This is a genomic window from Actinoplanes sp. NBC_00393 (assembly GCF_036053395.1).
GTDB lineage: Bacteria > Actinomycetota > Actinomycetes > Mycobacteriales > Micromonosporaceae > Actinoplanes.
The window spans coordinates 11,289,286-11,404,628 of record NZ_CP107942.1 but is presented as its reverse complement, the minus strand read 5'-3'; the positions used below and the strand labels follow the sequence as shown (position 1 = coordinate 11,404,628).

The window sequence follows — 115,343 nt, the reverse complement described above, 5'->3', positions numbered from 1 at the left end:
GAGACCGCGATGCCACCCATCGTCATGAACGGCACGTTCGCGGCCGCCATGCCGAGGATCGACACCACGACGGTCGCCCCGGCGAACAGCACCGGCCGCCCGGCGGTGGCCACCGCCCGCCCGGCCGCCTCGTGCGGGTCGACGCCGCCGGCCAGGTACTCGCGGTGCCGGGCGAGCACGAACAACGCGTAGTCGATACCGACCCCGAGCCCGACCATGCTGCCCAGCACCGGCCCGAAGGTCGGAATCTCGGTCACCGACGCGAGCACCGTCATGAGGCTGACGCCGACGGTCAGCCCGAACAGCGCCATCCCGATCGGCAGCGCCGCGGCGATCAGCGAACCGAACGCCAGGAACAGGATCGTCGCGGCGGCGAGCAGGCCGACCAGTTCGCCGATCCCGGCGCCGGCGTCGGAGAAGGCGAAGAACAGGTCTCCGCCCATCTCGATGCGCAGCGGCAACTCGCCGCGCATCCGGTCGCCGAGCTCGACCAGAGCGTCCAGGTCGGCGCCCGAGAGCTCGCTCTGCTCGGGGTACTGCACCCGGATCACCGCGATCCGCCCGTCCGCGGAGATCAGACCCCCGGACTCGGCGTCGCCGGCCGACAACACGTGCGGCAGGGCGCGTACCTCGGATTGCAGGCGCAGCAGAGCGGCACGCGCGGCACCGTCGGCGGAGAACGTCGCACCGGCCTCGGCCGGGGTGACGACCACCTGGGCGGTCATGCCCTGCTGGCCGGTTCCCGCGCGTTCGAGCAGCTCCGCGGCGTAGCCGGAGTCGAGTCCCGGCGCGGTCATCGAGTCGGCGGTCTTACCGCCGGAGGCGGCCGCGGCCGCAACGGCGATCGCCGCGGTCAGCAGCCACAGCGCGATCACCCGCCAGGGCCGGCGCGCTGCGCCGGCACCCAGCCGGAAGAGGGTTCGGGAAAGCATCTAAATTCTCCAAGTCGTTTCTATGGGTCGGCCTTCTGTTTTCCGCCGCGGGCAGGCACAGCGTCGATGACGAGGGTCGTCGCGATGCGATCCCGCGGGATCGGCCCGTGAGCCGCCGATCCGTCGGTCCCCGAGCCGAGCAGCGCACCGTTCTTTCGGCCGATGCGCGATCCCGGCCGATCCCTAGGCTGAGAACGTGCTGCGAGACGACCTGCGAGCCTTCTGGACCGAACCGCGGCCACCCGGCGCCCCGGCCCGGGTGTGGCGCGACTGGGTCCTTCTCGCTGCGGGCCTGTCCGGCGTGGTGCTGGAGGCCGTACTGCATACCGATCTCGCATGGCGGCCGGTCGCGGTAGCGGAAGCCGTCTTGCTGTGCGTGCTGACCCTGTGGCGGCGGACCCACCCACTGGCGGTGGCCGCCTCCGGCTTCGGCTCGATCATCGCGCTCCAGGTGCTCTCGACCGTTTTCGCCGCTCCGGAACCGGTCGGGCTCTACGCCAGCCTGGTCGTGCTCACGCTGGTGTACGCGCTGCCCCGCTGGGGGTCGGGCCGCGAGATCGTTCTGGGTGCTGCGCTGATCCTGACGACCTTCGCGCTGTCGGTAACCACCGACGACGTCCCGGTCGGCGACCAGATCGGCGGCTTCGTGTTCCTGTCCATGCCCGCGGTGATCGGGGCGTCCGTACGGTTCTGGGACACCGCCCGCGAACGGCAGCTGGAACGGGCCCGCTCCTTCGAACGGGAGCGGATCGCCAGGGAGTTGCACGACACGGTCGCCCACCACGTCTCCGCCATGGTGATCCGCGCCCAGGCCGGCCGGGTCGTCGCCGCCTCGGACCCGGCCGCCGCCGTCGAAGCCCTCGAAGGGGTCGAGGAGGAAGGCGCCCGCACCCTGGAGGAGATGCGTGCCATGGTCGCCGCGCTGCGCGACAGCCGGACGACCGGTGCCGACCTCGCTCCGCAGGCCGGCGTCGGCGACCTGCACCGGCTGCTGCGCTCGCACGCCGGTCACCTGCGCGTCGATCTGGATCTCGACGGCGAGCTGGCCGCACTGTCACCGGCCGTGGACGCCGCGGTCTACCGCATCGTGCAGGAGTCGGTGACCAACGCGATGCGCCACGCGGTCGGCGCCACCGAGGTCGTGGTCCGGGTCGTCGGAGACCCCCAGCGGGTACGCGTCACCGTCGCCGATGACGGTACCCGCACCGGCCGGGGCCGCGCCGGATACGGGCTGACCGGGCTGCGCGAGCGTGCCGGCCTGCTCGGCGGGGAGTTGCGGGCCGGTCCGGGCGCCGACCGGGGCTGGCAGGTGGAGGCCGAGCTGCCCAGGGGAAGGACGGACGACCGTGCCCATTCGCGTACTCGTCGCTGACGACCAGGCCGTCATCCGCACCGGCCTGCGGGTCATGCTCGACGCCCAACCCGACGTCGAGGTGGTCGGCGAGGCGTCCGACGGGCGCGAGGCCGTACGCCTGGCCCGTGACCTGCGCCCCGACGTCTGCCTGTTCGACATCCGCATGCCCGAGCTCGACGGCCTCGCAGCCACCCGGCAGTTGGCCGGTCCCGGCGTACCCGACCCGATGGTCGTCGTCGTGATCACCACGTTCGACCTGGACGAGTACGTCTACGGCGCGCTGCGCGCCGGCGCCCGCGGCTTCCTGCTCAAGGACGCCGGGCCGGACCTGCTGGTCCAGGCCGTGCGCTCGGCCGCCGCCGGTGACGCGCTGATCGCCCCGAGCGTCACCGTGCGCCTGCTGCAGACCTTCGCGGACGTGCCGACCGGCCGGCCCGCCGTCCAACCGATCAGCCCGATCACCGCCCGCGAGGACGAGGTGCTGCTCGCGGTGGCCCGCGGCCTGACCAACACCGAGATCGCCGACACCCTCTACATCAGCCTCAGCACCGTGAAGACGCACCTGGCGAGCCTGATGGCCAAGCTCGGCGCCCGCAACCGGGTCGAGATCGCGATGTGGGCCTACGAGACGCGCCGGATCATTCCGGCCACCTGACCCGGGCGCGCAAGCCGGCGGTCGTCCGGGCCCCGCCGGGCGGTGCGCGGCTCACAGCTGGGGCCGGTGAGCCCGGCCGGCCCGAGCCGGGCCAGACTGCTCATGCCCGGCTCGGGAGCGCCAGCGAGGGTGTCACCCGCGCAGGCCACCGGCGCCTTCGACGAAGCGCGCCAGGCGGCCCCGGATGATCCGCGGCTCCGGGAACAATCACCCATCCGCCCGGCCTCGTCACCCCACGGCTGCCCTTACGACGCCGGCCAGGGCGGAAGGAACCACCACTGGTCAGGCCGATTGTATGAACAGTCCCACTGGATGGCCTGCACGGGAGTCGTGGCGCCATTGGGAACGGCCAGGCACTTATCGCTATTGAGGTTCACCAGTCGATAATAGATCTTCTGATAGCTATTGGTCCCGACCTCTTCGAGCCTCCAGATCTGATCTGCCACGCCAAGATAGTCCCACTGGATTATCTTGCCCCCGTTCGCCTTGCTTCCTCCGCTGACACCCATCGCCTTCCATGAGGAGGTGCCGGCATTAACAATGTACGAGGACGTGCTGCTGGACGTCGGCTTGATGAATTTCCACGCCTGGTCCTGCTTGCCCTCCCTCTTCCACTGGATGATCGGCGCGCCATTATTGGGGCTCGAACCGCTGACGCCGAGGTTGAGATCGCTGAGGAAACTTCTGATATACACCCACTGGGTAGGCGGCACTGCCGGGCCGGCCAACGCATGGGATTCAGCCGCGCTCACCTGCTGCGCCGACGTGGCGTCGGCCCGCGATGCGGACCCGAAGCTCAGGATGGTAACCAGCGACGCGGCGAAGACGATGCCCCATCGCCGCCGAGCGATGTTCTTGATCTGGAATGCAGTGCCCAGCAAGACGCTCCCCTGTCAGTAGGTAATGGACAGTCGTCGATCAAGGTAATCGTATACGATCTCGAAGGCAATAGAAGGGACGCGGAGGACGGCCAGGTTGCCCTTCTGCGTGACCTGGGTGCCGAGATCGCCGCGTACGGCGCCGACCTCGACCAGTTGCTCGAGGAGTACCACGCAGCCGTCGCCACCGAGACTGCCCGGCGCGACCGGCATGTGCGAGCCCGGAGAACCATCGTTGAGCTGCCCCAACTGTTCATTGCCGCCTGAGTTCGAGGCGGCACCGAATATCCAGGGCGCCGGTCCGACGACCGTAGGCCGGCGTAAATGCCCACGTGGCTACACGGACCGACCGCTGGACCGAAAGGGCGAGACACGACGGGGTGAGCGCGTCAAGGTCCTGCACTCGGCCGACGAACCGAACCAGCAGCGCAAGCAACGTGCAGCCCGATGCCCGCCTCATTGAGCATCACGGATAGAACCAACGGCGAAGCTCCGCCACAAGGGTCGTTGACCTGCCGAAAGCTGGCAGAACCGTCGCGCAGCTCGCGAACGATCCCACCGTGAATCCGGTCTCCCCAGCCGCCGCCGGTGAGGACGTCGTTACCACTGCAACCGAACAGAGTGTCCTGTCAACGGACGGTGCGATGAGGGCTTCGGCGGGCCTGCCGGTGACCCGCAAGAAATCTCAGCCGTCTTCGGAGTGTTCCTGCGGCGGCGTGTAGTCCAAGAGCGTTGGAGTCTGGGTCAGGTGCAGCAGCACATTCAGGGCCGGCCCGGCCGTGGTGATCCGTACCGGGCACCGATCCTGAGCGCAGGCGCGGCCAAGGGCGTGCAGGGCACGCAAGCCGGAGAGGTCACAGAAATCCAGGGCGGACAGGTCAAGGTCCAGGCGTTGACCGTCGCAGCCGTCGAGGATCTCCGACAGCTGGTAGTGAAACGTGGCGGTGGTGCCGATGTCGAGCTCGCCGGTGACCGCGACGAGGACAGCACCGTCGTACAGCCGGACCTCGGTGACGGCGATCCGGCCGTCAGCCTCGCCACCATGGTTCATCACGCTCCGAGCCGGTAGCTCAGCAGCAGGCGGGTGCCGGTGGCATCGGTGGCGATGTCCAGACTGGTGCAGGCCTGCCGGATGACCTGCAAACCGCCCCCACCGGAATGGTCCCCATCGGTGGTGGCGTGCTCCCCGGCCGGCCCAGTGGCGGCGAGGCCTGGGCCGTGGTCGCTGATCTCGCACCACAGCCGGCCGTCCCGGCGCCACAGCAGCAGCTGGCCGTTCCCGCCGCCGTGCTGCACGACGTTGGTCACCGCCTCGTGCACGGCGAGCACGAGCCGGTGCACGTCGTTGCCGTGCAACCCTTGGCCGGCGGCGATGACGCGGACCTGTCCGCGTACCGGGCCCAGCATCGCCGGCCCGAACCAGCAGGCCAGCAGCACACCGTCCACAGCGTGCGGCACGGGTTTGGGCATGACGGCGAAGTCCACGCCGGCCGCAGTCCCGGTACGAGTACCGTGCCAGCCGTGGGGGAACCCGCCGCTCAGATCCAGGCCATGACGCTCGAGGGTGAGCAGTTCGGCGGTCGCGGCGGTGAGGGTCGCCGCCGCCAGCTGATCGGCGCTGTTCAACGGGCCGGGCGCGCGGCGGTACAGGTCGACGGCCCCGTCGTGGCGGACCCCACCGGCATGCAGGGGCAGTGCGAACACCGCCCGCACTCCGGCGGCCAGCGCGGCCGGCGTGAACCGGGGCCACCGCTGCCGCCACGACCCAACGGTCAGGTCGGCGGCCAGCACCGGCCGCCGCGTCGCGGTGGCGTCGCGGCACGGCCCCTCGTCCAGAGTGAGCTGCGCGGACTCCAGTTGCGAGCTGGCCGTGTCGCTGGAGAACCGGATGCGCGGCTCGGACCCGACCGAGCCGGCCGACAAGCCCATCCCGGCGATGCCCGGCACCAGCGCCGCGCCCGCGCGGCACAACCCGGTCACGTTTGGACCATAGGTACTGACCAAGTCCCACACCCGGTCCCGGTGCCCGTTGTGACTGCCGGTCGCTGCTTCCCGCGCGAAATAGTGTTCACCGGTCATGACTGGACGACCTCATGTCCGCTTCGGCGCCGCCGTGACGAGTTCGGACCCGGAATCACGAACGCCGGCATCCCACCGAGACAGAGGAGTCCTCCGCCTCACGGCGGATTACCTCCACGCTACCTCCGAGAGCAGCACCCAGTTGGAATCGAATATGCCATCTGTCGGCATAACACGACCGGGTAGAATGTCTGCATTACCCTATCCCGGCCGCTGCGAGGCAACTTAGCAGCGGCACTTCGCCGCCCAACTCGCACACGACCTGCGCAGCCCGCTGACCGGCGTCCTGGCCTACGCCGCTGAACTGCACCTGCACCCCACCGTCAACGCCGACGCCGACGCCTCCTGGTGCACCGACCGGATATCCGCCGCCGCACTGCGGATGGGCACACTGATCGACGACGTTCTCGCGCAGGCCACCACCGGCGTCCTCGGCATTGCCACGGAAGTCGACCTCACCGAAATCACCAATAATCGAAATCAGCGACACCCCCGGCGGTGGAGCCACCGTCTGCATCACCATCCCCACACCCGAGCCGTAACCCGAACGACGGAGACCGGTGGTATATCGCGACAATCGGCGCTCGGCCGAGCCGGTCGTCTATGAGCGTCGTCCCGCCGCAACCGGGGCGACGGCGCGGAGTTCGGCGGTCAGCCTCGCGGCCAATTCCAGCGCGGATTCCGACGGCGACGATGGTGTGGGTTCGAAGAACGTCACCTTCAGCCGCGGGCGCCGAGGGAAACCGGCGATGTCCACCGTCCCGGAGACCGCCGCACAGACGATGCGGGCCTGCGGCACCGCTTCGGCGAGACGTCCGACACCGCTGCGGGCCCGCAACTGCCGGCCCTGTGAGCGGCTACCTTCAGGAAAGATCCCGAGGCAGCCGCTGGCGGAAAGACACCGCACCGCGGCATCCAGCGCGTCCGTGTCGGCCTGGCCGCGCCGGACGGGGATCTGCCCCATTCCGTCGAGCACGCGGCGCAACAACGGATTCTTCCAGAGTGATGATTTGGCGAGGGCCTGAATCTGCCGGTGCCGGCGCGCGGCGAACGCGATGACCACGGGATCCCAGGCGCTGTCATGGTTGGCCGCGACGATTGTCGCGCCGCTCCTGGGAAGGTGGTGCAAGCCGACCACCTCGAGGCGGCCCCACCAGCGGACAATCGGTCCTGCCGCCGCCATGACGGCTCGATAGACCGGCGGAATCCGACCGGTGCTGTCGGTCGCGGGGGCAGAACGGTTGCGTTCCATGACTCACTCTCACTGTCCAGGCATGCGGACATTCCCCTGCGGACGGCGCTCGCCGGCCCCTGTCTAGCAGGTCGAGTGGCCTTCAGCAACGCGACACCGGCCCGGTCCGGTCCGGTGCCACAGATGTTGAAAGGCCGGCCGCCGCGTTCTCCGGAAGCGGCCAGGAGGCCGAGGTTCGGCTCATGTGTTCTCGCGCCGGCGCACCGGCCGGTCGGGCAGGAGTCCTTCCTCCCGGTCGAGTTCGCGTTCCAGTACCCGAAGCCCCTCGTCGGGCAACCAGCCGGCATCGCGCCATCGCAGGAGCTCGTCGCGCTGGGCATCGATCGCTACTCGGCGGACATGCAGAGCCGCCTCGTACCCCGGCGACACCGGCAGGTTCTTCGAGTCGCTTTCGCGCAGCAGAGTGAGCCGGCCCTGGTAACGGGTCAGCCGGGCACCGAGTTGAGCCCGCATCGTCTCGATCATATGGATGTGGATGTCATCGTGTTCCTGTGCCTGCAGGTCGTCGAGCGCGGCGAGAGCGGCCTCCACGGAGGCGGAGCGCGCCTCGTTGCGAAGACGAGCCTGATCTTTCTCGTCAGCGTGGAGCCCGAGCGCCCGGACGATCGGCGCGAAGGTGAGTCCCTGGCCCACCAGGGTGACGAGCACGACGACGAACGTGCAGAACAACAGCAGGTCCCGGGCCGGAAACGGCGCGCCGCTGTCGGTGACCAGCGGAATGGTGGAGATCGCCGCCAGACTGATCACCCCGCGAGTTCCCGACCAGCTCAAAGCGACGACCTCACGGCCCGTCAGTCGCTGCTCACGCCGTCGCTCTGCGGGAGACGGCGTCGCCTCGTCGGCATTGTCACCGGCGTCCCGGTCCAGCCGGTCACCGCCCAGCCAGGTGTGCAGCGAGCGCGGCAGTGACTGGGTCAGCAGCAGCCACACCGGCCGCAGCACCAGAACAACACCGACGCTGATCGTGACGGCGATGACGATGGTGGCGGTGTCGTACTGCGCCAGCCCCTGTACGACGGCGGGCAGTTGCTGGCCGATCAGCAGGAACACGCAGCCTTCGAGCAGGAAGTCGACCAGCCGCCATACCGCGCTCGTCTGTAGCCGGCCCGCACCCGAGGCCGACCGGGGCGTGTGGTGCCCGACGACGAGCCCGGCGATGACCACCGCCAGCACGCCGGAGACGTGAACGTGTTCGCCGATCAGGTAGGCAACGAACGGGGTGGCCAGCGAGACCGCATTGGCCATCATCGGATCGCTGCTCAGCGGCCGGGACAGAAGGCGGACGGCGAAGGCGACCAGCACGCCGACGGCCACCCCGCCTGCCGCCGCGATCAGGAACCGGCCCAGTGCCGACGGCGCCGAGAAGTCGTCACCCGTGGCGGCGGCCACGGCGACACTCAGGATGGTGAGGGCGGTCGCGTCGTTGAGCAGCCCTTCACCCTGGATCAGTGTGACGATTTTCGGGGGCAGCCCTACCCGTCGCCCGACGGCGAGCGCGGCCACCGGGTCAGGCGGCGCCACCGCCGCACCGATCGCGATACCGGCGGCCAGGGTCGCGCCCGAGACGAACCACGAGAAGCAGAAACCGATCGCCAGGGCCGTCAGCAGGACCAGGACCACCGACAGGCTCACCACCGTACGCAAATTGCGCCGGATCCCGCCCAGAGAAGCGTCCAGAGCCGCGCTGTACAGCAGCGGTGGCAGCACCAGCGTCAGCACGATGTCGGGGTCCAGCGAAATGTTGGGTCCCGGCAGCAGCGCGTACCCGACACCGATGATCGGCAGCAGCGCCGCGGCAGGCAGGCCGGTTCGATTGGCGATCCATCGCACCACCACGACCACTGCGACAGCGGCAAGGACGAACACCAGGGACGACTCGACGTTCACAGCTCCATCCTTACGGATCACCCGCCGGGGCCCCGGGAGAACGCGGCCGGAGCAGCGGCGGGCTAACCGACGGAATTGGCGTACGCGTCTTCGTGCCTGGCAGCGCGAATACTGAGGGCGACTGGTGGCTTTGCCATCGGCGCCTCGACCGTCGCATGTTGCCTCGCACTGGCACTCGTCAAGCAGCACGTTGAGGCCGCCCGGCGTGAATGGTGGCGGCCGCCGTGCCCCGCGTTCATCATTCTTGGCAGTGCGACGGTGGTGGCAGTGCCGCTGTGGGTTGGCTTCTACGGCTCCTGGCAGCTGACAACTTTAGGGCAGGCAGCGTTGGCCTGGTCGCTGCCGTGGGGATGTGGCCTGGCGCTGGCTGCCTGGCTGGACCGGCGCCTACGGCGAGCGGCACTGACCGCGGTAAGCGCAAGCGCGCCCGCCACCGCATGTCCCCGCCGGGCCCGGCGCCCGGAGCACCGCACGGTCTGGAACCGGACCGCGGCAGCAAGACCGGAGAGACTGCTGGCGGCGTGTGTGCCACATCCTCGCGACCGGTTATCGATGCCTAGGGCTGGGTATTCGCGACGGCGTGAGTACTGACCGTGCCCGCCGAGCAGGATTAGCCTCGGCCCTTCGTTAAGGGCTGTCCACGGAGTGGGCGGAGAAAGAAGAAGTGCCTTCTGATCAGGGAAAATAGGACTTGCTGAGGGTCCGATGTTCCTGTCACGGAAGGCACTTGCTGGGTGAAGGCTACCGCAACACGTCCGAAGATCACGGTGACTGGTGGCGGGCGGGGCGTGGTCGCTCACGCTGGTGCCCGGCTGCTGGCCGATCTCGCCGACGCGACCGGGTTGACCAGCGCGTTCAGTCTTGGGTTGACGGGTCTGCGGCAGCGCGGTGGCGGGCACGACCCGGGCCGGATCGCGGTCGATCTCGCGGTGATGCTCGCCGACGGCGGCGAAGCGATCGCCGATCTCGCCGTCCTGCGTGACCAGGCCGGCCTGTTCGGGCCGGTCGCCTCCGACCCGACCGCCTGGCGGCTGCTGTCGAAGGTGGACGAGGCGATGCTGGCCCAGCTGCGAGCCGCGCGAGCCCAGGCTCGGGAAGTGGCCTGGGCTCAGCACGCCGAGGTCCGCGGCGACCTGCCACAGGTCACCGTGGCCGGCCGCAAGATGCAGGGCCTGGTCCTGGACATCGACGCGACGATCGTCATCTGCCACTCGGAGAAGGAGGCAGCGACCCGGACCTGGAAGAAGACCTTCGGCTATCACCCGTTGTTCTGCTTCCTGGACAACACCGGCGAAGCCCTGTCCGGGCTCCTGCGCGAGGGCCGGGCCGGGTCGAACACCACCGCCGACCACATCACCGTCCTGGACCAGGCACTCACCCAGATCCCCGACGCCCACCGGCACGGCACCCCGGTCCTGCTGCGCAGCGACTCGGCCGGCTCCAGCCACGGCTTCCTCGCCCACATCCGATCGCTGCGCGAGCAGCACCTGGACATCCGATTCAGCGTCGGCACCGCGATCACCGAACCCGTCCGGCAAGCGATCACCGCGGCCTCCGGCTGGATCCCCGCCATCGACACCGACGGCGACCTGCGTGAACACGCCGAGGTCTGTGAGATCACCGGCCTGTTCGACGCTACCGGCTGGCCGCAGGGCACCCGGTTCCTGGTCCGCCGCGAACGCCCGCACCCCGGCGCCCAGCTGTCGCTGTTCGACACCATCGAAGGCTGGCGGCATCAGGTCGTCGCCACCGACACCCCACCCGGCAACGGCGGCATCCAGTTCCTGGAGGCCCGGCACCGGGCCCACGCCCGCGTCGAAGACCGCATCCGCACCGGCAAGGACACCGGCTTCGGCCGGTTCCCGTCCCGGCACTTCGCGATCAACCAGGCCTGGCTACAACTCGCCCTGACCGGCATCGACCTACTCGCCTGGACCCAAACCCTGCTCCTCGACGGCGACCTCGCCACCGCCGAGCCCAAGAGACTGCGCTACCGGCTGCTGCACGTCGCCGCCCGGCTCACCCGCACCGCCCGCCGGACCCGCCTCGCCATCGCCGCCGACTGGCCCTGGACCGAGGCCCTGACCAGCGCTTTCAGCCGCCTCGCGGCACTCCCACGACCCGCAGGCTGACCCAGCAACCCACGTCCCACCAGCTTCACGGAGGAACCCGGCCCTGCGCCGGGCCATCAGCATGCCAGCAACCCGGCAAACCGCATCCGAAGTCACATCAATCGATCAGCAGCTATGGACGATGAGCCAAGTGAAAGACCGAGGTTAGCTGACCGCTCACAGACCGGCCTGAACCGGCTGGAGGACCGGGTCGAGCAGGGCTTGGAGCACATCAGTGCCATGGTCAAGCCCCGGCTTCGGGGTTGGCTGCACGCCGGCACCTTTCCTATCGCCGTCGGTGTCGGCGCGTTCTTGACCGCGCTGTCCCCGGATGACAGATCGCGGGTGGCTTTAGCGCTGTTCACGCTGTCGGCGGCGCTGCTGTTCGGCATCAGCGCGCTCTATCATCGCGGTCACTGGGGCGAACGCGCTCACAAGGTGCTGCAGCGGTTCGACCACGCCAACATTTTCATGATCATCGCCGGCACGTACACGCCGTTCTGCGTGCTCGTGCTGCCGCCGGGCCAGGCCCGCATCTTGCTGTGGATCGTGTGGTGCGGCGCGCTGGCCGGTGTCGCCTTCCGGGTCCTGTGGGTCGGCGCCCCTCGCTGGCTGTACGTGCCGGTGTACATCGCCCTGGGGTGGGTCGCGGTGCTCTACCTACCGGGATTCTGGCGTTCCGGGGGCGCCCTGGTCGTCACGTTCCTGTTTCTGGGCGGTGTGCTCTACACCGTGGGTGCTGTGGTCTATGGCCTCAAACGACCTGACCCGAGCCCGCGCTGGTTCGGCTTCCACGAGGTCTTCCATGCCCTGACGGTCGCAGCGTTCGCCGCCCATTGCATGGGCATCTCCATCGCCTTGAGCACCACCGCCTGAGACCCCGCCCACTGGCCAATTGGCGGCGTCGCTGCCGTGTCCGGACAGCGCAGCGGCGCGGGCGGTCAGCAAACGGGTCGTGTACGCGACCGTGCCCAGCGGTTCAGGCTTCAGGAAGCTCGCGAGCGCGGCGATCAGCGAGGTCACGTGCGGCGTTCGCACGGTCTTCGGCCGCAGCGGCGCGGTGCTGTGCGGCAGCACGTCGGTGTGTGGCGGCATCGTCGATGTCAGCGTCGCCGAGCCTCCGGTGAAGGTCAGCGGCGTCGTCGTGAGTATTTGCCGAGCGTTGCTCAGCTTCGGCGGCTCGCTCGGCTGACAGCGCCGCCGCACGGCGAGCGTATTCGGCATTTACCCGCGCCGCCTCGGCCTGCTCCCGAGTGGACCCGGGTTCCCGGCGGATCTGCTCGCCGAGGGCTTCCGAGCGCTTGGCCAGTTCGTCCGCGCGCTTGGCCGCCTCGAGCCCGCGCTCCCGCGCTCGCGTGCCACGTTCCTGCCGAGCATCCTCATCGGCCGCCATGGCGCCAGTCTATGCGCCGAGCGGGGGAACCTGCTCGGCCAGGCCCGCTCGAGCAGGGCCTCCGCCCGGCGCAGGCGGTACGCCGACGCATACTCTCTCTGTCCGGCTGAATCCTGGCCGTCGTCGCAGCAGGCGGTAGCCAACGTCTACGCCGCCATCGAGCTTCAACACGCAGAAACGGACAGCGGCTCGACGTTACTTTTCAGCACTACGAGCGACTCCCGTGATCCGCAGGCCGGGACCGTCCAGAGGTGGTCGATCGGTCGATCCAGCAAAGCCGCCAGTTCGAGCTCTGCGCAGGAGGGCCGATGATCCGACGCAACAGGCGGGCTCGTGACCTTCCGGGCGGCCACGACACGTCGGTGCAGGATTTGCTTGATCCATTGCAGGACATCGGACTCCGCGCTACCGCGACAGCCCGCCAGCCACCACACCTCGACGTAGGTACCCGCGAGAACCGCGGCACGCTGTCCCGCATTCGCCAGGCCCGCCGTCAGCTCGGCCGCGATGGCCTCCGCCGTGCGGTGCAGCAGCACGGCGAGCGCTTCCTGACTGCCCCGCGAGATCGCGTCCACGAGCGGCGAAAGAAGGTCACCGGCCTGCGAAGCGCCGACGCTCACCTCCACCGGCGGTTCAGGTGCGTGGCGCTTGTCCACTGCGTCCACTGCGGCGGTCAGCGCGGCGTCGGCCGATGCACGGCTCGCGTCGGGAGGAACGACCATCAGGTCGAAGCGGCCGTCTCCGAACTCGGTCATGATCGTGATCAGTCCGGCGGGCTGGGACGCGTGCCAGCCGAGCCGCACCGGTCGCCGGCTGGTGGCGGCGCGCCGCGGATGCGGGAGGTCCCATTCGGAGGCGTTCAACAGTACGTGCGTGATCTCACCCCGAAGCCCGGCAAGTGCCGCCGTCAGTTGCGGGATTTCGGTGACTGCGTTCGTCGACCGAGGCCACCAGGCCCCGTCGAGGACGGTGAACCTCGACGGATGCGGGTTGAGTCGCAGACGTATCGCGCCACCCGATCCGGGAGTGGCCTCGGCCCCACTGCTGCGATCCATGGCGATGCCTCTCCGTGTGCAGCCTCGGCGCCATCACGATCGGGGGCGGTGCTCGTCGGAGGATGGGAGAAGCCGGTAGCTCTCACCACCGTACGCGTCCTCAGTGCCGACGCGCGTACTCTGGGTGGTGAACGATGGCTTCGTCATCCGCGCGACCGATGGATGCCGCAGCATGCCGAGCCGACGGCGAGGCCAAGCATGCACGGCGCGCGCCTGAGGCGTTCAGGCCTGGCCCGCCACGACGTGGATCAGGTTGCGTGTCTGTTGGGCGATGGCCAGCCGCCAGGCGTCGAAGGTCGCGTCGCTCGGGCCGTAGTCGGTCTCGAAGTGCTGCATGTCCGGGGTGTGGATGTGGCCGGCCGGGATGGTCAGGCCCATCCGGTCGCGCAGCAGCGTGTTGCGGTAGGCACTCTCGTTGGACAGGTAGTTGCCGCCGCCGCCGCTGTAGGAGCAGGACGCGGGGTCAGGCGGAATCGGCGGCGCGGGCGGCGGGTACTCCACCGGCGGCGGACTGTTGCGGGTCTCGCGGGTGGGAGAGGCACAGTCCGGGAACTGGGTGTAGTTGGTGTGCCAGATCACGCCGAACGCGACCGACTCGTCGGGCCACTCGTCGCCCGGTGGTCGCGGCACGCCGGCACCGGTCCGTGCGGCGATCATCGGGCCGACGGGCAGTGTGGCGCTGGTCCACTGCGGCGGTTTGCGCAGGTCGAAGGTCTGCGGGCCACCCCAGCGGTCCACCACCATGGTGTTGCACTCCGGGTTGTTGACCGCCAGCTGGGGCACGTTGCCGATCGGCGGGCAGGGCCGGAACCGGTCGTTCCCGATCGTGACGCCGTGGTAGCGCGCGTTCCATTGCTCGAGCCAGAACACTGAGTCCACGGCCTGGCTGACCGTGATCGACGCGTCGACCTGCCGCGGACCGGGCAGCATGAACGGGCCAACAGTGTCTTCCAGGTAGCCGCGGCGGAACTCCGGGTAGCTCACCGGCAATGTGTACGCCTCGATGGCGGCGATCGTGCCGTCGGCGGTGCGATAGCGCGTACCGTCCAACGACAGCGCCGTGGCGCCGGACGGGTTGCCGTGCCGGATGTTGTTGCCCGTGGCACCGGGTGCGGTACCGGCCGGTCCGCCGTCCAGCGTGTACGGGTCGAAGCCACTCACGATGATCCGCTTGACGCCGGCCCCCGGCGGCAGATTGACGTCCGACATCCCGCGCGATGTCCGGTCGAACACCTCGATCAGCTCGAGGCGCTGCCCCGAGAAGAGCGGGAACCGCGGGGCCCACTGCCGGATCGCGGCCATGGCCTGGACCCGGGTCCAGTAGAGCGGCCGGTCGTCGCTGTAGGGCAGGGCGCCACGCACCGGTCCGTGCCGCTGAGCCCGATCGACCGCCATGTCCCACAGCCGACCGGCGTTGCGGGACACGATCTTGCGGGCGGCGGCCAAAGATGAGGCGGCGCAGAGTTGCTGAACGAACCGGGGTGTGACGCCCTGGAAGCCGGCACCTTCGATCATCTGCTGAGCGAACGGCTTGCTCTGCAGCACCGCGGGGTTGTCGTTGTCCGGCAGGGCGAGGCTCAGGCGACTCTCTTCCACCGACAGCGCCGCGTTCCGGTCGAGGCAATCCCCGCCCTGTTGACGGGCTTGCGCGGTGCCCGCCGCGGTCATCGACGACATCAGCATCACCACGCCGACGCACACCGACGCAGCTCTGGACCTGGGTCGGATCATCTGATCGATCCCTCCGAGAGCCTCGGGAGTTCCCTCACGAACCTAGGCGGATTCACCGATGGCGGTCAATGCGTTGCTGGCCTCAGGGCGGAGATGACGATGAGCGTTTCATGATCAACGGCCTCGTATTCCGTGGCCGCGACGTGCTCGTGTCGACGGGGTCCGGGCGCACGTTCTTCTACTGCCGGTAATACGCGTGCTCCCAGGCAGGCGTCGTCACTGCCCTTGACGTAGACCGCGTGGTGGTTGCTGTGATGCAGCTTTGTGCCGGCTGGAACCCATCCGTCGCGGCGCCGCCGTCGAACTTGGATAAACGCATCCCAGTCCTTGTTGCCAACTTATGGCAGTTAGTAAAAGATGGCGACAACGATCCGATCTTCAAAGGTGAGCCCGACATGCAGCCCAGGAAACGCCCCGTCGCCCTCCTCACCGTCGCCGTCCCGGCCGCCGCCTTGGCGACGGCATGCTCGGACCCCGACAACAGCAGCGGGGCCGGCACGAACCAGAGCCCCCTCGTCGTCGCAACCTCCGGGGAACCCGACACGCTCAACCCGGTGCTCGGCTACGGCGCGGACGGCTCCGCGCTGATGTTCGACGGGCTGGTCGCCCGCGACGCGCAGAACAAGCTGGTTCCGGCCCTGGCCGAGCAGCTGCCCACGGTGGACGGCACCACGGTCACCGCCAAGCTGCGCAGCGGTGTCACGTTCCACGACGGCAGCCCGCTGACCGCCGACGATGTCGTCTTCACGTACCGGTCGGTGCTCGACCCGAAGGTCGACTCGACGATCCGCTCCGACCTGGACATGCTCGACAAGGTCGAGGCGAGCGACCCCTCGACCGTCAAGTTCACGCTCAAGTACGCCTACGCGCCGTTCCTGCAACGGCTGAACCTGGGCATCGTCCCGGCGAAGGCGTTGCAGGGGCAGGACGTCAACAAGGCCGAGTTCAACCGCAAGCCGATCGGCACCGGCCCGTACAAAGTGGCGTCCTGGACTCCCGGCGACCGGATGGTGCTCAGCGCCAACGACAGCTACTGGGGCGGCAAACCGGCCAACGAATCGGTGGTGGTCGCGTTCGTCCCCGACGACAACGTGCGCGCTCAGCGGGCCAGGGCCGGCGAGTTCGACGCCGTCGAGCTCGCGCCGAAACTTGCCGGCGGGTTCACCGGCGTCGCCGGGTTCACCGTGCACAAGGTGCCGACCGCTGACTACCGCGGCGTGATGCTGCCGATGAAGAACCCGGTCACCGGCGACCCCGCCGTCCGCCGGGCGCTGAACGCGGCCGTCGACCGCGCGGCAATGGTCAAGGGCGTTCTCGGTGGAGCCGGCGAGCCCGCGTTCGGGCCGGTGCCGTCCACCTCCGAGTTCGCCGAGCCGTCGATCACCGGTTCCGGCACCGCCGACACCGCGGCCGCGGCGAAGCTGCTCGACGACGCGGGCTGGACGGCCGGAGGCGACGGCATCCGCGCCAAGGGCGGGCAGCGCGCCCAGTTCACTCTCATGTATCCGGCCGCCGACAGCCTGCGCAAGGAACTCGCTCTCGCGGTCACCGCCGACGCGAAGAAGGCCGGCATCGAGATCAAACCCGAGGGCCTGACCTGGGACGCGATCACGCCGCGGATGAAATCCGACGCGCTGATCATGGGCTGGGGCACGCCGTTCGACCCGGACTTCGTCTCCTACAAGCTGTTCGGCTCCCAGTTCGCCGAGCAGGGCTTCTTCAACCCGGGCTCCTACTCCTCGCCGGTCGTCGACAAGGCACTGCAGGACGGCCGCAGCCAGACCGACCCGGCCCAGCGCAAGAGCGCGTACGCCACCTTCCAGAAGCAACTCGCCGCCGACGCGCCCTGGGTGTTCCTCACCTACCTGCAGCACACCTACGTCATCCGCGACAACATCACCGGGGTGACCCCGCGCGTCGAGGCGCACGAGCACGGCGTGGCCGGCGGCATCTGGTGGAACCTGCACACCTGGTCCAAAAAGTGATCACCGTGATCCGGCGGCGGCTCGCCGTCGCCGTACCGGTGCTGTTCGCCACCACGATCGGCATGTTCCTGCTCGGTGCGGCATCCCCGATGGACCCGGCCATGCAGTACGCCGGAGCCGCCGCGTTCACCGCCACCCCGGAGAACCTGGCGCAGATCCGCGCCAACTGGGGTGTCGACGACCCGCTGCCGGTGCAGTACTTCCGTTGGCTCTCCAACCTCGTGCAGGGAGATCTGGGCTGGTCCACCTCCCGGCACGAGCCGGTCGCCGCGGTGATCGGCGCCCGGGCCGGCTGGACGCTGCTGCTGATCGGAGTCACCCTCGCGGTGGTCCTGATCGGCAGCCTCGTGCTGGGCACCATCGCCGCCTACCGGCGCGGCGGCCTCTTCGACCGGGCACTGCGGGCCGCCGCGTACGCCGTCGAGTCGATGCCGGTCTTCTGGCTGGCCCTCGCGGCGATCGCCGTGTTCGCCCTGGCGCTGGGCTGGTTCCCGGCCGGCGGGCTGACTGATGTCACCGCCACCTCCACCTCGTTCACCGACGTGGCGCACCACCTCGTGCTCCCGGTGACCGTCCTGGCGATCTCGCAGGCGCCGTGGTTCCTGCTGTTCGTGCGTGACTCGGTCGCCGAGAGCCTGCGTGACGACCACGTGCTCGCCGCCTGGGCCCGGGGCCTGCGCGGCCGTACCGTCCTGTTCGGCCACGCCCTGCGCACCGCGCTGCTGCCGTTCCTCACCCTGATCGGCACCCACCTGCCGGAGATCGTCGGCGGGTCGGTGCTGGTGGAGACCGTCTTCTCGCTGCCCGGACTGGGTGGGGTCACCGTGCAGGCCGCGCTCGGCAGCGACTTCCCGCTGCTGGCCGCGATCACCTTGATCACCACCGCGGTGGTGCTGCTGGCGAACCTGGCCACCGACCTGGCCTACACGGCCGCCGATCCCCGGGTGCGTATCGATGGCTGACCTCGCCCTGCCCCGCCCCCGCCGACTGCCGGTCCCGCAACTGTCGGCGGTCGTCCTCGTCGTCGCGCTGGGCGCCACCGTGCTCGTACCCCTGCTGTGGCCTTTGGATCAGAGCGCCGTGGCGCTCGACAACATCGCGCAGCCGCCGTCGCCCGCCCATCCCGGTGGCACCGACGACCTGGGCCGCGACGTGCTGCACCGCAGCATCTACGGCCTGCGCGTCTCGCTGCTGGTCGGCATCGTCGCCGCCCTGGCCGCCTCCGTGCTCGGCGGCATCGTCGGCGGCCTCGCCGGCCTGCTCGGCGGCTGGACCGACCGGGTGCTCATGCGCGTCGTCGACACCCTCGCCGCGCTGCCGCACCTGCTGCTCGGCATTTTCATCGTGGCTATGCTGCGCCCCAGCCTCGGCGCGGTGATCCTCTCCATCGGGCTCACCCACTGGCTGTCCACCGCCCGCATCGTCCGCTCGGAACTGCTGACGCTGCGGACCCGCCCGTTCATCGACGCCGCGATCTCCGGCGGTGCGAGCCGCCGCCGCGTGCTCACCCGGCATCTGCTGCCGCACGTGGTGCCGAAGATCGCGCTGGCCACCACGTTGATGATCCCGCACGCGGTCTGGCACGAGACGTCGCTGTCGTTCCTCGGACTCGGCCTGCCGCCGCACCTCGCTTCCCTCGGCAACATGATCAACGACGGGCAGCGGTCCCTGCTCACCGGCGCCTGGTGGGCCAGCATCGTGCCGGGCCTGCTGATCATCGTGGTCACCCTGGCCATCGCGGCGCTCGCCGGCCGCTGGCGCGACCGCCTCGATCCCCGAGTCCGAGCGGAGCTCAACCTATGACCGAAACCCTGCTGCGCACCGAAGGGCTCAGCGTGCGCTTCCGCTTGCGCGACGCGGTGGTCCAGGCGGTCACCGACCTCGATCTGACCGTACGCCGCGGCGAGCTGCTCGCCGTGGTCGGCGAATCCGGCTGCGGCAAATCCGTGCTGGCCCACGCCCTGCTCGGCCTGCTGCCCGGCAACGCCCAGACCAGCGGGCAGGCCACCTTCGACGGCACCGACCTGCTGCACTGCGGCGAGAAGGAACTCGCCCGGCGCATCCGCGGCCGCCGCGTCGGCCTGATCCCGCAGAGCCCCGCCACCGCACTCACCGCCGTGCGCACCGGCCGTAAGCTGCTCACCGAGACGCTGCGCACCCACGGCCGGGACCCGAAACTCGCCGACCGGGTCGCCGCCGACGCCGGCCTGGAGCCAGCGGATCTGGACCGCTACCCGTTCCAGCTGTCCGGCGGGATGTCCCAGCGCCTGGTCACCGCGCTCGCCCTCGCCGCCGACCCGGCCCTGCTGATCGCCGACGAACCGACCACCGGACTCGACCGGCCGCTGGTCGACCACACCCTCGACCTGCTGCGCCGCCGCTGCGACGACGGCGGCGCCGTCCTGCTGATCACCCACGACCTGGCCGCGGCCGAACGCGTCGCCGACACCGTCGCCGTCATGTACGCCAGCCGCATCGTCGAGCACCGGCCGGCCGCCGATGTCTTCGCGGCACCGGCTCACCCGTACACCTCCGCGCTGTTGCAAGCCCTCCCGCAGCGGGAATTCCTGCCCATCCCCGGCCACCCACCGATGCTGACCGCGCTCCCGCAGGGATGCGCGTTCGCCGCGCGCTGCCCGCGCGCCAGCGACGCCTGCGCGACCCAGCCGGCCGGGCCGGTCGCCTGCCACCATCCCCTGCTCCCCTCGGAGGTGCCGGCATGAGCCTCGCCGCCTGCGGTGTCTCGGCCGGCTACCGAGGCCGGCCCGTCCTGCACGAGGTCTCCCTTTCCGTCGCGCCCGGCGAGACGGTCGGGCTGCGCGGCCCCTCCGGCTGCGGAAAATCAACATTGGTACGGGTGCTCGCGCTGCTGCACTCCCCGTCCGGTGGACACGTCATCCTCGACGGGCAGCGCGTCGACGGCGCCCGCCATCGAGTGCCGGCGCAGGTGCGCACCCGCGTCGGGCTGCTGTTCCAAAGTCCCCGCGCGGCCAGCGACCCGCGGCTGAGCCTGGCCGACCTGATCGCCGAACCGATGCGGGCCACCCGGACGCCGCCGGACCGGATCGGGCTCCGGGTCGCCGAACTCGCCGACCGGGTGGGGCTGACGCCCGATCTGCTCGCCCGCAGGCCGCACGCCGTCAGCGACGGGCAGTTGCAGCGTGCCTGTCTGGCCCGGGCCCTGGTGCACCGGCCGGGCTACCTGCTGTGCGACGAGGCGACCACGATGCTGGACGCCTCCACGCAGGCGCACGTGGCCGCGGTGATCAGGCAGGAACAGCACGACAACGACATGGGCGTGCTGGTGGTCAGCCACGACCCGGTCCTGCTGACCCGCTGGACCGACCGGATCGTCGAGATGGCCACGAAGGAGCGCGCCGCGGCGCGGCGATGACGGACAACCGCGATCACGGCAAGTGCCTTACCTGACGCTGGGCGAGTGATCGTCCGTAGAGTTTCGGGTGCCGGGAGGAGGCAGCGGTGAGCCGGACGAAGCCCACGATCCACGGTCCGGCCGACAGCGCGGACTCACGCGAGCGCCGGACAGGCTACCGGCGTGCGGTGCGCGAGTTCGGCCTCCGGAGTTCAGTGACGACGGCTGCGGCTTTCACGTTGCACCTGATGAGCGAGCACCCGGAGATCGACGCGATGTTCGTGTCCTGCGACCTGATGGCTGCCGGCGCGGTTCAAGCACTGACCGCGATCGGTCCCTCGGATCCCGGTGCGTCGGCCACGGGCCCACGCGACCACTCCCCCAGCACGCTGGATTCGCGAACCATCAGGTACGGCTCGAAGACGACGTCCGTGGCCGGGCAACGGTGGCCGGCCGTGTCGTCGAGGATGACGCGGACGGCCGCGGCGCCGATGTCGGCGGCCGGCTGGCGCACGCTGGTCAGTTCGACGGCACTGGCGGCACTGGCGATATCGGTGTCGTCGAAACCGACGACGGCGAGGTCGTCGGGGATCCGCAGGCCGCTTAGGGTGGCTACCTGGATGACGCCGGCAGCGATGAGATCGTTGGCGCAGAAGACGGCGGTCGGCCGCTGGTGCGGGTCGAGGCCGGTGAGGTGGCGACCGGCGGCCAGGCCGTCGGCGAGGCCGGCCCCGGAAGTGCCGAGCCAGCTGAGGGTGGCACCGGCTTCGGCGGCGGTTCGCGTCGCGCCCTGATAGCGCTCGTCGTGGCGCCATCCCGCGAAGGCGAGCCGGCGATGGCCGTTGTCGAGCAGATGGCGTGCGGCCAGCACTCCGCCGAGGAAGTCGTCACTGCGTACCGCGCTGCGGCGTCCGCTTCGCACCTCGCGTGCAAGGACGACCACGGGGGTGCCGCCTTGCTCGATGGTGTCGAGCAGGGGGTGGTCGACGTCGTTGGGGGTGATGATCAGGCCGTCGAGGCGGCGTTCGGCGAGGCGGTGCAGCAGCCGCTGTTCGCGGGTGTGTTCGCCGAGGCCGGTGTGGAACAACGCGATGTCGGCGCCGGCCTCGATGGCGGTCTGTTCGGCGCCGGCGGCGACCTCGGCGAAGAACGGGTTGCCGACGTCGAGGACGACCAGGCCGATGGTGCGGGTCCGGCCGACGCGCAGCGCCCGGGCGGCGGCGTTGGGCACGTAGCCGACGGTCGCCATGGCCTGCCGCACCCGGTCGCGGGTTTCCGGGGTGACCAGGTGCGGCCGGTTCAGGGTGTTGCTGACCGTGCCGTCGGAGACTCCGGCCACGCGGGCGACATCCCGGATCGTTGCGCGCCCCACGGTCGTCCCCACTCATCTGCTGCGTCCGGCCACCGGCCCGAAGACTACGGGAGCCGCCGCCCGGCTCAGAAGTACCGGCGTGCCGGCAGCGGAGCGATGGGGTCATCGGCAGCGGACCGGTGTTCGCTGGTGAAGCTGTGTGCGCCTGCAGCCACGGTGATCGGTTGTCGCCCGGGTAAATCGATGACGGCGTCGCAGCCCGGGGGCACGATCACGTCGACGAGCAGGGTGGTGTCCTCTCGCCGCCACTGGACCGAGGCGGTGCCGTAGGGGGTGTGATGCCGGGCCGCGGCCCGGGTCAGGCCTCCGCCGGGCCGGGGTCGCACGTGCAGGGTCCGGTAGCCGGGCGCGGCCGGGGCCAGCCCGGCGACGGTACGGTGCAGCCAGTCCGCCACGGCGCCGAGGGCGTAATGGTTGAACGAGGTCATGTTGCCGGGGTTGATCGACCCGTCGGGCAGCATGGAGTCCCAGCGTTCCCAGATCGTCGTGGCGCCCATGGTGACCGGGTACAGCCACGACGGCAGTTCACGCGAGAGCAGCAGCCGGTAGGCCTCCTCCAGGTGTCCGGTGGTGGTGAGGGCGTCCAGGATCAGCGGCGTTCCGGCGAAGCCGGTGCCGATGCGGAACTCCCCCTCGCGGACGAGTTCGGCGAGCCGGTTCCCCGCGTGCACCCGCTGCTCCGGAAGCAGCAGGTCGAAGCAGAGCGCCAGGGCGTACGCGGTCTGGGTGTCCGAGACGCACCGCCCGGCGGCGGTGACGAACTCGCGGCGGAAACCCGCCGCGACCCGGTCGGCGAGGGCGGAGCAGGAAGCGGCGTCGTCGTCCTTGCCGACCAGCCGGGCCTGCCGGGCGAGCAGGCGCGCGGAGTGGGCGAGGTAGGCGGTGGCGACGAGGTACGGGTCGGTACGCGCCTGCTGCGGCCGGTCCGACGGAGCGGCCGGGTCGAGCCAGTCCCCGAGCTGCAGCCCCTCGGCGATCACGTCACGGTCGTCGAGCAGCCGTCGGCAACCGTCGACCCAGGCGCGGGCGGTGTCGTAGCCACGCAGCACCGGCCCGAGGTCCCCCGCCCGGTCGTAGAGCACCAGCGGGACGACGGTGGTGACGTCACCCCAGACCGCGCAGTGGAACTGGGTGAAGTCGGTTTCGATGTGCGGCACGTAGAGCGGGACGAGCCCGTCGTCGCCGGTCTCGGCGTTCACGTCGGTGAGCCAGTCGGCGATGCTGCCGGTCGCGTCGTAGAGGAACGCGGCGGTGGGCGCGAAGACCTGCAGGTCGCCGGTCCAGCCGAGGCGCTCGTCGCGTTGCGGGCAGTCGGTGGGCACCGAGACGAAGTTGCCGCGCATGCTCCATCGCACGTTCTCATGCAGGCGCTCGATCAGCGGATCCGAGCACTCGAAGTCGCCGGTGGACGGCATGTCGTCGTGGCAGACGACCGCGACCACGTCGGCCGGGTCGAGCTCGCCGGGCCAGCCGGTGATCTCCGCGTACCGGAAGCCGTGGTACGTGAACCGCGGCTCCCACGTCTCGGCGCCGACGCCGGCCAGCGTGTAGACGTCGTGGGCGACGGCGGTGCGGATCGGCCGGGTGCAGAGGCGGCCGTTCTCCAGCACTTCGGCGTGCCGGATGCCGATCTCCGTACCGGCCGGGCCGGTGACCGTGATCCGCAGCCGGCCGGCCAGGTTCTGTCCGAAGTCGATCAGATGGGTGCCGTCGTCGAGACGGGTGATGCCGGCCGGCGGCAGGGTCTGGATCCGGCGCACCGGTGGTCCGGCGGGCGCGGTCAGGTCACCGACCTGCATGTTCTTTTTCTGTACGGGACTCCAGCCGGCCGCCTCGATCCGGGCGTCATGGTGTTCGCCGTCGTAGATGCTCGACTGCGTGATGGCTCCGTACGCCCAGGTCCAGGACCCGTCGGTGACGACGTGTTCGACGGCGCCGTCGGCGTAGTGCAGTTCGAGCTGGGCGAGCAACGCGGTGTCCGGACCGTAGCGTTCGCCGAGCCGGTTCCAGCCGTACTCGCCGCGCCACCAGCCGTCGGCCAGCCAGCCGCTGATCGTGTTGGCGCCCGGCTTCAGCAGACCGGTGACGTCGTGGGTCCGGTAGGCCAGCCGGTGGTGGTAGCTGGTCCAGCCGGGCGCGAGCACGTCGTCGCCGGCCCGTGAGCCGTTGAGCTCCAGTTCGTAGAGGCCGCCCGCGGTCGCGTACACCCTGGCTTTGAGCAGCCCGGCCCGTACCGTGAATTCTCGTTGCAGCAAGACCGGCCGCCGGTCGCCCTCGGTGATGTCGGCGGAGCCGACGAAGACGGCCTGCCAGTCGGCGGGCTCCAGCAGACCGGCCTCGACCGTGGTGGTGTCGCTCCACGCGGTCGGCTCCGGTTCGCCGGCCGCCCACACCCGCACGCGGACGTCGGCCTGCTCGCGGGAGGTCAGCGCCGCGCCCGGCCACGGGACCAGGACACTGTCGGCCGAGTCGATCCGGCCGCTGCCCTGCCCGTTGATCTGGATCTCGTACGCCTGCTGGCGCCAACCGGGCCGGACCGTCTCCATCTGCCAGGACAGGCGTGGGGTGCGCTCGCCGATGCCGAGCGGGCGGTCGTGGTGTTCGATGCGGGGCGCGCGCACACGCGTGCCCGTGCCGTTCGGTGCAGACAACGGTTCAGCCTTTCACCGCGCCGGCCGCCAGACCGCGCATGACTCGCTGGTTGAGGAAGAGGTAGATGGCCAGGATCAGCAGCACGTTGATGCAGATCGCCGCGAAGGTCGGGCCGTATTCGACGACGCCGAACTGGCCGGTGAAGTTGAGCAGGCCGACCTGCACGGTGCGCTGGGCGTCGTCGGTGGTGAAGGTCAGGGCGATGAGCAGGTCGTTCCAGAGGAAGAAGAACTGCACCAGCGCGATGGTGAGGATCGAGTTGCGCATCATCGGGAAGCCGATGGAGACGAACGAGCGGATGATGCTCGCGCCGTCCATGGTCGCGGCCTCGAACACCGACTTCGGGATGGCCCGGAAGTAGGTGGCCATCATGAACACGGTCAGCGGCAGGCCGATGGCGGTGTAGGTGATGATCAGCGGCCACAGGGTGCCGGTCAGATGCAGCTGGAAATACACGCTGAACAGCGGCAGCAGGATCATCTGGCCGGGGATCATGATGCCGGCCAGGAACAGCAGCAGGGTGGTCTGCCGGCCCTTCCAGACCAGGACCTCGAGGGCGAAGCCGGCCGCGGTGCCGAGCACGATGATCAGTGCGAGCGAGGGGAGCACGGTGAGCAGCGAGTTCTGCAGATAGGTGGCGACCGATGACCATGCCTGCGAGTAGTTCGCGAAGTTGGTGAAGCTCTCCGGCAGCGACGTGGTCGGGTTGTTCAGGAACTCGTCCTGCGTCTTGAAGGAGCCGAGAAAGAGCCAGATCAGGGGGTACGTGACAACAACCAGCAGCAATGCCACGCAGACGTATCCGGGTAGTCGCCTGAGGAAACGGGAGAAGGTCATCGGTTACCCCTGCGCCGGGTCGCGGCGGGTCGCGCGGAAGATGAGGACGGTGACCAGCAGGCACAGGACGGTCAGCGTGAGCGCGATCGTCGAGCCGTAGCCGTAGTCGCCGTAGGCGAACGACGTCTGGTACATGTACAGCGTGAGCGGGCTGGTGGCGCTGCCCGGCCCGCCGCCGGTGAGGGCGTAGATCGAGTCGAACGCCTTGAGCGTGCCGTTGATGCTGAACACCAGCGAGGACACCAGGACCGGCAGCGACAGCGGGACGATGATGCTGCGGATCATCCGCCGGGTGCTGGCGCCGTCGATCGAGGCGGCCTCCATCACGTCGTCCGGGATGTCGAGCAACCCGGCGTAGAGCAGGACGGCGTAGAAGCCCATCGAGCGCCAGATGTCCATCAGGGCGACCACGAGGAACGCGTTGCCGGGCGTGGCGAACCAGTCGGCGCCGGTGCCGCCGAACGCTTCGATCACCGCGTTGACCGGGCCGGTCTGCGGGGCGTACTCGAAGAACTTCTGGAACAACAGCGCCACGGCGACGGTCGGCAGGATGACCGGGAAGAAGACGAGGGTACGCACGACGGAGCCGGCCCGGCGCAGGAAGAACACGTAGAGCAGGGCGAGCAGGTAGCCGGCGAACACCTGCCCGACGGTGATGACGACGGCGTACTTGACGGTGAACCACAACGCCGCGGGCAGCGCCGGGTCGTCGAGCAGTTTGCCGAAGTTGGCGCCGCCGGCCCAGGTGAAACCGGTGATGACGCTGCCGGTGAAGAAGGTGTAGCCCAGCGACCACACCATCGGCACCAGCATGATCAGGGAGTAGACCAGCAGGGCCGGCCCGAGAAGGATGGCAACCGATCGCCGGTCACCCAGGACGCTGTGCATCAGCTTGCCTTTCGTGCCGCGGCGACCCCGACCGTGGCCGGGGCCGCCGCGAGAGGGTGATCAGCTCAGGTTGGTGCTGACGGTCTGCATGAACTTGTCGCCGGTCAGCTGGCCCGCGGCGAGCAGGCCGCCGTTGCTCTGGCTGACCGTGGTGGCCTTGGCGGAGAAGTACGCCTCGAACCACAGGACGCTGGTCTGCACCTTGCCGATCTCGTCCTGGATCTGCTTGGTCAGCGCGGGAACCTGGACGCTGCCGTCGGTGGCGAAGCCGGTGATCTGGCTGGAGTCGCGCAGCGCGACCGTGCCGTAGTTCTCGACGATGCACTTGACCCAGGCCTGGGTGTTCGGGTCGTTGTCGTAGGCCTTCCTGGACACCGCGACGGCGGTGCCGACGTTGGCGGGCATCTGGTCGGCCGTACCCGAGCCGCCGGCGACGGCCGGGAACTTGAGGAAGCCGATGTTGTCGGCGCCGATCTTGTTCTTGGTGTCGTCGTTGAAGTCCGACAGCGCCCAGGAGCCCATGTAGATGAACGCGGCCTTGCCGGACAGGAAGGTGTTGAGCGCGGTGGCGTAGTCGATCGAGGTGGGCGACTTGCCGAAGTAGCCGGCCTTGCCGAGGTCGGCGATGGCCTGCGCGGCGGCGACGTACTGCGGGTCGGTGAGCTTGGCCTGGCCGTCGGCGACCTTCTTCAGCGCGTCCGGGCCCTGCTGGCGCAGCAGGTAGTTGCCGACCCAGCGGGTGACGCCCCAGCCGTCGCCGCCCTTGCCGGCCTGCGAGATCGGCTGGACGCCGGCGCCCTGCAGCTTGGCGAACGCCGCCACGAGGTCTTCCCAGGTGGCGGGGGTGGCGATGCCGTTGTCGGCGAGCAGCTTCTTGTTGAACCAGATGCCCTCGATGTTCAGCTCGGTCGGCAGGACGAGCTGCTTGCCGTCGTAGAGCGACTTGATGGTCGAGGACGCGGCGGGCAGCACGCCGGCGGCCACCGTGGCGGTGTCGAGAATCGAGCCGTTGCCGGCGAGCTGCTTGGTCAGCGCCGGCGCGTTCGCGGCGATGAAGGTCTGCGGCAGGGCGCCCTGGCCGGCGAGCAGCTGCAACTGCTGGTCGAGGCTCGCCTGCGCCTGCTTCTTGATCTCCAAGGGCTGCGCCGTGTTCTGGGTGGCGCACTCCTTCTGGCTGAGCGTGGTCAGTGTCGCCGGGACGGTGGTGTTCTCGTTGATGGCGAGGAAGCTGAAGTTCTTCGCCGACGTGCTGCCGGAACCGTTGTCGTCACCTCCGCCGCAGGCCGCGGTGGTGAGGGTGAGCGCGAGTGCGCTGAGCGCCGCCGCGATGCGGGCGGGACGAGTTATGGGTGCCACAGGGTCCTCCTCGACGACTTATTTGAAGCGTCTAAAGCCTCGAGTCGGGGCCCTGGAGCGTCAATAACGTCATCCTGATACTCGCTATTGACGGGTTGGATACACCGCGTTCATTGAAGCGTCTGACATACCCTCTGCCCATGGCGAGAATCGAGGATGTCGCCGCCCACGCGGGCGTGTCGGTCGGCACGGTCAGCAACGTGCTCAACCGGCCCGAGGCGGTGGCCGTCAAGACCCGGGACCGGGTCCTCGCCGCGATCACCGAGCTCGGCTATCTGCCCAACGAGGCGGCCAGGTCGCTGGCGGCCGGGCGCAGCCGCACCATCGGCCTGATCGTCCCGGACGTCACCAATCCGTTCTTCGCCGACGTCGCCCGGGGCGCCGAACAGGTCGCCGACGAGCGCGACGTGGTGGTGATGCTCTACAACAGCGGCGAGTCGGTGGAGCGGGAAGAAGGCTACTTCGGGCGGCTCGAGACGCAGCGCGTCCAGGGTGTGCTGGTCAGTCCGGTGCACCAGGCGGGCGGCGCGATCGACGATCTGGTGCGGCGCGGCACGCCGGTGACGCTGCTGGACCGGGGCACCGGACGGCACGGGCTGTGCTGCGTGTCCGTCGACGATCACACCGGCGGCGGGCTCGCTGTGCGGCACCTCGTCGAGCAGGGGTATCGGCGGTTGGCGTACGTGGGAGGCCCGTTGTCGATGCCGCAGGCAGCGGCCCGGCTCGCCGGCGCCCGGCAGGCCGCGGAGGCTGCCGGCGCGACGATCGAGGTCATCGAGACCCGGACGGTCAGCGTGGCCGAAGGGCGTGCGGCGGCAGCGGAGATCGCCGGCCGATCCGCGCAGGCGGTGTTCTGCGCCAACGATCTGCTCGCCCTGGGGTTGCTGCAGGCGGTCACCCGGCTCGGTCTGCGGGTTCCCGACGATCTGGCGATCGTCGGCTACGACGACATCGAGTACGCGGCCGCGGCTGCCGTACCGCTGACATCGGTACGGCAGCCGCGCGCCGAGCTGGGCCGGGTCGCCGCCGAGCTGTTGTTCGAGGAGATCGACTCACCCGGGCAGCACCGGCATCGGCAGGTGGTGTTCCAGCCCGACCTGGTGGTCCGGCAGTCCAGTGGCGTCAGCCCGTGATCAGCCGGGCCGAGGCCGTGAAGCCGGGGACGACCTGGTTGGGCCGGGTCGAATCCACGGCCGCGCCGGTGTTGTTGACGATGGCCCGGATACCGCCCCCGAAAGCGATGACCGCGGTCGTCAGCGACCTGAACTGGACGCTGGCGCGCCGGGGCGCCTCGATGGAGGTCCAGGCGTGCGCCGGCGCGCCGGCGAACGTGGAGTCGAGGAACAGCGTGTAGATCGCGGTGCCGGTGGCCGAGTGGGTCGTCACGCCGGGCGACACCTTGTAGGAGGCGTATCCCTCCCTGGTTCCGTCCATCCAGGCGGCCTGGCTCGGCGGGTCGTACGGGAACTCGCTCTGGTAGAAGACCGTCCTGCCGCGCTCACCGTTCCAGACGACCTGGTTCTTCTGGTGATGCTCGACGAACAGGCCGAGGGCGGTCACGTCCGTGCCGTTGACGACCAGCCCGGTGTCGCTGGTGTTGCTCGTCCAGCCGGCCCCGCTGCCGTGGTCGGCGCGCCAGAGCCAGTTGTCGTCGAGGATGACCCGGCTCTGGTCGACCTGCAGGGCGATCCTGGCGGAACCGGCCTGGGCGCCGCCGATCCGGACGAACAGGTCGCTGAGCGTCGTCGGGTTCGTCGCGTCACCGATGTTCCTGGCCTTACCGGTGCCCACCTTGACCAGGACGTCGGTGCCGGGGCCGGCGTCGACCAGCAGGCTGGAGATGACGACGCCCTTGACGTCGCCGACCTCGATCGCGGCCTGTCCGCCGGTGGGCGCCAGGGTCGCGTAGCCCATGCCCATGACGACCGTGTCGGCCCGGGTCACCTTGACGGGACCGTCGAGGCGGTAGATGCCGGGAGTGAGGATGAGGTGCTTGCCTGCGGCCAGCGCCCTGTTGATCGTCGCGGCGGTGTCGGCGCCCGCCTTGGCGATGTGGAACCGGGAGATCGGAATGCTGGTGCCGGCGGTGCCGTCGGTCGCCCAGTCCACCCCGGAGGCGTTGGTGCGCGCCGTCGGCACGAACACCGCGTAGGCGTCGCCGCTCACGGTCAGGAACGGAGCGGGCCGGGACGTCGGGGTGGTGGCCAGTGTGGTGATGCCACGGCCGGTCAGGTCGCTCGCCGGCGCCCCCTTGACGCCGGAGAAGACCAGGTTGGCCGAGCCGCCGCTCCAGCTGCCGATCTGGCTGTCGCGCACGTAGTACTGCGCCTGGCCGGGTCCTGCATCGCCGCCGCTGTTGACGTTGCCGGTGATCCGGCTGTCGGCCATCGTGGTGCCGAAGAGGGTGGCGCCGTACGCGCCGTTGAGATCCAGATTGCCCTGGATGTCGACCCGGCGCAGCGAGGACGCCTGAGAGGTCGCCCAGCGCATGGTGCGTGCCGGCGCGACACCCTCCGGCCTGACCCGCTCCGCGTCCGCGCCCACCGGCCGCTGGATGGGATTGATCGAGATGTTGGCCAGCGAGCGGTAGAAGTTCGTCAAGCCGTCGGAGGACCCGTCGGCGTTCTGGCGCGGCTCGGAGTGCAGCGCGCCGTTGATCTTGACACTGGTGGGCGAGGCGCCCAGTCCGGCGATCGCGGTGTAGTAGCCGACCTCGCTGTTGACGATGTCGGCGGTGCTGCCGTAGGTGCCGGGCTTGAAGTACACCGCGTGCCGGTTGGTGCTGAACTCCGGCTCGGCCGAGATGCTCCGCAGGTACGAGTTGATCTCGGCGACCGGCGTGCTCGGGTTGAAGATCTTGACGCTCGGCCCGAAGTCGGGAGCGGCCGCGGCCCATCCGGACGAGCTCGGGCCGGCAAGGGCCCAGGCGCCGGCTACGGCGAGGACGGCGAGGTACGTGCGTGTTCGCAAGGGTGTCTCCTCTGTTTCGCGTGGGACGGCGCGCGGGGTGCCGTCACCGTGCCCGAGAGGCCGGGAACCCGAGAAGACGAGATTGTTTATGCGGTGTATCCGGCGTGTTAATAGGCCGTGGTCATGGCGTTCATTGCTGGACCTGGATGGCCGCGTCGGCGAAGCACCGGCGCAGCCATCGGTGGGCCGGGTCGTTCTCGTGGCCCGGATGCCACCACATCGCTTCGACGACCGGCGCCGTCGGGAACGGGCAGTCCACCATCCGTACCCGGCCGGTCTCGGCCATGGCGGCGCCGAGCTGCCGTTGCACGAGGGCGACGCGATCCGTCCCCGCGATCAAGGCCGGCAGCACGGTGTAGCTCTCCACGACCAGCCGCGCGTCCAGGTCGATGCCGTGGGTACGCAGCTCACGGGCGGCCGTGGTGATCGCCGTCCCGTCGTGGTAGGTCAGCACCCACGACCGGTGCGCCAGGTCCTCGGCGGTCAGCTCGGCATCCGCGGCCGCGTCGACCAGGCAGGCCCACTCGTCCTGGTACAGATTGCGGTGCGGCAACCCGGTGACGATGCCGTGCGGCAGCACCAGCAGGTCGACCTCTCGCAGTTCGTCAGCGGCCTCGTCGACATTGCGCCGGGTGGTCGGCTGGACGTGCAGCCGCACGTGGGGCGCCTGCTTGTCGATCAGCGCGGCGACGGCGGCGCCGAGGACCGTCAGGGCGTAGTCGGACATGATCACGGTGAAGGTGCGCCGCGACAGAGCCGGGTCGAAGTCGGGCTGGGCGCTGAGCACCTGGTCGGCGGCCGCGACCACGTGGGCGGTCGGCGCCGCCAGCCGGGCCGCGAGCGGGGTGAGCTGGTAGCTGTGCCCGGCCCGGGTGAGCAGGTCGTCGCCGAAGTGCCGGCGGAGCCGGGCCAGGGCCGAGCTCATCGCGGGCTGGCTGATCTGCAGCCGCTCGGCGGCCCGGGTGACGCTGCACTCGGTGAGCAACGCGTCCAGAGCGGTCAGCATGTTGAGGTCGACATGGCGGGCCATCGCCGGACCACTCCGTTCTCATTCCGGGTGCAGGCGGACGGGAATGCTGCGCCAGGCGCGCAGCGTGTTGTTGTGATGGCGGGCCACCGGGCCGGCGAGCTCGATCCGCGACACCCGTCGGGCCAGGGCGGTGAGCAGGGATTCGGCTTCCAGGCGGGCGATGTGCTGGCCGACGCACTGGTGCAGGCCCATGCCGAAGCCGACGTGCCCGGACGGGTCGCGGGTCAGGTCGAAACGGTCCGGGTCGGGCCAGCGGCGCGGGTCGCGGTTGGCGGCGCCGAGGAACATCAGGATCTTCGCGCCGTCCGGGATTACTGTCTCGCCCACGCTGACGTCACGCGTGGCGGTACGGAAGAACGTCTGCACCGGCGACTCCCACCGGACTGCCTCGTCGAAGGCGACCCTGGCCAGTGACGGCTGCTCCCGCAGGCGCTGCCACTCGCGAGGGTGGGTGGCGAAGGCGTAGAGGACCGCGGACAGTCCGTGCACAGTGGTGTCCACGCCGGCCGACAACAGTGAGCGGACCACCAGCGGGGCCTGCTCGGGGGTGAGTTCGCCGCGGTCGGCGGCGGCCCAGATGGCCGCGCCGAAGCCGTCCGGGTCGAGCATGTCGCGGGCGCATTGCGCGTTCACCCAGGCCGACAGGTCGGCGATCCGGCCGGCTCCGGCGGCGACCAGGTCGTTGGGCGGGCCGAACGCGTTGAACAGGTGGTCGCCGTACGGCAGCAGGTTCTCCCGGCCGTCCGCGGGGATGCCGACGGCGTCGGGGAAGACCCGCAGCGGGAACGCCTCGGCCAGCGCCGGCACCGCGTCGACCACGTCACCTTTGGACAAAACCCGGCCGACCAGGTCGGCGGCGTTCACCGCCCACTGTTCGCGCAGCCGGTGCAGCGCCCGCGGGCCGACGATCGTGGACAGGACTCGGCGTGGGGCGTCGTGCTGTGGCGGGTCGGCTTCCAGCAGCAGGCTCGGCGGGCGCCACGGTTTCTCGTACCGGAAGTTGCTCAGTCCGACCCCGGCGGCGGACTGGAACCGCTGCCAGTCGGTGAGCGCCGCATGCACGTGCTCGTAGCGGGCCAGGGCGTACGTGTCGTAGCGACTCAGATGCACGACCGGGCCGGCCTCGCGCAGGCTCTGGTGCAGCGGGCCGGGGTCCTCGAGGTTGTCGTGGTCGAACGGATCGGCGTGGGAGACGGGCGGTTTCACAGGTCGACCACCAGACGGTCGGAGCGGGAACGGGAGACACAGGCGAACATGCAGGTGCCGGCGGCGCGTTCGGTGTCGTCGAGGACGCTGTCGCGGTGGTCCGGTTCGCCGGCGAGGACGGTGATCTCGCAGGTGCCGCAGACGCCCTGGCGGCAGGAGGAGAGCACGTCGGCGCCGGCCGCGGTGAGCACGTCGAGGACCGAGGAGTCGGCGGGCACGGTCAGTACGGTCTTCGACCGGGCAAGTTCGATCTCGAACGGTGTGCTGCGGGCCGGGGTGGTCAGCGTGGCGGCGACGAAACGTTCGGTACGCAGGGTGTGCGGCGGCAGTGCGGCGCAGGCCTGCTCGACGGCGGCCAGCAGCGGGGCCGGGCCGCAGCAGTAGACGCGGGTTCCGGGTTGCCAGCCGGCGAGGAAGGTGGGCAGGTCGAGCAGCCCGTGCCGGTCCTCGGGTCGAAGGTGGACGCGGTCGGCGTACCCCGCAAGATCTTGACCGAAAGCGAGGCTCGCCTCGCGCCTGCCGCCGTAGAGCAGCTGCCAGTCCGCGCCGAGCAGATCGGCCTGGGCGATCATCGGCAGCAGCGGGGTGATCCCGATGCCGCCGGCGATGAACAGATAGCGCTCGGCAGGGACCAGCGGAAAGTTGTTGCGCGGGCCGCCGAGGTCGACGGCCTCACCAAGATCAAGAGCATCATGGATGTACGCGGATCCGCCGCGGCCGCCGGTCTCCCGGAGAACCGCGATCTTGTACGCGTGAGCGTCCCAACGGTCGCCGCAGAGTGAATACTGCCGCACCAGCCCGTTCGAGAGGATCAGGTCGATGTGGGCGCCGGGCGTCCAGTCCGGCAGCCGGGCGCCGTTCGGGTCGGCCAGGGTCAGCGCGACCACGCCGTCGGCGACCGGCTCCTTGCCGATGACGCGCAGGGTTCGTGTTTCCGCCACGTGAACCTCCTGTGACATGAGGTCGCCAGAATGCGACTCCGGTCACAGCTTCAACAGCGGCCTTCTCACTGAACGAGAGATGAATTGCGGCGGGCGATGCCCCGGGCCGCCGCCTGCAACGCCGGCACCAGCGATGACGCCCGGCCGTCGTTCGGCACGATCACCGACAACCCGGCCACCACCGCGGCCGCGGGATCCGGGCCCGAACGCACCGGCACCGCCACCCCGGTGGCGTCGGCGTGGATGTGCCCCTCGCAGATCACGTAGCCCTGCCTGCGGATCCCGGCCAGCGTGCTCCGCAACCGGGCCGGGGTGGTGATGGTGGCCGGCGTGAAGCCCGGCAGCGGGCCCGCGATCACCTGTTCCTGCAGGTCAGGCGGTGACCAGGCGAGCAGGACGAGTCCGGTCGAGGACGCGTACAGGGGCAGCCGCCCGGCGATCCGGGTCACGTTGATCACCGCGTCGCGGGCCGACAACCGTTCGACGAACAGCACCTCAGCGCCGTCCAGCACGCCCATCTGCACGTGGTGGCCGATGACGGCGTGCAGATCCTCCAGGAACGGCATGGCGATCTCCCGCAGCCCCAGCGTCGGCGAGGCCCGCTGCGCCAGCTCCCACAGGCGCACCCCGATCCGCACCCGGCCTGTTGTGGTGCGCGCCAGCAGGCCCTGCTCAACCATCGCCGCGATCAGCCGCGACGCGGTGGCGACGTGCAGCCGGGCGCGCCGGCCGACCTCCGACACCGACAGCTCCGGATCCTCCGGCGTGAACGCCCCCAGAATCCGCACGGCGCGGGCCAGCACCGGCTCACCGCGCGGCTGCTGCTCCGACTGCACCGCGCCATCGTGACAGACGACCCCCACGGCTGCCCGCGGAGACAGCGGCTCAGCACCCGCGGCCGGCTGCCGAAGAGGGGTGTATGCAGAGTCGGACCGGCGATCCGTCGCGCTGGATGGGTGTGGGGCACAGTTCGAGTGACGACGCGGCGACTGCCGGCAAGGCCGCTGCGGCGCAGGCGGTCGCCGGGCGGGATCCCAGCCTGCTGATCGTGTTCTGCTCGACGAAGTACGACTTCGACCGGCTGTTGGACGGCGTCCGCGGTGAGGCGGGCGAGAACGGCGCCATCGTCGGCTGTACGACCACCGGCGGGATCGTGTCCGGGCCGGGCACCGCCGAGGCCGGGGTCGTCGTGACGGCTCTCGGCGGCGCGGGGCTGGAGGTGCGCACCGCCGTCGGGCGGGGCGTCGCGGCGAACCCGCAGGAGGCCGGCGCCGACGCCGTGGCCGGAGTGGCGGGTCTGACCCGGGAGCACCGCGCCGGCCTGCTGCTGTGCGACGGGCTCTCCGGGGTGCAGCACGAGGTGGTGCGCGGCGCGTACACGGTGGTGAGCGCGGTGCTGCCGCTGGTCGGTGGGTGTGCCGGCGATGACATGAAGTTCAGCGGCACCCACCAGTTCCTGGGTGACCAGAACGGTGTGGAGGTGCTGACCGACGCGGTCGTCGGCGTGGGCCTCGGCTCCGACGCCAAGATCGGCATCGGCATCGCCCACGGCTGGCAGAAGCAGGGCGAGCCGATGGTCGTGACGCGCAGCGACGGCGGCCGGCTGTACGAGCTCGACGAGGCACCGGCTCTCGACGTCTACCTCAAGCGCATCAACGCCGACCGCTCGCTCGCCGTCGACGCCCAGGCGTTCCAGGACGCCGCCTTCGCGAAACCGCTCGGGCTGTCGCGGCGCACCGGCGAGGACATCCGCATCGCGCACGCCGCCGTCCCGGACGACGGCTCGCTGGTGTTCATCGCCGAGGTGCCGCAGGGCGCGCTGGTGTGGGAGATGGTCACCGAGGAGGACGCGCTGATCTCGGCGGGCGCGGAGTCGTGCCGCCAGGCGATCGAAGCGATCGACGGAGCCCAGCCGGCCGGTGTTCTGGTGTTCGACTGCGGAGTCCGCAAGGCCAGGCTGGGTTCCGCCGGGATCGAGCAGGAGATCGCCGCCATGGAGAAGACGATCCCCGGAGTGCCGATGGCCGGTTTCTACACGTACGGCGAGTTCGCACGCACCCGGGGCTCACGCGGCATGCACTACCTGACGGTCGTGACGCTCGCGGTCGCCTGACGGCGGCCGCGAGCTGTCGCCACAACTCAGCAGGTGTCCTCCGCGCCGACCGCGCATTCGTCGTTGCCCGGGCCGCCGTTGAGCACGTTCAGGCCGTTGCCGCCGTTCAGGTAGTCGTCGCCGTTCTCGCCGTAGACCCGGTCGCGACCGTTGTCGCCGTGCAGCTCGTCGTTGCCGTCGCCGCCGTAGACCTGGTCGTCGGCCTCACCGCCGTACGCGTGGTCGTCGCCCGCGTCGCCGCGGACCGTGTCGTTGTCGTTCTCGCCGTACACGTGGTCGTCGCCGTCGCCGCCGTTCACCTCGTCCAGCCCGTCGCCGCCGTACAGGTCGTCGGCCTGCTGGTCGCCGAAGACCCGGTCGTCGCCGCCGTGGCCGGAGAGCCGGTCCCGGCCGGTGCCGCCGTGCAGCTCGTCGTTGTCGAGGCCGCCGAAGAGCCGGTCCGCGCCGGCGTTGCCGTACAGGACGTCGGCCGACCCGTTGCCGTACAGGTAGTCGACGCCGTTGCCGCCGTGCATGGTGTCGGCGGCGGGACTGCCGTACACCCGGTCGTCGCCGTCCCCCAGATACAGGTGGGACGGAACGGTGGCGTTGTTACTGACCTGGTCGCGACCGGCGTAGGTGCGGATCAGGAGGTCCGTGATTCCGGCCGCGGAACATCGGACGACGTTGGTGTTGGCCATGAAGTGCTCGCAGCCGTTGCCGGGTTGCAGGCCGGCCAGGTCCTCGACGTAGACGTACTCCGCGGCCTGGTTGATCTTGATGGCGTTCTGGACGTCGTCGAGCGCGGCATACCGCAGCTGGGTGCCCACGACGCGCACCACGCCGTCCCCGGCGGCCTGCGCCGGGGTGCTGCCCGCCGCGACGGCCGCCCCGGCGACGACCAGCCCGGTCACCACCGATCTGGCGATTGATCTCGATCTCATGCTTCCGCTCCCCTCGTGACGGCCCGGTCGGGCCGATGCGGTGCCAGCACCGTAGGAGCGCGCTCCCCCGCCCGCATCATGAGATCCGACAGAGCCGCATTGACGACGGGCGGCAGCATATTATCTCGTTGCGGACTATCTGCTAATGTCCCTTACATGAGTGACAGCACCTACGGCCCCGGCCAAGGACCCAGCGCCCGCCCCCTCACCGACGACGAAGTGCTCGAGATCCTCGGCCGGCAGCCGTTCGGCGTGCTGGCGACCGTCAAACGCGACGGCCACCCGCACCTGGCCTCGATGGTCTTCACCTGGGACGCCGAGGAGCGGGTCATCCGGTTCTCCTCGGCCGAGGGGCGCATCAAGGTCACTCACCTGCGCCGCGACCCGCGCGCCACCCTGCACGTGCAGGGCGAGACCGTCTTCTCGTACGCCGTCGCGGAAGGCGAGGCACACGTGTCGGAGCCCAGCACGGACCCCGGCGACGCGACCGGCCGGGAACTGCTGGCCATGGCCGGCGGTCTCGGCAACCCCGCGGACGAGGCGGCGTTCCTCGCGCAGATGGTGGCGGACCGGCGCGTGGTGATCAGGCTGAAGGTGTCGCGCCTGCACGGGACCGCCCTGGACGGCCCCGTCAAAGGCTGACCGTGTCACCCGCGGATCAGTGTGAAGCCGCCGGGCAGCACCAAGGCCCGCGCGTTCGCACCGGCAGCGGTGACCCGGCCACGCCGGATCCCTGCCGCGTCGTAGGTCTCGATCACCGCCGGGCCGGGAACGCTCACGGTTCGTGGGGTGCGTGCGGCGCTGCGCAGCAGCGTCGTCTCGTGTCCGGCTCCGCCGATCACCAACCGCGACACCAGCGGCTCGAGCATCACCGCATCCAGCACGGCCTCGCCACCGGTCGCGGTGGCGACGAGATCGGTACGCCCGGACGCGATCTCCCCCACTGTCACCGGCAGCAACGCCCCGGGGGCCGGTGAAGCACCCTGCGCACCGATGTCACCGTGCCGCACCACCCCCAGCGACGACCAGTGGGTGACCGCCGCGCTGCCCGGCTGCAGGTCGGCGACCGGAAGCACCAGCCGCGGCTGGTCGGAAGCCGGCAACCGCCAGCGGATGCGGCCACCGGCCGGCATCCGGACATAGGCGCCACTGAACGACGACTCCCCCGTCCACGCCGACGGCGGCGTCACCACAGCGGCGCCACCACCGAGTTCGCCCTGCTCGGCCTCCACCGTGACCGACCCGGCGCGGTCCACGATGCGACCGCGGACGATCACGTCCGGTGCCGCGTCGAGCGCCAGCATGCTCAGCAGCCCGTGGATGGTCGACTCGGCGCCGGAGTTCCGGTTGACCGTGCCGTCCCCGGCGATCCCGTCGATGGTGCGCCCGGTCGCCGGATCGTAGGCGGGCACCCCGGCCGGGTTCGCCCCGAAATACCAGGCGGCGACGATCCCGGCGAGCCTGCGGAAACCGGTCCGGCCGGTCGCGTCGGCGACCGCGAGCAGCGACTGCAGCCGCGAGTCGACCCCGTAGGCGATCTGGGTGCGGTCGGTGCGGGTGGGCAGCCGGCCGTTGTCCGGGCCGCCGGAGGTGAGCAGCCACGGCGTGAAGACCGCCGAGTCGGTGATCGCCGGTCGGACCAGGGCAGGGTCGCCGAGGACCTGGCCGGCGCGGGCGAGCGCCGCCGGCATCTGCGATCCCCACGCGTGCCACAGCGACAACGACAGTGCCCACGGGCGTAGCGCGCCGAACGGCCACTCGCGCACGCCGCCGTCGGAGAGCGCGGCGATGCCCTCGGCGAACTGCCGCAACGCGCGCCGGGCTGCGCTCGTTCCACCCACTTCGGCGTACGCGCTGAGCCCGAGCACCGCCTCGGCAGTGGCGTCCGCCCCGTCCACGATCAGCCACGCGGGCGCCCGTTCGCCGTCGATGTGCAGCTGTTCGCCGTACCGGATCAGGGTTTGACGTTGCAGGGCGGCAATCGCGAGATCGAGCCGTTGCCGCAGGAAGGCCGCGAAATCGCGGTCGGAAGACCGCCAGGCCGCGTAGCCCTCGCCGAGCGCCCAGACCGTGCGGGCCAGCCAGTAGGACGGTCCGCTGTCGGACGGGTCGGGCAGTTCCGGCGGGTCGGCGCTGGGGTTGAGCGTGCCGTCCGGCTGCATCCACAGGACCACGTTGCCGGCGTTCGGGCCGGTCGCGGTCTGCAGATAGGTCAGGCCGCGCAGCAGCTCGTAGGACGCCTTCCGGCTGCTCGCGGCGCCGGTCTGCCGCCAGTGCCGCAGGTAGACCACGGCGGCGCGGGCGACGTCGTCGGCGTTGTAGGCGCCCTGCCCATACGTGTCGGTCGCGGGATCGTAGGCGCCGCCACCGATCCGGCGGTAGGTGCCGTCCGGGTTCGGTTCGGCGTAGGTCCAGAGCATCCCGACCGCGGGTGCTGAGGCGAGCCGGTAGGTGGTGTGGCCCTCCTGCGCGGGCGGGCTGACCTGTTCGCCGAGGAAATCCAGGTGGGCGAGGTTGGTCAGCGGCTCACGGGAGGCCGAGGCCGGGCTGGGGGTCAGCAGCGGAGCTGTCAGGGCGAGGCCGCTGCCGAACAGGACGGAACGACGTCTCATCGCGTTCTCCTTCGGTGAGCCGGTCCAGCCGCGCGACGCCGATCCGGGTGTCCGCCATGCCGTAGAAGACGTAGTGGACGCCGTCGACCTGCTCGATCGCGGTGGGGAAGACAACGTTGGGCACGGTGCCGTGATGCTCGTCCTCGGTCTGCGGGGCGAGGATGGGTTCGGCGGTGCGGGCCAGGACCCGGCCCGGGTCGCCCGGGTCGAGCAGCATGGCCCCGGCGGCGTAGCGGACGTCCTGGCCGGTCGGGTCCCAGCCGGGCGGGACATAGCCGGTGACGCCGTGGTGGATGAGCAGCCAGCCCTCGGGCACCCGCAGCGGCGGCGGGCCGGCACCGATCTTGAGTTCCTCGTAGTCGTATTCGGACAGCGCGACGCAGCGGTGCTGCCGCAGCCGGACCAGCGCGGTGATGTCGGCCTGCACCTCGTCGGCCGGCACGTAGGAGATCCAGATGCCGGCCCGCTCGTCGGTGATCCCGGCCGGCAGGTGCACGCCCTCGCCGGTGCGGACCCAGCTGAGGTCCCACATCGGGCGGTGCAGCATCGCGTAGCTGGGCCGGCCGTCGGGTCCGGGCACCGGTTCGGCGAAGAACACCGCGTCCTTGTTGGGGAACAGGTTGAGGTCGGTGTCGAGATCGGGCTGGTAGGCGAAGTGGACCGGGCCGAGCCGCTGCCACGACTGCAGGTCGGTGGAGACGGCCAGGGCCAGACGCGGGCCGAGCGGCCCGTAGGCGACGTAGGTCATCAGGTGCCGGCCCAGCGCCGGCACCCAGGTGGTGCGCGGGTCCTCGACGCCGGCGTTGGCCAGGCCGCGCTCCCAGCCTTCGTCCGGCGCGAGCACGACACCGCGGCGGTGCACCCCGACGGGTACGCCGTCGCGCAGTTCGACCTCGGCCAGCCCGACCCGGGAGACGTTGCCGGCCGCGACCAGCCGCGGCAGCAGGTGCAGCCGCCCGTCCGGGGTTCGCCCACTCGCCGGATTGAGTACGCCTTCGGATTCGAGGGGGTCGCCGGGGTCGGGTGTCATCACTGTGCCGAGGCGGGTCAGCGCGTACGGAACATGGGTTTTGATCGGCATGTCAGCCTTTCACCCCCGAACTGAGGTCGCTGGAGACGAACTGGCGCTGGAAGGCGATGAACAACGCGACCGCCGGGGCGGCCAGCACGCAGGCCCCGGCGAGGATCGCGCCGAACGGGTTGGCGGCCCGCGACGCCACATTGCTGAGGTAGTTCGCGAGAGAGACCGCGAGTGGCTGCATGTCGGCCTGTTTGGTGATCAGGAACGGCCACAGGAACTCGTTCCACGGCCCGATGAAGGTCAGCAGCACCGCGGTCAGCAGCGCGGGCTTGACCAGCGGCAACGCGACCGACCACAGGATCCGCACCTCGCCGGCGCCGTCCAGGCGGGCGGCGGAGAACAGGTCGTCGGGCAGTTGCAGGAAGAACTGGCGGAAGATGAACACCGCCGTCGTGTTGATCGCGAACGGCAGGATCATGCCGAGGTACGAGTCGGCCAGGCCGTAGCCGCGCACGATCAACACGTAGAGCGGGATCAGCAGCAGCTGGAACGGGATCACCTGGACCAGCAGGACCAGGACGAAAAGGGTGCCGCCGCCACGGAACCGCAGCCGGGCGAGGGCGTATCCGGCGAGCACCCCGAACACGACCGTGCCGAGCAGCACGCCGCCGGTGAAGATGCCCGAGTTGACCAGCGAGCCGAGCAGGTCGACCCGCGAGTTGATGTCGGCATAGTTGTCCAGGGTCAGCCCGGAGGTGGGGAACGCGCCGCGCACCGTGGTGTCCGGCTCGGCCTGCAACGAGCCGATCAGCATGTAGTAGAAGGGGAACAGGAACGCCAGCGCGCCGGCGAACAGCACGACATAGCGCAGCACTGCGGGCCCTCGCATGTCAGTCCCTCTCGATCAGCCGGCGGTTGATGAAGGCGACGATCAGTACGCCGATGACCAGCAGCACGCCCAGGGCGGCGGCGAAGTCGGGTTCGCCCTGCTGCAGGCCGCGCTGGTACATGACCAGCACCGGGGACGCGGACGAGCCGTTCGGGCCGCCATTGCCGGTCAGCAGGTACGGCTCGGTGAACAGGTTGGCGCCGGTGATCAGCGCCAGGATCACCACGAGCGCGGTCGCCGGGCGGACCGCGGGCACGGTCACCGACCAGAACCGGCTCCACGCGCCGGCGCCGTCGACCGACGCCGACTCGTAGAGCTCCTTGGACACGTTCTGCAGGGCGGCCAGGTAGAGCAGGATGAAGAACCCGAGCTGTTTCCAGGTCACGAACAGCGCAATCACCGGCATCGCGAGACTCTCGTTGACCAGCCAGGACGGGTCCGGCGCGAGCGGGCCGAGCACGGTGTTGACCAGGCCCTCGGAGTTGAACAGGAACAGCCAGACACCGACGACGGCGACGCTGGCCGTCACGTACGGGACGTAGAAGGCGACCCGCAGGAACGTGCGGGCGTGCACGGCCTTGTTCAGGGCGACCGCCAGCAGCAGCGCCAGGCCGGTGGTCAACGGCACGTTGATGACCAGGAAGACGCCGATGTTGCCGAACGCCTGGCGCACGCCCGGGTCGGTGAGCACCGCCCGGTAGTTGTCCAGGCCGATGAACGGGTGCTCGACGATCGCGCCGGGCGCGGCGAAGAAGTAGTCGTGGAAGCTCATCCAGATCGCGAACCCGAACGGGTAGGCGAAGATCACCGCGAGGTACACGGCGTACGGTGCGGCCAGGATCATGCCGACCGGGTGGCGGCCGAGGACGGCCGTCTTCATGAGCCGCTGGCCAGCTGGTCCACCTTCTGCGCGGCGTTGTTGAAGGCGTCCGGCACGGGCTCCTTGCCGAAGATCACCGATGCCGTGTACGCGTCCCGGAAGGCCTGCCAGATCGCGACCGAGTTCGGCACGTTCGGGACCTCCACGGTCCGGCCGGCGAGGTCGGCGAACTGCTGGTAGGCGGGGTTCTTCGCGAAGTAGTCCGGGTACGCGGCCGCCAGATCGGCACGCAACGGCATCTGCCCGGTCCTGCTCAGCAGCTCACCGTCCTGCTCCTTGCTGGTGGCGAACTTCAGCACCTCCCAGGCGGTCGCCCGGTTCTGGCAGGCGCTGTACATCGCCACGTTCTTCGCGTCGCTGAACGTGGTGATCTGGTCGGCCGGCTTGCCCGCCGAGGTGGGCACCGGCACCGCGCCCCACTTCACCTTGTCGCCGTAGACCGCGATCGCCCACGGGCCGACGATCGCCATGGCCGCCTTCTCGTCGGCGAACGAGTCGCCGTTGTACGGCTCCTTCGGCGCCAGCCCTTCGTCGTACAGGGTCTTCCAGAACGCCGCGACCTGCTCCCCCTCGGGACTGTTGAACTGCGCCTTGCTGTCCTCGACGAGCTGCTTGCCGGTCTCGGCGGCGAACAGCGGATAGAAGTCGAACCAGGACTGGAAGAAGTCGGCGGCCGGCGACGGGTAGATCGCGGCCGGCGCGGCGCCGGACGACTTGATCTTGCGGGCGGCGGTCAGGAACTCGTCGTAGGTGGACAGCGCGGGCTTCTCCGCGTCCAGACCGGCCTTGGTGAAGATCTCCTTGTTGTAGAAGATCATGACCGGGTTGGACTTCCACGGCAGCTGGTAGAACTTGCCGTCCGGCGACTTGTACTGCTCCGCGGCGTCGCCGGTGCGCTCGGTGACGTACTGCGCGCCGCCGTCGAACTCGTCCAGCGCGACCAGACCGCCCTGCTTCTGGAACTGCGGCACCGCGGCCGGCGCGGTGTTGAAGATCAGGCACGGGGCGTTGCCGGCGGTGATCGCGGCGCCGATCACCTCCTCCGAGCTCTTGCCGGCCGGGATCTCCTGCGCGGTGATCGTCTGGTCGGCGTGTGCGCCGTTCCACGCCTCGACCATGGCCTTGCCCCAGGCCAGTTCCTCCTGGTTGTTGGAGAGCCAGATGGTGATCGGGCCGGTGGCGGCGTTCGCCTTCTCGGCGTCGCCACCGCCGCTGCCGTCGCAGCCGGCGGCGAGCACGAGAGTCAGGGACACGAGGACTGCCGGGAGCGTGCGTTTCATTTCTCCTCCGATGATCGTCCGGCGGGAGGTGGGGGTGCGGTGGAGGCCCGGACGACGAGCTGAGCAGCGGGAACGGCGACGTCGTCGACGGTCTCCCCGGCGATCAGGGCGAGCAGGGCCTCGGCGGCCGACCGGCCCCAGTGGTACGGGTCGGTGCGGACACTGGTGAGCGGCGGGGAGACGTACCCGGCCAGCTCGGTGTTGTCGAAACCGGTGACGGACAGCTGCGCCGGCACGGCGATGCCGTGCTCCAGCGCCACGGACAGCCCGGCGATGGCCATCAGATCGTTGGCATAGACGATCGCCGTGGGACGTTCGGCGGCTTCCAGCAGTGCTCGGGTGGCCTGCGCGCCACCGGCCGCCGTGAAGTCGGCCGCCACGACATCGGCGGCGGGCAGGCCGGCGTCGGCGAGCGCTTGTTCCCACGCCTGGCGGCGCACTGAGCCGTGCAGGAACCGGGCCGGGCCGGCGACGTGCGCGATCCGCCGGTGCCCCAGCTCGACCAGGTGGCGGACCGCGGCGGCGATGCCCGGCCGGTCGTCGACCAGCAGCGCCGGGAAGTCGCTGGGCACGTCGGGACGGGCGATCGTGACCGCCGGCATCCCGAGCTCCCGCAGCAGCGCGATCCGCGGGTCGGCGACCCGCAGGTCGAGCAGGAACACCCCGTCCACCCGGCCGGCGCCGGCCAGCTGCCGGTAACCGTCCTCCTCGGCGGCGGCGTCCGGCACCACCTGCAGCACGAGTGCCTGCCCGCGCTCGGACAGGGTCCGCTCGACGCCGGCGATGAAGGCGGGAAAGAACGGGTCGGCGCCGAGCAGCTCGGGTGGGCGGGCCAGGACCAGCCCGACGGCGAACGCGCGCGAGACCGACAGCGCGCGGGCCTGGTGGCTCGGTGTCCAGCCGAGGCTGCGGGCGGCGTCCAGGATCCGCTGCCGGGTGCCCTCGGCGATGCCCGGCCGTCCGTTGAGCACGAACGACACGGACCCTTTGGACACCCCGGCGGCGCGTGCGACATCACTGATCGTCGGGCGTTCCGGCCTGGTCATCGTTGACCTCCCGGCGGTTGCTAAACCGGTTTGAACGTCAACCTAAACCGGTTTGGACACCCCCGCAAACGGAAAGCGACGCTCGAGGCGAACGATTCCGTCGTCATCGGCGGAGGGCACCGACCGGTAGCCCTCGCTGTGGTAGAGGTCGATGTTGCGCAGGCTCTTGGCGCCGGTGAACAGCAGGATGCGGCGGCAGTCCGGCGGGGCGGCGGCTTCGGCGGTGCGGAGCAGCCAGCGGCCCAGACCCCTCCCTCGCAGGTCGGGCACGACGGCGAGCCGGCCCACGTGCCAGTCGGCGCCGACGCGGCGGGCCCGCACCATGCCCAGCAGCCGGCCGTCCCGCCAGAGGCCGATGGTGTGCCAGCTCGCCAGCCAATCACGCACCTCCTCCAGGGACTCGTGCAGGGCCGGAATGGCCATGGTCTCGTTGACGACGGCCTCCTCCACCCAGCAGCACCGCTGCAGCACCGTGACCTCCGGCGCGTCGTCGCTGGTCAGCTGCCTCACGTAGGACCCCGGCAGCGGTCCGGCTTCGCTTCGCGCGGCTTCTCGCATCGGCCGCAGGGCCTGGGACACGCGGACCAGTTCGTCGAGCAGACCGATGCCCGCCTGGTCACGGAGGGCGTCCGGGCGTACCCGGCCATCGTGGACAGCGTCGCCGATGCGCAGCGCGACCGTCGCGCCTAGCGGAACCAGGCGCAGGGTGGTGACCACCTGCTTGGCGTGCTGAACCGACCGGGTGCCCGCCGACGTGTGGCCGTAACTGACGAAGCCGATCGGCTTCCACGCCCATTCACGACTGAGATAGTCCAGCGCGTTCTTCAGCGCCGCCGGCATCCCGTAGTTGTATTCCGGAGTGACGGCGATGAATCCGTCCGCCGCGTCCACGATCGCACTCCACCTGCGGGTGTGCTCCTGCCGGTACATCCCCGACGACGGATGCTCCTCCTCATCCAGGAAGGGCAGATCCAGATCACTGAGAGCGATCGGTACGAGCTCCGCGCCCAACTCCGCGGCACGAGGAGTGATCGCCTCGATCAGCCACTCCCCCACCGCCGGGCCGAGGGCGCCGGGACGGGTGCTGCACATGATCACCAGGATGCGGACCGGTTTCGTTGACATGGAAACGAAGGCTAGATGCTAGGTTGTTTACATGTCAACGACGCGCTGGCTGAACCCCGACGAGGAGAAGGCATGGCGTGCCTTCCTGCGGGTGATGGTCGCCGTGCAGACCGGCACGGCCCGCGACCTGGCCGCGCTCGGCCTCTCCGACGCCGACTACGAGGTGCTGAGCACCCTGTCGGAGCAGCCCGGCCACACCAGCACCCTGGGGGCGCAGGCCGACAAGATGGGCTGGTCCCGCAGCCGGCTGTCCCGGCACGCCACCCGGATGGAAGCGCGCGGCCTCCTGCGCCGCGAGCCCGACCCGGCCGACGGCCGTGGCTGCCTTCTCGTCCTCACCGCGGAGGGTCTGGCCACTCTCGACAACGCCGCACCGGCCCACGTGGAGTCGGTCCGGCACCACTTCATCGACCGGCTCACCCCGGAAGATCTCCGCGCCGTCGAGCGGATAGCCCGGCACCTCGAAGTGAACTGACCGGGTCCCGCCGGCCCGGGTTCAACTCCAGGTGGGCCCCGGTGAAAGCGGCCCGCAGACGCCGGTCGTGCGTCACGACGACGAGCGAGCCGGGATAGTCGCTCAGCGCCTCCTCCAGGTCGTCCATCAGGTCCGGGGACAGGTGGTTGGTCGGCTCGTCCAGCAGCAGCAGATCGGCCGGTTCGCTGACCAGGCGGGCCAGCTCGATGCGGCGGCGCAGACCGGGCGAGAGACTGCTGACCGGCGCGGTGAGCCGGTCGGCGCGGAACAGCCCCAGCACGAGCAGCGCGTCGGCGTGGTCGGCCGGATCGCCCGGCCGGCCCGCCGCGAACGCCTCCAGGACGGTGCCCGGGCCCGACCCCAAGCCGTCCTGCTGACGCAGGTGACCGACACGCGCCGGCCTGCGGACTGTGCCCGTGTCGGGTTCCAGCTCGCCGGCCAGCACGCGCAGCAGCGTGGTCTTGCCGGCTCCGTTGGGGCCGGTGACCAGCAGCCGGGCGCCCGGTTCGACCCGCAGCGACTCGACGTGCAGGCGGTCGCCGACCCGTACGTCCGCCAGCTCCACCAACGGGCCCGCAGTCGCGCTGTCGGCGAGGTGGGCGGTGAACCGCAACGGGCTCGGCGGCGGCGGAACCGGGTCCGCCTGCAACCGCCGCAGCTGCTCACGGGCGCCGCGGATCCGGCTCATCGCCCCGTGCGCCCGCGACCTGGCACGGAACGCGCCCGCCCCACTGAACGCAGCCGGCGCTTTGCGCGGAATGGCAGCCAGGCGGTGCGCGTGGGAATCGGCCAGCTGCTCGTGGCGGGCGACGTCGGCGCGCCACTGCTCATACTCGCGTGCCCAGCGGGCTCTGGCCGCCGCCTTGGCGGCCACGAACCCGCGGTAGCCGTTGCCGTAGCGGCACACCGTACGCCGGTCGTGGTCCACCTCCACGATGGTCGAGGTGACCCGGTCCAGGAAGATCCGGTCGTGGGTGACCACGACCAGGGTCCCCCGGTGGTTGCGCAGGTGGTCCTCCAGCCAGGCGACGGCTTCGTCGTCCAGGTCGTTGGTCGGTTCGTCGAGGAGCAGCACCTCGGGGGCCGCGGCCAGGGTCGCAGCCAGCGCGAGCCGGGACCGCTGCCCGCCGGACAGGGTGCCCAGCGGCCGCCGGCGGTCCAGCCCGGGCAGGCCGAGCGCGGCGAGCATGATGTCGACCCGGTGGTCGGCGAGATATCCGTCGCGGGCCTCGAACCGGGCGATCAGGTCGGCATGAACGGCCAGCTCGGCGGGGGTGGCATCACCGAGCCGGAGCTCGGCGCGCCGGATCCGGGACTCCAGGTCCCGCAGGTCGGCCAGCGCGACGTCGACGGCGTCGCCGACGAGCGCGGTGTCCGGCAGCTGCAGGGTCTGCGCCAGATAGCCGACCCCGCCGGGCGCCACGACGGTGACCGAGCCGTTGCTGGGCTCGGTGCGCCCGGCCAGCAGGCGCAGCAGAGTGGACTTGCCGGAGCCGTTGTCGCCGATCACGCCGACCTTCTCGCCGGGCTTGACCGTGAGCGAGATCTCGTTCAGCACGATTTGGTCGTCGTATCGCTTGGTGACTCCGGACAGGACGAGCTGGGTGTCGGATGAGGGATGGCCGATACGCATGTGAGCGTCCTCCCGGAGCTAGCGAGACGAGACGGTCCGTCTCGTTACGACAGTGACGCTAGCCCGGACTCACTACGCTGGTCAAGACGAGACGTACCGTCTCGTACGTCACGCCGGGTTGATCTGCAGATCCCGGAAGGAGACCCGGAAGGGCGGCTCGGCGGACGCTCTGGCGGCGATACCGAGCACGAAACGGCCCGACTCGTACGTCGCCCCGTCCCACTGCCCGGTCTGCTCGCCGTCGCGGGTCAGCGTCAATTGCTCGCCCTTGGCGGTGATACCCACCGTCACCGGCGTGCCGACCTCGGCCGGGGTGGGATGCCGGAAGGTCTGCAGCTTCTTCAGATCGCCCGATTCCGGGACACCGTGCAGCAGCAGCGCGGTCTCCTGGGCACAGATCTGCACCAGGTAGCCGCCGTCACCGGGAAGGCCGGCGTGCTGCTCGAACCGCAGCCAGATGCCGGCACAACTGGCCGGGTTGTGCAGCGTCACCTTCACGGTGGCGGCGAAGTCGCTGAAGATGCGGCGCGTGCCCGGGCAGCGGAAGGTCCCCGCCTTCCCCTTCTTCACGACGAGTCCCCCGTCGATCTCGCAGGTGACCTTCTCGACCTTGTTCTCGTCGAAGGTCCAATTGCTCTCGTCCGTGGCGAGAGCATCCTGGAGCAGCGGCTCGGAGCCGCCTGGTGGGGGCCCGGTCGTGTCCGCGCCGGCCGCGGTGTCGCTGTCGCTCGTCCCTGGCAGCCGGATCTCGCCATAGACCACGCCGGCGAGCAGCACCAGAGCCAGCACCGCGACAGCGGCGAAAACCGGCGCGAGCATCCGTGTCCAGGGACGCTTCGAGGGCCGGTGCGGCACATAGGTGGTCGCCACCGGAGGCATCGGTACGGCCGGAGCCTGCACCGGTGCGGCCTGGCCCAGGACGTGCGGGCGGGTGGGCGGCACCGGGCTCTGAGCAGGCAGCCGAGTCGGTGCCGAGCTTTGGCCGGACTGCCGGGCCGGCGCCGGGCCCGGGCTTCGGGCGGGCAGCCGGGTCGTCACCACGCCCAGGTCCGCCGGGTCCGGGACCGGGTGCATGTCAGTGGCGGCCCGCGCCTCGGCGACCGCCTCGCGCAGTGCAGGCTGCCGGTCCAGGACCGCGGCCGGGCTGCCGGCCCGGTGCGGCGTCATGGTGAGCAGCCGATCCAGCACCTCCCGCGCGGACGGCCGCTGCGCCGGATCCTTCGCCAGAGTCTGCTCGACCAGGCCGCGCAGCGGTTCGGCCAGTCCGTCGAGGTCCGGCTCACCGGTGAGGATGCGCACCGCGACGATGTGCGGCATGTCGGCGGCGAACGGGGTCCGTCCGGTGCCGGCGTACGCGACGACGGCGCCCCAGGCGAAGATGTCAGCCGCCGGCGTGACCTGCTGCCGGGGTCCCGGTTCCAGCCGCTCCGGCGCCATGTAGGTGACGGTGCCGACCATCTGATCGGTACGCGTCGGACCGTCGACAGCCTGCGCCGCGCGGGCGATGCCGAAGTCGATCACCTTCGGGCTGCCCGGCGCCAGCAGCACGTTGCTGGGCTTGAGGTCCCGGTGGATCACCCCGGCGCCGTGGATCGCGGTCAGCGCGGTGGCCACCCCGATCGCCACGCCGTGCAGGTTGCCCGGGGTGAGCGGCCCCTGCTCCGCGACGACCGCGGCCAGGCTGGGCCCGTCGACATACTCGACCACCAGGTACGGCGTCTCGTGATCGGGATCGGCGTCGAGCACCTCGGCCGTACAGAACGGCGGCACCTCCCGGGCCCGCTGCACCTCGCTGCGGAACCGGCTGCGGAACTCGTGCTGGTGCGCCAGATCAGCCCGAATGATCTTGACCGCGACCTTGCGGTCGGACGGGTCGGTCGCCAGGTAGACACAGCCCATGCCGCCTTCACCGAGCCGGCCGATCAGCTGGTAGGGCCCGACCCGGAGCGGATCACCCGGCCGCAGAGCCTGCCCCGCCCCCGTCATGCCGCCCCCGAGCAGTGCCGGCCGGCGCGAACGCCGACCCTCACAGCTGTGCACACTGGCTCTTCCCCCGTCTCCTTGCGCGAGCCAGAAGCTAGCACACCTTCGATCCCTGTTCCTGCTCGTCAGGACGCCACCCGCACCCGTCGGCAGGCCATGCTGACATCACCTGGAATGCTCACGGAACGCTCATTTCGCGGCGATCGCCCTAGAGTGTCCGCGATGGAGGACCCCGTGCCGTTCAACACGGCGGAAGTGGCCACGTTGCACTCGCAGCTGTCAGGCGTGCTCGCGGCCTTCTCCGCCATGGTGTTCCCAGCGCTCGGCAACAGTTTCCATCCTTCGGACGGGCTGCTGGTGAGCCTGCTGATCTTCGCCTTCGTGGCTCTGGCGATCTTCTCGGCGATCACGGTCGTGACGTTGAGCCGGGTGGCCGGTCGCGCCGACCGGCGGCAACCCGGCGCCTACACGCCGGCGGCACCGTCGAGGGTGACCGGCTGAGGGCCGAGGACCGAGAGGAGCTGGAGCTTCTCGTGGCTCTCGGTGCCGGGGACGGCGGTGTAGACGAGGAGCGCGTGGGACTGGGCCGGGTCGAGCAGGGTCTGGCAGGTCAGCTCCAGCAGGCCGAGCGCCGGGTGGAGGAAGCGTTTGGTCTCGTTGAAGCGGACGCCGATCTCATGGTCGTCCCAGACCCGGCGGAACTCCTCGCTGCGGGCGTACAGCAGCTGTTGCAGGTGGGCCGCCCACGAGTCGGGGCCGCGGCGCGTAACGGTCTCGCGCAGGCCGGAGGCGAAGACGCGGGAGTGCAGGGCGTGGTCGTCCGGGTGGTACTGGGCTCGGGTGGCCGGGTCGGTGAACCAGCGGTAGCCGATGCTGCGGGCCGGGCCGGTGTGCCGGGTGAGGTCGCCGGTCAGGGCGACACCCAGCGGGGTCTGGCGCAGCGTCTCGCCGAGCTCGGTGACGACCTCGGCGGGGGTGTCCGCGAGCCGGTCGAGGATGCGCAGCAGGCCGGGGCTGATGTGTTCGCTGGTCGAGCCGCGCGACGGCGGGTGGTGGCCGGCGAGGCGGAACAGGTGGTCGCGTTCGTCGAGGGACAGGTGCAGGCCCTGTGCGATCGAGGCGATCATCTGCTCGGAGGGGTGCGATCCGCGTTCGCGTTCCAGCCGGCTGTAGTAGTCGGCGGAGATGAAGCAGAGCGTGGCGACCTCTTCGCGGCGCAGGCCCGAGGTTCGGCGCCGCTGCCCGCGCGGGAGGCCGACGTCCTCCGGCTGGAGCGACTCCCGCCGGCGGCGCAGGAACTCGGCGAGCCCCGCTCGATCGATCATCTGGTTTCCTCCCGGGTCTGCTTCGTTCTATCACCGGCGCCGGTTCGTAGCCTCGGATCGTCGATCCCCCTCTACGGTCGCAGCCTGGGATCGAGAGGCCGTGGATGCCCTCGCGGACGGAACGCACGCTGGAGTCACCACCGAGCGAAACGAGGGACCACGCCATGGCACGCAGCCGACCGGACATCACCGTGCCCGATCTGTCGGGGAAGATCGCCGTCGTCACCGGAGCCAGCGACGGGGTCGGGCTGGGCCTGGCGGGCCGTCTCGCCGCGGCCGGCGCCGAGGTCGTCATGCCCGTCCGCAACCAGCGCAAGGGCGAGGCGGCGATCGCGCGGATCAAGCAGCAGCATCCGGGGGCCACGCTGTCGCTGCGGCACCTCGACCTGTCGTCGCTGGCCTCGGTCGCCGCGCTCGGTGCGACCCTGCGCGCGGAGAACCGGCCGATCCACATCCTGATCAACAACGCCGGGGTGATGACCCCGCCGGACCGGCAGAGGACCGCGGACGGGTTCGAGCTGCAGTTCGGCAGCAACCACCTGGGACACTTCGCCCTGGTCGCCGAGCTGCTGCCGCTGCTGCGAGCGGGACGGGCGCGGGTGACGTCGCAGATCAGCGTCGCCGCCAACGAGAACGCCATCAACTGGGACGACCTGAACTGGGAAAGGTCGTACAGCGGGCGTCGCGCGTACAGTCAATCGAAGATCGCTTTTGGTCTTTTCGGTCTGGAACTGGATCGGCGTAGCCGAGCCGGTGGCTGGGGCATCACCAGCAACCTCGCGCATCCCGGTGTCGCTCCGACGAATCTGCTGGCCGCGCGGCCCGAAGTGGGCCGGGCGAAGGACACCGCCGGCGTCCGTCTCATCCGCGTGCTGTCCCGGCTGGGCATCCTGCTCGGTACGGTCGAGACGGCCCTGCTGCCGGCCCTGCTCGCCGCCACCTCGCCGGATGCCCGGGGCGGCCGCCTCTACGGTCCCAGCGGGCTCGGGCATCTGTCCGGCGCCCCGGCTGAGCAGGAGATCTACTCCCGGCTTCGCAGCCACGACGACGCCCGCCGCGTCTGGGAGATCTCGGAGGAGCTGACCGGCGCCTCACTGTCCGTGGGAATCAATTGACCGCAGTGAATGCTTTTTGAACGCTGGGGGCATGCCCACTTCACCTTCCGCAACGCCCGGCAGACGGTTGCTGGCGGTCGTCACCGGCGCGGCCGCCCTGACCCTGGCCGGTCTGCTCGCCGTCACCGATGCGCACGGCAGCACCGCGCCGGCGCCGAGCACACCCGCGCCGTCCGCGTCGGCGCAGCGCCCGTCGGCGCCCACCGGATTCACCGCGACCACGGTCCGGGCCAACTCCGTGACCTTCACCTGGACGGCGTCGCAGCCCGGCTGCTGCCCGGTCACCGGCTACGACATCACCTGGAACGAGGCCTTCGACGACATCTACCGGGCCACCCCGGCCGGCAGCGGGACCACGTTCACCCTGACCGGGCTGCGGGCGGCGGCCCAGTACACCTTCCGGGTGCACGCGACCGACAGCAGCGGGCAGAGTTCGCTCTCGTCCGCACCGGTGACCGTGGTGACCCCGCTCTCCGACAGCGGCGCCGACACCGTCCCGCCGCAGGCGCCGGCCGGGCTCACCGTCACCGGCGAGTCTGCGACCGAGGCGTCGCTCAGCTGGTCGCCGTCGACCGACAACACTGCCGTGACCGGCTACAACGTGTACTGGTACGACGGCTGGTTCAGCTCGCGCCTGGTCGCCACGGTGAGCGGCACGTCGTACACCGCGGCGCTGACCGCCACCCGCAACGTCTTCTACGTCCGGGCCCGCGACGCCGCCGGCAACGTGTCGATCGCCTCGAACACGGTGACCGTCAACTCGACGGGCCCGACGAGCCCTCCGCCGTCGAGCAGCCCGCCGCCGCCCCCGCCGGCCTGCCGGGTGACCTACGAGAACACCTCCCAGTGGGATCGCGGGTTCGTGGCGGCGCTGACGATCACCAACACCGGGAAGGTCCCGCTGGACGGGTGGACCCTCGGCTTCACCTTCGACGGCGACCAGAAGATCACCTCGGCTTGGAACGCCACGTACGCCCAGGACGGGCCCGCGGTCACCCTGCGCAACGCGCACTGGAACGGCTCGCTCGCACCGGGCGCCGTCCGCACCGCCGGCCTGCTCGGCACGTGGACGACCGCCGCCCCGGCGCCGACCGCGTTCACCCTGAACGGCGTGCCCTGCGCCGCCGGCTGAGGCCGGGAACGACAGCAGCCCGGCGCCGATGGCGCCGGGCTGCCCCGAGCCGGTGTGCGGGTCGCCTAACGGCGAGTGGCGCGACGCGGCTCCAGCCGAACGGTATTCCGCGAAGGCAATGGGTGAGGCCCTGGGACACTGGCCACACCGGCACTTGTTGTCAACCGGCCGGCGCCGCCGAACAATCCCGCGGCGGCCGTGACGGCCCTCACCCCGCGCCCGACCTTGTGGATCACCGTGGCAGCCGGGGACGGTGGTAATGTGCGCCGATGTCGGTTTTCGACCAAGTAGCGGCTGCACGGACCCCTCTGCACCGTCCCCCACAAACGGACACATCACAGGACCATGACGCAGGACGCCGCCCCGCGCACGGGCTCTGTATTCTCTCCCGCCATGCCGATCAATAAGCCGCCCGGCGAGACGACGGTGCGGATCCCCCGTCCGCAGACCGGGAGCCGGATGGCCTTCCTGGACGGTCTGCGCCTGATCGCCGCGCTCGTGGTGGTGCTGTACCACTACACCGCCTTCACCGGCGTCAAGGACGCGTGGGGCGTGCCGTCAGCGACGTACGCCTTCCCCGAGCTCAGCGGGCTGACCTCCTACGGCTGGCTCGGCGTCGAGCTGTTCTTCCTGATCAGCGGCTTCGTCATCTGCATGAGCGCGTGGGGGCGCAGCACCGGCGCGTTCGGCCGGTCGCGGATCGTGCGGCTGTTCCCGGCGTACTGGGCGGCCGTGCTGATCACCGCCGTGGTCACCACGATCTGGTCGGCGCCCCGGTCGCTGCAGGCCAACTGGAGCGACGTCCTGGTCAACCTGACCATGGTGCATCAGCCGCTGGGCGCGCCGCACGTGGACGGCGTCTACTGGACGCTCTGGGCCGAGGCGCGGTTCTACCTGCTGTTCGCGTTCATGGTGTGGTGGGGTCTGACCGCCCGCCGGGTGATGGTCTTCGGGTACGCCTGGCTGATCATCTCGGTGTACTCGGTCGGGGCGAAGATGCCGATCCTCACCACGATCTTCATGCCGGACTACGCGCCGTTCTTCGTCGGCGGCATCGCGTTCTTCCTGATCCACAAGTTCGGCTCGGACCTGAAGTTCTGGGGTCTGGTCGGCTTCTCCTGGCTGATCGCCCAGCACAACACGTACGAGATGGTCGCGCGGGTCAGCAAGACGCTGCCCCAGCCGATCCGCTCGGGCGTCGGCGTCGCGCTGATCACCCTGTTCTACCTGCTGATGGCCGGTGTCGCGCTGGGCTGGTTCAAGCGGATCAACTGGCGCTGGCTGACCACCGCCGGGCTGCTCACCTACCCGCTGTACCTGCTGCACGAGAAGATCGGCTGGGTGCTGATCTACCAACTGAAGGACATGCGCCCGCGCTGGCTGGTGCTGGGCATCGTGGTGGCGATCATGCTGATCGCCTCCTACCTGCTGCACAAGGTGGTGGAGAAGCCGCTGGCCCGGATCCTGAAGGCCAAGCTGGCGCCGCCGACACCGGACTCGGATCGCACCGAGGCCACCGTCCCGCAGCAGCCGCCGTCGTCGTCGCGGCCCACGCCGGCGCCGCCGCAGGAACATCTGGTCCGTACCTAACCCAAATGCACCCGCCACGTCCCCCAGGTGACGGCAGCGCGCGGCCGATGAGCAGGGTGCCGCGGTGAGCGGCGCTCTGAGGCCGCAACCGGGGGACGTGGGATGGGACTGGATCGTCGCGCCGTCATGCGCAAGGCGCTGCTGGCGGGAGGCGGTGTGGCCTGCGGCGCGATGGGCATGAGCGGGGCGCCCGGCCTCTTCGGCTGGGACCGGCCGCCGCTCGGCGGCGGCTACGCGGCCGCCGCCGACGCGCCCGAGGTGCTGCGCTCCCCCGCGACCTCGATCCACTACTACGCGGACACCAGCGAGCCGGTGGTGGCGTTCAGCTTCGACGACGGGCCGGGCCCGCAGTGGACGCCGATGGTGCTGGACGCCCTGGACCAGGCCCGGGTGCCGGCCACGTTCTTCATGGTCGGCGAGAACCTTCAGGCGCACGCCGATCTGGTACGCCACCGGATGAGCCGCCACGAGATCGGCAACCACTCGTGGTCCCACGACGACCTGGCGACGCTCGACCGCTCCGGGGTGGAACGCGAGCTCGGCCGCACCCACGAGGTGATCGAGCGCGTCTTCGGCCGCACGCCGACGCTGCTGCGCCCGCCGTACGGGCATCTGGGCGGTTCCACCGTGCTGGCCGCGAACGCCTTCGGCTACGACATCGCGCTCTGGTCGCATCAGATGCGGGAACGCCACTTCGAGGACGACCCGGACGGGCAGGTCCGCGACATCGTCGACAACGTGCGGCCCGGCTCGATCGTGCTGGCCCACGACATCGGCAAGGCGCACCGCCTGGTCGCGTTGCGCCGGCTCGGCGCCATGTTCGCCGGGTTGAAGGCCCGCGGCTTCCGTTTCGTCACCGTCTCGGAGCTGATCGGCACCGTGGCGAGGCCGCTACTGCCGGTATAGAACCGACGCCTGTTGCGGGCGCCGACAATATTTGCTGGTAGACAAGTACCCGTGCTTGAGGATTACTTCGCCATCGCCGCGGATCCGGCGCGCGCTGACGACGACGGCGTGGTGACGTCGCGGGTGCGCCTCTCCGGCGAGTTCGACATCGACTCCCGCGAGGAGCTGCGCGACGCGCTGCTCGAAGTCATCACCGCCGGCGAGTGCGCCCGGCTGCTCGTCGACCTGGATCAGGTGCGGTTCATCGACTCCGAGGCGCTCAGCGCCCTGATCGAGAGTTACCTGGCCGCCGAGAGCGCCGGCATCGCCTTCCAGCTCGTCGGGGCGCATGGCATAGTCAAACAGGTGATCACCGTGGCCGGGCTGGAGCACCTCTTCGGCGGGACCGGGGCCCCGTGACGGTCACCGAGACCGACCGGGCGCACCTGCGCCGCTGCGTCGACCTGGCCCGCGAGGCGCTCGACGACGGCGACGAGCCGTTCGGATCGGTGCTGGTCTCCGCCGACGGCACGGTCCTCTTCGAGGACCGCAACCGGGTCAAGGACGGCGATGAGACCCGGCACCCCGAGTTCGAGATCGCCCGCTGGGCAGCCAACCATCTGGGTACGGCCGAACGCGCGGCCGCCACGGTCTACACCTCCGGCGAGCACTGCCCGATGTGCGCCGCCGCCCACGGCTGGGTCGGTCTCGGCCGCGTCGTCTACGCGGTGTCCAGCAGCCAGTTGACCACCTGGCTCGCCGAGTGGGGTGTGCCGCCCGGCCCGGTCGCTGCACTGCCGATCACCGCGGTGGTCCCCGGCGCGATCGTCGACGGCCCGGTCCCGGAGTTCGAGCCGGAGGTCAAAGCCCTGCATCGCCGTCGATTCCCGGATTGACGAGGATCTTGGCGTGCCGGCCGGCCTCGCCGAGCCGGTCGAACGCGTCGGCCACGCCCGCCAGCCCGACCACCCCGGTCAGCAGCGGCCGCGGGTCGATCCGCCCGCGCGCGACCATGTGCAGCGTCTCGCGGAACTCCGCCGGGTCGTAGCAGAACGAGAACCGCAGGTCGACCTCCTTGTTGCTGGCCATCGTCGGGCGGAACGTGTCCGGCTCCATGCAGACGCCGACCACCACGACGCGGGACCGGAACGGCGCGTGCGTCACGATGTCCTCGATCACGCCGGGCAGCCCGACGCACTCGAAGACGACCGCGCCGCGCGGCCCGGCGCCGAAGCGCTCCCCGGCCCGCATCACCGACCACCACGGGAGGCCGGGCACCTTCTGCAGCGCGTTCAGCGCGTCGATGCCGGCGCTGTACAGGGCGGTCGCCGTCCGGACGTGGCCGTGGCCCTCCCCCAGCGCGTCCCACGGCGACCCGGCAGCCGGGTCGACGACCACATCGGCGCCGCAGGCGCGGGCCAGCTCCCGGCGCGCCTCCGTGAAGTCGCTGGCCACGACCCGGCGTACCCCGGCTGCTTTGAGCATCAGGATGATCGCAAGCCCGATCGGCCCGCAGCCGATCACCACGGCGACGTCGCCCTTGGCGACGGCGCCGCGGCGTACCGCATGGTGGGCCACCGCGAGCGGCTCGGTGAGAGCCGCCAGGTCGGGATCCAGCCCGGCCGGCACCGGCATCGTCGCGGCCTCCGCGACCAGCATGAATTCGGCGTACGCGCCGCCCGCGTGCTCGGACAGGCCGATCATGTGGATGTCGTCGCCGTGTTTGATGAGCGGCAGCGAGACGACCGCCTGGCCCGGCTTCCACCTCCTGCGGCAGCCCGGCCCGTAGGCGTCGACGACGCCGGTGAACTCGTGTCCCATGACCACGCTGTGCGAGCGCCGCATGAAGTCCGGATAGCCGACCTCGGCGGCGACGTCCGCGCTGGCCTCGGCGGCGTGCCGGACGTGCAGGTCGGAGCCGCAGATCCCGGCGCGGGTCACCCGCAGGCGCACCTGGCCGGGCCCGGGTTCCGGCAGCGGCAGGTCGGTGACCTTGAGGTCGCCGTCGTGGACGATCACGGCTTTCATGCGCGGGCCTCCTGACGTACGCGGCTCCACTGCAGACCCTCGTCGAGTCTCGCCCGGTTGGTGGCCCAGGTGTCGTGCAGGACGTTCTGCCGGAACGCCCACGGATACCGCTGGGTGGTGCGCGGCATCTGGTCAGCGGCGCGGGCCAGGTAGCCGGACTGCATGTCCATGAACGGCCCGGTCGGCCCGAGGTCGTCCGGCGCGACCGGCACCACGCTGTCGTTGCCGGTGTCGAGTAGTCGGCGCAGCACCCGGGCGATGAACCGGGCGGTCACGTCCGCGCGTACGGTCCACGACAGGTTGATGTAGCCGATGCAGACCGCGAGGTTGGGCAGCCCGCTGAGCATCGTCCCGTGATAGGCGCAGGCCTGCGCGACGTCCACCGCGCGGCCGTCGACGCTGAGCGCGACCCCGCCGAGCAGCTTGAGCCGCAGCCCGGTCGCGGTGACCACCAGGTCCGCCTCGATCACCTCGCCGGACTGCAGGCGAACACCTTCGGGCACGAACCGGTCGATGTGCCCGGTGACGACCGAGGCGTCCCCGGCGCGGATGGCCCGGTAGAGGTCGCCGTCGGGTGCGATGCACAGCCGCTGCTCCCACGGCCGGTACGGCGGCCGGAAGTGCCGGTCGACGATCTCGGCGGAACCGACCTCGGCGACCGCGCCCTTGCGCAGCAGCGCCCGCATCTGCTCCGGGAAGCGGCGGCACGCCTGCACCAGCGCCCACTGGACGGTGGTGTTCTTGGCCCGGGTGAGCCGGTGCACCGTACCCGGCGAAAGGAACCGGCTGAGGCGGCGCGCGACCGCGTCGTACCGTGGCTGGGCGAGCACGTAGCTGGGCGTACGCTGCAGCATCGTCACGTGCGCGGCGTCGCCGGCCATGGCCGGCACGACGGTGACCGCGGTCGCGCCGGAGCCGATGACGACCACGCGCTTGTCCCGGTGATCGAGGTGCTCGGGCCAGAACTGCGGGTGCACGACGGTTCCGGCGAAGTCCTCGAGGCCGGTGAACCCGGGGTCGTACGGGTTCTCGTAGTCGTAGTAGCCGCTGCCGAACACGACGAACCGGGCGACGTAGCCGACCTCCTCGCCGTCGCGCCGGGCCCGCACGTGCCATCGCGCGTCGGCGCCGGACCAGTCCGCCGACTCGATCCGCGTGCCGTACTCGATGTGCTTGTCGATGCCGGAGACCCGCGCGGTCTCCTCGACGTAGGCGAGCAGCTCGCCGCCGTCGACGATCGACTGCTCACCGGTCCACGGCCGGAACGGGAACGCCAGCGTGTAGATGTCCGAGTCGGACCGCACGCCCGGATAGCGGAACAGGTCCCACGTGCCGCCGAGCCGGTCGCGGGCCTCGGCGATCGTGTAGCTCAGTTCCGGGCAGCGCTCGGCGATCCGGTAGGCGACGTCGATGCCGGAGATCCCGGCGCCGATGATGAGCACGTCGATGTGCGACTCCGTCATGGCGTGATCGTGCCCGTGTCATCTCCCGGAAACTTGACTCAGCCCGACAATCCGGCGCCGGGCGCCGTACGCAGCGCGGCGGGACACCCCACCAGCGGTGGCAGGCGCGGCTGAAGGTGGCCTGTTCGGCGAACCCGATCCGGGCGGAGACGTCGTGGAACGGCAGGCGGGTCTCGGTCAGGTAGCGCCGCGCGCGGTCGCGGCGCACGTTGTCGACGATGTGGGCGTACGTCGTGCCGTGCTCGGCGAGGCGCCGCTGCAGCGTGCGCGGATGCATCACCAGGCGATGCGCCACGGCGTCCATCGGGACCGGGCCGGGCAGCGACTCGTCCACGGCGGCCCGGATCCGGCCGACCACGTGGTCCGGTTCGGGGAGCAGCGTACGCAGCACAGCCTCGGCCTTCACCCGCTGCGTCTCCTGTGCCCCCGCCACCGGACGGGCGAGCAGGCCGGCCGGTACGCGCAGCAGCGACTCGGGCGTGCCGAAGGTGACCGGCGCCCCGAAGTGCCGGTGGTAACAGCCGGGGTTCGCAGCCGGCCGGTACGCCAGGTGCACGCCGAGCAGCCCGTAGTCGTCGCCCAGCAGCAGGCACAACGCGCGGTGCAGGAACCCGATGCCGGCGTCCAGGGCCTGCACCGGCGGCTTGCCGGTGTGGTTCCCGCGGTAGCGCAGCGCGACCACACCGGGTTCGCCGAGCGGGTCGCCGGTGAGGTCGACGTGCAGGGCGTCGGCGTGCACGGCCAGATAGCGTTCGGCGGCGGCGAGCGCGTCGGCGCCGGTCGCGGAGTTGGCCAGCATGCCGGCGAGCGGGCCGAGGGTGTCCAGGTCGTGCCGGGCGGCCATCCGCAGCCCCAGATCCGCGCAGTCCAGGTCGCGGGCGGCCCGCTCGAGCAGGGTGGCGAGCCGCCAGTCGGCGATCGGGACGTCGTCGTGGTCGAGGACCGCGACGTCCAGGCCGGCGGCGTGCACGAACGGGGACGGGTCCGCCCCGAGCCCGTGGACGACCTGCGCGAAGCTGCGGATCCCCGCCGCACGGATCGTCGCCATGGCAGCAGTCTCGGCATCGCGCCGCGGCACGTCAACGGCGGCCGCTCACCACGGCTGGTTCCTGGCCCTTTAATGCTTTGGAAACATTGACCGCCATGCAGGTGACAGTTAGCCTCTCGATCGAGAGAGCGCTCTCACGCATCCCCCGAATCCCCCGGAGGCTCTTGTCCATGCATCCCAACCGCCGCAGGCGCGCCCGATGGGTCGGTCTGGCCGCCACCACCGTGGTCGCGGTCAGCTCGGGCATTCTGGCCGTCGCGTTCTCCGGTAGCGCCAGCGCTGCCACGATCGGCGCCGGCAGCTACACCGAGACCCTCCCGGCCGGCGCCAAGCTGCCGACGGGCTGCGGATCGGTGTCGACCAACCCGCGCGAGAACGTCACCGCGAACGCGCCCAAGGGCGCCGTGCCGACCAACGACTGGTGGTCGTCGCTGCTGTTCAAGAAGGGCGACGAGTGCAACTTCTCGCAGCCGCTCTACGGGCACCCGGCGGCGTACAAGCCGGTCGCGAGCGGCCTCGGGTTCTCGTACGAGCAGACGCCGGCGATCAGCGGCAGCCCCACCGGCTTGGGTGAGTACCACTACCCGTACGCGCAGAAGGTGGTCGCCGGGGTCGCGGGGCTGAACGCTCCGAAGGCTTTCGTGGACAACTGGACGGACTGGACGGTCACTCCTTCCTGGAGCGACGGCGCCCGCACGCTGAAGGCCACCATCGGCCACGGCCTGCCGCTCACCTACTTCCAGGCCACCGGCGGCGACGCGCTGCTCTCCGTGACCGGTCCGCCGACCACCTGGTCCAACAGCGGCAACCGGCTCGGCTTCTCGATCGCCGGGCAGGACTACGTGGCGTGGGCGCCGGCCGGGGCGACCTGGAGCGCGAGCGGCAACACCTACCGTTCCACCCTCGCCGGCAAGGGCTACTTCACCGTCGCCGTCCTGCCGACCACCACGGCCAACAGCACCGCGGACAAGGTCGCCATCGCCGACGCCTGGAACCAGTACGCGCACAACCACGTCACCGGCACCCGGGTCTCGTACTCCTACAACCAGGCGACGGGCACGGTCAGCACGACCTACGGCTTCACCACCACAGCCCGGGAAGGTAACGGCACGGGTACGGTCATCGCGCTCTACCCGCACCAGTGGCGCTACCTCACCGGATCGACCCCGGCGGCGCAGACCTACGTCTCCCCGCGCGGCCGGATGAAGATCGTCACCGGGACGCAGTTCCAGACCTCGATGAAGTACACCGGGGTGCTGCCGGAGATCCCCGCGGTCGCCGACAACAGCGGCGCCGACCTGACGACGATCACCAACTACCTCAACGCCGAGCTGAACAACCCGGCCGACTTCCGCGGTGACGACACGTACTGGACCGGCAAGGGCCTCGGCCGGGCCGCCCGGATCGCGGAGATCGCCGACCAGCTGAATCTGACGGCGGTGCGGGACAAGGCGCTCAGCGTCATCAAGACCCGGATCACCGACTGGTTCACCGCCTCGGCCGGCAAGACCTCACGGGTCTTCTACTACGACAAGAACTGGGGCACGCTCATCGGCTACCCCGCGTCGTACGCCTCCGACGAGGACCTCAACGACCACCACTTCCACTACGGCTACTACGTGGCAGCGGCCGCGACGCTCGCCAAGTTCGACCCGTCCTGGGCGTCGAGCAGCCAGTACGGCGGCATGGTCGACCTGCTGATCCGCGACGCCAACAACTACGACCGCAACGACACCCGGTTCCCGTACCTGCGTGACTTCGACATCTACGCCGGCCACGACTGGGCGTCCGGGCACGGCGCGTTCGGCGCGGGCAACAACCAGGAGTCGTCGTCGGAGGGCCAGAACTTCTCCAACGCCCTCATCCAGTGGGGCCAGGCCACCGGCAACACCACTGTGCGCGACGCCGGCATCTGGCTGCACACCACCCAGGCCGCGGCGATCAACGAGTACTGGTTCGACGTCACCGGCGAGAACTTCCCGTCGCAGTGGGGACACAACTACGCGGCCATCGTGTGGGGTTCGGGCGGCGCGTACGCCACTTGGTTCAGCGGCGAGCACGCCCTGGTCGTCGGCATCAACATGCTGCCGATGACCGGCGGCCAGCTCTACCTGGGCGACTACCCGGCGTCGGTGCGCAACACGTATGCCGAACTGGTCCGCAACAACGGCGGTGAACCGCAGCAGTGGCGCGACATGCACTGGCAGTTCCTCGCCCTCGGCGACGGTGACTCAGCGCTGTCGAAGTTCCGGGCCAGCGGCGGCAACTACACGTCCGAGGAGGGCGAGAGCAAGGCGCACACGTTCCACTGGATCCGCAACCTCGCGGCGCTGGGCACGATCGACAAGACGGTCACGGCGAACCACCCGCTCGCCAAGGTGTTCACCAAGAACGGCGTCAGGACGTACGTCGCCTCGAACATCACCAACAGCACCCTGAGCGTGACCTTCTCCGACGGCCGGAACCTCAGCGTCGCGCCGGGCAAGACCGCCACCACCGGCGGTCTCACCTGGAGCGGCGGCAACGCCAACGGCGGCGGAGTGGTCAGCCCGCCGCCTTCGCCCTCGCCGTCGCCGTCGTCGCCGTCACCCTCCCCGTCGACGCCGGGGTGCACCACCGGTCCGCTGCTCTCCCAGGGCCGGCCGGCCACCGCGTCCTCCAACGAGGGCGTCGACTACCCGGCGAGCAATGCGGTCGACGGCAACGCGGCCACCCGCTGGTCGAGCGCCTTCGCCGACCCGCAGTGGCTGCAGGTCGACCTCGGCTCCACCCAGGCGCTGACCCGGGCGGAGTTGACCTGGGAGGCCGCGTTCGGTCGGGCGTACACCATCCAGACCTCGACGAACGGCACCACCTGGACCACCGCCGCCACCGTGACCGCCGGCGACGGCGGGACCGACACCCTGACGCTGTCGGGCAACGCCCGCTACGTCCGGATGAACGGCACCGCACGCGGCACGGCGTACGGCTACTCGCTCTTCGAGTTCAAGGTGTACGGCGCGTGCGGCACCACGACCGCCCCGCCCACCACCACCCCGCCGGCCGGCACGGCATGGGCTGTCAACACGGCGTACACCGTCGGCACGGTCGTGACCTACAACGGGGCGCGCTACCAGTGCCGCCAGGCGCACACGTCGATCACCGGCTGGGAGCCGCCCAACGTGCTCTCGCTGTGGCTGCCGCTGTAAGTACAGAACCGCGAAACGGCCGGGAGCGACTGCTCCCGGCCGTTTTCGTTCACACCCGGTAGACGGAGATCGTCTGGTGCAGCTCCTCCGCCATCCGGGCCAGTTCCTGGGCGGTCGTCTGGGTCTCGGTCGCGCCGGTCGCGGCGGCGTCGGCGGCCTCGGCCACACCCGCGATGTTGCCGGCGATGTCGGCGGCGCTGGCGGAGGCCTCGCCGACGCTGCGGCTCATCTCGTTGGTGGTGGCCGTCTGCTCCTCCTCCACCGCGGCGGCGATGGTGGCGGCGTAGTCGTTGATCCGCGCGGTCACCTCGGTGATCTCACCGATCGCCAGGACCGCGCTCTCGGTGTCCTGCTGGATGGCGCCGATCCGGCGGGTGATGTCGTCGGTGGCCCGGGCGGTCTCCTGCGCGAGGTCCTTCACCTCGGACGCGACCACGGCGAAGCCCTTGCCCATCTCGCCGGCGCGGGCCGCCTCGATGGTGGCGTTGAGCGCGAGCAGGTTCGTCTGCTCCGCGATCGTGGTGATCGTCTGGACCACGCTGGTGATCTCGTGGGACGACTGGCCGAGCTTCGCGACGATCTCGTTGGTCCGCTGCGCGTTCTGCGCGGCCTGCGCCGAGACCGAGGCGGCCTGGGTGGCGCTGGTCGCGATCTCCCGGATCGCCACGCCCATCTCGTCGGCGCCCGCGGCGACGGTCTGCACGCTCTGCGACACCATCCCGGCGGCGCTGGACACGGTGCCGGCCTGCGCGGAGGTCTCCTCGGCAGCCGAGGACATCTGCACCGACACCGACGACAGCTCCTCGGAGGCCGCGGCGACGTGGTGGGCGTTCTCGGCGACCTGGCGCACCATGCCGGCGACCGCCTCGGTGGAGGTGTCCAGGGCCTGTGCCAGCACGCCGACCTCGTCCTTGGTCTTCAGCCCGGTACGGGCGGTCAGGTCCCCGTCGCGGATCGAGATCAGAACCTTCACGCAGTGCGCCAGCGGCTTGGTGATCAGCCGGGCGATGCCGGTCGCGGCGAGCGCGCCGATCGCCAGACCGGCGATGATCAGCGAGATGACCAGGTTGCGAGCGGTGGAGTAGGCGCTCTCCGCCGCCGTCTGCTGCTCGTGCGCCTTCACGATGGTCTGCTGGGAGAGCGCGTCCATGGCCTCCCGGGCCCGGGCCACCAGCGGGTCGATCTCGGTCTCGCGCACGGTCGCGATCCGGGCGTCCTCGCCGTCCCGGCTCAGCGGCAGCAGCTTGTCGTCGAGCACCGCGACGTACTGCCCCCAGGCCTCGTCGAAGTCGGCCAGAGCAGCCACCCGGATCGGCCCGAGCTCGAAGGCCTTGTACGCGGTCTCGGCCTCCTCGATCTCCTTGAGGTCGGCGGTGAGGGACTTCTCCGCCGCCGCCTTCACGTCAGCGTCGTCGGACAGGAAGTGGTTGAGCGAATTGATCCGGGCCCGGTTGAAGGCGTTGCGCATCTTGGCGATCGTCTCCAACTGCAGGCTGCCGTTGTAGACGACGTCGGTGCTGTGGTTGATCTTCGCCATCTCGACCACCGCGAACGACGACACACCGGTGCCGATCAGGGCGACCACCAGCACGGCCATCAGGATCTTGGTACTGACCCGCAGGTCGTTCAGCCACCCGATCACACCGCGCCGGTCTCCGGGCGCCCCCCGCGACATCGACTCCATCAGACAACCCCCCGAAATGGCAGCCTCCGACGAATTCAGGCCGCGTCGAAGGGTATTTCGTGAGCCGCGGCGCCCGGCTGACGAGTTTGGAGATCACCACACCGAAATGCACCCGACCAGTACAGGCCCGCAGCGCTTCCCGTACTCGCATAATCGGACATAAGGCCATATAGTCGCGCGGTGACCTCTGCTGGTGAGCCCGCGTTCCGTTCCCGGCCGTACGTCTGCGGCGTCCTCGGACCAGCGGATCCGGCCGCATCGTCCCGGCTGCTCCGGGATTCCCCGGGCGGGCTGCGGGAACTCGTGCACACCGACCGTCTCCGGCTGTGGGCGTCAGGAGAGCTGGAGCAGTGGCACCGCGGCGACGAGAAGGGATACTTCTGGGCCGCCAACGCTTCCGGACCGGCTCCGTCCTCGTGGCGGGACGCCGCCCAGGACCGGCTCGCGGCCGGGGTGATCCTGTCCCCCGAGTCGGCGACGCTGCACACGTGCGCCCTCGGGATGCAGGAGATCTACGTGCGACGGCTGGGCGCGGCCGTCTACTTCTCGGTCCGCATCGAGCCACTGCTGCAGCTGGACGACGCGCTGCTGCATCCCGACGAGCAGGCCTGGGCGAGCATCATCTGCCTCGGCTATCCCCTCGGGGAGGCGACCCCGTTCGCCGAGGTCCGGCGCATGCGGGCCGCCACGGCCTGGGAGGCGACGACCGGCGGGCTCGAGCGGCGGTCGTTCGAGCCGTGCTATCTCGAGGCGCAGGCGCCGGAGCGGTTCAGCCCGTCCGACATGGCGGCGCTGCTGACGGACCGGATGCCCGCGGCGCCGTGGCTCGGCTCGGTGCACAGCACGCTCAGCGGCGGCTGGGACTCCCGGCTTCTGGCCGGGCTGCTCGCCCGGTCCGGCCAGCGGACCCGGGCCTGGACCACCAGCCCGGACGACGGCCGCGATCACGACCTCGAACTGGCCGGACCGGTCGCGCGGGCCCTGCGCATGCGGCACCGGACGGTCGTGCCCGGAGAACAGGCGTGGCTGCAGGACGTCCGGCAGGCCGGCCGGCGGGTGCAGTACCAGGCGTCGATGCACACCTGGCTGATGCCGCTGGCCCACCGCCTGCACCGGGTACGCGGGCCACTCGTCGACGGGCTGGCCGGTGACGTTCTCCTGAAGAGCCTGTTCGTGACGCCGGAGATCCTGGACAGCCGCACACCCGCCGTGCTGCGCAGCCGGCTCTGGGATTCGTTGTCCCGGGGCCGGGTGAGCCTGCCCGGCATGTTCGCCCCCGAGGCCGCGGCCCGGCTGGAACAACTGAGCCGCGAGTCGTTCGACGAGGTCACCGGACACCTCGACGGGCACCCGGCGGCGGCGACCCTGAGTGTCCTGCTGAGCCGCACGATGCGCGGCGTGGCGATCTCGCCGATGCTGCTCTTCGCCCCGGAGTGCGACGTGCATCTGCCCTTCGCCGACCCGCGGGTCCTGATGGCGGCGCTGCGGGTGCCGGCACACCGCAAGATGGGCGGCGCCTACTACCGTGAGTTGCTCGACGTGGCGGTGGGCCCGGAGGTAGGACAGCTGCCCTCGACCAACGACCCGCGGCCCAGGCAGCCCTTCGGCTACCGGCGGCAGGCCAGCCCGCAGGCCGTGAGCTGGATGGCTGACACGATCGGCAACGATGACGCGGTACGCCGCATGATCGGCCCGAAGATGCGCGCCGCGCTGGCGAACCCGGCCGACGAGCGACTGCGGTCGCAGTCCGGTCTGCTGGCCATGCTGCAGGCGGTCACCATGCTCGCGATGTGGCGCTCGGCGTACGCCGCACGAGTCACACCGGACGTACCGCTCCTCTCCGCAACGCCGTGAAGTCGTAAATGCGCTCCTGCACCGCGTCACCACGCGACTGGTTGCCGCGTTCGCCGCACCCCTGGTGGTGCTCTGCGTCGTGGGGGCGCTGGCGTACCGCAACACCGACACCCTGGAGACCAACAGCGGTCAGGTCGTCCACACCTATGAGGTGCTCGAGGGCCTGGAGCAGATCACCGGGGCACTCAAGGACGCGGAGACCGGTCAGCGCGGCTATCTGATCACCGGCAAGGACGAGTACCTCGCGCCGTACACCGCCGCGTCCGAGGCGGTGACCGGAATGATCGACGACGTCGCGTCGCTTACCGCCGACAACCCCGCGCAGCAGCAGCGCATCGCCGAGTTGCGACCGCTGGTGCAGGCCAAGTTCGACGAACTCGATGAAACGATCGAACTGCGCCGTGCCGACGGGTTCGCCGCCGCGCGTGACGTGGTGCTGACCGACAAGGGCAAGGCGGTCATGGACCAGATCCGTGCCGTGCTGACCGAGATGGCCGAGGAGGAGTCCAGCCTGCTCACGGTACGGGCCGCCTCGACCGAGGAGACCGCCGACACCTCGCGGACCGCCGTCATCACCGGTGTCGGCCTGGCCGCCCTGCTGGTGGTGCTCCTGGCCTGGCTGCTGGCCCGCAGCATCCTGCGCCCGCTGGCCGCGCTGACCGGGCGGCTGGCCGAGATCGCCGACGGCGAGGGCGACCTGACACAGCGGGTCGACGAGTCGCGGCGCGACGAGTTCGGCACCCTTGGCGCGACGTTCAACCGGTTCGTCGCGAAGCTGGCGGGCATCATCGCGCAGATCGGCGACCAGGCCAACTCGCTCGCCGCGGCCAGTGAGGAACTGTCCACCGGTACCCGCCACATCGCCGGCTCGGCCGAGCAGACTTCACGCGAGGTCGGCAGCGTGGCCGGCTCCACGGCGGCGATGAGCACTGCCCTGATCACCGTCGCCGCCGGGGCGGACGAGATGGGCGCTTCGATCCGGGAGATCGCCGCCAGCACGTCGGACGCGAGCCAGGCCGGCGCCGAAGCAGTGCGGGTCGCCGACGAGGCCAGCCGGACCGTCACGGCGCTCGGCCAGTCCTCGGCGGAGATCTCCAACGTCGTCAAGTTCATCACCTCGATCGCCGAGCAGACGAACCTGCTGGCTCTGAACGCCACCATCGAGGCGGCCCGCGCCGGGGAGTCCGGCAAGGGCTTCGCCGTGGTGGCCAGCGAGGTCAAGGAACTGGCCCAGGAGACCGCCCGGGCGACCGAGGACATCAGCCGGCGCGTCCACGACATCCAGCTCAGCGCGACCGCCACGAGCGAGGCGATCAGCCGGGTCACCGAGATCGTCGCCCGGGTCAACGACTACCAGACCACGATCGCCTCGGCGGTCGAGGAGCAGACGGCCACCACCTCCGGCACGCCGGGATCACGGGGCCGCTGTGAACACAGCGGCCCCGCGGTCGTTGGAACGACTCGTGCAACAGGTTTGACATGCCGTTGTAATGGGAGCGCTCCCATGAAACGATGGCGGTCACTATCCCTCGACGTGGGACCGGGGCACATGATGAAGAAACTGGGCAGCGTTCTGGCGGCTGCCGCGCTCGGCGTGGGGCTGCTCTGGGTGGCCTCGCCATCGGATGCGGCGGCGGCGCCGCCCTACAGCTACGGCGAAGCCCTGCAGAAGTCACTGCTGTTCTACGAGGCCCAGGTGGCCGGCAAGAAGCCGGCCTGGAACCGGGTGTCCTGGCGCGGCGACTCGGCCATGACCGACGGCGCCGACGTCGGCCTGGACCTGACCGGCGGCTGGTTCGACGCCGGGGACCATGTGAAGTTCGGGCTGCCGATGGCGTTCACCACCACGATGCTGGCCTGGGGCGCGGTGGAGAACCGGGCGGCGTACGCGAGCTCCGGCCAGCTGACCCACCTGCTGAACAACCTGCGGGTGCCGAACGACTACTTCATCAAGGCGCACCCCAGCGCGAACGTGCTGTACGGGCAGGTCGGCAAGGGCGACGACGACCACAAGTGGTGGGGTCCGGCCGAGGTGATGCCGATGGCACGTCCGGCGTACAAAATCGATGCGAGCTGTGGTGGCAGCGAGCTGGCGGCGGAAACCGCGGCCGCGATGGCTGCCAGCTCGCTGGTGTTCCGGCCGACCGATGCGGCGTACGCCGACAAGCTGCTCACCCACGCGAAGCAGCTGTACACGTTCGCCGACACGGTCCGGAAGAACTACCACGAGTGCATCACCGACGTGACCTCGTTCTACCGCTCGTGGAGTGGGTACGCGGACGAGCTGGTCTGGGGCGCGATCTGGCTGCACCGGGCCACCGGCGACGCGTCCTACCTGGCGAAGGCCGAGGCCGGTTACGACGCGCAGGGCAACGAGAACCAGACCAGCACCAAGATGTACAAGTGGACGATCTCCTGGGACAACAAGCAGTACGGGAACTACGTGCTGCTGGCCCAGCTGACCGGCAAGCAGAAGTATCTCGACGACGCGAACCGGTGGCTCGACTGGTTCACCGTCGGTGTCAACGGCGAGAAGGTGCGCACCTCGCCGGGCGGGATGGTGGTCGTCGACTCGTGGGGCGCGTTGCGCTACGCGTCCAACACCGCGTTCGTCGCGCTGGTGCACAGCGACCACCTCAGCGACGCGACCCGCAAGCAGCGCTACCACGACTTCGCGGTCCGGCAGATCAACTATGCGCTCGGTGACAACCCGCGCAGCTCCAGCTACGTGATCGGGTTCGGCGCCAACTCGCCGAAGAACCCCCATCACCGTACGGCGCACGGCTCCTGGTGGGACAGCCAGCAGGTGCCGGAGCAGACCCGCCATGTTCTGTACGGTGCGCTGGTCGGCGGACCGTCCTCGCCGGACGACAAGTACACCGACAGCCGCGGCGACTACGTGATGAACGAGGTGGCGACCGACTACAACGCCGGGTTCACCTCGGCCGTGGCGCGGCTGTACGGCGAGTTCGGCGGCGCTCCCCTGGCCGGCTTCCCGGTCGCTTCGCCGCCGGATATTCCTGAACTGTCAGTCGAGACCACGGTCATGCAGAACGAGACCCGCTCGACCGGCGTGAAGGTGATCGTCTACAACAAGTCGGCGTTCCCGGCGAAGGCGTTGACCGCCGGCAAGTTCCGGTACTACTTCACCCGCGACGACAGTTCGGCGCTGCAGGTCAGCTCGCCGTACACGCAGGGCTGCCCCGGACCGACCGCGGCGAAGCAGCACTCCGGCAACGTCTGGTACGTCGAGGTGGACTGCGCCGGGTACACGATCGCGCCGGCCGGCCAGTCGGCGCACCGGATGGAGGTGCAGCTCAAGATCGGGGTGGCCGAGGGCGGCACGTGGAACCCGGCCAACGACCCGTCCTACCAGGCGGCGGCCGGCCCGAACACCGGGGTGACGCTGTACGACGGCTCGACGCTGGTGTGGGGCGCGGAGCCGGACGGCACCCAGCCGTCGCCGTCCCCCTCGGTATCGGTCTCCCCCTCACCGTCGGCGTCTGTTTCACCATCGCCTTCAGCGTCGCCTTCGGTGTCGCCTTCGGTGTCGCCGTCCCAGTCGCCGGCTACCGGCTGCCGGGTCGCCTACACCACGAACAGCTGGTCCACCGGCTTCACCGGGACCGTGACGATCACCAACGGACCGGCCGCGATCAGCAACTGGACGCTGACCTGGCCCTGGACCGCCGGGCAGCAGGTGACGCAGGGCTGGTCGGCCACGGTCACCCAGTCCGGCACGCAGGTGACCGCCACGAACGCCTCGTGGAACGGCAGCCTGCCCGCGGGTGGCACGGTGAGCTTCGGTTTCAACGGCACCCACACCGGCGCGAACCCGGCGCCGGCGTCGTTCACCTTGAACGGCACGGCCTGCACCGTCTGACGTGACCGACGATCGGGGGCGGCGACATGCCGCCCCCGATCGTCGTTTATCCGGCATTCACCGCGGTATGTGAACCCCGATCCGACTGAAGGGGAGCACGCCATGGGTCGTACCGGAAAGGCTCTTTTGATCGTCGCACCGTTGGCGGCCGGCGCGGCAGCGGTGGCTGTCCGGCGCCGCCGCACGCCGGCGGCCTCCCGCCGCACCCACGTGGTGACGGTGTACCGCAAGCTGTCCGACCTGGAGTCGCAGCAGCTGCCCGGCTCGCTGACCGAGATCGCGGACGGCGTGGAGATCACGCTACGGGCCGCGCCGGCGGATCGCGGCACCGAGATCGCGGTCCGCATCCCGGAGGGTTCCACAGTGACCGACGGTGAGGTACGCCGGGCGCTGCGCGAGACCCGCTCGCTGCTGGAGGCCGGCGACGTGCTGTTGCCGTCCGGCCCGGCAACCACCACGCCGACGCTGCTCAACCGGCCGCTGCAGACGGCTACCCGGCACGGCCGCGAGGGAGGTCTGCTGTGAAGGCGCTGCAGTGGCAGGGCGTCAACAAACTGTCGGTCGGCACGGTTCCGGACCCGGAGCTGCGCAATCCCGGCGACATCATCGTGAAGGTGACCCGAACCGTGACGTGCGGTTCGGACCTGCATCTGATCGGCGGTTACATCCCGTTCATGGAGAAGGGCGACGTGCTGGGGCACGAGTTCCTCGGCGAGGTGGTCGAGGTCGGCCCGGACGTGCGCCGGCACCGGGTCGGCGACCGGGTGGTGGTGTCGTCGTTCATCTCCTGCGGCTCCTGCTGGTACTGCGACCAGAAGCTGTACTCGCTCTGCGACAACGGCAACACGAACCCGGCGATCACCGAGACGATGTGGGGCCACGCCCCGGGCGGCTGCTTCGGCTACTCGCACGCGATGGGTGGCAACGCGGGCAGTCACGCCGAGTACATCCGGGTGCCGTTCGCGGACGTGGGCGCGTTCACCGTGCCGGACTCCGTCTCCGACGAGCGGGCCCTGTTCGCCTCCGATTCGGCGGCCACCGGCTGGATGGGCGCCGACCTGGGCGGCGTGAAGCCGGGTGACGTGGTCGCGGTGTGGGGCGCCGGCGCAGTCGGTCAGATGGCGGCGCGGGCGGCGGTGCTGCTCGGCGCCGACCGGGTGATCGTCATCGACCGCCTGGAGAACCGGCTGCAGCAGGTGCGCCGGCACGCCGGGGCCGAGACGCTGAACTACGAGCAGACCGACATCTCCGGTGAGCTGCGCGAACTCAGCGGCGGCCGGGGGCCGGACGTGTGCATCGAAGCGGTCGGCATGGAGGCCCACTCCCCCGGCGCGCACTTCGGCTACGACCAGATCAAGCAGCAGCTGCGGCTGCAGACCGACCGGCCGATCGCCGTGCGGGAGGCGATCCACGCCTGCCGCAAGGGCGGCTCGGTGTTCGTTCTGGGGGTCTACGCCGGGTTCGTGGACAAGTTCCCGCTGGGTGCGCTGATGAACAAGGGCCTCACGGTACGCGGCGCGCAGATGCACGGTCAGCGGTACATCCCGATGCTGCTGGACCGGATGGCCAAGGGTGACCTGGTGACCGAGCATCTCGCCACGCATGTCCTGCCGTTGGACCGGGGTCCGGAGGGCTACCGCATCTTCAAGGAGAAGGAGGACGACTGCGTCCGCGCGGTTTTCCTCCCGTAGCGGGGCAACCTTTTCGCGATCTGGAACCACTCCATGGGTGAGTACGTGCACATCCATCGAGCAACGTCGATATAGTGGCAACCGTGGCAAGCGCTTTCCCCCACGGTTGCCACTGATGTTATCGCTCACAGCCCATTGGAGAAGGATCCCCCGATGACTTCGTCCAAGTCCTCATCCCCACCCCGCCGGCGCTGGCGGCCCGCCCTCATCGGCGTCGTCGTGACCGCACTGGCCGGCGTCGGCGCGGTGGTCGGCCTGCAGCAGGCCAACGCCGCGACGGTCAACACCAACGCCTGGTACGTCTTCGTCAACCGGCACAGCGGCAAGGCGATGGACGTCTACAACCTGGCGACCACCGCCGGGTCCGGCATCGCCCAGTTCACCCGCAACGACGGCAACTGGCAGCAGTGGCAGTTCGTCGACGCCGGCAGCGGGTGGTACAAGATCCGCAGCCGGCACAGCGGCCTGTTCCTCGAGCTGCCGAACACCAACGACGGCACCCAGCTGGTGCAGAACGCCGACAACGGCACCACCCGCCAGCAGTTCACCCTCAAGGACTCCGCCAGCGGTGACGTGCGGTTCATCAACCGGCACAGCGGCAAGGCCCTCGACCTGTGGGAGTGGTCCACCGCCGACGGCGCGATCATCTCCCAGTTCGCCGACGCCGACGGCGCCAACCAGCGCTGGCAGATGATCCAGGTCGGCACCGGCACCGGCGGAGGCGGCGGCACGGGCAGCGGCTGCGGCAGCGGCACGTTCCAGTCCGAGGTGACCGTCAGCGGCAGCACCTGGACCGCCCGTAACGCCTCCGGCGCCAGCGTCTACAGCGGCAGCGACTTCCGCGCGGCCGTGCAGGCCGGCATCGGCAGCCTGACCGCCGGGCGTACGTCGATGCAGCGGGTCGTGGTCCGCGGCAACGGCAGCATGACCGCCGGCAGCCGGATCTCGCTGGCCAACTACACGTCGCTGTCGGTCTGCGGCACGATCAACGTGACCGGTTCGGGCAGCGGCGACTACGCCCCGATCTACGCGCGCGGGGTCAGCAACATCGAGATCCCGTACCTGAACGTCACCGGCGCGCCGATCTACGGCATCTTCATGCGCAACGTCACCAACGTCTGGCTCGGCCAGATCGACATGCGGCTCAGCGCCGGCCTCGGCGTGCGCATCGACAACCGCGGCGACACCAGCCAGTGGACCCGCAACGTCAAGATCGACAATGTGTACGTCCAGGGCGCCAGCTCCCACGCGGTGGAGACCTACGGCGTCGACGGCATCACGATCGGCACCGTGACCGCGCGCAGCGTCGGCGAGTCCGGCCTGCTGCTGAACCAGACGATCAACGCCACGGTCGGCACCGTCGACGCGGAGAACGCCGGCGCAGGCACCGGTTACGCCGCGTTCCGGATGGCCAACCGCAACGGCCGGGTCGGCAGCTCCTACCCGAACAACATCAAGGTCGGCACGGTCAAGGCCCGCGGCGGCGGCCGCGGCATCTTCTGCGTCTCGGAGAGCGGCGGCTTCACCATCGACCGGGTCGACATCGCCAACACCGGCAACAACTCGGTCCTGCTGGAGAACTGCTACAACGGCTTGCTGGCCGGCGTCTCCGGCACCATCAGCGGCGGCGGCGAGGTGCGCATCGCGGCCCGCACCGAGTTCCCGCCGTCGTCCGGGATCCGCTTCCAGAACCTGACGGTCTCCAACACCAACATCACGTGGAGCCCGTGCACCGGCTCCAACAACACCATCAGCAACGTCACCCGTACGAATTCCACCCTGACCTGGTGTTGATCTCCTAGTTGATCGAGCTGTGCCGGGGCGCCCGCGTCCCGGCACAGCCGTTCTCCTTCACGGTTGCCCAGTCTCCGTACGGTCGATGAATGCCCGACTTCGTCGCCACGATCATCACGCTGGTCCTCGGTGCAGCCATCGGCTTCGCCCCCACCTACCTGGTAGAGCGGGCCAAGCAGCGGGCCCAGCTCTCCACCCGCTGGGATCAGGAGCTCTATCGCCTGTGTGCCGAATTCACCGCCACGGCCAGGCAGCTGTCCCACTCAGCGGGCCGCCTCGCCGGCAACCCCACCATGCTGATCGGGCCGGCGGACGACCAGCTCGCCCAGCGCCAACTGGTCGACGATCTGCACGTCCGGCTGCGTGCGCTGCGCGAGCAGATTCGCATCGTCGGCAGCCTCGACGTCCAGGAATCGGCGCGGCGTATCCAGGCGCATTGCTTCTGGCTGCGGGTCGTCGCCCAGGGAGGCACTGACGAGGACGAAGGCAAGGCAGTGACACCGGGCCACCGTGTGCTGGCCGAGCTCCCCCGCTTCTACAGCGCTGTTCGCCGCCAGCTACGCGTTCCCGACGCCGACCAGGTCGACGTCGTTCCGTTCGGCCTGGCTGCGGCGCCCCGGTCTCACGTCTCGCCGGGGCGGATCAGGCCGCTCTCGTAGGCGAACGCCACCGCCTGCACGCGGTCGCGTAAGTTCAGCTTTGTCAGGAAGTTGGCTACATGGGTTTTCACGGTGGCCTCGCCGATGTAGAGCCTGGCGGCGATCTCCGCGTTGGACAGGCCGCGGGCTACCAAGGCGAGGACGTCCAGTTCGCGTGGGGAGAGCCGGGACAGTTCGTCGGCTCGGGTGGTGCGGCCGGGATGGCCGGCGAAGGATTCGATGACTCGCAGCGTGACTGACGGGTCGAGGAGGCCGCCGCCGTCGGCGACGATGCGGATGGCGTCGAGCATCTGCTGGGGTGGGGAGACCTTCAGCAGGAAGCCGCTCACCCCGGAGCGCAGTGCCTCCTGCAGGTAGCGGTCCTCCCGGAACGTGGTCAGCATGATCACCCGCGACTCCGGGTGGGCGGCGAGGATCCGGCGGGCCGCCTCGATGCCGTCCAGGCGGGGCATGCGGATGTCCATCAGCACGACGTCCGGCGCGGTGCGTCCGGCCAGTAGCACCGCTTCCAGGCCGTCGACGGCTTCGCCGACCACGAGCAGGTCGGGTTCGTTGTCGACGAGCAGCCGCAGCCCGGCCCGGACCAGTGCTTCGTCGTCGGCGAGCAGCACGCGTACGGTCATGGCAGTCGCCCTCGGATCGGAAACGTCGCGGCGACCCGGTAGCCGCCGCCGGCTGACGGGCCCACGCTCAGGGCGCCGTCGTACAGCTTGACCCGCTCGCGCATGCCGACGTGCCCGTTGCCGCCGGTGCCCGCCACGGCGACGGCGGGCCGCGTGGCCGCCGTGTTGCACACCTCGACGGTGAGTTCGTCACGCGCGTAACGCAGCCGCACCTCGGCCGCGGCGCCGGGCGCATGCCGCAGCACGTTGGTCAATGCTTCCTGCACCGTCCGGTACGCCGACAGCTCCAACCCCGCCGCCAACGCCACCGCCTCACCCTCGACCTGCACGGTCACCGGGCAGCCCGCCGCGCTGACCTGCTCGGCGAGGGCGACCAGGGAGCGCAACGCCGGCTGCGGCGTGTCGTCGTCGGGCTGATCGTTGTCGCGCAGGATGCCGACCGTGCGATGCAGCTCGGCCACCGAGTCCCGGCCCAGGCGTTCCACCTCGCCGAGCAGCTGTTCGGCCTCGGGTTTGCCGTAGAGCCGGCGGGCCACCCCGACCTGCAGCACCATCACGCTGACCGAGTGGGCGACGGCGTCGTGCAGCTCGCGGGCGATGCGGGTGCGTTCGGCGGCGACCGCCTGCCGTGCCCGCAGTTCCCGTTCCTCGGCCAGTTGCGCGGCCAGTTCGGCGAGCTCGGCGGAGCGGGCGCCCTCGCGCCGGACCAGGCTGCCGGCACCCCAGGCGGCACCCGCGGCGAGCGCGAAGAACACCGGGTCCCACAGCGGCGCGTTCTCGCTGACCGTGGTCATGCCGAACACGACGATCAGGGCCGCGGTCAGCAGGCCCGCCCACCGGATCGATGCGGCACGGGCGGCCGCCCAGCCGACGACAGCCAGCATCGCGACCAGGCCGGCGCCGCCGAGATCGGTGAGACCGAGCAGTTTGGAGCCGGGGTAGAGCACGGTGACAGCCAGCAGCGCCGGGAGCGGCCGGAAGCCGGCCAGGAAGACCGCTGATCCGTACGCGACCGCGACCGCTGCCGCCGCCGGACGATGCTGCTGCCACAACGCGTCCGCATACGCCTCGTAAACCCCGGCGATCGCCAGCAGCACGCCGAGCGCCGGCGCCCCCAGCTGCGCGTAGTTCACCGTTCCCCGTCGTGGCACCGGCCGACGATACGGCACCGGGCAGCGCCGGCACCTCCGTCGCAAGACGGAGGCCGGATTCAGCGCCACAGCGGAGGCCCGGCTAGATCAACGCTTCGTACGGTCCCTCTCGTTGATCGCAACTTAGACGGAGAGTGACATGACTTTCGACGTTGACCAGACCCGCCGCCGGCTGACCGGCACCGCCCTGATCGCCGGGGTGGTGGTCGAGGTGGCCGGCTGGGCGACCGTGCCGCCGCAGGAGGATCTGGAGAGTGCGACGTACCTCGCTGCTCTCGGTGGCATGCCGGGCCGCGCCCAGCTGTCGGCCGTCCTGCTCAGCCTGGGCTGGGCATTGCTCGCGCTCGGTCTGGTCGGCGCGCTCGGCCTGCTGCGCGGCCGCCGCGGCGCGGTGCTCGCCATGGCCGGCGCGGTGCCGGCGGCCCTGGGGATGATCTCGGTGTCCGGCCAGGTGTACTCGGACTTCTACAAGATCGCCCTGCATCAGGGGCTGCCGGTCGCCGACGCGGTCCGCGTCTACGAGAGCGCGGAGGCTCTCGGCGGCACCACCGCCTGGGTGATCACCGGCTTCCTGCTGTTCCCGGCGTTGCTGGTCATGCTCGTCGGCTACACCCGAGCGGGCGTGCTCGGCTGGTGGGCGCCGGCTCTGTACGGCGTCGCCACCATCGGGTTCTTCCTGACGCCGCCGGTCGGCTGGATCCCCACCACGGTGCTCGCCGTCATGTTCGCGCCGCTGGTCATGCTGGGGGCGCGCGCCTTCAGCCGGTCCAGCAGCACAGTCGTCGCCGTCGAGGCAGTGCCGGCCTGACATGACGGGCCACTGCGGCGTTCATGGCCGGCGGTTCGCCGCACCCTGCCGTAGCGCACCCCTGCCGTAGCGCACCCCTGCCGTAGCGCACCCCTGCCGTAGCGCACCCCTGCCGTAGCGCACCCCTGCCGTAGCGCACCCCTGCCGTAGCGCACGCCGGCAGTCGCTCGATGACTGCCGGCTCGGGTGACGGTTCCGCCGGCCGTTGGCGTCGGCACTCGCCGGCCTACCGGTTGATCGGCGGGCCAGCTGGGGGTTGGGGCCGGGCGGTCGCCGTAAGGCACAGCCGGACCCGTATTTCCGGGCCTTTGGATCGTCCGGCTGGGAGTTGTGCACCCTTCCGGCCGGTTGAGGCGGCCACAGCTCACAGCCGGCGCCGCGGAACCGCCTTGTGGATCGCCCCGGCTGGGAGTTGCGGCTGTTGTGGCGATCCGCAACCGGTCGCAGCGCCGGGCCACCGCAATGCAAGGCCGATTTGCCCCTCTCGTCCGGCGTTGCACGGCACCGGACCGGCCGGCCACGCCAACGGCAACGGCAACGGCAACGGCAACGGCAACCGTGCAGGCAGCCCTGGGAGTCAGCCGGACGGCCCGGGCTGACTTCCAGGGCTGCTTCAAGCGGCGGGAAACGACACTGAGGGACAGCTGGACCGTGGGCGCCCGGCTGGCGGGTCGGGCGCCACCGTGGACCGGCACTACCGGCACTACCGGCACTACCGGCACTACCGGCACTACCGGCCGGCGGCGGGCGGCCGGCGGCCGGCGGCGGGCGGCCGGCGGCTGGCGGCGGGCGGCGGGCGGCGGGCGGCTGTCTAGGTGGCCTGGGCTTTCAGGTCGGCGGCTGCTCGGAGGTCGGCGTTGCTGACTGCGGTGAGGGAGCCGAAGACGGAGACGGCCTGGTAGTAGGTCCAGGCCAGGCTGTAGCAGGCGGGCCGGACGGCGGTCGCGTACGTGGCGCAGCGGCGTTTCAGGTCGGCGTAGAAGGCGGAGTCGATGCGGCTCTTGTTCGCGCTGAAGGCGCCGATCGCCTTGTAGTTGCGGTAGCCGAAGTCGTGCCGCCAGCAGGACAGTTTGAAGTCGAAGCCGAGCGGGTTGTCGGGGCTGGCCGAGCAGTAGTCGGTGCCCCAGTCGAAACCGTACGCCGACCAGGGGGCGCGGTTCTGCCGGGCCGCGTTCCAGTTCTGGTAGCTGCCGGCGCTGGTCTGGGTGAAGGACGAGAGGACGGCGGCCTTCTCGGCGGCGGTCACGGCGTAGGCCGGGGCCGCCGCGCCGAACACGGCCAGGACGGTGAGGAGGACGACGAGCAGTGCTCGCCGGTGGGCCGGGACGGAAGCGCTCAATGTGGGCTCCTGGGGATCACCTGAACGATCACTAAGTGTGCGCATCCAAGAGCACCTCTGTTACATAGCAACATTGCAATTTATCGATCTAAGTGGAATCAGACTCCCGGACGCCCAGGAGAAAACAATCGAATTGCTTGCGCTACCGATCGAGTTTCGATAGCTTCGCCTCGTTATTCGATCGAGAGGGTCTACCCGGTGGCACACTGCTCCCGGGCACCCGACGAGGCGGACGGTTCATGATCAGCGTCAAGGGACTCACCAAGCAGTACGGCACGGTGCGCGCCGTCGACGATCTCAGCTTCGAGGTCGCGGCCGGCAAGGTCACCGGCTTCCTCGGCCCCAACGGGGCCGGAAAATCCACCACTATGCGCATGGTCATGGGTCTGGACCGGCCCACCAGCGGCACGGCCCTGATCAACGGGAAACGGTACGCCGAACACGCCGCCCCGGTCCGCGAGGTCGGCGCGCTGCTCGACGCCGCCGCGATGCACCCGGGCCGCACCGGCCGGGCCCACCTGCGCGTCGGCGCCTACGCGAACGGGATCCCCCGCTCCCGCGTCGACGAGGTGATCGAGCAGGTCGGGCTGACCGCGGCGGCCGGGCGACGGATCAAGGGGTATTCGCTCGGCATGCGGCAGCGGCTCGGGATCGCCGCCGCGCTGCTCGGCGATCCGCGGGTTCTGCTGTTCGACGAGCCGGTCAACGGCCTCGACCTGGACGGGGTGCGGTGGATCCGGGCGCTGCTGCGCGGGTTCGCCGACGAGGGCCGCACCGTGCTGGTCTCCAGCCATCTGATGAGCGAGATGCAGTTGATCGCCGACCGGGTCGTGATCATCGGCCGGGGACGGTTGATCGCCGACGCCGGAGTCGACGAGGTTCTGCGGGGGCTGGGCGGGCGGCGAGTGCTCATCCGTACGCCGCAGGCCGTTGAATTTGAACGTGCCCTGGCTGCTCGCGCGGTCGTGGAAGCGACCGCGCCCGGAGAACTGGAGGTGGCCGGGCTCTCCGCAGCGGAGATCGGCGACCTCGCCTGCGAACTCGGCATCGCGGTGCATCACCTGGCCGAGGTGGAGCAGTCGCTCGAGTCCGCCTATCTGTCGCTGACCGAGGGCAGCGTCGACTACCAGGGAGCACAGCAGTGACCGAGTTCGCGCGTACCGGGATCGCGGAATGGGCCCGGATCTGGAGCGTCCGCTCCTCCTGGATCTTCGCGCTGGCCTCCGCGGCCGTGGTCGCCGGCTTCGGTGGCATCGTCGCCACCGACGGCGAGGGCCTGCCGTCCGGCGCCAGCGCCTGGGACGGCGGCCGGCCGGCAGGGTTGTTCGCGCTGTTCGGCATCCTCGCGTTCGCGGTTGTCACCAGCACCGCCGACCACGGCACCCGCGGCATCGTGCCGACCGTGCAGTGGACGCCCCGGCGCGGTGTCCTGCTGACCGCCCGGGCGGGTGTCATCGCCGCCACCATGACGCTGCTGGCGTCGGCGATGGTGGTCGGCGCGACCATGGTGGTGTGGGCGGTGCACCCGGAGGCCGGGCTGCCGGCCGGCGACGGCGCCCGGACCCTCGGCGACCTGGCCTTCGTCTACCTGACCGGCGCGCTGCTCGCCATCGGCCTGGGCCTGGTCACCCGCAGCACAGCCGCGGCGCTGGTCATCGTGATCGCGCTGGTCCTGGTCCTGCCGCTGCTGGTGGCGCAGATGCCGTACACGTGGACCACCGAGCTGGCCGCGCACCTGCCGGGCGCCGGCGCCCTTTTCCTGATCTTCGGTGACGGCCCGAGCGAGGACATGACCACGACCTCGGCCCGGGTGACCATGGCCCTGTGGGCGGTGACCGCGGTCGCGGCCGGCGGCTGGCGCCTGCTGCGAACCGACGTCGACCGATAATCATGGGGTGCGCTGAACGCGCGGGTCCGCATCTGAGAATTGATATCTCCGACCGTGACCGAATGTGAATTCTGATCATTATCGCCCGGTGATCCGTGCTTGCTTCTGCATGCATAATGGATACATGCCGACGCGCAATGAAGGCAGAGATCCGGCGCACTCCACCGCCGTCAAAGTTGCGGTTATCAGTGCGTGCGGCGTTGTCACAGCCGCCTTGGTCACCGCGGCGGCCAGCTATGCGATCAACAATCCGGGAAAAGTGTCTCCGTCGAGGGATCCGGCCGGCACACCTACTTCGGTTCCGACATTGGGAAGTGGGTACGACAAACCGGCTTTCCCCGTCGGCGCCATCGGCGAAATCGCCAGCGCTCAATCCGGAAAATGCTTGGAGATATCCGCGGAGGAGGTCAACGCAGGAGTGCCGGTGAGCCAGTTCACCTGCATCGACAAACCTCATCAAATGTTCGTGGCGAGCGAGGCTGAACAACGGGGTGGGGTCAAGCTCTCATTTCAGCACAGCGACCTCTGTCTTGCCGCACGGCGCGATCTGATCGTGGTTCAGATTTCTTGCGACAGCGCTTCGTCCTGGCACTATAAGCATCGGACCACCGACGTCGGCAAACGTCTGCACTACTGGCAACTGCAGTACGGCGACGATGGGAACTGTTTGGAACTTCCCTCCGACGGAGAAACCACCGACGGCACCGTCGTGCGGGTCAACACATGCAGGTGGAACAACAATCACCAGCAATGGCGAACTCGATATTGATTCGATCAACCTGCACCGAGGCTTCGATGAGCAACGCTGCGCAATCCAGTAGGCACGTTGTCGACCTGGTTCGTCCCGGCTTCGGATCGGCTTCGGATCAGCCGTGAGTCACGCGCGGCGGGCGGACGCTATGCCTTGCGGACCAGAAGCTGCCGGGCCGAGGCCCGGCGTCCGTTCATCGTGGCCACGTCGACGTGCCGTTCGCTGACCAGCTCGAAGGCCGCGAAGAGTTCGCGCAGGTGGCCGGGGTCGTGATGGCGGCAGACCGCGCCGTCATCGGTCGTGAAGACGCCGTAGGGGGCGGCGTGCGACCGGGCGTGCGCGGCGTAGCGCTGTCGATGGCGTTCGTCCGGCTGCAGCACGAGATCGCTGACGTGGATCAGGCCGCCCGGCGCCAGGACGCGATCCAGTTCGGCGACGAGCGCCTGCTGGGCCTCGTCGTCGGGGATGCAGGTGAGCACCGCCAACAGCAGGGCGACGTCGACACTGGCCGCCCTGTGCGGCAGGGCCGGCGGTGCGGTCAGGACGGCGAGGTCCAGGTCGGGCCAGGTCTGACGGCCACGGGCGATCAGTGCGGCCGAGATGTCCACGCCGGACACCTCGCTGAAGCCCAGGTCGCGGAGTTCCCGCACACTGCGGCCGTAGCCGCAGCCGTAGTCGAGGATGCGCGCGCTCCGGCTGACCCCGTCCAGCCAGGCTGTATTGACGGGGTGGGTGAACGTTTTCGTCGCGCCGACCGTCTCCCAGTACATGCGCACACACCCTACGCGGCGGGCTGGACGTGAAGCGCGGTTGAGGTTGCAGGATGGGCGCATGGTGGCGACAGACGAGGTACGCGCGGCGCTCGACCAGCAGATGACCGTGGAGATCACCACGATCGGGCGGCGCAGCGGGCAGCCACGCCGGATCGAGACCTGGCGGTATCTGGCGGCCGGCCGTTACTGGCTGACCGGCAGCCCGGGCTCGCGGGACTGGTACGCCAACCTGCTCGCGCACCCCGAGTTCACCCTGCACCTGACCGGTCACGACCTTCGGGTGCGCGCCCGGCCGGTCACCGACCCGGACGAGCGGGTGCGGGTGTTCGGCGCGATCGTGCCGGGGCTGAGCTGGGCGGGCAGCCTGCAGAGCTGGATCGACGGCAGCCCGCTGGTCGAGATCGAACTGGACTGACCGGCGGGTCAGCCGCAGCTGACCCGCCGGTGAAAGCCGTTACCGCAGGCCGGCCTCGATCGCGGCGATGATGCGCGGGCGCAGTTCGGCGGCGTCGATCACCGCGTCCACGGAGCCGACCTCGACCGCGCGCTGGATGCTGTGCACCCGGTCGAACTCGGCGGCCACCTCGTTCAGCTTCTCGGCGCGCACCGACGAGCGCAGCCCGTCGAGTTCGGCGAGCAGCGTGCTGCGGTCCGGGCCGGTGGCGGCCGCGGCCCGCGCCTCCAGGTCGCGGACCCGCAGGTCGGCGGCGGTACGCGCGTTGACGTCCCCGGCGAACACGACCGCCGCGGCGGGGGCGCCGCCGAGCACCGAGGCGAACGAGCCGTTCACCGCGAGCACGGTCATGTTCGGGTTCAGCGCCTTCGAGAAGACCACGAACGCGCCGCCGTGGTAGCGCGAGATCACCGTGAACACGATCGGGCCACGGAAGTTGACGATCGCGCGGCCGATCTCGGCGCCGTACTCCAGCTGCAGTTTGCGCATCGACTCCGGGGAGCCGTCGAAGCCGGACAGGTTGGCCAGCACGACCAGCGGCCGGTTGCCGGAGGCCGCGTTGATCGCCCGGGCCGCCTTCTTCGACGAGCGCGGGAACAGGGTGCCGGCGGTGTAGGTGTCCGGGCCGTCGGTGGGCGGGAAGCCGCCGCGCTGCACCGAACGGGACTCGATGCCGAGCAGGCAGACCGGGATGCCGCCGAGGTGGACATCCTGCACCACCGCGGTCTCCGCGTCGGCCATGCCGGCCCACCGTTCCAGGACCGGGTGGTCCTGGTCGGTCAGAGCGCGCATCACCGTACGGATGTCGAAGGGCTTCTTGCGGTCGGGGTTGGAAGCGACCGAGAAGATCTCGCCGACCGTGGTGAAATCACTGCCCGCCACCGTGTGCGGGAAGTCCTGCACGTCGCGGTCGACCGGGTCGGTGGTGGCCGCACGCCGCACGCTGGTCTCGCCGGGAACGATGTACGTGTGGTCGTAGTGCGACATGACCACCTCGACCGCCGCGGCCAGGTCCGGCGCCCAGTACTGCGCCTGCCCGTTCGGGCCCATCACCCGGTCGTAGCCGCCGATGCCGAAGTTGTCCTCGGCCGACACGCCACCGGAGAAGTCGAGCGACTGCTTGCCGGTCAGCACCATCGCTGAGTCCGGGGTCATCACCAGGATGCCCTTGGTGTGCATGAGCATGGTGGCCTCGGCGTTCCAGTACGGCTGGGCGCCGACGTTGATGCCCGCGACCACGATGTTGATCTCGCCGCCGTCCTGGGTGAACTCGACGATCCGCTTGAGCGCCGCGGCCACCCAGTCCATGTTCTCGGTGCCGGACTCCATCGAGATCCGGGCGCCGGCGGACAGCGCGTACCACTCCAGCGGCACCCGCATCCGCTCGGCCAGGTCGAGCGCGGCGACCACCCGGCGGCACTCCGGCTCCGACAGCGCGCCGAGCGCCTTGGTCGGGTCGCCGAGCAGCAGCACCCGGGTGACGCCCTCCGGGTGCCGGCTGGTGCGGGTGGTGATCACACCGGCGACCAGGGCGGCCTTGTTGCGGCCCTTCGGCCGGTCCACCGGGACCAGCGCGTGGTTCTCGTCGAGGTCGTACTCGGCGAAGTCACCGAGCAGACCGGTCAGCTCGTACGGGTAGACCGTGTTGCGGGCCGCCGCACGCTGCACCTTCTGCTGGTAGTCGTCGAGCGGCTCGATCGTGTCCGACGGCGGCTCGCCCAGGTGCAGCTCGGGCCGCCCGGTGGCGTCGAACGTGATCCGCATGCCGAACTTGCCCAGCTCACCGGTCCGCGGGTCACGCTGGCGGGCGATGAACAGTATCTCCTGCAGCCCGGCGGCGGCCGTCGTCGGCTGCACCCGGCGGGCCAGCATCTCCAGCTCCTCCGGGGTGAGGTTGCTGGCCGGCCAGACGTACACGACGATCCGGTTGCCCTTGAAGCGTTCCTTCGGCGAGCGCTGCGACTGGGCCCGGCGGATCGAGTCGAGGCAGGTGGCGACCACGTCCTCGGCGGTCGGCAGCGCGACCAGCCGGCCGTCGTGCTCGCGCAGTTCGGTCAGGTCGCGGATCTGCGCGAACGCGACCAGCCGCTGGTCCGACGGGTTCTCCCGGGCCACGCACTGGAACAGGTGCACGTCCTCGTCGGAGGAGGGCAGCCGGGTCAGGTCGAACTTGCCGAGCCGCTCCAGCTGCATGCGGTGCGCGATGTACGGGTGCAGCCCGCGGATCAGCCGTTCCTCGCTCATCCCGGTGATCGACGGCCGGAAGGTGAAGTGGTGGTGGGCCACCGCGCCACCGCGCCCGGCGACGGCGAACGTCACCCGCAGCAGCTGGGCCGGCAGCGGCTCCGCGTTGACCGCCTCGTGCAGGGCGGCGGCCATCGCGTCCAGATCCTCCGGCTGGTTCTCCCAGGCCAGGTAGATGTCGGCGTCGACGGCACCGTCGGCGCGGGCGAGCTCGCCGAGGCCGTGCAGGGTGCTGGTCAGCGCCTCGAACCGGACCGCGGAGGAGATCAGCCGGGCGCCGCCCCGCTCAGCGATCACAAAACCGTCACTGGTTCGTACGCCCGTGAGGTCCTTGTTGCCGTAGTAGCGCCGGGTCAGCACCTCGAGCATCACCGAGTTGTCCAGGTTGGCGCGGACCAGCCGCTGGCCGAGGACGCGCAGCAGCGGTTCGGTGCTGCGGACCATCTCGGCGATGCGCTCGGCGCGGTCCGGCGAGTCCGGGTGGGCGTCGAGGTGGCGCAGGTGGCCGCGGACCAGGTTGTAGACGCGGGCCCGGTTGCGCAGCAGCAGGGGCTGGGCGAACCAGGCGTACACCACGCCGCGGGCCAGGTCGGCCAGCGCCGGGAACCGCACCTGGGTGGCGGCGATCAGCCGTTCCAGGGCGAGACCGACCGGCTCGCGCAGCGCCTCGTCCGGCGGGGACTCGCGCAGCCAGAGGCCGAGCAGCGCGGCGATCACCTTGGCGTCGGCGGCGGCACGCTGCTGGGCCAGGAAGACCCGGAACACCGCGGCCTCCAGCTGCGGGGTCCGGTCCAGCTCGGTGACGCCGTAGTGGCCGAACGCCTTGGCCAGCCGGGACCGGAACGCCTCCGGCAGCCCGGCGCGCTCCACATCCAGGCTCTGCAGGTAGGTGTGGAAGTGCTCGCGGGCGCTGTGCACCCGGCTGTCGCCGTCGCCGTCCTCACCCACCGGCCGGTTGCGGCTCAGCTCGGCCAGGTCGGCGAAGAGCTCGATCAGCGCCAGCTCCTCGGCCAGCGGCCGGCGGCCGTCCGCCACGGCCACCCGGCGGGCGGCCTGGTAGTCGCCGAGGACGCGGCGGCTGTCGTGCGGGTCCACGTCGAAGCCGAGCAGCAGGCTGCGCAGGTCCTCCTGGCCGCGGGTGGTGCGCTCGCGGGCGGTCGCCTCGCCGGTGACCGCGGGCAGGTCCAGCTCCACGGCCTCGGTGACGGCGGCCTGCTCGGCCTCGGCGCCGGCGAGCGGCTCCAGGCGCAGCAGCGGGGCGCCGGCGTCGACCTTGCTGCCGACGGTGACCACGAGCTCCTTGAGCCGGGCCTTGAACGGCGCCCGCAGCACCGCCTCCATCTTCATGGCTTCCAGGACCAGCACCGGCGCGCCGGCCTCGACCTCGGCGCCGATCTCGAGCGGGGTGGCGACGACCAGGGCGGGCATCGGCGAGCGCAGCACGCCGCCCTCGTCCCGGCTGATCCGGTGCGTGACCCCGTCGACCTCGACCAAGTGGATCGACTTGTGGGTGCCGGTGAGCAGCCGGTACCGGGTGCCGTTGACCTTGATCTGCCCGGTGTGCTCGTCGAACCGGTCCACCTCGACGTCGGCGACCCGGGAGTCGTCGCCCGCCTCGATGCCGACGCGGAAGCGCTGCGGGCCGACCCGGGCGACCCGCACCCGGTACGTGACGCCGCGCAGCTTGAGGTCCAGCGGCCGGCCGCTCTCGTGCTGCACCTGCGGGCGCCCGCCGAACGCGGTGGACAGCAGGCGCTGCTGCTCGGCCTGCTCCTCCTCCTGGTACACCTCGATGGCGGCGGCGGTCAGCGCGACCGCGGAGTGCCGGTGCGAGACGAGGCGGCCCTCACCGCGGACCCGGTCGATCCAGCCGGTGTCGGCGCTGGCGTCGATCACCTCGGGCTGGTGCAGGAGGTCGAGCACGAAGCTCTTGTTGGTGGCGCCGCCCTCGATCACCACGGTGGTCTCGGCCATCGCGCGGCGCAGCCGGCCGAGCGCCTCCTCACGGTTCCGCCCGTACGCAATGATCTTGGCAATCATCGAGTCGAAGTCGGCGGCGATGGTGTCGCCCTCGCTGACACCGGTGTCCACCCGGATGCCCGGCCCGGCGGGCAGCACGAGCCGCGCGATGCGGCCCGGCGCCGGTGCGAAGTCCCGGTCCGGATCCTCGGCGTTGAGCCGGGCCTCGATGGCGTGCCCGCGCTCGACCGGGCGCTCGCCTTCGAGCCTGCCGCCGGCGGCGACGAACAACTGGGCCTTGACCAGGTCGAAGCTGGTGGTCGCCTCGGTGATCGGGTGCTCCACCTGCAGGCGGGTGTTGACCTCGAGGAAGGCGAACAGCTTCTCGCCCGGGTGGTAGAGGAACTCGACGGTCGCGGCGCCCCGGTAGCCGACCGCGACGGCCAGCCGCTCGGCCGACGCCTTCAGGTCGGCGACCTGCTCGGGGGCGAGAACCGGCGACGCCGACTCCTCGATCACCTTCTGGTTGCGCCGCTGCACCGAGCAGTCCCGGACGCCGAGCGCCCACGCGGTGCCCTGGCCGTCGGCGATCACCTGGACCTCGACGTGCCGGGCGCCGGTGACCAGGCGCTCCAGGAACACGACACCGCTGCCGAACGCGCGGGCCGCCTCCTGGCTGGTGCGCTCGTAGACGTCGGCGAGCTCGTCCGCGCTGCGGACCACCCGGATGCCGCGCCCGCCGCCGCCGGCGGTCGCCTTCAGCATCAGCGGATAGCCGATCTGCGCGGCCGCGGCGGTGGCGTCCTCCAGGGTCGCGACCTCACCGCGGCTCCACGGCGCCACCGGGACGCCGACCTCCTCGGCGATCAGCTTCGAGCCGATCTTGTCGCCCAGCTTGCGCATCGCGTCCGGGTTCGGCCCGATGAAGGTCACCCCGACCTTCTCGCACAGCTCGGCGAAGGCCGGATCCTCGGCCACGAAACCCCAGCCCACCCAGGCGGCATCCGCGCCGGTCTCGGTCAGCGCGTGCTCGAGCACCTTCAGGTCCAGGTACGGCCGGGCGGCCGCCGGACCCAGGTCGTAGGCGATGTCGGCCTCGCGGACGAACGTGGCGTGCCGGTCGACGTCGGTGTACAGCGCGACCGTCTCGATCGGCGTCCCGGTCTCCGCGGACAGGTCCCGCGCGGCGTGGATGAGCCGCATCGCGGCCTCACCCCGGTTGATGATTGCGATACGACGGAACACCGAATCGAGCCCTTCCTCATCCCAGGAACACCAGGTCGGCCAGCGCATCCCTGAGCGGACGACAACCGATCCGACTGTAGTGGATGCCGATTGCCCGACAGCGCGGTGACCAGCCCGTTCACGCAGGGCCAGGCAGATTGAGGGTTACTCACGAGTCAACAAGCCGAGGCCGGTGGGTGCTCGCCGGCCGCCTCGGTCCGCTCGGCGGCGGTCAGGTCCCGGCCGGCGACCCGGCAGGCGTAGGCGATCCACTCGGCCGGCCGGGTGTCCCAGGTGTGCACCGCGCCCTCCGACGTCACGACGAGCACGGTGTGCCCGTCCGGGAGGAACACCGGATATGTCCGAACTCCCGCCGTCGCCGGCGCGACCACACCCAGCGGCTCGCCGGTCCGCCCGTCCCACACCGAGACCCGCCCGTCGGGACCGCCCGCCACCACGGTCCTGCCGTCCGCCGAGTAGGCGAGCGGCCCGGCGGCGCCGGTGTGCCCCACGACCGGCGGCCGCACGGCGGCGCGGGTCGCGGCGTCGAGCACCACCACGTCACCGGTGTAGCCACCGACGGCGAGACGGCGGCCGTCCGGGGAGAAGGCGGCGGCCACCCCGACCACTCCGACCTGCAGGTCATAGGCCCGGTTGCGGCGCAGGTCGACGTACGCCACCGCGCGCCCCGCCTCGGGCGGCACCGTCTCCCCGGGCGGGACGTCGAAGGCGACGACCGTACCGCCGTCCGGGCTGATCGCCGGCCGCCACGCCACGTCGCCCGGCAGCCGCAGCAGCTCGCCGCCCGGCTGCAGCGTGGCGGCGTCGAGCTGCAGGACCCGGTCGTCGATGAGGATCAGCCGGTTCCCGTCACCGGAGTAGACCAGGCCGTTCACCGGCCGGAAGTTCAGCTGCCGCCCGGCCACCAGCCGGCCGGTGCCCGCCTCCCAGACCCGCACGAAGCCGTCCTCGCTGGTGGTGGCCAGCCGGGCGCCGTCCGGGCGCCACGCGATACCCGGATGCCGGACCTCGCCGATCTCGAACTCCGCCCGGAGCCGGCCGCTGCTCAGGTCGACGATCCGCAGCCGGCTGAGGTGGTGGCGGCCGCCCGGGCCGGGTCGTGCGGTGCTGAACGCCGCGGTCCCGCCGTCGGGAGAGACGGCGACGTCGGTGGCCGTGGCAGGCCCAGGCCCGGCCAGGACCCGGCGCGCCACGAACCGCCGGTCGCCGCGCAGATCCCACACCAGCGTCGTGCCGTCCCGGTCACCGGTGTACAGCGTCGCGCCGTCATGACCGAACTCGATGTCCACCACGGCGTCGGCATGCCCGCGCAGCACCTCGACGATCCGGCCGGTGCCCGTCTCCCACACCGTGGTCGTGTTGTCGGCGACCGCCGCGGCGACCAACCGGCCGTCCGGGGAGAACCGGACCTGCTGGACCTGACCGGTGCCGCCGCCACGCAGCCGCGCCCGCTCCCGTCCGGAGGCGGCGTCGGCCAGCACCACCTCGGGACCACCACGGACCGCGCCGGTGGCGAGCAGACGGCCGTCCCGGCTCAGGTCGAAGGCGAGGCCGGCCACCGGGAGCGACCGGACGGTCCGCCCGGTGCCCACGTCCAGGACCGTGAGCCGGCCGTCCCCGGCGGCCCAGATCCGGCGGCCGTCCGGGCTGAACCGGAAGGCGTCGACGACCCACGGCCCGAGGACCACCGCCGGCGGCTGCTCGATCGCGCCGACCGGCCACATCCGGATCTCGGTGTTCTCGTGCTGGTCGCGCCGGTAGCCCACGGCGATCACCCGGCTGTCCTCGGTGTAGGCCAGCGACCGCGCCACCGAGTCGAAGGCCAGCTTCAGCGGGGTGATCAGCCAGGTGCCCTCTCCCCCGGTGCCGGTCAGCCGGACGCCGGGGTCCTCATTCGGCCCGTACGGGATCGCGGTCTGCCGGCCGTCCGGCCGGATCGTCCCGACGGTGGGCGAGTCGGCGGCGGCGACCGCGGGCGGCCGCCAGGAACCCGTGTGCGTACGCGTGTCGAACCGTCCCACCCGGGTCCCGTTGAGCACGATCAGCGCCTCGCCGTCCTCGCTGACCTCGAGCTGGACGGCCATCCGCTCCGGACCGCGCAGAACACCGATGAGCTCCGGGTTGCGGCCGAGCGCGGCGAGCAGCCCGGCCCGGGTGGTCGTCGTGTCGTCCATGACGATCGCGCCCGCGGCCAGCAGCAACGACTGGTCGGCCTCGGCGGTGGTCTGCGCGTACGCGCTGATCCGGCGTGCCTCGGCCGACAACGCGGCGGCGCCGGCGCGGTCGGCCTGGCGCAGCGCGTACGCCCCCGCCCCTGCCGCGGCGACCAACAGCACCACCGCGACCGACAGCAGCGTGCGCAACCGGCGGTTGGTGCGGGCCGCCAAGGCCCGCTCCGTGTCGGCCAGCCGGCGCGACGCGGTCAGGAAGGCGTCCTCGGCCGTGCTCAGCGACGGCGTGCTGCGATCGCGCCACTCCGCGGCCCGGGCCAGCCGCGCGCCCCGGTACAGCTCGCTGTCCGGCCGGTCCATCGCCTCCCACGCGTCGGCGGCGAAGCTCAGATGCCGGCGGATCCGCTGGCCCTCGGCGTCCTCGTCCAGCCAGGCGCGCATCCGCGGCCACACCCGGGTCAGCGCCTCGTGCGCGAGCGCCACGGTGTCCTCGCCGGCGGTGACCAGCCGGGCCGCGACCAGGCGTTCGAGCAGCTGCTCCTGGGCTGGGCCGGTGGCGATCAGCCGGCGCGGGATCCGGCCCCGGTTCGCCTCGCCCTCCGGTGTGACCGCGACCAGGCGCAGCAGCAGATCGCGCAGCAGCGGGCGGAACTCGACCGGGGTCCGTTCGTACAGATCCTCCGCGGTGTTGGCGACCGCGCCGCGGATGCCGCCGGTGGCCCGGTAGCCGGCCACCGTCAGGGTGCGGCCCTCCCGGCGCCGCCAGGTCTGGCGCAGCGCATGCGACAGCAGCGGCAGCGGGCCGGGCTCGCAGTCCACGTCGCGCAGCAGCAGATCCACCAGCCCGGGTTCGAGCAGCAGGCCGGTCTGCCGGGCCGGGCCCTCGATGGCCGTGCGGACCTTGGCCTCGCGCATCGAGCTGAGCAGGTACAGCCCGTTCTCGACCAGGCGGGCGAAGCCGGGATGCTCGCAGATCTCGCCCAGGCGGTCCGCGCGCAACGCCACGACCAGCGGCGCCCGCACCGGATACCCGGCCAGGGCGGTGATGAACTCGGCCTGCTCGGCCAGGTCGGTGCAGAGCGTCAGCACCTCCTCGCACTGATCGACCACCAGCGCCGGCGCCGGGCCGGACTCCGGCAGCACGCTCAGCGACCGCATCGGATGCGGCCCCGGATGCACCACGGTCACCGGCCGGCCCTGCGCCCGCAGCGCCGCCGCCACCCCGGCCCGGACCAGCGACGACTTGCCGCTGCCGGAAGCGCCGACCACGACCAGCACCCCGGCGGTGGCCAGCCGGCGCAGGCCCTGCGCCGTGTCGTCGTCGCGGCCGAAGAACGTCTCCGCGTCATCCACGTCATAAGGGATCAGCCCCAGATAGGGGCAGGCCGCGGACTCCTGCGGCGGACGCTGCGCCGGCGCGCGCAGCTCCTGGCGCAGGATCGCCCGCTCCACCCCGGCCAGCTCCGGCCCGGGATCCAGCCCGAGCTCGGCGGTCAGCACCTGCCGGGCCCGGCGCAGACTCGCCAGCGCCTCACCCTGCCGGCCCGCACCGTACTGGGCCTGTGCCAACAGCACCCACCGCCGCTCCCGCAGCGGCGCCGCCACCACCTGCGCCTGCGCGTCGGCCAGCACCTCGCCCTGCCGGCCGGCCCGCACCGCTGCCTCCACCCGCAGCTCCTCGGCGTCGCGGCGCAACTCCTCCAGGCGGCCCGCCTCGACCCGGCCCGGCTCCCAGGCCTCCAGCTCCGGCAGTGCCGGCCCGCGCCACAGCGCCAGCGCCTCGCCGGCCAGGAACAGCGCACGATCGGCGGCGTCCAGCGCGAGCTGCTCGCGGGCGCGCCCGAGCAGCTGCTCGAAACAGCGGGCGTCGATCTCACTCGCCGGGGCTGCCAGCCGGTAGCCGTCCGGCACGGTCGCGATCGCCGCCGTCCCGAGCGCGCGCCGCAGCCGGGCCACGCAGCCGTGCAGCACCTTGCGCCATGAGACCGGCGGATGCTCACCCCACACCGCCTCGGCGAGCCGCTCCAGCCGCAGCGCCTCGCTACCGACGGTGACCAGGGCTGCCAGCACCATCCGGTCGCGCGGCCCGATCCGGCTGTCCGGCCCGGCGCCGTCGATGGTCAGTGGGCCCAGAACGCCGATACCCACATCCGGACTGTCCACCCTGCTCAGCCCAGGTGTCAACGGCGCTGATACCGGGCTGATACCCGTCCGGTACCGCCCCGGCACCGCATCGGGTGACAACGAGGTGGTCAGGCCGCATCAACCCAAGGAGAGATCACGATGAGTCAGGACATCCTCGAGAACCGCCCGCAGCGTTCCGCCCGCTGGATCCCGGTGGCCCTGCTCGCCGGCGCCGCCCTCGCCCTGCCGATCTTCGCCGCCGACGCCAGCGCCCAGCCGGCCACGCACTCAGCCGCGCCACCCGCCGCGGCCGCGGCCGTGCCACCCGCCGCCGCGCAACCCGCCGCCGCCGCGCCACCCGCTGCCGCGCAGCCGGCCGCTGCCGGGTGCCTCCGCTTCGTCACGCCGGGCACCGCCAGCGCCGGCGAGCAGATCCCGCTGTTCGCCTACCGGCCGCGCACCCATCAGGGCCCGCTGGAGATCCGTTTCGACGGCCGAACGCTCGAACACCGGCTGACCCGATACGCCGCCTTCACCGTCCCCGACGTCACCGAACTGTTCCTCACCGTCCGCATCCCTGCGACGGCCGCAGCCGGCCGCCACCAACTTCAACTGCATCTGCCTTCGGCCGGCCCCGACCCACTCGCGGTCAGCACGATCACTCTCGGTCCCTGAAACCGCATCGGTACGGGCAATCACCGCCCCGCCGAATCGTGACCGTCCCGCCGAGCCGCGCGATCACCAGCCGGGTCCCGGCCCCAGCGCGGCCGCCGGGAAACACCAGCGGGTCCAGCTGACCGCCACTGCTGCCTCAGCACCGCTAAAGCAGCAGTGAGCGTCAGCCGACAGCACGCAGCTGACGCTCACTGCTGCCTCCCGGCACTTGAGGCAACAGCCAGCGTCAGCCGACAGCACGCAGCTGACGCCCAGCGCTGCCTCCCGGCGCTTGAGGCAACAGCCAGCGTCAGCCGACAGCACGCAGCTGACGCCCAGCGCTGCCTCCCGGCGGTTGAGGCAACAGTGAGCGTCAGCCGGGGTTGGGGGTTCGGCGTAGCCGAAGCGGCTGGCCACGTGGTGTTTCCCGGCGGGCGCGCTGGGGCCGGGACCAGAGTGGGGCGTCGCGTGGTTCGGCGGTACGTGTAGTTCTTGTCCAGCCCCGTAGGCGTACCGGGAAGGGGTCAGCTCTCGATGAGCTTGCCGGCAGCCTCGTGATATTCGGCGCCGGTCTCCGGGCAGACCCAGATGTTGTCGCCCTTCGGGGTGAGCGGCCGGCCGGCCCGGCCGACCCAGCCGACCCGGCGGGCCGGGACGCCGACGACCAGGGCGAAGTCCGGCACGTCCTTGGTGACGACCGCGCCGGAGCCGACCAGGGCCCAGCGGCCGACGGTGACCGGGGCGACACAGACGGCCCGCGCGCCGATCGCGGCGCCCTCACCGATGGTGACGCCGACGGCGGTCCAGTCGGCGCCGGTCTTGAGGCGGCCGTCGGGGGTGATGGCGCGCGGGTACTCGTCGTTGGTGAGCACGGCGGCCGGGCCGACGAAGACGCCGTTGCCGAGGCGGGCCGGTTCGTAGACGAGCGCGTGGTTCTGCAGCTTGCAGTTGTCACCGAGGGTGACACCGGGGCCGACGTAGGCGCCGCGGCCGATGTTGCAGTCGCGGCCGAGGGTGGCCTGCTCGCGGATCTGGGCGAGGTGCCAGACCCGGGTGCCCGTCCCGATCACGGCCCGGTCGTCGACGTCGGCGGTCGGGGCGACGGTCACGCCGTCGCGGCTCGGCTCGGTCATCGGACACCCTTCGGGCGGACGGTCGGCGGACCGGGACAGGGTAAACGTGAAAGCCGTCCATCGATGTCGGCAAGCCGACGTTGCCGTCCAATATGGCCGATGGTTCTCGCGTCCATCGACCGACGGACGGGCCCCCTTCAACCGTTGGGACCGGAATCGGCGTCGGCTCCGCCTGAATGCCGTCAGTGATCTGGCGTTGTACCGAGCGGAGTCGATAGCTTCCCCTCGGCACCGTCCAAGGTGTATCGACGAATCCCGTTCGCCCGACGAAGCCGCGGCTTCCAGAACGAAACGGATCTCTGTGACTCCTCCGCAATCCGCACCCGCGATCGGCGTCGCCGTCGTCGGGGCCGGTTACTGGGGCCCCAACCTCGTCCGCAACTTCCAGGGCAGTCCAGCCTTCCGGCTGCGGTGGTTGTGCGACCTCGACGTCGACCGCGCCCAGCGGGTCCTCGGCGGATATTCGACCGTGCAGGTCACCGCCGACCTGGACGAGGTCCTCGCCGACCCGGACGTGCATGCCGTCGCCATCGCCACCCCCGCCGGCACCCATCTGCCGGTCGCGCTGAAGGCGCTGCGCGCCGGCAAGCACGTGCTGGTCGAGAAGCCACTCGCGGCCACCTACGACGAGGGCCGTGCGCTCGTCGAGGAGGCCGACCGGCGTGGGCTGACGCTGATGTGCGACCACACCTACTGCTACACCCCGGCGGTGCTGCGCATCCGGGAGCTGCTGCACGCCGGCGATCTGGGTGAGCTGCACTTCCTCGACTCGGTGCGGATCAACCTGGGCCTGGTGCAGCGCGACATCGACGTGATCTGGGACCTGGCGCCGCACGACCTGTCGATCCTGGACTTCGTGCTGCCGCCGGCGGTCCGGCCGGTCGCGGTCGCGGCGCACGGGGCGGACGGCATCGGCGCCGGCCGGGCCTGCGTGGCGTACCTGACGTTGCAGCTGAGCAACGGCGCGATCGCGCACATCCACGTGAACTGGCTGTCCCCGGTGAAGGTCCGCACCGCGATCTTCGGCGGTTCGAAGCGGACCCTGGTCTGGGACGACCTGAACCCGAGCCAGCGGGTGTCGCTCTACGACCGCGGCGTCGACGTGGCCTCCCCGGAGGAGCTCGGCGAGCAGGAGCGGCGCGACATCCTGGTGTCCTACCGCTCCGGGGACATGGTCGCGCCGGCTCTGACCGAGCGCGAGGCGCTGCGGACCATGGTGGACGAATACGCGCGAGCGATCGGTACGGGCACGCCCGCGCTGACCGACGGCCGGGCCGGCCTGCGCGTGCTGGAGATTCTGCAGGCCGCCTCGCGCAGCCTGGCCGACGGCGGAACGATGATCAAGCTCAACGAAGGGCACATGGCGTGACTGGGGTACAGATCGAGGGCGCGCGCGCTCTCGTCACCGGCGGGGCGGGCACGATCGGTTCGCACGTCGTCGACGAACTCGTCCGCGGCGGGGCCGCCGAGATCGTCGTTCTCGACAACTTCGTGCGGGGGCGGCGGGAGAACCTGGCCTGGGCTCTGGCCAACGGCCCGGTGCGGCTGGTCGACGGCGACATCCGTGACAACGCGCTGGTCCGGGACGTGACGGCGGACAAGGACCTGGTGTTCCACCTGGCCGCGATCCGGATCACCCAGTGCGCGGAGGAACCGCGGCTGGCCAACGAGGTGCTCGTCGACGGCACGTTCAACGTGATCGAGGCGGCGGCCGACGCCGGGGTGAAGAAGGTCGTCGCGTCGTCGTCGGCGTCGGTGTACGGGCTGGCCGAGGAGTTCCCGACGACCGAGCGGCATCACCCGTACAACAACGACACGTTCTACGGCGCCGCGAAGGCGTTCAACGAGGCGACGCTGCGCAGCTTCCACGCCATGAAGGGCCTGGACTACGTGGCCCTGCGCTACTTCAACGTGTACGGACCGCGGATGGACATCCACGGGCTCTACACCGAGGTGCTGATCCGCTGGATGGAGCGGATCGAGTCGGGCACTCCCCCGCTGATCCTCGGCGACGGCCTGCAGACCATGGACTTCGTGCACGTGGCGGACATCGCCCGGGCCAACATCCTGGCCGCCCGCGCCGACGTCACCGACGACGTGTTCAACATCGCCAGCAGCGAGGAGACCAGCCTCAAGGATCTGGCCGCCGCGCTCAGCTCGGTGATGAAGTCGGACCTCGTTCCGGAGCACGGCCCGGCCCGCGCGGTCAACGGCGTCACCCGCCGGCTGGCCGACATCTCCGCCGCCGACGAGCGCCTGGGCTGGAAGCCCGAGCTCACCCTCACCGAGGGCCTGCAGGGTCTGGTCGACTGGTGGCGGTCGTCGCGATGATCCCGGTGATGATTCCTCAGCTCGGCGAGGAGGAGGCGCAGGCCGCTGCCGAGGCGATCCGCTCCGGCTGGGTCGCGCAGGGGCCGCGCGTCGCCCGCTTCGAGCAGGAGTTCGCGGCCGCGGTCGGCGCCGGGCACGGTGTCGCGGTCAGCTCCTGCACCACCGGGCTGCACCTGGCGCTGGTGCTGCTCGACATCGGTCCCGGCGACGAGGTGATCGTGCCGTCGCTGTCGTTCATCGCCACCGCCAACGCGGTCCGCTACGTCGGGGCGACGCCGGTCTTCGCCGACGTCGACCTGGCCACCGGGAACGTCACCGTGGAGACGATCGACGCGGTGCGCACCCCGCGGACCCGGGCGGTCATCGCGGTGCATCAGGGTGGCGTGCCGTTCGACACGGCCGCGCTGCGTAAGGCAACGGCCGGGTGGGGGGTCGGCCTGGTCGAGGACGCCGCCTGCGCGGCAGGTTCTTCGGCGTACGGGGAACCCGCCGGAACCGGCGCCGCGGTGGCCGCGTGGTCGTTCCACCCGCGCAAACTGATCACCACCGGTGAGGGTGGCATGATCACCGTCGACGACCCGGAGGCGGCGGCGCGGCTGCGCAGGCTGCGGGAACACGGCATGAACGTGTCCGCGGCCGACCGGCACAGGAGCGCGCAGCCGGTGCTCGAGGCGTACCTGGAGACCGCCTACAACTACCGGATGACCGACATCCAGGCCGCGGTCGGTCTGGTGCAGCTCGGCCGGCTGCCCGGCCTGGTCGCCCAGCGCCGGGAGCTCGCCGCCCGCTACCACGAGCTGCTGGCCGACATCGACGGTCTGGTTCCGGTACGGGACCCGGCGTACGGGCAGACCAACTACCAGTCGTTCTGGGTCCTGCTCGACGGTTTCCCGGTCGGCCGCGACGAGGTGCTGTCGGTGCTGGCCGAACGGGGTGTCTCGGCGCGGCGCGGCATCATGGCGGCACATCTGGAACCGGCGTACGCGGACGTGACCCCGGCCCCGCTGCCGGTCACCGAGCGGATCACCCGGGAGTCGCTGATCCTGCCGCTGCACCACCGGCTCACCGACGACGACCAGCAGCACATCGCCGGCGTCCTGCGGGAGCTGGCCGCCCGGTGAAGGACCTGGTCATCGTCGGGGCGGGCGGTTTCGCCAGGGAGACCGCCTCGGCCGCGGCCGCCGCCGGCCTGCGGACGCTGGGCTTCGTCGACGACGACCCGGCCCTGCACGGGACGGTCCGGTCCGGGCTGCCGGTGCTCGGCCCGGTCGACAGTGTGCTGAAGACGGACGCCGCCGTCGTGGTGTGCGTGGGCAATCCGCGCAACTTCACCGCGCGGCGGCGCATCGTCGAACGCCTCGGCCTGCCCGCCGACCGGTACGCGACGGTCGTGCACCCGTCCGCCGACGTGGGCCTGGGCAGCAGCGTCGGCCCGGGCAGCGTGCTGCTGGCCGGCACGGTGCTGACCGCCGACGTCGTCGTGGGCGCGCACGTGGCGGTCATGCCGCAGGCCGTGCTCACCCACGACGACCGGGTGGGTGACTACGTGACCATCGCGTCCGGCGTACGCCTCGGTGGCGGCGCGGTGCTGGCGCCCGGCGCCTACGTGGGGGCCGGCGCCCTGATCCGTGAGGGTGTGACCGTCGGTGCCGGCTCGCTGATCGGCATGGGTTCCGTGGTGCTGCACGACGTGCCGCCCGGCGAGGTCTGGGCCGGCAGTCCCGCCCGTCTACTGCGCAAGGAGCTGACTTCATGAGCCGAATCCCGCTCGTCGACCTGGCCGCCGCCCACGCCGAGGTGGCCGCCGAGGTCGAGACCGGATTCAAGCGCGTCCTGGCCGAGACTGCGTTCGTCGGCGGCGCCGAGGTGGCCGCGTTCGAGCAGGAGTACGCGGCGTTCTCCGGGCTGCCGCACTGTGTCGGCGTCGCCAACGGCACCGACGCGCTGGAGCTGGCGTTGCGGGCGGTCGGCGTCGGGCCGGGCGCCGAGGTGATCCTGCCGGCGAACACGTTCATCGCCACCGCGGAGGCGGTCGCCCGGGCCGGCGCTGCCGTCGTGCTGGTCGACTGCGACCCGCAGACCTATCTGATCGATGTGGAGGCGGCGCTGGCCGCCGTCACCCCGGCCACCCGCGCGATCGTGCCGGTCCATCTCTACGGCCAGCTCGCGCCCGTGGAGGAGCTTCGCAACGGCCTCGGCGGGCGCGATGTCGCCATCGTGGAGGACGCCGCGCAGTCGCAGGGCGCCACCCGGCACGGTCGCGGCTCCGGGGCCGACGGGATCGCCGCGACCAGTTTCTATCCGGGGAAGAACCTGGGCGCCTACGGCGATGCGGGTGCGGTCACCACGGCGTCCGAGCAGTGGGCCACCACGGTTCGCACCCTGGGCAGCCATGGTGGGCTGCGCAAATATCACCACGACCTGATCGGGGTGAACAGCCGGCTGGACGGTCTGCAGGCGGTCGTGCTGCGGGCCAAACTGGCGAGGCTGGCCGGCTGGAACGATCAGCGGCGGGCCGCGGCGGCGCGGTATCACCATCTGCTGGCCGGTCTCGACGACGTGGTGCTGCCGGTGACGCTCGAGGGCAACGAGCATGTCTGGCACATCTATTGCGTACGGGTGCCGCGCCGCGACGACGTGCTGGCGAAACTGAACGCGGCCGGTATCGGTGCGGCGATCCACTATCCGATTCCGGTGCACCGGACCGGGGCGTTCGCCCATCTCGGCGGCTCGTTCCCGCACGCTGAGGCGGTCGCGCCGGAGCTGTTGTCGCTGCCGATCTATCCGCAGATCACGGCGGACCAGCAGGCCCGGGTGGCCGAGCAACTGGCCGCGGCGCTGCGCTAGGCACGGACCGCGGTCACCGACTTGATCAAACCGACGGCACGTTCGTACCAGAGGTAAGAGTCCGGGAAGTAGGCGCGCATCTCGGTGAGCGACAGCAACTCGACGGAGGCGGCGTTGGCGACGGCCTCGGGCAGATCGCCGGCTCGCCCGGGGCTCAACGGCCAGCGGCGGGTCACTTCGGCGCGCACGCGCAACGGCAGGAACTGCATGCCCGGAAACACCCAGTGCGGCTCCACCGGAAAGTACCGGTACGGAGTCTGCACCCAGTGCCGGTCGGCGGCCCGCAGCACCACCTCGGCGAATCGTTGCCGGGGGACGTGGCCGCCGACGTGCTCGATCACCGAGTTGGAGACGACCAGGTCGAACCTGCGTCTCGTCACCGCGGCCGGCGGGTCGCAGGCGTCGCCGGTCACAGCGTCGATCCACGGCTCCGCGGCGTCGAACGACAGGAGGTTGAGCACCGTGACGTGCGCGGGCCGCACCGGGAAACCGCGCCAGAACAGCGGTTCGCCGCCTAGGTCGAGCACCCGCATGCCGGCCAGGCCCGGGAACGTCTCGACCAGTTTCGCTGCCCGGCGCCGCCGGGCAGCGTGCCCGAGTGATCCAGGTCCGTCCGCCAGCCGTGCCCGCACCCTGTGCCCGATCGCCATGGCGTCCCCCGTGCGCTGTCACCGAAGCCGACGCGCAAACCCTAACGGTGCGTCCACATTGGCCGTCGGCGAAGGGCGGCGATGAGGTGTATGTGACGCTGCGGGATCGACCGGGCAGGGACGCGGCCGGGGCAGTCACCCGCCGGGTCTCCGCCACGGTCGTGCTGCTTGGTGTGGTCAGCCTGCTGACCGACGTGTCGTCGGAGATGGTGGCGTCGGTGCTGCCCCTGTATCTCACGGCCGTGGTCGGGCTCAGCCCGGTGGCGTACGGCTTCCTGGACGGCATCTACCAGGGCGTCAGCGCCTTCCTGCGGATCGCGGGCGGCTACGCCGGGGACCGTGGCGGGCAGCCGAAGTGGGTCGCGGCTCTGGGGTACGGCGCGTCCGCCCTCAGCCGGATCGCGATGCTCCCGGCCACTGGGTTCGCCGCGATCACCGCCGTGATCACCGCCGACCGGCTCGGCAAGGGGCTGCGGACCGCGCCCCGCGACGCGCTGATCGCGGAGGCGTCCGACCCGCGGACGCTCGGGCGGGCGTTCGGTGTCCACCGCACCCTGGACACGATCGGTGCGGCGCTCGGCCCCCTGGTCGCGTTCGCGCTGCTCGCGAGCGTGCCCGGTAGCTACGACTCGATCTTCGTGGTGTCGTTCGCCTTCGCGCTGGTCGGCCTCGCCGTGCTGGTGCTGTTCGTGCCGAACCTGCGCACCCGCACCGGCACCGCCCGGATCGGGTTGCGCCGGGTGATGCGCGCGGTGGGCGGGCCCCGGCTGCGGCGTCCGCTGATCGCCGCCGGGGTACTGGGCCTGCTGACGGTCGGTGACGGTTTCCTCTACCTGTCCCTGCAGGAGCGCGACGACTTCGCGGCAGGCTGGTTCCCCTTGCTCTACGTCGGTACGAACGTCGCCTACCTGGCACTGGCCGTACCCCTGGGCCGGCTCGCCGACCGCATCGGCCGCGCCCGTGTGCTGGTGGCCGGCCACGCCGCCCTGCTCACCTGCTACCTGCTGGCCGCGCTGCCGGCCGGCGGGGTGGGGCTGACCCTGGCGGTCCTGCTGCTGCTCGGCGTCTTCTACGCGGCCACCGACGGTGTGCTGCCCGCCCTCGTCAGCCGGCTGGTCCCCGCGCAGGCACGAGGCACCGGCATCGCGGCCGGGCAGACCGTGGTGGCACTGGCCCGCTTCGCCTCGTCCCTGCTGTTCGGGGTGCTGTGGAGCCTGCAGGGCCCAGGCACCTCGCTGGTGCAGTTCGCGGTGCTCCTCGCCGTGGCGATCCCCGTGGCCGGCTGGCTGCTGCGCGGCACCGACCGGGACGAGGTCCCGGAGTGAGTCTGCGAATGCGCATCGTACTGCTGACCGCGATTCTGGCCGCGGCTCTGCTGGGCGCCGGCGGATACGTCTGGAACGTGCGGCAGGGCCAGGCCGAGACCGCAGCCCGGGCGCCCGGCGTCGCGACCGGTGGGAACACCGCGGATCTGCGGGCCGGACCGCATCTGGTGTTCCGCAACACCGCGCTGGGCCAGGGGTACGGCAAGGTCGCACTGGTCGCGCTGGACGATCCGGACGGCCCGCGGGCGTTCACCAGCGCTTCCTGCGAGCGGGTGTACGCGACCGCGGCCGACGCCGTCTGCCTCTCCGCCAAACGCGGGCTGGTGACCACCTACCAGGCGCGGCTGCTCGACAGCGACTGGGCACCCGAGCGGGACCTGCCGCTGACCGGAATCCCCAGCCGCGCCCGGCTTTCGCGGGACGGATCGCTCGTGGCGACCACGACGTTCGTCTTCGGCGACTCATATGCGAATCCGGGCCAGTTCTCCACCCGGACCGTCGTCAGCCGCACCGCCGGCGAAGTGGTCGGCGACATCGAGAAGTTCACGCTCACCGTGGACGGCAGGGCGATCACAGCGGTCGACAAGAACCTCTGGGGCGTCACGTTCGCCGACCACGACCGGTTCTACGCGACGGCCGCGTCCGGCGGGAGGACCTGGCTGGTCGAGGGAAGCCTGAGCGGCCGTACGGTGACCGCGCTGAGGAGTGACGTCGAGTGCCCGTCGCTGTCGCCCGACGGCACCAGGGTCGCCTTCAAGAAGCACGGCGACCTGCCGGCCGGACAGTGGCGTCTTGCCGTTCACGATCTGCGCACCGGCGCCGAGACCGTCCTGGCGGAGACCCGCAGCGTCGACGACCAGGTCGAGTGGCTCGACGACCGGACCGTGCTCTACGGGCTGGCCCGCACCACCCCGGGCACCGCCACCAGCGACATCTGGCAGGTGCCCGCGGACGGCTCGGGAGCACCGGCGGTGCTCGTCCACGACGCCTGGTCCCCCGCGGTGATCAGGTGAGGCAGAGGAAGGAAACGACGTGACGCCGACCCGTGACCGATTGGTGGTCTACCTCGCGGGAACCCCGTACGACGGGCCCGCCGGCACCGACCGGCACATCGCCGACGAGTTGAGCCGGCTGACACCGGTGCTCTACGTCGACCCGCCGGTGTCCGCGCTGACCCGGCTGCGCGACCCGGAACGGGGCACCTCGTGGAACACCCCGCCGCTCACCACCGTCCGGGCCGGCCTCGACCGTCTGGTTCCCCGGGTCACCCCCGGCATGTACCGGCCCGGCACCCGGCATCTGGTCCCACCGCTGATGCGCCGGGCCGTCCGCGACGCCGTCGACCGGCTGTACGGCTCCCCCGGCACCCCGATCGCCGCGCTGATCAGCACCCGGGTGGAGAACCTGCTGCACGCGGTTCCGGCCCGCCGCACGGTCTTCTACGCCACCGACGATCTGGTGGCCGGCGCCGACCTGATCGGCATCCCGCGCCGGCGACTCGCCGCCCAGGAGGCGGCCATCCTGCGGCGCGCCCAGGCGGTCGCGACCGTTTCGCTGCCGCTGCAGGAGAGGTACGCGGAGGCAGGCGTCACCGCCACAGTGGTGCCCACCGGCTGTGTGCCGGAGGTGTACGCCGCGGCCGACTCCGTGCCGGTCCCGGAGGACGCCCAACTGCCCGGCCCGGTAGCGGGATTCGTCGGCCACATCAACGACCGGATCGACCTCGGCCTGCTGGAGGCGGTCGCCGACACCGGCGACTCGCTGCTGATCGTCGGGCCGGTGGCCGCCGGCTACCAGCCCGCCCGGTTCACCGCGCTCGCCGCCCGGCCGAACGTGTGCCACACCGGGCCCAAGCCGTACGCCGACCTGCCCGGCTACCTGCGGGTCATCGACGTCGGGCTCACCCCGTACGCCGACAACCCGTTCAACCAGGCCAGCTTTCCGATCAAGACCTTGGAGTATCTGGCCGCGGGCCGTGACGTGGTCTCCACGCCGCTGCCGGCCAACCGGTGGCTCAGCACCGATCTGATCACCGAGGCGGCCGGCCCGGCCGCCTTCGCCGAGGCGACCCGCCAGGCCCTGAACCGGCCGCGCACCAGCGACGACGTACGGCGGCGCCGCGAGTTCGCCGGCCGGCACGCCTGGGCGGACCGGGCCCGGGTGCTCGCCGGGCTGGCCGCCATCACCACGACAGGAGCGATCCGGTGAGAATCCTCGTCTACCCGCACGCCATGGAGATCGGCGGCAGCCAGATCAACGCCATCGAACTCGGCGCGGCGATCCGCGACATGGGCCACGAGGTCGCCGTGATCGGCGAGCACGGCCCGCTCGTCGAACTGGTCACCCAGCTCGGCCTGGAACATCTTCCGCTGCCCGCCAACCGTAAACGTCCTTCGCCGAAGGTCGCCCGGCAGATCCGTGGCCTGATCCGCGAACGGTCCCTGGACATCGTGCACGGCTACGAGTGGCCACCGGCCCTGGATTGCGCCGCCGCCGCCTTTCCGGTCCGGGACACCGCGGCGGTCTGCACCATCATGTCGATGGCGGTCGCCCCGTTCCTGCCCGCCACCATGCCCCTGGTCGTGGGGACCGAGGCGCTGCGAGCGCACGCCGCCGACCGCCGGCCCGGCCCGGTCTATCTGATCGAGCCGCCGGTCGACGTCGACGCCAATGCGCCGGACCATCCGGTCGACCGGTTCCGCGCCGAGTACCGGCTGGATCGTGACGAGACCACGATCGACATCGCGGTGGTCAGCCGGCTGGTGCCCGAGCTCAAACTGGAAGGCGTGCTGACCGCGATCGACGTGGTGGGCGAGGTGGGGTGCACACGGCCCGTCCGGTTGATCATCGCTGGTGACGGCATCGCCCGCGAGGAAGTCGAACGGCGGGCCGCGGCCGCCAACGCCCGTGCCGGACGGCGGGCTGTGGTCCTCACCGGGGAGCTGCGGGACCCGAGGCCGGTCTACGCCGCAGCGGACATCATGCTGGGCATGGGCAGCTCGGCGCTGCGGGCCCTGTCGTTCGGCCGCCCGCTGGTGGTCCAGGGTGAGCGCGGCTTCTGGGAACTGCTCACGCCGGACACCGTGAACCTGTTCCTGCAACAGGGCTGGTACGGCCTGGGTGACGGTACCGGCGGCGCCGAACGGCTGACCCAGCATCTGCTGCGCCTGCTCGACGACGCGCCACTGCGGGCCAAGCTGGGTTCCTACGGCCGGGACCTGGCCGTTGAGCGTTTCAGCCTGCAGAAGGCGGCCCGCAGCCAGCTCGACATCTACGAGCGGGCGATCGCCGACCGCCGGGCCGGGGCGGGCCTGGTGCCGCGTGCCGCAGTGGCGGCACGCGCTGCCGCCGGGTTGTTCACCTACAAGGTCAACCGCAAGATCACGGCGGTACGCGGCACGCAGCGCCGTGACGACTTCAACGTGGCGACCCTCGCCCAGCAGGCGATGAAGCGCTGACCGGCCGATCAGGCCGGCTGCATCGAGCGCAGTGAGCGCAGGTCGTGCCGGGTGCGGTAGAGCAGGGCGGCCACCACCGCCGCGCCGGCCGCACCCATCACGGCCAGTGCCGCCAGGTCGGGCCGCACAGCTGTGCCGGCCAGGTAGGCCAGTCCGGCGGCGAGGACGGCACCGAGTACCGGGACCACGAGCCGGGACAGGAAAGCACCGGGTGCGATGCCGGTGCGGCGCAGTTCGTAGAGGTAGAGCGGCAGCACCACCAGCAGGGCGACAGCGAACTGTGCGGCCGCCGCGCCCGCCGATCCACCGGACCGGGCGCCCAGGTAGACAGCCGGCAGCAGAACCAGCAGCCACACCACCTGGATCGTGAAGACCACCCTGGTGTTGGCGAGAACGACGAAATAGTCGTAGACCAGCTCGAAGACGATCCGCAACGCACCGAGCAGACCCAGCCAGGGCAGCACGGCGGCGGCCGGGCCCCACGCTGCCCCGTAGACCAGACCGATCAGCGGTTCGGCGGCGACGGCGAGCAGCACGCAGACCGGCAGGGTGATCGAGGTGAGCAGGCCGGCGGTGGACAGGAAGGCCTGGCGCATGGCCGGTGGATCGCCCTGCAGTCGTGCCAGCGCGGCCGGCGCGACCTGGCGGACCGGCTGGGAGAACATGGTGACCGGCCAGTTCGCCAGGTTGACGGCCAGCACATAGAAACCCAGCGGCACCGGGCCGAGGACGGCGCCGACGATCAGCCGGTCGATGTTGGCGACCGCGAAGACGATGATGCTGGAGCCGGCCAGCGGCAGGCCGAAGCGCAGCAGCGCGCGGGCGGTCCCGGGGTCGAAGCCGGGGCGCAGACCCTGGGGCGCGAACACGGCGAGCAGCACACCGCCCGCCAGGGCGCCGGTGAGCTGGCCGACCGCCAGGCTCATCGCACCGAACCCGGCGAGGGCGCAGCTGATCGAGACGAACGCTCCCAGCCAGGTGGTGACCTGGTCGGCGACCATCTTGCGGTCCTGCCGGAAATGGCGCTGCAGCAGCGCGGCCGGCGCGGCGACCACACCGTTGACGAGCACGCAGAGCGCCAGAACCCGGACCACCGGGGTGGCACCGGGATCGCCCATGAGTTCCGCGAAGGCGGGAGCGCCCAGGTAGCAGCCGGCGTAGACCAGCACGCTGGAAACGACCGAGATGGTGGCGACCGTCGGCACGATCGTGTGCGGCTCCCCCGGCCACCGCACGATCGCCAGGCTCACCCCCAGCTCGTTGAAGCTGAGAACGGCGAGCAGCGCGACCATTGCCACCGCGAACGTGCCGAACTCCTGCGGCCCGAGGATCCTGGCCAGCGCGATGCCGATGGCCAGGGTGCCGAGGCGGGCCAGAGCGGTGCTGGCGAAGCTCCATCCCAGGGCCCGCCCGGCGCGGGCGGCAAGCGGTTTGTCGTCTTCGGCGGTCTGCGTCATCCCTACTGCTCCGGCTGGAAGTAGACGTCCACCCAGAAGTTGTGGTTGGTCGCCGACCCGGGGAAGCCACTGGTGCCGTAGCCGTACATGCCGCCGCCCTGCGGCACCCGCAACGGTGGCGCGATCACGCCGGCCTGGGCGAACCCGTTGATGTCGGCCGCGTACTGGCCCACCGCGGTGTGGTAGCTGACCACGTACGTCGTGCCGGCAGTGACCTCGACGGCTGCCGCGAAACGCACGGACTGCCAGCCGGACGCGGTCTCCTGGCCGAAGACCGCCGACGCGAGCGGGTCGCCGTCCGCCTCCCACAACGCGCCGGTGTGCGTGCCGGTGTTCGCCGGGCCCTTGTAGAACCGCAGGCCGGTGACCGTCCCATCGACGTCGGGGATGAACTTCATGCCGACGTTGATCGGATCATCGTCGTCGAAGTCTGGTGTGGCGGGCACGGCGTTCACGGCGAAGACGTTCACACCCTCCGGCGGTTCCGGTGTCGTGCCGGGACCGTCCTCCGGCAGGAACAACGGGTCCACCCAGTAGTTGGCCGAGTTGTAGGTCTGGGTCGGGAACCCGGACGAGCCGTACCGGTAAACGCCGTTGGCGCCGGCAGGCGCCCGCAGCGGGCCGTTGGTGTGCGCCGCGGTGAAGAAGCCCGGGGTGTACGCGTACCCGCCGTTCGGCGCGAAGTAGGAGATCACGTAGCTGCCGCCGGCCACCACGTCGACCGGGCTGTCGAAGGCTGCGGTCTGCCAGCCGTTACCGGAGCCCGGCCCGAAGGTGACCTGCCGGATGACACTGCCGGCCGCCGACCACAGCGTCCCGGTGTGGGTGCCGGTGTTGCCGGGCCCCTGGTAGTACCGCAAGCCGATGATCTTGCCGCTGGTCAACGGGACGAACTTGACGCCCAGTTCCACCGGCGCGGCGTCGTCGCTGCTGGCCACCTGCGGTGTCGCGCCGGTGGCGAACAGCTTCTTCACCGACGGGTTCAGGTCGATGGTGAAGCTCCACTCGACCGGTTCCTCAGTGGTGATGCCGTTCGTGTCGGTCGCCGTGACCCGGGCCGTGTACCGGCTGGCCGCGGTGAACGGCACAGACGGGATGAACGTGGCGCTCTTCGTCGCCGCGGTGTACCCGAACGAGCCGGCCACCGGCGCCCCGGTGGAGTCCTCCACGATGAACGTCAGCGTCGCCGGGTTCAGCGCCTTGGTGAAGACCACCGAAGGATGCACCCCGGCCTCGACACCGCTGGCGTTGTGCAGTGGCGTGGTCGAGACGGCGGACGGCGGCGCGTTCTCACTGGAGACGAACTGCACGTCGACGTAGTAGTTGGTGTCGGCGTAGGTCCGCGTGGGGAAGCCCGCGCCGTACCCGAAGACGCCGTTGCCCCCGGCCGTCGCCGACCGGCGCACGGTGAGTGGCGACGCCTTCCAGTCGGTGAGGCTGAAGGCCCGGGCGTCGGCGGCGTAGTGGCCGACCGGTGCGTAGTACGACACCACGTAGGTCTGGCCGGCCTGCACCTCGGCCGGCCGCGTGAGTTTGAGGGTCTGCCAGCCGCTGGCGGTCTCGTCGGTGAACGTGCCGTGCGCCAGCCGGTCGCCGGTGGACGACCAGAGGCTGCCGGTGTGCGTCCCGGTGTTGCCGGCACCCTTGTAGAACCGGATCGCCGTGACGAAGCCCTGCACCTCAGGGACGAACTTGACGCCCAGCTCGAGGGCCGTCGAGTCGTTCGTCGAGGTGTTCGCCGGGACCCTCGCACCGAACAGGGTGTTCTTGCCGGTCAGGGTGAACTGCCGGGTGGCGGGTGCGCCGATGTTGACGCTGTCATCGATGGCACGCACCCTCGCCACCTGGGCGCTGAGCCCGGTGGTGTACCACGAGTACGACCAGGAGCTCGTCCCGGTGGCCGGGTGCCAGGTGGCGCCCGCGTCGGTGGAGACCTCGACCCCGGCGACCCGGCCACCGACGTCGCTCGCGGTGCCGCTGAGGGTCACCTTCGTGCCGTTGGCAACCGTGGTGGTGGACGCGGGCGAGGTGATCGACACGGTCGGCGCGGTGGTGTCGGTGGAGGCCGAAACCGGCTCCAGCTCGCTCATCAGGGTGTCAGGCTGCACGTTCATGTCGGCGAACAGGTTGATGGTGGCCTGCTGCATCCGCTCGTCGACCGGGGCGACCGCGCCGTCGTGGTAGGTGTCCAGGCCCCAGGACCACTGGATGGTGCCGGCCGAGAACACCAGCGCTCCGCTGGGCGCCCGGTAGAGGGTCATGGAGTGGGTGGTGGTGCCCGGCGCGACCTGTTTGCCGAAATCCAGCAGGTACTCCGGGGTCGGGCCCACGGTGGTGGAGAGCCGGATCAGTCCGGCGGGCCGGAAGCCGTTGTCCAGGTCCTCGTTCGACTCGTAGCCCACGGTGTGCGGGGCGAGGGTCGCCATCCCGGAGGACAGTCCGGCGACGGTGGTCTCGCGCCACAGCCGGTACTTGCCCTGTGCGGCCGGCACCGTCATCGGCAGGTCGGTCGAGTTGGCCATGTAGGCCGTACCGATCAGCGCGTTCTCCGGGTTGCCGCCGCCGTTCGCGGGCGGGCTGAACCGCGGGTCGCGCCAGGTGCCGGTCCACTCGGCGGTGGGGTCGAGCTCGTCGGTGTCCGACCAGGTCTCCTTGTAGCAGACCAGGGTCCGGAACTGGGTGGTCGGCCCCGCCGTGCTCGGCTCCCAGCGGGTCCGCCAGTACACGTCGTTGCCGCTGAAGAAGGCGAGGTGCACACCGGCGTCCCGGGCCGCCTCGACGTGCGCACGCTGGGCGGCCGACCAGTACTCGTCGTGGCCGTTGGTGATGAAGACCTTGTGGTTCTGGATGAGCTGGCCGCGCCGGTCGCTGTCGACGTTCGTCGTGTAGCTGATGTCGTATCCGTTGCGTTCCAGGAACCGCAGCATCGGATACTCCGCGCTGAACAGGAAGTCACGGCCCTCCATCGCGCCGCGGGTGGCGAACGGCCGGTTGTAGCTCAGTTTGTAGGCCCGCCCGTTCTCCCCGCCCTCGTAGAAGTCGGCCCCGCCGTACAGGTTGTAGGCCTGCCAGGTGGCGTCGGAGGTCTGGAAGAACAGGTCCGAGGTGCTGGCGTCGTTGCGCACGATGAACGTGATGTGGCTGGCGCCGCCGGTGTCCGGGCGCCGCAGCTTCGCGATGTAGACGCCGGAGACCTGAGCGGCCGGGACCGCCCAGGACGCCGAGACGGCCCAGCCGCCGCAGTCGAAGATGGCGGTCTGCGTGTTGGTGGCGCAGTCGTCCGGGGAGTTGGCAACGGACAGGTTCGGCGTCAACGGCGTGATCTTGCGGGCGCCGTCGCCGTCATACCACCCCAGCCGGTAGACGTCGATCGTGTACGACGCGGCGTCGGTAGCGATCTTGAAGTTGATCGTCGAGCCGGCGTTGACGCTGATGTCGGTGGCGAAGCCCTGGATCGAGTCGTCGCCGGCGCCGAGGATGTCCCACTCCTCGTGCGACGTGCCGTCCTTGCTGTTCTCGCAGACGATCGGGTTGAGCACCGGGGCACACGGATCGGCGAGTGCGGCCGTGGCGGATCGCGGAGGCAGAGCCCCGGCCCCGATCAGCACGACCGCTGTCAGCGCGGCGAGCGTCCTTGACGACCTGCTCACATCGACCCCCACGTGTGTCCCGGACAGTCCGCGGAGTGACCGTAACCCTAGGATCACTGCGAGTGTTCAACCGTTCGGCCACCGTCCACTGTCGTCAGTTGGACAGCGGACCAGCCGACCTGAGAGGCAGGGTGGTCCGCACGACCCGGGCCGGGTGGGTCAACCGCCACACCGCCCCGGTGAGCCCCACCATCAGTGCCAGAACCATGGTGTACGTGCTGAAGCTCAGCGAGTCGAAGAAGGCCGCCACCACGAGCGCGATCAGCTGCGTCGCGATCAGCGCGGCACACAGATGCCGGTCCTCGCCGCTCGGTGAGCGCCGCAACGCGACGAAGGCCAGGACGATCGCGGTCAGGTGCAGCGAGGCCAGGGCGGCCACCCCGATCAGGCCGGTGCTCAGCGCCTGGGCGAGCCACTGGTTGTCGAGGAACTGGTACTGCGGGGAGATCCAGGTGCCGGTGCCCCGGCCCCACCACGGGCGTTGCGAGAAGTAGTAGCCGACCATCTCGTACCGCTTGGTGCGGGCGGTGATGCTGGAGTCCTCACCGGCGCCGGCAAACAGGTTGAGCAGCGTGTTGGCGAGCGCCGGTCGCATCACCAGCAGCCCGGCGACCAGCGTCACCGCGATGACGGCCAGGTTGTAGCGCATCCGCCAGGTCCAGACCGGGATCATCACCAGCAGCGCGATCCCGACCGCGACGAAACCGGTGCGCGACACCGTGGCCGGGATCGCCGCCGCGATGATCAGCGCCGTCACCATGAACAGCTGCCGGGAGTGCCGGGCCGGGGCGAACCTGGCGAAATGGATGGCGAACGGCAGGCTCATCGCCATCACCGTGCTGAACTCGATGTAGTGCGTCATGGTGCTGGCCACCCTGATCGCGCCACCGCGCAGCTCGAAGCCCGGCTCGACGCCGTTGGACGACAGCCCGGGGAGAGCGATGTACTGGGTGAAGTCGAACCAGAACACGAACTGCACCAGGCCCAGGAAGCCGACGACGCCGGCGCACCAGACCAGGGTCCGCAGCACACCGCGCAACCGGTCCCAGTTGGGGATGCCGTCGGCTGCGGTCAGAATCACTCCGGTGAAGGCGAGTGCGGCGAGGATCGCCCGGTCGGCGCCGTTGGCCTCCATCGCCGTCAGGCCACGCCAGTAACCCGCGGCGTAGGAGATCAGTAGTGCGACCAGGTAGATCAGCACAATCCAGCGCATCGGCTGCGGCCCGCCCACCATCAGCCGCGGGTTGAAACGCACCAGCACCCACCAGCACCACAGGCCGATGGCGAACAGCACCGCGGGCCGGCCGACATCGCTGAGACTCTGCAGGATGAGCCGCGCCGGGATCAGCATGAGCAGGAAGATCATGATGCTCAGCAGCCCGGACGCGTCGATCCGGGTGAACCGCCGACGGGTGCGGTAGGTGCGCGAGCCGACCAGGGACGGCTCGAGGTCGGTCGGGTGCGGCGACGGGCCCGCAGGTGACAGCAGCAGGCCCGTGGTGTCCGGAGCGAGGCTCAAGGACGCTTGCTTCCGTTGCGGTTGTTGCGCGACTGCCAGGTCGGCGAAGGCAGCACGATGGTCTCCTCGCCGGTCGGCACCAGCTTGGCCGTCTCCTCGCCCACCGCCCGCCTCTCCGGCTCCGCGTCGCCGTCGTCGTGCGCGGCACCGACCTTGGCCGGCACCGGAACCGCTTCGGACATCGGCACGACCGCCGACGGCCGCACCGGGGGCTCGCCCGCGGCCGGCACGACGGCGCCGTCGGCGCGCTTGCGGTCTCGGCGGCGCAGCCAGGCGTCGATCGCGACGGTCAGCGCCACAGCGAGCAGACCGCCGACAGCGGCGACGGCGATCAACGCCCGCTTGACCTTGGACGTGGACTCCTCCACGTTGTCGCCGAGGTCGAGCCGCCGTACGGTGATCAGCTGCTCCTTGGGTGCGCCGTACTCGTCCTGCAGCGTGGCGACGCTGTCGGAGAACCGCTTCACGAGTTGCTCGGACGTCTGCGTCGCCTGGACCTCGTCGTCGCCGATCACCTCGAAGGTGAGGATCGGCAGTTGCGGATCCTGGGTCAGCGTGAAGTCGTCGCTGTACCCTGCGGTCTTCAGCGCTTTGACGATCTTCTTGTCCTGCACGGAGATCATCCCGGCTTTGGTCAGGGAGGCCAGTCCGAGGTCCAGCCACGGGTTGCGGGCGCTCGCCTTGGTCTCGTCGTTGGCCTTCGGGGTGATCGCCGGCGGCACGAGCTGCACGTAGCTCGTCGCGACGTAGTCGGGCTCCACCCGGGTCGCCACGAACAGGGTGGCGCCGATGGCCAGCATGACCGCGGGCACGGAGACATACCAACGCCGGAACATCAGCTTGGTAAGGTCCCAAAAGTCCACTTCAGCCCCTTCGCAGGCGCGGCTGGATACGAGCGACGGCACGACCGGACGGCCCCTGTGCCGAGAGTGACGCGCCGAACACGTTACCGGCAGCCAACCAGGCGACAGACGCGCTGTCCACATTCCACGATCGCCGGATCATGGCGTGATCTTGTAGATGTGATACGAGAACTCCTTGGCGAAGGTATCGGTGACTGTGCCACCGCTGATCGGAACCGTCCGGTTCTCGAACAACACCTCGGCCTCGGCACCGGACACCCCCTCGGGCAGGGTCAGCTTCTGCTCCCCGGTCCCGCCGGTCCGGCCGGGCATCGCGAACACGTAGTAGGACCCGTCGTACTGCTTCAGCATGGTGTCCAGCGCCGGGTTGAACTGCCAGCGGAACGACTGCGTGTTGAGCACCGGCGCCAGGCTTTTGATTCGCCGGTTGAGCTCGGTGACGGCCGGGCGCACCGCCGTGCCGCAGGCGTCGCGCAGGACGTGCTGCGAGATGCAGTCACTACCGAAGTTGTGGTTGAAGTAGAGGATGCCGCGGGCCTCGTGGATCAGCGAGTTGACCACCGCGCCGGCGATCTGCTCCTTGGTGATGGTCGGCGAATCGTTGCCCTCGAAGGGATGGCCCACCTCCACGAACGCGTAGATCGGCTGGCGCTTGCCGTCCATCGCGTCGACCTCACGCATCCGGTCCATGGTCAGCCCGTAATTCGCGGAGCGGCGGCAGGCATCCTCGGGCACCCCGATCGCCGGGCCCTCCGAGGAGGAGTAGCAGACGTTCGGATCCGTGTACCAGTAGATGTCGTTGGAGACGACCGTGGTCCACTCGTTGACGAACCGGCTCGCGTCGGCGTTGTTCTGCCAGAACATGATGCCCTTGCCGAAGTTGGCGTACCGCATCCGGTCGGTCCCGGCGGGCAGGTCCGCGGAGAGGCGGTCCATCACGTCGAACCCGCAGTCGTACTTGCCCGAGGTGCATGGGTGGCCCTCACCGGGGTACTTGCCGGTCCACTTGCTGTCGCCGGCCCCGCCCCACATGTCGACCTCGTCGTTGATGATCCAGGCCGTGGTCTCGCCGCCGGTGTCCTTGCGGTTGTCGGTGGTCATCGCATGCATGTCGTTGCGCTCGATCAGGTTCATGTCCGAACCGCTGGTCAGCATCACGTAGGTGTTCAGCCCGACGGCCTTGTCCTTGCTCACGTCATCCTGCGTGTAGACGCCCTCGTACCACACGCCGATCGGGAAGAAGCCCGGGTCGTGCCAGTCCGCGGCGTTGCTCTTGCCGAAGCGTGCGTAGTACGACGGGCCGCCTTCCCAGGGCACCCGGGGTAGCGCGAGATCAGCGCTGCCGGCCGGCGGCGCGGTGGAGACGGACGGCGACGGCGGGTTGAGGCTCGGTGCGGTGGACGGCGGTGTGGTGGGGGCGGCCGGTGACGCGGAGGTGACGGCCGGGGCGGGCGCCGGTTTCGCACCCGGTTTGAACACCACGTCCACCCAGTAGTTGCTGGCCTTCCACGACTGGGTGGGGAAACCCCCGGACCCGTACGCATAGAGCCCGCCACCCACCGTGCTCAGCGGCCCCGCCCGGACGGCGCGCCCGGAGAAGTAGTCGGCCGACGCCCGGTACCGCGTCGTGTGGTAGGACACCACGTACTCCCGGCCGGCCTCGATGCGGACCGGCGCGGACAGGGCGACCTGCTGCCACCCGGACCGGCTCTCCCGTGCCGGGGTCGCGGTCGCGAGCCGCTGCCCGCTGCCGGACCACACGGTCACCCGGTGTGCGCCGCGATCACCGTTGACCTTGAGGAAACGCACCGCGGTGAGCGCACCGGCCCTGCCCGAGGTGAACCGGAGGCCCAGCTCGACCGGCCGGGTGTCGGAGTCGGCGGTGACCCCGGACACGTCCTCGGCGGCGAAGAACGAGTAGGTGTCCGCCTTGGAGGTGACCGCATACGCCGTGACGACCGTGGCAGCCACCAACATGGTCAGGGCGGCGGCGATCGTGAAGACGGGCCTCCAGCGCCGCCCGACTTGCTGGCTGTTCAATGATCAACCTTTCGGCAGGTCGGCCGGAGAGGCGTTCTCGGGCGAGGAACGCGGCCCGGGGACACGGACCGGCGCGGCCGCACGGCCCCAGCCGGAGCGCACGTCCCAGGAGGGCGACCGGCGTCTGCGCTCGGCGAGCAGGACGACGGCGACGTAGACCACCGCGTCGGGCAGCAGCCACGGCGCCCGGAGCACCACGTTACGCAACCACGATGTCGCACTGGGGCCCGCGACCGGATCGAGCGTCCGCTCGTACCCCGAGGGCGACGCCTCGACGAAGCGCCGGAACTCGGCGTTGCCGTCGCGGGCCCGGGCCACCCGGCGCACCAGCTCCGGGCCGGTGCGCGGCGCCACCACCCGGACCGGCTGGTCGATCTCGGCCTTCTCGCCGGCGGCGACGACCGCGTCCAGGAACATGTCGTCGGCGGTGATGTCCGGAAAGCGCGGGAACCGGGCGCGGGCCCGCGCGGAGACCGCGATGACGCCCCGGCCGAACAGCCGCCCCCGGAAGACCGGCAGGCGGGCGTTGATCCGATAGTAGGCGCGCACCGGCCAGGTGCTCGCCGAGGTGTCGACGACCGGCCGCGGGACGGCGGCCTCGATGCCGGGCTCGGCGACCGCCGCGGCCAG

Annotated in this window: 92 protein-coding genes and 3 pseudogenes (2 of these 95 only partly in view); 47 read left to right on the top strand and 48 right to left on the bottom strand. The window is 70.7% G+C overall.

The features are described 5' to 3' along the window. Nucleotides 1-932: the start of an MMPL family transporter gene (locus tag OHA21_RS52540; RefSeq protein ID WP_328468736.1), read on the bottom strand. The gene continues 1,249 nt to the left of window position 1, outside the view; the window shows 932 of its 2,181 coding nt (coding positions 1-932); its start codon is at nt 930-932; its stop codon lies beyond the left edge, outside the window. 196 nt (nt 933-1,128) lie between these two features. Between OHA21_RS52540 and OHA21_RS52535 the strand changes: the two genes are divergently transcribed. Together OHA21_RS52535 and OHA21_RS52530 are read left to right on the top strand one after the other, a co-directional pair. Beyond that, on the top strand, nt 1,129-2,304 hold the full coding sequence (locus OHA21_RS52535; RefSeq protein ID WP_328468734.1) for a sensor histidine kinase: 1,176 nt from the start codon (nt 1,129-1,131) through the stop codon (nt 2,302-2,304). Next, a complete protein-coding gene (locus OHA21_RS52530; RefSeq protein WP_328468732.1) occupies nt 2,279-2,941 on the top strand; it encodes a response regulator transcription factor in 663 nt (220 codons plus the stop codon). The genes OHA21_RS52535 and OHA21_RS52530 overlap by 26 nt, the downstream gene beginning before the upstream one ends. A 245-nt stretch (nt 2,942-3,186) precedes the next feature. Here the strand turns inward: OHA21_RS52530 and OHA21_RS52525 are convergent, their stop codons facing one another. The 4 genes from OHA21_RS52525 to OHA21_RS52510 all read right to left on the bottom strand — a co-directional run bounded on the left by OHA21_RS52525 (nt 3,187) and on the right by OHA21_RS52510 (nt 5,799). Continuing rightward, a complete protein-coding gene (locus tag OHA21_RS52525) occupies nt 3,187-3,822 on the bottom strand; it encodes an RICIN domain-containing protein (protein WP_328468730.1) in 636 nt (211 codons plus the stop codon). Nucleotides 3,823-3,834: 12 nt separating this feature from the next. Continuing rightward, nucleotides 3,835-4,068 (bottom strand): hypothetical protein, encoded by a 234-nt coding sequence (locus OHA21_RS52520; RefSeq protein WP_328468728.1) that lies wholly within the window; start codon nt 4,066-4,068, stop codon nt 3,835-3,837. 436 nt (nt 4,069-4,504) lie between these two features. After that, nucleotides 4,505-4,870, bottom strand: coding sequence for an STAS domain-containing protein (locus tag OHA21_RS52515; RefSeq protein WP_328479075.1), 366 nt, complete (start codon nt 4,868-4,870; stop codon nt 4,505-4,507). Further along, complete coding sequence (locus OHA21_RS52510; protein ID WP_328468726.1) at nt 4,870-5,799, bottom strand: ATP-binding protein; 930 nt, start codon at nt 5,797-5,799, stop codon at nt 4,870-4,872. The genes OHA21_RS52515 and OHA21_RS52510 overlap by 1 nt, the downstream gene beginning before the upstream one ends. 361 nt (nt 5,800-6,160) lie before the next feature. On the opposite strand from OHA21_RS52510, the gene OHA21_RS52905 reads away from it, so the two are divergent. Then, on the top strand, nt 6,161-6,505 hold the full coding sequence (locus OHA21_RS52905) for a hypothetical protein (protein ID WP_442875229.1): 345 nt from the start codon (nt 6,161-6,163) through the stop codon (nt 6,503-6,505). Here OHA21_RS52905 and OHA21_RS52500 read toward each other — a convergent pair. Beyond that, nucleotides 6,500-7,150 carry a lysophospholipid acyltransferase family protein gene (locus tag OHA21_RS52500; protein WP_328468722.1) on the bottom strand — a complete coding sequence of 217 codons (651 nt, stop codon included), beginning with the start codon at nt 7,148-7,150 and terminating at the stop codon, nt 6,500-6,502. The two genes, OHA21_RS52905 and OHA21_RS52500, sit on opposite strands and share 6 nt — an antisense overlap. A gap of 180 nt (nt 7,151-7,330) precedes the next feature. Continuing rightward, the gene (locus OHA21_RS52495; protein WP_328468720.1) at nt 7,331-9,037 is read right to left on the bottom strand and encodes a Na+/H+ antiporter; all 1,707 of its coding nucleotides are present in this window, start codon (nt 9,035-9,037) and stop codon (nt 7,331-7,333) included. Nucleotides 9,038-9,771: 734 nt separating this feature from the next. Between OHA21_RS52495 and OHA21_RS52490 the strand changes: the two genes are divergently transcribed. The 3 genes from OHA21_RS52490 (at nt 9,772) to OHA21_RS52480 (ending at nt 12,340) form a co-directional block, all read left to right on the top strand. Then, nucleotides 9,772-11,169 (top strand): IS1380 family transposase, encoded by a 1,398-nt coding sequence (locus OHA21_RS52490; RefSeq protein WP_328468718.1) that lies wholly within the window; start codon nt 9,772-9,774, stop codon nt 11,167-11,169. A gap of 114 nt (nt 11,170-11,283) precedes the next feature. Next, complete coding sequence (gene trhA, locus OHA21_RS52485; RefSeq protein WP_328468711.1) at nt 11,284-12,024, top strand: PAQR family membrane homeostasis protein TrhA; 741 nt, start codon at nt 11,284-11,286, stop codon at nt 12,022-12,024. 79 nt (nt 12,025-12,103) lie between these two features. Then, the gene (locus OHA21_RS52480) at nt 12,104-12,340 is read left to right on the top strand and encodes a hypothetical protein (RefSeq protein ID WP_328468709.1); all 237 of its coding nucleotides are present in this window, start codon (nt 12,104-12,106) and stop codon (nt 12,338-12,340) included. Nucleotides 12,341-12,705: 365 nt separating this feature from the next. On the opposite strand, the gene OHA21_RS52475 is transcribed toward OHA21_RS52480, so the two are convergent. Then, complete coding sequence (locus OHA21_RS52475; RefSeq protein WP_328468707.1) at nt 12,706-13,596, bottom strand: DUF5994 family protein; 891 nt, start codon at nt 13,594-13,596, stop codon at nt 12,706-12,708. Between the two features lie 222 nt (nt 13,597-13,818). Further along, a complete protein-coding gene (locus tag OHA21_RS52470) occupies nt 13,819-15,327 on the bottom strand; it encodes a hypothetical protein (protein ID WP_328468706.1) in 1,509 nt (502 codons plus the stop codon). A 395-nt stretch (nt 15,328-15,722) separates the two neighbouring features. Here OHA21_RS52470 and OHA21_RS52465 point away from each other — a divergent pair, with 395 nt between their 5' ends. From OHA21_RS52465 to OHA21_RS52900, 6 genes and pseudogenes are all read left to right on the top strand, one after another. Next, nucleotides 15,723-17,312, top strand: coding sequence for an ABC transporter substrate-binding protein (locus tag OHA21_RS52465; protein ID WP_328468704.1), 1,590 nt, complete (start codon nt 15,723-15,725; stop codon nt 17,310-17,312). After that, nucleotides 17,309-18,274, top strand: a complete 966-nt coding sequence (locus tag OHA21_RS52460) for an ABC transporter permease (protein ID WP_328468702.1) — start codon at nt 17,309-17,311, stop codon at nt 18,272-18,274. The genes OHA21_RS52465 and OHA21_RS52460 overlap by 4 nt, the downstream gene beginning before the upstream one ends. Next, nucleotides 18,267-19,115 carry an ABC transporter permease gene (locus OHA21_RS52455; protein WP_328468700.1) on the top strand — a complete coding sequence of 283 codons (849 nt, stop codon included), beginning with the start codon at nt 18,267-18,269 and terminating at the stop codon, nt 19,113-19,115. Before OHA21_RS52460 ends, OHA21_RS52455 begins: the two co-directional genes overlap by 8 nt. Further along, a complete protein-coding gene (locus tag OHA21_RS52450; protein WP_328468698.1) occupies nt 19,112-20,035 on the top strand; it encodes an ABC transporter ATP-binding protein in 924 nt (307 codons plus the stop codon). Before OHA21_RS52455 ends, OHA21_RS52450 begins: the two co-directional genes overlap by 4 nt. Continuing rightward, nucleotides 20,032-20,706: an ABC transporter ATP-binding protein gene (locus OHA21_RS52445; protein WP_328468696.1), complete on the top strand. Its 675-nt coding sequence runs from the start codon at nt 20,032-20,034 to the stop codon at nt 20,704-20,706. Before OHA21_RS52450 ends, OHA21_RS52445 begins: the two co-directional genes overlap by 4 nt. Before the next feature lie 86 nt (nt 20,707-20,792). Next, nucleotides 20,793-20,960: pseudogene (locus tag OHA21_RS52900) on the top strand (hypothetical protein); the annotation flags it as partial. Between the two features lie 38 nt (nt 20,961-20,998). On the opposite strand, the gene OHA21_RS52440 reads toward OHA21_RS52900, so the two are convergent. The 5 genes from OHA21_RS52440 to OHA21_RS52420 are packed head-to-tail and all read right to left on the bottom strand — an operon-like array spanning nt 20,999 to nt 27,790. Further along, nucleotides 20,999-22,069: a LacI family DNA-binding transcriptional regulator gene (locus tag OHA21_RS52440; protein WP_328468694.1), complete on the bottom strand. Its 1,071-nt coding sequence runs from the start codon at nt 22,067-22,069 to the stop codon at nt 20,999-21,001. A 53-nt stretch (nt 22,070-22,122) separates the two neighbouring features. After that, nucleotides 22,123-24,708, bottom strand: a complete 2,586-nt coding sequence (locus tag OHA21_RS52435; RefSeq protein ID WP_328468692.1) for an alpha-L-rhamnosidase — start codon at nt 24,706-24,708, stop codon at nt 22,123-22,125. A 4-nt stretch (nt 24,709-24,712) separates the two neighbouring features. Next, nucleotides 24,713-25,546, bottom strand: a complete 834-nt coding sequence (locus OHA21_RS52430) for a carbohydrate ABC transporter permease (protein WP_328468690.1) — start codon at nt 25,544-25,546, stop codon at nt 24,713-24,715. A 3-nt stretch (nt 25,547-25,549) separates the two neighbouring features. Continuing rightward, nucleotides 25,550-26,434, bottom strand: a complete 885-nt coding sequence (locus OHA21_RS52425) for a carbohydrate ABC transporter permease (protein ID WP_328468688.1) — start codon at nt 26,432-26,434, stop codon at nt 25,550-25,552. A 60-nt stretch (nt 26,435-26,494) separates the two neighbouring features. Beyond that, complete coding sequence (locus tag OHA21_RS52420; RefSeq protein WP_328468686.1) at nt 26,495-27,790, bottom strand: ABC transporter substrate-binding protein; 1,296 nt, start codon at nt 27,788-27,790, stop codon at nt 26,495-26,497. 140 nt (nt 27,791-27,930) lie between these two features. Between OHA21_RS52420 and OHA21_RS52415 the strand changes: the two genes are divergently transcribed. Continuing rightward, nucleotides 27,931-28,923, top strand: a complete 993-nt coding sequence (locus OHA21_RS52415) for a LacI family DNA-binding transcriptional regulator (protein WP_328468684.1) — start codon at nt 27,931-27,933, stop codon at nt 28,921-28,923. On the opposite strand, the gene OHA21_RS52410 is transcribed toward OHA21_RS52415, so the two are convergent. The 5 genes from OHA21_RS52410 to OHA21_RS52390 form a co-directional block, all read right to left on the bottom strand. Beyond that, entirely contained in the window at nt 28,913-30,760 is a 1,848-nt protein-coding gene (locus OHA21_RS52410; RefSeq protein ID WP_328468683.1) for an adenylyl cyclase, read from the bottom strand. The two genes, OHA21_RS52415 and OHA21_RS52410, sit on opposite strands and share 11 nt — an antisense overlap. Nucleotides 30,761-30,890: 130 nt before the next feature. Then, entirely contained in the window at nt 30,891-31,790 is a 900-nt protein-coding gene (locus tag OHA21_RS52405; protein WP_328468681.1) for a LysR family transcriptional regulator, read from the bottom strand. Between the two features lie 18 nt (nt 31,791-31,808). Further along, nucleotides 31,809-32,996 carry a cytochrome P450 gene (locus tag OHA21_RS52400; RefSeq protein ID WP_328468679.1) on the bottom strand — a complete coding sequence of 396 codons (1,188 nt, stop codon included), beginning with the start codon at nt 32,994-32,996 and terminating at the stop codon, nt 31,809-31,811. After that, entirely contained in the window at nt 32,993-33,937 is a 945-nt protein-coding gene (locus OHA21_RS52395) for a PDR/VanB family oxidoreductase (protein ID WP_328468677.1), read from the bottom strand. Before OHA21_RS52395 ends, OHA21_RS52400 begins: the two co-directional genes overlap by 4 nt. 65 nt (nt 33,938-34,002) lie before the next feature. After that, a complete protein-coding gene (locus OHA21_RS52390) occupies nt 34,003-34,773 on the bottom strand; it encodes an IclR family transcriptional regulator (RefSeq protein WP_328468675.1) in 771 nt (256 codons plus the stop codon). A gap of 83 nt (nt 34,774-34,856) precedes the next feature. On the opposite strand from OHA21_RS52390, the gene OHA21_RS52385 reads away from it, so the two are divergent. Next, nucleotides 34,857-36,050, top strand: a complete 1,194-nt coding sequence (locus tag OHA21_RS52385; RefSeq protein ID WP_328468673.1) for an FIST signal transduction protein — start codon at nt 34,857-34,859, stop codon at nt 36,048-36,050. A 26-nt stretch (nt 36,051-36,076) separates the two neighbouring features. Here OHA21_RS52385 and OHA21_RS52380 read toward each other — a convergent pair whose 3' ends face one another. Continuing rightward, nucleotides 36,077-36,973, bottom strand: coding sequence for a calcium-binding protein (locus OHA21_RS52380; protein WP_328468671.1), 897 nt, complete (start codon nt 36,971-36,973; stop codon nt 36,077-36,079). 156 nt (nt 36,974-37,129) lie between these two features. Here OHA21_RS52380 and OHA21_RS52375 point away from each other — a divergent pair, with 156 nt between their 5' ends. Continuing rightward, nucleotides 37,130-37,615 carry a PPOX class F420-dependent oxidoreductase gene (locus OHA21_RS52375; protein WP_328468669.1) on the top strand — a complete coding sequence of 162 codons (486 nt, stop codon included), beginning with the start codon at nt 37,130-37,132 and terminating at the stop codon, nt 37,613-37,615. Nucleotides 37,616-37,620: 5 nt separating this feature from the next. On the opposite strand, the gene OHA21_RS52370 is transcribed toward OHA21_RS52375, so the two are convergent. Genes OHA21_RS52370 through OHA21_RS52340 form a run of 7 tightly spaced genes read right to left on the bottom strand, consistent with a single transcriptional unit; the run spans nt 37,621 to nt 45,826 of the window. Further along, nucleotides 37,621-39,585, bottom strand: a complete 1,965-nt coding sequence (locus OHA21_RS52370; protein WP_328468667.1) for a hypothetical protein — start codon at nt 39,583-39,585, stop codon at nt 37,621-37,623. Continuing rightward, the gene (locus tag OHA21_RS52365) at nt 39,500-40,666 is read right to left on the bottom strand and encodes a glycoside hydrolase family 130 protein (RefSeq protein WP_328468665.1); all 1,167 of its coding nucleotides are present in this window, start codon (nt 40,664-40,666) and stop codon (nt 39,500-39,502) included. Before OHA21_RS52365 ends, OHA21_RS52370 begins: the two co-directional genes overlap by 86 nt. Nucleotide 40,667: 1 nt before the next feature. Beyond that, the gene (locus OHA21_RS52360) at nt 40,668-41,495 is read right to left on the bottom strand and encodes a carbohydrate ABC transporter permease (protein WP_328468663.1); all 828 of its coding nucleotides are present in this window, start codon (nt 41,493-41,495) and stop codon (nt 40,668-40,670) included. Between the two features lies 1 nt (nt 41,496). Then, nucleotides 41,497-42,375: a carbohydrate ABC transporter permease gene (locus OHA21_RS52355; RefSeq protein ID WP_328468660.1), complete on the bottom strand. Its 879-nt coding sequence runs from the start codon at nt 42,373-42,375 to the stop codon at nt 41,497-41,499. Further along, the gene (locus OHA21_RS52350; protein ID WP_328468658.1) at nt 42,372-43,655 is read right to left on the bottom strand and encodes an ABC transporter substrate-binding protein; all 1,284 of its coding nucleotides are present in this window, start codon (nt 43,653-43,655) and stop codon (nt 42,372-42,374) included. The genes OHA21_RS52355 and OHA21_RS52350 overlap by 4 nt, the downstream gene beginning before the upstream one ends. Continuing rightward, nucleotides 43,652-44,701, bottom strand: a complete 1,050-nt coding sequence (locus OHA21_RS52345) for a LacI family DNA-binding transcriptional regulator (RefSeq protein ID WP_328468656.1) — start codon at nt 44,699-44,701, stop codon at nt 43,652-43,654. Before OHA21_RS52345 ends, OHA21_RS52350 begins: the two co-directional genes overlap by 4 nt. A 42-nt stretch (nt 44,702-44,743) precedes the next feature. Next, nucleotides 44,744-45,826 (bottom strand): bifunctional NAD(P)H-dependent oxidoreductase/GNAT family N-acetyltransferase, encoded by a 1,083-nt coding sequence (locus OHA21_RS52340; protein ID WP_328468654.1) that lies wholly within the window; start codon nt 45,824-45,826, stop codon nt 44,744-44,746. Between the two features lie 31 nt (nt 45,827-45,857). Here OHA21_RS52340 and OHA21_RS52335 point away from each other — a divergent pair, with 31 nt between their 5' ends. Beyond that, nucleotides 45,858-46,301: a MarR family winged helix-turn-helix transcriptional regulator gene (locus OHA21_RS52335; protein ID WP_328468652.1), complete on the top strand. Its 444-nt coding sequence runs from the start codon at nt 45,858-45,860 to the stop codon at nt 46,299-46,301. Here OHA21_RS52335 and abc-f read toward each other — a convergent pair. Both abc-f and OHA21_RS52325 read right to left on the bottom strand, forming a co-directional pair. Beyond that, nucleotides 46,243-47,934: a ribosomal protection-like ABC-F family protein gene (abc-f, locus tag OHA21_RS52330; RefSeq protein WP_328468650.1), complete on the bottom strand. Its 1,692-nt coding sequence runs from the start codon at nt 47,932-47,934 to the stop codon at nt 46,243-46,245. The genes OHA21_RS52335 and abc-f overlap by 59 nt on opposite strands. A gap of 108 nt (nt 47,935-48,042) precedes the next feature. Next, nucleotides 48,043-49,920: a protein kinase domain-containing protein gene (locus tag OHA21_RS52325; protein WP_328468648.1), complete on the bottom strand. Its 1,878-nt coding sequence runs from the start codon at nt 49,918-49,920 to the stop codon at nt 48,043-48,045. A gap of 219 nt (nt 49,921-50,139) precedes the next feature. On the opposite strand from OHA21_RS52325, the gene OHA21_RS52320 reads away from it, so the two are divergent. Next, complete coding sequence (locus OHA21_RS52320) at nt 50,140-50,418, top strand: hypothetical protein (RefSeq protein WP_328468646.1); 279 nt, start codon at nt 50,140-50,142, stop codon at nt 50,416-50,418. Here the strand turns inward: OHA21_RS52320 and OHA21_RS52315 are convergent. Then, on the bottom strand, nt 50,382-51,242 hold the full coding sequence (locus tag OHA21_RS52315) for a helix-turn-helix transcriptional regulator (RefSeq protein ID WP_328468644.1): 861 nt from the start codon (nt 51,240-51,242) through the stop codon (nt 50,382-50,384). The two genes, OHA21_RS52320 and OHA21_RS52315, sit on opposite strands and share 37 nt — an antisense overlap. Before the next feature lie 164 nt (nt 51,243-51,406). On the opposite strand from OHA21_RS52315, the gene OHA21_RS52310 reads away from it, so the two are divergent. The 6 genes from OHA21_RS52310 (at nt 51,407) to OHA21_RS52285 (ending at nt 56,860) form a co-directional block, all read left to right on the top strand. Further along, nucleotides 51,407-52,357, top strand: a complete 951-nt coding sequence (locus OHA21_RS52310) for an SDR family oxidoreductase (protein WP_328468642.1) — start codon at nt 51,407-51,409, stop codon at nt 52,355-52,357. A gap of 31 nt (nt 52,358-52,388) precedes the next feature. Further along, nucleotides 52,389-53,489, top strand: a complete 1,101-nt coding sequence (locus tag OHA21_RS52305) for a cellulose binding domain-containing protein (protein ID WP_328468640.1) — start codon at nt 52,389-52,391, stop codon at nt 53,487-53,489. Nucleotides 53,490-53,882: 393 nt separating this feature from the next. Next, nucleotides 53,883-55,079 (top strand): acyltransferase family protein, encoded by a 1,197-nt coding sequence (locus OHA21_RS52300; protein ID WP_328468638.1) that lies wholly within the window; start codon nt 53,883-53,885, stop codon nt 55,077-55,079. A gap of 102 nt (nt 55,080-55,181) precedes the next feature. Continuing rightward, nucleotides 55,182-55,985, top strand: coding sequence for a polysaccharide deacetylase family protein (locus OHA21_RS52295; RefSeq protein WP_328468636.1), 804 nt, complete (start codon nt 55,182-55,184; stop codon nt 55,983-55,985). Nucleotides 55,986-56,036: 51 nt separating this feature from the next. Continuing rightward, nucleotides 56,037-56,384 carry an STAS domain-containing protein gene (locus OHA21_RS52290; protein ID WP_328468634.1) on the top strand — a complete coding sequence of 116 codons (348 nt, stop codon included), beginning with the start codon at nt 56,037-56,039 and terminating at the stop codon, nt 56,382-56,384. After that, the gene (locus tag OHA21_RS52285; RefSeq protein ID WP_328468632.1) at nt 56,381-56,860 is read left to right on the top strand and encodes a nucleoside deaminase; all 480 of its coding nucleotides are present in this window, start codon (nt 56,381-56,383) and stop codon (nt 56,858-56,860) included. Before OHA21_RS52290 ends, OHA21_RS52285 begins: the two co-directional genes overlap by 4 nt. On the opposite strand, the gene OHA21_RS52280 is transcribed toward OHA21_RS52285, so the two are convergent. The 3 genes and pseudogenes from OHA21_RS52280 to OHA21_RS52270 form a co-directional block, all read right to left on the bottom strand. Continuing rightward, nucleotides 56,826-57,992 carry a zinc-binding dehydrogenase gene (locus OHA21_RS52280; RefSeq protein WP_328468630.1) on the bottom strand — a complete coding sequence of 389 codons (1,167 nt, stop codon included), beginning with the start codon at nt 57,990-57,992 and terminating at the stop codon, nt 56,826-56,828. The genes OHA21_RS52285 and OHA21_RS52280 overlap by 35 nt on opposite strands. After that, nucleotides 57,989-59,455: a flavin-containing monooxygenase gene (locus tag OHA21_RS52275; RefSeq protein WP_328468628.1), complete on the bottom strand. Its 1,467-nt coding sequence runs from the start codon at nt 59,453-59,455 to the stop codon at nt 57,989-57,991. The genes OHA21_RS52280 and OHA21_RS52275 overlap by 4 nt, the downstream gene beginning before the upstream one ends. Nucleotides 59,456-59,528: 73 nt before the next feature. Then, nucleotides 59,529-60,503, bottom strand: a pseudogene (locus OHA21_RS52270) (AraC family transcriptional regulator ligand-binding domain-containing protein); the annotation flags it as partial. Nucleotides 60,504-60,673: 170 nt separating this feature from the next. On the opposite strand from OHA21_RS52270, the gene OHA21_RS52265 reads away from it, so the two are divergent. Then, nucleotides 60,674-63,691, top strand: a complete 3,018-nt coding sequence (locus OHA21_RS52265) for a glycosyl hydrolase (protein ID WP_328468626.1) — start codon at nt 60,674-60,676, stop codon at nt 63,689-63,691. 49 nt (nt 63,692-63,740) lie between these two features. Here the strand turns inward: OHA21_RS52265 and OHA21_RS52260 are convergent, their stop codons facing one another. Beyond that, nucleotides 63,741-65,375, bottom strand: a complete 1,635-nt coding sequence (locus OHA21_RS52260) for a methyl-accepting chemotaxis protein (RefSeq protein WP_328468624.1) — start codon at nt 65,373-65,375, stop codon at nt 63,741-63,743. Nucleotides 65,376-65,555: 180 nt separating this feature from the next. Here OHA21_RS52260 and OHA21_RS52255 point away from each other — a divergent pair, with 180 nt between their 5' ends. From OHA21_RS52255 to OHA21_RS52225, 7 genes and pseudogenes are all read left to right on the top strand, one after another. Then, nucleotides 65,556-67,229: an asparagine synthase-related protein gene (locus tag OHA21_RS52255; protein ID WP_328468622.1), complete on the top strand. Its 1,674-nt coding sequence runs from the start codon at nt 65,556-65,558 to the stop codon at nt 67,227-67,229. Nucleotides 67,230-67,293: 64 nt separating this feature from the next. Beyond that, nucleotides 67,294-68,544, top strand: a pseudogene (locus OHA21_RS52250) (methyl-accepting chemotaxis protein); the annotation flags it as partial. A gap of 237 nt (nt 68,545-68,781) precedes the next feature. Beyond that, on the top strand, nt 68,782-71,112 hold the full coding sequence (locus OHA21_RS52245) for a glycoside hydrolase family 9 protein (protein WP_328479073.1): 2,331 nt from the start codon (nt 68,782-68,784) through the stop codon (nt 71,110-71,112). A gap of 102 nt (nt 71,113-71,214) precedes the next feature. Then, entirely contained in the window at nt 71,215-71,637 is a 423-nt protein-coding gene (locus OHA21_RS52240) for a hypothetical protein (protein WP_328468620.1), read from the top strand. Further along, on the top strand, nt 71,634-72,803 hold the full coding sequence (locus OHA21_RS52235; RefSeq protein WP_328468618.1) for a zinc-dependent alcohol dehydrogenase: 1,170 nt from the start codon (nt 71,634-71,636) through the stop codon (nt 72,801-72,803). The genes OHA21_RS52240 and OHA21_RS52235 overlap by 4 nt, the downstream gene beginning before the upstream one ends. A 153-nt stretch (nt 72,804-72,956) precedes the next feature. Continuing rightward, complete coding sequence (locus OHA21_RS52230) at nt 72,957-74,597, top strand: RICIN domain-containing protein (RefSeq protein ID WP_328468616.1); 1,641 nt, start codon at nt 72,957-72,959, stop codon at nt 74,595-74,597. Nucleotides 74,598-74,686: 89 nt separating this feature from the next. Further along, nucleotides 74,687-75,256, top strand: coding sequence for a hypothetical protein (locus OHA21_RS52225; RefSeq protein WP_328468614.1), 570 nt, complete (start codon nt 74,687-74,689; stop codon nt 75,254-75,256). Here the strand turns inward: OHA21_RS52225 and OHA21_RS52220 are convergent. Next, nucleotides 75,220-75,879: a response regulator transcription factor gene (locus OHA21_RS52220; protein WP_328468612.1), complete on the bottom strand. Its 660-nt coding sequence runs from the start codon at nt 75,877-75,879 to the stop codon at nt 75,220-75,222. The genes OHA21_RS52225 and OHA21_RS52220 overlap by 37 nt on opposite strands. Further along, entirely contained in the window at nt 75,876-77,030 is a 1,155-nt protein-coding gene (locus tag OHA21_RS52215) for a sensor histidine kinase (protein WP_328468610.1), read from the bottom strand. Before OHA21_RS52215 ends, OHA21_RS52220 begins: the two co-directional genes overlap by 4 nt. Before the next feature lie 139 nt (nt 77,031-77,169). On the opposite strand from OHA21_RS52215, the gene OHA21_RS52210 reads away from it, so the two are divergent. Next, complete coding sequence (locus OHA21_RS52210; protein ID WP_328468608.1) at nt 77,170-77,838, top strand: hypothetical protein; 669 nt, start codon at nt 77,170-77,172, stop codon at nt 77,836-77,838. Nucleotides 77,839-78,521: 683 nt separating this feature from the next. Continuing rightward, nucleotides 78,522-78,653: a hypothetical protein gene (locus OHA21_RS52205; protein WP_328468606.1), complete on the top strand. Its 132-nt coding sequence runs from the start codon at nt 78,522-78,524 to the stop codon at nt 78,651-78,653. Here the strand turns inward: OHA21_RS52205 and OHA21_RS52200 are convergent. Then, nucleotides 78,650-79,144, bottom strand: a complete 495-nt coding sequence (locus tag OHA21_RS52200; protein WP_442875228.1) for a phospholipase — start codon at nt 79,142-79,144, stop codon at nt 78,650-78,652. The genes OHA21_RS52205 and OHA21_RS52200 overlap by 4 nt on opposite strands. 272 nt (nt 79,145-79,416) lie before the next feature. Between OHA21_RS52200 and OHA21_RS52195 the strand changes: the two genes are divergently transcribed. From OHA21_RS52195 to OHA21_RS52185, 3 genes are all read left to right on the top strand, one after another. After that, nucleotides 79,417-80,322, top strand: coding sequence for an ABC transporter ATP-binding protein (locus OHA21_RS52195; protein WP_328468602.1), 906 nt, complete (start codon nt 79,417-79,419; stop codon nt 80,320-80,322). Beyond that, nucleotides 80,319-81,065, top strand: a complete 747-nt coding sequence (locus OHA21_RS52190; RefSeq protein ID WP_328468600.1) for a hypothetical protein — start codon at nt 80,319-80,321, stop codon at nt 81,063-81,065. Before OHA21_RS52195 ends, OHA21_RS52190 begins: the two co-directional genes overlap by 4 nt. Before the next feature lie 124 nt (nt 81,066-81,189). After that, nucleotides 81,190-81,834 (top strand): RICIN domain-containing protein, encoded by a 645-nt coding sequence (locus OHA21_RS52185; protein WP_328468598.1) that lies wholly within the window; start codon nt 81,190-81,192, stop codon nt 81,832-81,834. A gap of 128 nt (nt 81,835-81,962) precedes the next feature. Here the strand turns inward: OHA21_RS52185 and OHA21_RS52180 are convergent, their stop codons facing one another. Then, on the bottom strand, nt 81,963-82,586 hold the full coding sequence (locus OHA21_RS52180; RefSeq protein WP_328468596.1) for a class I SAM-dependent methyltransferase: 624 nt from the start codon (nt 82,584-82,586) through the stop codon (nt 81,963-81,965). A gap of 61 nt (nt 82,587-82,647) precedes the next feature. Here OHA21_RS52180 and OHA21_RS52175 point away from each other — a divergent pair, with 61 nt between their 5' ends. After that, the gene (locus OHA21_RS52175) at nt 82,648-83,004 is read left to right on the top strand and encodes a nitroreductase family deazaflavin-dependent oxidoreductase (protein ID WP_328468594.1); all 357 of its coding nucleotides are present in this window, start codon (nt 82,648-82,650) and stop codon (nt 83,002-83,004) included. A 39-nt stretch (nt 83,005-83,043) separates the two neighbouring features. Here the strand turns inward: OHA21_RS52175 and OHA21_RS52170 are convergent, their stop codons facing one another. Both OHA21_RS52170 and OHA21_RS52165 read right to left on the bottom strand, forming a co-directional pair. Further along, nucleotides 83,044-88,491 carry an ATP-binding protein gene (locus OHA21_RS52170; RefSeq protein ID WP_328468592.1) on the bottom strand — a complete coding sequence of 1,816 codons (5,448 nt, stop codon included), beginning with the start codon at nt 88,489-88,491 and terminating at the stop codon, nt 83,044-83,046. A 155-nt stretch (nt 88,492-88,646) separates the two neighbouring features. Beyond that, a complete protein-coding gene (locus tag OHA21_RS52165; protein ID WP_328468590.1) occupies nt 88,647-92,810 on the bottom strand; it encodes an nSTAND1 domain-containing NTPase in 4,164 nt (1,387 codons plus the stop codon). A gap of 135 nt (nt 92,811-92,945) precedes the next feature. Between OHA21_RS52165 and OHA21_RS52160 the strand changes: the two genes are divergently transcribed. Then, nucleotides 92,946-93,461 (top strand): hypothetical protein, encoded by a 516-nt coding sequence (locus OHA21_RS52160; protein WP_328468588.1) that lies wholly within the window; start codon nt 92,946-92,948, stop codon nt 93,459-93,461. A 503-nt stretch (nt 93,462-93,964) separates the two neighbouring features. Here OHA21_RS52160 and OHA21_RS52155 read toward each other — a convergent pair. Then, complete coding sequence (locus tag OHA21_RS52155; protein WP_328468586.1) at nt 93,965-94,573, bottom strand: acyltransferase; 609 nt, start codon at nt 94,571-94,573, stop codon at nt 93,965-93,967. 301 nt (nt 94,574-94,874) lie between these two features. Here OHA21_RS52155 and OHA21_RS52150 point away from each other — a divergent pair, with 301 nt between their 5' ends. The 5 genes from OHA21_RS52150 to OHA21_RS52130 are packed head-to-tail and all read left to right on the top strand — an operon-like array spanning nt 94,875 to nt 99,751. Continuing rightward, nucleotides 94,875-95,942, top strand: a complete 1,068-nt coding sequence (locus OHA21_RS52150) for a Gfo/Idh/MocA family protein (RefSeq protein ID WP_328468584.1) — start codon at nt 94,875-94,877, stop codon at nt 95,940-95,942. Next, complete coding sequence (locus OHA21_RS52145) at nt 95,939-96,904, top strand: NAD-dependent epimerase/dehydratase family protein (protein WP_328468582.1); 966 nt, start codon at nt 95,939-95,941, stop codon at nt 96,902-96,904. Before OHA21_RS52150 ends, OHA21_RS52145 begins: the two co-directional genes overlap by 4 nt. An 8-nt stretch (nt 96,905-96,912) precedes the next feature. Then, complete coding sequence (locus OHA21_RS52140; RefSeq protein WP_328468580.1) at nt 96,913-98,025, top strand: DegT/DnrJ/EryC1/StrS family aminotransferase; 1,113 nt, start codon at nt 96,913-96,915, stop codon at nt 98,023-98,025. Then, nucleotides 98,022-98,660: an acetyltransferase gene (locus OHA21_RS52135; RefSeq protein WP_328468578.1), complete on the top strand. Its 639-nt coding sequence runs from the start codon at nt 98,022-98,024 to the stop codon at nt 98,658-98,660. Before OHA21_RS52140 ends, OHA21_RS52135 begins: the two co-directional genes overlap by 4 nt. After that, nucleotides 98,657-99,751: a DegT/DnrJ/EryC1/StrS family aminotransferase gene (locus OHA21_RS52130; RefSeq protein ID WP_328468576.1), complete on the top strand. Its 1,095-nt coding sequence runs from the start codon at nt 98,657-98,659 to the stop codon at nt 99,749-99,751. Before OHA21_RS52135 ends, OHA21_RS52130 begins: the two co-directional genes overlap by 4 nt. Here the strand turns inward: OHA21_RS52130 and OHA21_RS52125 are convergent. Beyond that, nucleotides 99,748-100,401, bottom strand: a complete 654-nt coding sequence (locus tag OHA21_RS52125) for a class I SAM-dependent methyltransferase (RefSeq protein ID WP_328468574.1) — start codon at nt 100,399-100,401, stop codon at nt 99,748-99,750. The genes OHA21_RS52130 and OHA21_RS52125 overlap by 4 nt on opposite strands. Before the next feature lie 47 nt (nt 100,402-100,448). Here OHA21_RS52125 and OHA21_RS52120 point away from each other — a divergent pair, with 47 nt between their 5' ends. From OHA21_RS52120 to OHA21_RS52105, 4 genes are read left to right on the top strand one after another with little or no spacing between them, the layout of a single operon-like run. Next, complete coding sequence (locus OHA21_RS52120) at nt 100,449-101,726, top strand: MFS transporter (RefSeq protein WP_328468572.1); 1,278 nt, start codon at nt 100,449-100,451, stop codon at nt 101,724-101,726. Nucleotides 101,727-101,734: 8 nt separating this feature from the next. Continuing rightward, nucleotides 101,735-102,739, top strand: coding sequence for a hypothetical protein (locus tag OHA21_RS52115; protein ID WP_328468571.1), 1,005 nt, complete (start codon nt 101,735-101,737; stop codon nt 102,737-102,739). A gap of 19 nt (nt 102,740-102,758) precedes the next feature. Then, entirely contained in the window at nt 102,759-103,934 is a 1,176-nt protein-coding gene (locus tag OHA21_RS52110) for a glycosyltransferase (protein ID WP_328468569.1), read from the top strand. Beyond that, a complete protein-coding gene (locus OHA21_RS52105; RefSeq protein ID WP_328468567.1) occupies nt 103,931-105,184 on the top strand; it encodes a glycosyltransferase family 4 protein in 1,254 nt (417 codons plus the stop codon). The genes OHA21_RS52110 and OHA21_RS52105 overlap by 4 nt, the downstream gene beginning before the upstream one ends. A gap of 8 nt (nt 105,185-105,192) precedes the next feature. On the opposite strand, the gene OHA21_RS52100 is transcribed toward OHA21_RS52105, so the two are convergent. From OHA21_RS52100 to OHA21_RS52075, 6 genes are all read right to left on the bottom strand, one after another. Further along, entirely contained in the window at nt 105,193-106,641 is a 1,449-nt protein-coding gene (locus OHA21_RS52100; RefSeq protein ID WP_328468565.1) for a lipopolysaccharide biosynthesis protein, read from the bottom strand. Nucleotides 106,642-106,643: 2 nt separating this feature from the next. Beyond that, nucleotides 106,644-110,291: a DUF4082 domain-containing protein gene (locus OHA21_RS52095; protein ID WP_328468563.1), complete on the bottom strand. Its 3,648-nt coding sequence runs from the start codon at nt 110,289-110,291 to the stop codon at nt 106,644-106,646. A gap of 94 nt (nt 110,292-110,385) precedes the next feature. After that, nucleotides 110,386-111,810 (bottom strand): O-antigen ligase family protein, encoded by a 1,425-nt coding sequence (locus OHA21_RS52090; protein WP_328468561.1) that lies wholly within the window; start codon nt 111,808-111,810, stop codon nt 110,386-110,388. Next, a complete protein-coding gene (locus tag OHA21_RS52085) occupies nt 111,807-112,673 on the bottom strand; it encodes an EGFR-like transmembrane domain-containing protein (RefSeq protein ID WP_328468558.1) in 867 nt (288 codons plus the stop codon). The genes OHA21_RS52090 and OHA21_RS52085 overlap by 4 nt, the downstream gene beginning before the upstream one ends. Nucleotides 112,674-112,811: 138 nt before the next feature. Continuing rightward, nucleotides 112,812-114,713 carry a DUF4082 domain-containing protein gene (locus tag OHA21_RS52080; RefSeq protein ID WP_328468556.1) on the bottom strand — a complete coding sequence of 634 codons (1,902 nt, stop codon included), beginning with the start codon at nt 114,711-114,713 and terminating at the stop codon, nt 112,812-112,814. Between the two features lie 3 nt (nt 114,714-114,716). Continuing rightward, nucleotides 114,717-115,343, bottom strand: the 3' portion of a protein-coding gene (locus OHA21_RS52075) for a glycosyltransferase (RefSeq protein WP_328468554.1). The gene runs 222 nt beyond the window's last position; only the last 627 of its 849 coding nucleotides appear in the window; the start codon falls outside the window, past its right edge — the gene reads right to left on this strand; the stop codon is at nt 114,717-114,719.

Coding starts and splice junctions, on each gene's coding strand:
- OHA21_RS52320 (WP_328468646.1), top strand. CDS start 50,140: ATGGAGGACCCCGTGCCGTTCAACACGGCGGAAGTGGCCACGTTGCAC.
- trhA (WP_328468711.1), top strand. CDS start 11,284: ATGGACGATGAGCCAAGTGAAAGACCGAGGTTAGCTGACCGCTCACAG.
- OHA21_RS52475 (WP_328468707.1), bottom strand. CDS start 13,596: ATGGATCGCAGCAGTGGGGCCGAGGCCACTCCCGGATCGGGTGGCGCG.
- OHA21_RS52370 (WP_328468667.1), bottom strand. CDS start 39,585: ATGAGACGTCGTTCCGTCCTGTTCGGCAGCGGCCTCGCCCTGACAGCT.
- OHA21_RS52365 (WP_328468665.1), bottom strand. CDS start 40,666: ATGCCGATCAAAACCCATGTTCCGTACGCGCTGACCCGCCTCGGCACA.
- abc-f (WP_328468650.1), bottom strand. CDS start 47,934: ATGCGTATCGGCCATCCCTCATCCGACACCCAGCTCGTCCTGTCCGGA.
- OHA21_RS52125 (WP_328468574.1), bottom strand. CDS start 100,401: ATGGCGATCGGGCACAGGGTGCGGGCACGGCTGGCGGACGGACCTGGA.
- OHA21_RS52325 (WP_328468648.1), bottom strand. CDS start 49,920: ATGACGGGGGCGGGGCAGGCTCTGCGGCCGGGTGATCCGCTCCGGGTC.
- OHA21_RS52315 (WP_328468644.1), bottom strand. CDS start 51,242: ATGATCGATCGAGCGGGGCTCGCCGAGTTCCTGCGCCGCCGGCGGGAG.
- OHA21_RS52425 (WP_328468688.1), bottom strand. CDS start 26,434: ATGCACAGCGTCCTGGGTGACCGGCGATCGGTTGCCATCCTTCTCGGG.
- OHA21_RS52380 (WP_328468671.1), bottom strand. CDS start 36,973: ATGAGATCGAGATCAATCGCCAGATCGGTGGTGACCGGGCTGGTCGTC.
- OHA21_RS52445 (WP_328468696.1), top strand. CDS start 20,032: ATGAGCCTCGCCGCCTGCGGTGTCTCGGCCGGCTACCGAGGCCGGCCC.
- OHA21_RS52355 (WP_328468660.1), bottom strand. CDS start 42,375: ATGAAGACGGCCGTCCTCGGCCGCCACCCGGTCGGCATGATCCTGGCC.
- OHA21_RS52385 (WP_328468673.1), top strand. CDS start 34,857: ATGCAGAGTCGGACCGGCGATCCGTCGCGCTGGATGGGTGTGGGGCAC.
- OHA21_RS52345 (WP_328468656.1), bottom strand. CDS start 44,701: ATGACCAGGCCGGAACGCCCGACGATCAGTGATGTCGCACGCGCCGCC.
- OHA21_RS52130 (WP_328468576.1), top strand. CDS start 98,657: ATGAGCCGAATCCCGCTCGTCGACCTGGCCGCCGCCCACGCCGAGGTG.
- OHA21_RS52245 (WP_328479073.1), top strand. CDS start 68,782: ATGAAGAAACTGGGCAGCGTTCTGGCGGCTGCCGCGCTCGGCGTGGGG.
- OHA21_RS52405 (WP_328468681.1), bottom strand. CDS start 31,790: ATGGCCCGCCATGTCGACCTCAACATGCTGACCGCTCTGGACGCGTTG.
- OHA21_RS52185 (WP_328468598.1), top strand. CDS start 81,190: ATGCCGACGCGCAATGAAGGCAGAGATCCGGCGCACTCCACCGCCGTC.
- OHA21_RS52155 (WP_328468586.1), bottom strand. CDS start 94,573: ATGACCGAGCCGAGCCGCGACGGCGTGACCGTCGCCCCGACCGCCGAC.
- OHA21_RS52305 (WP_328468640.1), top strand. CDS start 52,389: ATGCCCACTTCACCTTCCGCAACGCCCGGCAGACGGTTGCTGGCGGTC.
- OHA21_RS52265 (WP_328468626.1), top strand. CDS start 60,674: ATGCATCCCAACCGCCGCAGGCGCGCCCGATGGGTCGGTCTGGCCGCC.
- OHA21_RS52260 (WP_328468624.1), bottom strand. CDS start 65,375: ATGGAGTCGATGTCGCGGGGGGCGCCCGGAGACCGGCGCGGTGTGATC.
- OHA21_RS52360 (WP_328468663.1), bottom strand. CDS start 41,495: ATGCGAGGGCCCGCAGTGCTGCGCTATGTCGTGCTGTTCGCCGGCGCG.
- OHA21_RS52220 (WP_328468612.1), bottom strand. CDS start 75,879: ATGACCGTACGCGTGCTGCTCGCCGACGACGAAGCACTGGTCCGGGCC.
- OHA21_RS52350 (WP_328468658.1), bottom strand. CDS start 43,655: ATGAAACGCACGCTCCCGGCAGTCCTCGTGTCCCTGACTCTCGTGCTC.
- OHA21_RS52275 (WP_328468628.1), bottom strand. CDS start 59,455: ATGACGGAGTCGCACATCGACGTGCTCATCATCGGCGCCGGGATCTCC.
- OHA21_RS52180 (WP_328468596.1), bottom strand. CDS start 82,586: ATGTACTGGGAGACGGTCGGCGCGACGAAAACGTTCACCCACCCCGTC.
- OHA21_RS52375 (WP_328468669.1), top strand. CDS start 37,130: ATGAGTGACAGCACCTACGGCCCCGGCCAAGGACCCAGCGCCCGCCCC.
- OHA21_RS52310 (WP_328468642.1), top strand. CDS start 51,407: ATGGCACGCAGCCGACCGGACATCACCGTGCCCGATCTGTCGGGGAAG.
- OHA21_RS52470 (WP_328468706.1), bottom strand. CDS start 15,327: ATGATCCGACCCAGGTCCAGAGCTGCGTCGGTGTGCGTCGGCGTGGTG.
- OHA21_RS52455 (WP_328468700.1), top strand. CDS start 18,267: ATGGCTGACCTCGCCCTGCCCCGCCCCCGCCGACTGCCGGTCCCGCAA.
- OHA21_RS52515 (WP_328479075.1), bottom strand. CDS start 4,870: ATGAACCATGGTGGCGAGGCTGACGGCCGGATCGCCGTCACCGAGGTC.
- OHA21_RS52140 (WP_328468580.1), top strand. CDS start 96,913: ATGATTCCTCAGCTCGGCGAGGAGGAGGCGCAGGCCGCTGCCGAGGCG.
- OHA21_RS52195 (WP_328468602.1), top strand. CDS start 79,417: ATGATCAGCGTCAAGGGACTCACCAAGCAGTACGGCACGGTGCGCGCC.
- OHA21_RS52225 (WP_328468614.1), top strand. CDS start 74,687: ATGCCCGACTTCGTCGCCACGATCATCACGCTGGTCCTCGGTGCAGCC.
- OHA21_RS52500 (WP_328468722.1), bottom strand. CDS start 7,150: ATGGAACGCAACCGTTCTGCCCCCGCGACCGACAGCACCGGTCGGATT.
- OHA21_RS52280 (WP_328468630.1), bottom strand. CDS start 57,992: ATGAAAGCCGTGATCGTCCACGACGGCGACCTCAAGGTCACCGACCTG.
- OHA21_RS52210 (WP_328468608.1), top strand. CDS start 77,170: ATGACTTTCGACGTTGACCAGACCCGCCGCCGGCTGACCGGCACCGCC.
- OHA21_RS52340 (WP_328468654.1), bottom strand. CDS start 45,826: ATGTCAACGAAACCGGTCCGCATCCTGGTGATCATGTGCAGCACCCGT.
- OHA21_RS52175 (WP_328468594.1), top strand. CDS start 82,648: ATGGTGGCGACAGACGAGGTACGCGCGGCGCTCGACCAGCAGATGACC.
- OHA21_RS52230 (WP_328468616.1), top strand. CDS start 72,957: ATGACTTCGTCCAAGTCCTCATCCCCACCCCGCCGGCGCTGGCGGCCC.
- OHA21_RS52415 (WP_328468684.1), top strand. CDS start 27,931: ATGGCGAGAATCGAGGATGTCGCCGCCCACGCGGGCGTGTCGGTCGGC.
- OHA21_RS52240 (WP_328468620.1), top strand. CDS start 71,215: ATGGGTCGTACCGGAAAGGCTCTTTTGATCGTCGCACCGTTGGCGGCC.
- OHA21_RS52430 (WP_328468690.1), bottom strand. CDS start 25,546: ATGACCTTCTCCCGTTTCCTCAGGCGACTACCCGGATACGTCTGCGTG.
- OHA21_RS52160 (WP_328468588.1), top strand. CDS start 92,946: ATGAGTCAGGACATCCTCGAGAACCGCCCGCAGCGTTCCGCCCGCTGG.
- OHA21_RS52465 (WP_328468704.1), top strand. CDS start 15,723: ATGCAGCCCAGGAAACGCCCCGTCGCCCTCCTCACCGTCGCCGTCCCG.
- OHA21_RS52100 (WP_328468565.1), bottom strand. CDS start 106,641: ATGACGCAGACCGCCGAAGACGACAAACCGCTTGCCGCCCGCGCCGGG.
- OHA21_RS52450 (WP_328468698.1), top strand. CDS start 19,112: ATGACCGAAACCCTGCTGCGCACCGAAGGGCTCAGCGTGCGCTTCCGC.
- OHA21_RS52115 (WP_328468571.1), top strand. CDS start 101,735: ATGCGCATCGTACTGCTGACCGCGATTCTGGCCGCGGCTCTGCTGGGC.
- OHA21_RS52335 (WP_328468652.1), top strand. CDS start 45,858: ATGTCAACGACGCGCTGGCTGAACCCCGACGAGGAGAAGGCATGGCGT.
- OHA21_RS52300 (WP_328468638.1), top strand. CDS start 53,883: ATGCCGATCAATAAGCCGCCCGGCGAGACGACGGTGCGGATCCCCCGT.
- OHA21_RS52295 (WP_328468636.1), top strand. CDS start 55,182: ATGGGACTGGATCGTCGCGCCGTCATGCGCAAGGCGCTGCTGGCGGGA.